The 113,243-nt window shown below is 58.0% G+C and carries 112 protein-coding genes, 4 tRNA genes and 2 pseudogenes (2 of these 118 cut by a window edge); 61 read left to right on the plus strand and 57 right to left on the minus strand.

Annotated features, from left to right (window positions below):
• The 3 genes from EDF73_RS16520 to ytfE all read left to right on the plus strand — a co-directional run.
• Positions 1–100: the final stretch of an AraC family transcriptional regulator gene (locus EDF73_RS16520; RefSeq protein WP_132730178.1), read on the plus strand. It extends 725 nt beyond the left edge of the window; the window shows 100 of its 825 coding nt (coding positions 726–825); its start codon lies off the left edge, out of view; it ends in the stop codon at positions 98–100.
• Between the two features lie 75 nt (positions 101–175).
• On the plus strand, positions 176–1,150 hold the full coding sequence (locus EDF73_RS16525; RefSeq protein ID WP_132730179.1) for a DMT family transporter: 975 nt from the start codon (positions 176–178) through the stop codon (positions 1,148–1,150).
• Positions 1,151–1,232: 82 nt separating this feature from the next.
• A complete protein-coding gene (ytfE, locus tag EDF73_RS16530; protein WP_132730180.1) occupies positions 1,233–1,895 on the plus strand; it encodes an iron-sulfur cluster repair protein YtfE in 663 nt (220 codons plus the stop codon).
• Positions 1,896–2,012: 117 nt separating this feature from the next.
• Here ytfE and cycA read toward each other — a convergent pair whose 3' ends face one another.
• The gene (gene cycA / locus EDF73_RS16535; RefSeq protein WP_132730181.1) at positions 2,013–3,416 is read right to left on the minus strand and encodes a D-serine/D-alanine/glycine transporter; all 1,404 of its coding nucleotides are present in this window, start codon (positions 3,414–3,416) and stop codon (positions 2,013–2,015) included.
• Between the two features lie 306 nt (positions 3,417–3,722).
• Positions 3,723–4,343, minus strand: a complete 621-nt coding sequence (fklB, locus tag EDF73_RS16540; protein WP_015585317.1) for an FKBP-type peptidyl-prolyl cis-trans isomerase — start codon at positions 4,341–4,343, stop codon at positions 3,723–3,725.
• 352 nt (positions 4,344–4,695) lie between these two features.
• On the opposite strand from fklB, the gene EDF73_RS16545 reads away from it, so the two are divergent.
• Positions 4,696–5,364: a LysM-like peptidoglycan-binding domain-containing protein gene (locus EDF73_RS16545; protein WP_132730182.1), complete on the plus strand. Its 669-nt coding sequence runs from the start codon at positions 4,696–4,698 to the stop codon at positions 5,362–5,364.
• 292 nt (positions 5,365–5,656) lie between these two features.
• Here EDF73_RS16545 and rplI read toward each other — a convergent pair whose 3' ends face one another.
• From rplI to rpsF, 4 genes are read right to left on the minus strand one after another with little or no spacing between them, the layout of a single operon-like run.
• Positions 5,657–6,106 (minus strand): 50S ribosomal protein L9, encoded by a 450-nt coding sequence (gene rplI / locus EDF73_RS16550; RefSeq protein ID WP_132730183.1) that lies wholly within the window; start codon positions 6,104–6,106, stop codon positions 5,657–5,659.
• 41 nt (positions 6,107–6,147) lie between these two features.
• A complete protein-coding gene (gene rpsR / locus EDF73_RS16555; protein ID WP_000135199.1) occupies positions 6,148–6,375 on the minus strand; it encodes a 30S ribosomal protein S18 in 228 nt (75 codons plus the stop codon).
• Positions 6,376–6,379: 4 nt separating this feature from the next.
• Entirely contained in the window at positions 6,380–6,694 is a 315-nt protein-coding gene (gene priB, locus EDF73_RS16560) for a primosomal replication protein N (RefSeq protein ID WP_132730184.1), read from the minus strand.
• 5 nt (positions 6,695–6,699) lie between these two features.
• Entirely contained in the window at positions 6,700–7,095 is a 396-nt protein-coding gene (gene rpsF / locus EDF73_RS16565) for a 30S ribosomal protein S6 (RefSeq protein ID WP_004098001.1), read from the minus strand.
• A gap of 347 nt (positions 7,096–7,442) precedes the next feature.
• Here rpsF and EDF73_RS16570 point away from each other — a divergent pair, with 347 nt between their 5' ends.
• A complete protein-coding gene (locus tag EDF73_RS16570) occupies positions 7,443–7,718 on the plus strand; it encodes a DUF1471 domain-containing protein (RefSeq protein WP_132730185.1) in 276 nt (91 codons plus the stop codon).
• A 63-nt stretch (positions 7,719–7,781) separates the two neighbouring features.
• Here the strand turns inward: EDF73_RS16570 and yjfP are convergent, their stop codons facing one another.
• A complete protein-coding gene (gene yjfP, locus EDF73_RS16575) occupies positions 7,782–8,498 on the minus strand; it encodes an esterase (RefSeq protein ID WP_132730186.1) in 717 nt (238 codons plus the stop codon).
• 210 nt (positions 8,499–8,708) lie between these two features.
• Between yjfP and bsmA the strand changes: the two genes are divergently transcribed.
• Together bsmA and yjfN are read left to right on the plus strand one after the other, a co-directional pair.
• Positions 8,709–9,017, plus strand: coding sequence for a biofilm peroxide resistance protein BsmA (gene bsmA, locus EDF73_RS16580; protein ID WP_243655227.1), 309 nt, complete (start codon positions 8,709–8,711; stop codon positions 9,015–9,017).
• A gap of 141 nt (positions 9,018–9,158) precedes the next feature.
• Entirely contained in the window at positions 9,159–9,434 is a 276-nt protein-coding gene (yjfN, locus tag EDF73_RS16585; RefSeq protein WP_165905733.1) for a DUF1471 family protease activator YjfN, read from the plus strand.
• Here the strand turns inward: yjfN and EDF73_RS16590 are convergent.
• Positions 9,425–11,062 carry an isovaleryl-CoA dehydrogenase gene (locus EDF73_RS16590; RefSeq protein ID WP_132730189.1) on the minus strand — a complete coding sequence of 546 codons (1,638 nt, stop codon included), beginning with the start codon at positions 11,060–11,062 and terminating at the stop codon, positions 9,425–9,427. The two genes, yjfN and EDF73_RS16590, sit on opposite strands and share 10 nt — an antisense overlap.
• Positions 11,063–11,257: 195 nt before the next feature.
• Here EDF73_RS16590 and EDF73_RS16595 point away from each other — a divergent pair, with 195 nt between their 5' ends.
• On the plus strand, positions 11,258–12,550 hold the full coding sequence (locus EDF73_RS16595; protein ID WP_132730190.1) for an MFS transporter: 1,293 nt from the start codon (positions 11,258–11,260) through the stop codon (positions 12,548–12,550).
• A 30-nt stretch (positions 12,551–12,580) separates the two neighbouring features.
• On the opposite strand, the gene rlmB is transcribed toward EDF73_RS16595, so the two are convergent.
• The 25 genes from rlmB to nnr all read right to left on the minus strand — a co-directional run bounded on the left by rlmB (position 12,581) and on the right by nnr (position 39,854).
• Complete coding sequence (gene rlmB / locus EDF73_RS16600) at positions 12,581–13,312, minus strand: 23S rRNA (guanosine(2251)-2'-O)-methyltransferase RlmB (RefSeq protein WP_004857074.1); 732 nt, start codon at positions 13,310–13,312, stop codon at positions 12,581–12,583.
• 106 nt (positions 13,313–13,418) lie between these two features.
• The gene (locus EDF73_RS16605) at positions 13,419–14,219 is read right to left on the minus strand and encodes an ATP-binding cassette domain-containing protein (RefSeq protein ID WP_132730191.1); all 801 of its coding nucleotides are present in this window, start codon (positions 14,217–14,219) and stop codon (positions 13,419–13,421) included.
• Positions 14,216–15,205: an ABC transporter ATP-binding protein gene (locus EDF73_RS16610; protein ID WP_132730192.1), complete on the minus strand. Its 990-nt coding sequence runs from the start codon at positions 15,203–15,205 to the stop codon at positions 14,216–14,218. Before EDF73_RS16610 ends, EDF73_RS16605 begins: the two co-directional genes overlap by 4 nt.
• The gene (locus EDF73_RS16615; protein ID WP_132730193.1) at positions 15,198–16,058 is read right to left on the minus strand and encodes an ABC transporter permease; all 861 of its coding nucleotides are present in this window, start codon (positions 16,056–16,058) and stop codon (positions 15,198–15,200) included. Before EDF73_RS16615 ends, EDF73_RS16610 begins: the two co-directional genes overlap by 8 nt.
• Positions 16,055–17,011, minus strand: a complete 957-nt coding sequence (locus tag EDF73_RS16620) for an ABC transporter permease (RefSeq protein ID WP_085396958.1) — start codon at positions 17,009–17,011, stop codon at positions 16,055–16,057. Before EDF73_RS16620 ends, EDF73_RS16615 begins: the two co-directional genes overlap by 4 nt.
• 12 nt (positions 17,012–17,023) lie before the next feature.
• A complete protein-coding gene (locus EDF73_RS16625; RefSeq protein WP_132730194.1) occupies positions 17,024–18,586 on the minus strand; it encodes an ABC transporter substrate-binding protein in 1,563 nt (520 codons plus the stop codon).
• Between the two features lie 21 nt (positions 18,587–18,607).
• Positions 18,608–19,825, minus strand: a complete 1,218-nt coding sequence (locus EDF73_RS16630) for a M20 family metallopeptidase (RefSeq protein ID WP_132730195.1) — start codon at positions 19,823–19,825, stop codon at positions 18,608–18,610.
• A gap of 52 nt (positions 19,826–19,877) precedes the next feature.
• On the minus strand, positions 19,878–20,654 hold the full coding sequence (locus tag EDF73_RS16635; protein WP_132730196.1) for an ABC transporter ATP-binding protein: 777 nt from the start codon (positions 20,652–20,654) through the stop codon (positions 19,878–19,880).
• On the minus strand, positions 20,654–21,424 hold the full coding sequence (locus tag EDF73_RS16640; RefSeq protein ID WP_132730197.1) for an ABC transporter permease: 771 nt from the start codon (positions 21,422–21,424) through the stop codon (positions 20,654–20,656). The genes EDF73_RS16635 and EDF73_RS16640 overlap by 1 nt, the downstream gene beginning before the upstream one ends.
• Positions 21,421–22,428 carry a glycine betaine ABC transporter substrate-binding protein gene (locus EDF73_RS16645; protein WP_132730198.1) on the minus strand — a complete coding sequence of 336 codons (1,008 nt, stop codon included), beginning with the start codon at positions 22,426–22,428 and terminating at the stop codon, positions 21,421–21,423. Before EDF73_RS16645 ends, EDF73_RS16640 begins: the two co-directional genes overlap by 4 nt.
• Before the next feature lie 74 nt (positions 22,429–22,502).
• Positions 22,503–23,210: an amino acid racemase gene (locus EDF73_RS16650; protein WP_132730199.1), complete on the minus strand. Its 708-nt coding sequence runs from the start codon at positions 23,208–23,210 to the stop codon at positions 22,503–22,505.
• The gene (locus EDF73_RS16655; RefSeq protein ID WP_132730200.1) at positions 23,203–24,219 is read right to left on the minus strand and encodes a D-cysteine desulfhydrase; all 1,017 of its coding nucleotides are present in this window, start codon (positions 24,217–24,219) and stop codon (positions 23,203–23,205) included. The genes EDF73_RS16650 and EDF73_RS16655 overlap by 8 nt, the downstream gene beginning before the upstream one ends.
• 289 nt (positions 24,220–24,508) lie before the next feature.
• Positions 24,509–26,953, minus strand: a complete 2,445-nt coding sequence (rnr, locus tag EDF73_RS16660) for a ribonuclease R (protein WP_132730201.1) — start codon at positions 26,951–26,953, stop codon at positions 24,509–24,511.
• A gap of 37 nt (positions 26,954–26,990) precedes the next feature.
• Entirely contained in the window at positions 26,991–27,416 is a 426-nt protein-coding gene (gene nsrR, locus EDF73_RS16665) for a nitric oxide-sensing transcriptional repressor NsrR (protein ID WP_132730347.1), read from the minus strand.
• Between the two features lie 228 nt (positions 27,417–27,644).
• Positions 27,645–28,943: an adenylosuccinate synthase gene (locus EDF73_RS16670; RefSeq protein ID WP_132730202.1), complete on the minus strand. Its 1,299-nt coding sequence runs from the start codon at positions 28,941–28,943 to the stop codon at positions 27,645–27,647.
• Between the two features lie 102 nt (positions 28,944–29,045).
• A complete protein-coding gene (locus EDF73_RS16675; protein WP_132730203.1) occupies positions 29,046–29,243 on the minus strand; it encodes a DUF2065 domain-containing protein in 198 nt (65 codons plus the stop codon).
• A gap of 220 nt (positions 29,244–29,463) precedes the next feature.
• A complete protein-coding gene (hflC, locus tag EDF73_RS16680) occupies positions 29,464–30,468 on the minus strand; it encodes a protease modulator HflC (protein ID WP_132730204.1) in 1,005 nt (334 codons plus the stop codon).
• A 2-nt stretch (positions 30,469–30,470) separates the two neighbouring features.
• Entirely contained in the window at positions 30,471–31,727 is a 1,257-nt protein-coding gene (gene hflK / locus EDF73_RS16685) for an FtsH protease activity modulator HflK (RefSeq protein WP_132730205.1), read from the minus strand.
• A 65-nt stretch (positions 31,728–31,792) separates the two neighbouring features.
• A complete protein-coding gene (gene hflX / locus EDF73_RS16690) occupies positions 31,793–33,073 on the minus strand; it encodes a ribosome rescue GTPase HflX (protein ID WP_132730206.1) in 1,281 nt (426 codons plus the stop codon).
• A 255-nt stretch (positions 33,074–33,328) separates the two neighbouring features.
• A complete protein-coding gene (gene hfq, locus EDF73_RS16695; protein WP_004857035.1) occupies positions 33,329–33,637 on the minus strand; it encodes an RNA chaperone Hfq in 309 nt (102 codons plus the stop codon).
• A 92-nt stretch (positions 33,638–33,729) separates the two neighbouring features.
• Entirely contained in the window at positions 33,730–34,680 is a 951-nt protein-coding gene (gene miaA, locus EDF73_RS16700; protein WP_132730207.1) for a tRNA (adenosine(37)-N6)-dimethylallyltransferase MiaA, read from the minus strand.
• Positions 34,673–36,535: a DNA mismatch repair endonuclease MutL gene (gene mutL / locus EDF73_RS16705; protein ID WP_132730208.1), complete on the minus strand. Its 1,863-nt coding sequence runs from the start codon at positions 36,533–36,535 to the stop codon at positions 34,673–34,675. The genes miaA and mutL overlap by 8 nt, the downstream gene beginning before the upstream one ends.
• 10 nt (positions 36,536–36,545) lie before the next feature.
• Entirely contained in the window at positions 36,546–37,880 is a 1,335-nt protein-coding gene (gene amiB, locus EDF73_RS16710) for an N-acetylmuramoyl-L-alanine amidase AmiB (RefSeq protein ID WP_132730209.1), read from the minus strand.
• An 11-nt stretch (positions 37,881–37,891) separates the two neighbouring features.
• Positions 37,892–38,350, minus strand: a complete 459-nt coding sequence (gene tsaE, locus EDF73_RS16715) for a tRNA (adenosine(37)-N6)-threonylcarbamoyltransferase complex ATPase subunit type 1 TsaE (protein ID WP_132730210.1) — start codon at positions 38,348–38,350, stop codon at positions 37,892–37,894.
• Positions 38,343–39,854, minus strand: coding sequence for a bifunctional ADP-dependent NAD(P)H-hydrate dehydratase/NAD(P)H-hydrate epimerase (gene nnr / locus EDF73_RS16720; protein WP_165905734.1), 1,512 nt, complete (start codon positions 39,852–39,854; stop codon positions 38,343–38,345). Before nnr ends, tsaE begins: the two co-directional genes overlap by 8 nt.
• A 13-nt stretch (positions 39,855–39,867) precedes the next feature.
• Between nnr and queG the strand changes: the two genes are divergently transcribed.
• Positions 39,868–41,007: a tRNA epoxyqueuosine(34) reductase QueG gene (queG, locus tag EDF73_RS16725; protein WP_132730212.1), complete on the plus strand. Its 1,140-nt coding sequence runs from the start codon at positions 39,868–39,870 to the stop codon at positions 41,005–41,007.
• A gap of 270 nt (positions 41,008–41,277) precedes the next feature.
• Here the strand turns inward: queG and EDF73_RS16730 are convergent.
• The 3 genes from EDF73_RS16730 to EDF73_RS16740 all read right to left on the minus strand — a co-directional run bounded on the left by EDF73_RS16730 (position 41,278) and on the right by EDF73_RS16740 (position 41,552).
• Positions 41,278–41,353 (minus strand) — tRNA-Gly (locus EDF73_RS16730).
• Positions 41,354–41,377: 24 nt separating this feature from the next.
• Positions 41,378–41,453: transfer RNA gene (locus EDF73_RS16735), tRNA-Gly, on the minus strand.
• A gap of 23 nt (positions 41,454–41,476) precedes the next feature.
• Positions 41,477–41,552: transfer RNA gene (locus tag EDF73_RS16740), tRNA-Gly, on the minus strand.
• A gap of 289 nt (positions 41,553–41,841) precedes the next feature.
• Between EDF73_RS16740 and EDF73_RS16750 the strand changes: the two genes are divergently transcribed.
• Positions 41,842–42,573: an arginine ABC transporter substrate-binding protein gene (locus EDF73_RS16750; RefSeq protein WP_132730213.1), complete on the plus strand. Its 732-nt coding sequence runs from the start codon at positions 41,842–41,844 to the stop codon at positions 42,571–42,573.
• A 38-nt stretch (positions 42,574–42,611) separates the two neighbouring features.
• Here the strand turns inward: EDF73_RS16750 and orn are convergent, their stop codons facing one another.
• Positions 42,612–43,157: an oligoribonuclease gene (orn, locus tag EDF73_RS16755; RefSeq protein ID WP_132730214.1), complete on the minus strand. Its 546-nt coding sequence runs from the start codon at positions 43,155–43,157 to the stop codon at positions 42,612–42,614.
• 160 nt (positions 43,158–43,317) lie between these two features.
• On the opposite strand from orn, the gene rsgA reads away from it, so the two are divergent.
• From rsgA to mscM, 3 genes are all read left to right on the plus strand, one after another.
• Positions 43,318–44,379 carry a small ribosomal subunit biogenesis GTPase RsgA gene (rsgA, locus tag EDF73_RS16765; RefSeq protein WP_132730215.1) on the plus strand — a complete coding sequence of 354 codons (1,062 nt, stop codon included), beginning with the start codon at positions 43,318–43,320 and terminating at the stop codon, positions 44,377–44,379.
• Positions 44,380–44,475: 96 nt separating this feature from the next.
• Complete coding sequence (asd, locus tag EDF73_RS16770; protein ID WP_132730216.1) at positions 44,476–45,402, plus strand: archaetidylserine decarboxylase; 927 nt, start codon at positions 44,476–44,478, stop codon at positions 45,400–45,402.
• 23 nt (positions 45,403–45,425) lie between these two features.
• Positions 45,426–48,752 carry a miniconductance mechanosensitive channel MscM gene (gene mscM, locus EDF73_RS16775; RefSeq protein ID WP_132730217.1) on the plus strand — a complete coding sequence of 1,109 codons (3,327 nt, stop codon included), beginning with the start codon at positions 45,426–45,428 and terminating at the stop codon, positions 48,750–48,752.
• Between the two features lie 86 nt (positions 48,753–48,838).
• Here mscM and epmA read toward each other — a convergent pair whose 3' ends face one another.
• Positions 48,839–49,816: an elongation factor P--(R)-beta-lysine ligase gene (gene epmA, locus EDF73_RS16780; protein WP_132730218.1), complete on the minus strand. Its 978-nt coding sequence runs from the start codon at positions 49,814–49,816 to the stop codon at positions 48,839–48,841.
• A 276-nt stretch (positions 49,817–50,092) separates the two neighbouring features.
• Between epmA and frdA the strand changes: the two genes are divergently transcribed.
• The 5 genes from frdA (at position 50,093) to EDF73_RS16805 (ending at position 54,033) form a co-directional block, all read left to right on the plus strand.
• A complete protein-coding gene (gene frdA / locus EDF73_RS16785; protein ID WP_132730219.1) occupies positions 50,093–51,883 on the plus strand; it encodes a fumarate reductase (quinol) flavoprotein subunit in 1,791 nt (596 codons plus the stop codon).
• Positions 51,876–52,610 carry a succinate dehydrogenase/fumarate reductase iron-sulfur subunit gene (locus EDF73_RS16790; RefSeq protein WP_132730220.1) on the plus strand — a complete coding sequence of 245 codons (735 nt, stop codon included), beginning with the start codon at positions 51,876–51,878 and terminating at the stop codon, positions 52,608–52,610. Before frdA ends, EDF73_RS16790 begins: the two co-directional genes overlap by 8 nt.
• Before the next feature lie 10 nt (positions 52,611–52,620).
• A complete protein-coding gene (gene frdC / locus EDF73_RS16795) occupies positions 52,621–53,016 on the plus strand; it encodes a fumarate reductase subunit FrdC (RefSeq protein WP_132730349.1) in 396 nt (131 codons plus the stop codon).
• A 10-nt stretch (positions 53,017–53,026) separates the two neighbouring features.
• Complete coding sequence (gene frdD, locus EDF73_RS16800) at positions 53,027–53,386, plus strand: fumarate reductase subunit FrdD (RefSeq protein ID WP_132730221.1); 360 nt, start codon at positions 53,027–53,029, stop codon at positions 53,384–53,386.
• 113 nt (positions 53,387–53,499) lie between these two features.
• Positions 53,500–54,033, plus strand: a complete 534-nt coding sequence (locus EDF73_RS16805) for a lipocalin family protein (RefSeq protein ID WP_132730222.1) — start codon at positions 53,500–53,502, stop codon at positions 54,031–54,033.
• A gap of 11 nt (positions 54,034–54,044) precedes the next feature.
• Here EDF73_RS16805 and sugE read toward each other — a convergent pair whose 3' ends face one another.
• From sugE to efp, 4 genes are all read right to left on the minus strand, one after another.
• Positions 54,045–54,362, minus strand: coding sequence for a quaternary ammonium compound efflux SMR transporter SugE (sugE, locus tag EDF73_RS16810; protein WP_132730223.1), 318 nt, complete (start codon positions 54,360–54,362; stop codon positions 54,045–54,047).
• Positions 54,363–54,499: 137 nt separating this feature from the next.
• On the minus strand, positions 54,500–54,646 hold the full coding sequence (ecnB, locus tag EDF73_RS16815; protein WP_004097935.1) for a lipoprotein toxin entericidin B: 147 nt from the start codon (positions 54,644–54,646) through the stop codon (positions 54,500–54,502).
• Between the two features lie 175 nt (positions 54,647–54,821).
• Entirely contained in the window at positions 54,822–54,953 is a 132-nt protein-coding gene (locus tag EDF73_RS16820) for an entericidin A/B family lipoprotein (RefSeq protein WP_132730224.1), read from the minus strand.
• 61 nt (positions 54,954–55,014) lie between these two features.
• Positions 55,015–55,581, minus strand: coding sequence for an elongation factor P (gene efp / locus EDF73_RS16825; protein WP_004856970.1), 567 nt, complete (start codon positions 55,579–55,581; stop codon positions 55,015–55,017).
• 40 nt (positions 55,582–55,621) lie between these two features.
• On the opposite strand from efp, the gene epmB reads away from it, so the two are divergent.
• Positions 55,622–56,653, plus strand: a complete 1,032-nt coding sequence (epmB, locus tag EDF73_RS16830; RefSeq protein ID WP_132730225.1) for an EF-P beta-lysylation protein EpmB — start codon at positions 55,622–55,624, stop codon at positions 56,651–56,653.
• Between the two features lie 108 nt (positions 56,654–56,761).
• Here epmB and EDF73_RS16835 read toward each other — a convergent pair whose 3' ends face one another.
• The 3 genes from EDF73_RS16835 to EDF73_RS16845 form a co-directional block, all read right to left on the minus strand.
• Positions 56,762–57,115: a DUF4156 domain-containing protein gene (locus EDF73_RS16835; RefSeq protein ID WP_132730226.1), complete on the minus strand. Its 354-nt coding sequence runs from the start codon at positions 57,113–57,115 to the stop codon at positions 56,762–56,764.
• 133 nt (positions 57,116–57,248) lie between these two features.
• Entirely contained in the window at positions 57,249–58,895 is a 1,647-nt protein-coding gene (gene groL / locus EDF73_RS16840) for a chaperonin GroEL (protein ID WP_132730227.1), read from the minus strand.
• A gap of 39 nt (positions 58,896–58,934) precedes the next feature.
• A complete protein-coding gene (locus EDF73_RS16845; protein ID WP_003855929.1) occupies positions 58,935–59,228 on the minus strand; it encodes a co-chaperone GroES in 294 nt (97 codons plus the stop codon).
• A 231-nt stretch (positions 59,229–59,459) separates the two neighbouring features.
• Here EDF73_RS16845 and yjeH point away from each other — a divergent pair, with 231 nt between their 5' ends.
• Entirely contained in the window at positions 59,460–60,713 is a 1,254-nt protein-coding gene (yjeH, locus tag EDF73_RS16850) for an L-methionine/branched-chain amino acid transporter (RefSeq protein WP_132730228.1), read from the plus strand.
• 58 nt (positions 60,714–60,771) lie between these two features.
• Here yjeH and EDF73_RS16855 read toward each other — a convergent pair whose 3' ends face one another.
• Positions 60,772–61,242, minus strand: a complete 471-nt coding sequence (locus tag EDF73_RS16855; RefSeq protein ID WP_132730229.1) for an FxsA family protein — start codon at positions 61,240–61,242, stop codon at positions 60,772–60,774.
• Between the two features lie 338 nt (positions 61,243–61,580).
• Here EDF73_RS16855 and aspA point away from each other — a divergent pair, with 338 nt between their 5' ends.
• The 7 genes from aspA (at position 61,581) to EDF73_RS16895 (ending at position 69,623) form a co-directional block, all read left to right on the plus strand.
• Positions 61,581–63,017, plus strand: coding sequence for an aspartate ammonia-lyase (aspA, locus tag EDF73_RS16865; protein WP_132730231.1), 1,437 nt, complete (start codon positions 61,581–61,583; stop codon positions 63,015–63,017).
• Positions 63,018–63,134: 117 nt separating this feature from the next.
• Positions 63,135–64,436, plus strand: a complete 1,302-nt coding sequence (locus EDF73_RS16870) for an anaerobic C4-dicarboxylate transporter (RefSeq protein ID WP_132730232.1) — start codon at positions 63,135–63,137, stop codon at positions 64,434–64,436.
• Between the two features lie 93 nt (positions 64,437–64,529).
• On the plus strand, positions 64,530–64,853 hold the full coding sequence (gene cutA / locus EDF73_RS16875; protein ID WP_132730233.1) for a divalent cation tolerance protein CutA: 324 nt from the start codon (positions 64,530–64,532) through the stop codon (positions 64,851–64,853).
• Positions 64,829–66,553, plus strand: a complete 1,725-nt coding sequence (locus EDF73_RS16880; RefSeq protein WP_132730234.1) for a protein-disulfide reductase DsbD — start codon at positions 64,829–64,831, stop codon at positions 66,551–66,553. Before cutA ends, EDF73_RS16880 begins: the two co-directional genes overlap by 25 nt.
• A 20-nt stretch (positions 66,554–66,573) precedes the next feature.
• Positions 66,574–67,164: a transcriptional regulator gene (locus tag EDF73_RS16885; protein ID WP_165905735.1), complete on the plus strand. Its 591-nt coding sequence runs from the start codon at positions 66,574–66,576 to the stop codon at positions 67,162–67,164.
• Between the two features lie 180 nt (positions 67,165–67,344).
• Entirely contained in the window at positions 67,345–69,432 is a 2,088-nt protein-coding gene (locus tag EDF73_RS16890) for a DUF1176 domain-containing protein (RefSeq protein WP_132730235.1), read from the plus strand.
• A 115-nt stretch (positions 69,433–69,547) separates the two neighbouring features.
• A tRNA-Phe gene (locus EDF73_RS16895) sits at positions 69,548–69,623 on the plus strand.
• A 384-nt stretch (positions 69,624–70,007) separates the two neighbouring features.
• Here EDF73_RS16895 and EDF73_RS27450 read toward each other — a convergent pair.
• Complete coding sequence (locus EDF73_RS27450) at positions 70,008–70,145, minus strand: hypothetical protein (protein WP_165905736.1); 138 nt, start codon at positions 70,143–70,145, stop codon at positions 70,008–70,010.
• A gap of 63 nt (positions 70,146–70,208) precedes the next feature.
• Here EDF73_RS27450 and EDF73_RS16900 point away from each other — a divergent pair, with 63 nt between their 5' ends.
• The 8 genes from EDF73_RS16900 to EDF73_RS16935 all read left to right on the plus strand — a co-directional run bounded on the left by EDF73_RS16900 (position 70,209) and on the right by EDF73_RS16935 (position 76,843).
• A complete protein-coding gene (locus EDF73_RS16900; protein ID WP_132730236.1) occupies positions 70,209–71,081 on the plus strand; it encodes a MurR/RpiR family transcriptional regulator in 873 nt (290 codons plus the stop codon).
• 26 nt (positions 71,082–71,107) lie between these two features.
• Entirely contained in the window at positions 71,108–72,079 is a 972-nt protein-coding gene (locus EDF73_RS16905; RefSeq protein ID WP_132730237.1) for an agmatinase, read from the plus strand.
• Positions 72,080–72,142: 63 nt separating this feature from the next.
• On the plus strand, positions 72,143–72,931 hold the full coding sequence (locus EDF73_RS16910; protein WP_132730238.1) for a transporter substrate-binding domain-containing protein: 789 nt from the start codon (positions 72,143–72,145) through the stop codon (positions 72,929–72,931).
• Between the two features lie 50 nt (positions 72,932–72,981).
• Positions 72,982–74,352 carry an MmgE/PrpD family protein gene (locus EDF73_RS16915; RefSeq protein ID WP_132730239.1) on the plus strand — a complete coding sequence of 457 codons (1,371 nt, stop codon included), beginning with the start codon at positions 72,982–72,984 and terminating at the stop codon, positions 74,350–74,352.
• Positions 74,342–75,001: an amino acid ABC transporter permease gene (locus tag EDF73_RS16920; RefSeq protein WP_132730240.1), complete on the plus strand. Its 660-nt coding sequence runs from the start codon at positions 74,342–74,344 to the stop codon at positions 74,999–75,001. The genes EDF73_RS16915 and EDF73_RS16920 overlap by 11 nt, the downstream gene beginning before the upstream one ends.
• Before the next feature lie 9 nt (positions 75,002–75,010).
• Positions 75,011–75,664, plus strand: coding sequence for an amino acid ABC transporter permease (locus tag EDF73_RS16925; protein WP_132730351.1), 654 nt, complete (start codon positions 75,011–75,013; stop codon positions 75,662–75,664).
• A complete protein-coding gene (locus EDF73_RS16930) occupies positions 75,664–76,404 on the plus strand; it encodes an amino acid ABC transporter ATP-binding protein (protein ID WP_132730241.1) in 741 nt (246 codons plus the stop codon). The genes EDF73_RS16925 and EDF73_RS16930 overlap by 1 nt, the downstream gene beginning before the upstream one ends.
• Positions 76,405–76,432: 28 nt before the next feature.
• Positions 76,433–76,843 (plus strand): RidA family protein, encoded by a 411-nt coding sequence (locus tag EDF73_RS16935; protein ID WP_132730242.1) that lies wholly within the window; start codon positions 76,433–76,435, stop codon positions 76,841–76,843.
• Between the two features lie 100 nt (positions 76,844–76,943).
• On the opposite strand, the pseudogene EDF73_RS16940 reads toward EDF73_RS16935, so the two are convergent.
• A pseudogene (locus EDF73_RS16940) lies at positions 76,944–77,155 on the minus strand (ABC transporter permease); the annotation flags it as partial.
• Between the two features lie 292 nt (positions 77,156–77,447).
• On the opposite strand from EDF73_RS16940, the pseudogene EDF73_RS16945 reads away from it, so the two are divergent.
• A pseudogene (locus EDF73_RS16945) lies at positions 77,448–77,846 on the plus strand (ATP-binding cassette domain-containing protein); the annotation flags it as partial.
• 350 nt (positions 77,847–78,196) lie between these two features.
• Here the strand turns inward: EDF73_RS16945 and EDF73_RS16950 are convergent.
• Positions 78,197–78,988: a DsbA family protein gene (locus EDF73_RS16950; RefSeq protein ID WP_132730243.1), complete on the minus strand. Its 792-nt coding sequence runs from the start codon at positions 78,986–78,988 to the stop codon at positions 78,197–78,199.
• 233 nt (positions 78,989–79,221) lie between these two features.
• Between EDF73_RS16950 and EDF73_RS16955 the strand changes: the two genes are divergently transcribed.
• The 3 genes from EDF73_RS16955 to cbpM all read left to right on the plus strand — a co-directional run bounded on the left by EDF73_RS16955 (position 79,222) and on the right by cbpM (position 81,271).
• Entirely contained in the window at positions 79,222–79,905 is a 684-nt protein-coding gene (locus EDF73_RS16955) for a TerC family protein (RefSeq protein ID WP_132730244.1), read from the plus strand.
• A 137-nt stretch (positions 79,906–80,042) separates the two neighbouring features.
• Positions 80,043–80,966, plus strand: a complete 924-nt coding sequence (gene cbpA, locus EDF73_RS16960) for a curved DNA-binding protein (protein ID WP_132730245.1) — start codon at positions 80,043–80,045, stop codon at positions 80,964–80,966.
• Positions 80,966–81,271: a chaperone modulator CbpM gene (gene cbpM, locus EDF73_RS16965; protein WP_132730246.1), complete on the plus strand. Its 306-nt coding sequence runs from the start codon at positions 80,966–80,968 to the stop codon at positions 81,269–81,271. Before cbpA ends, cbpM begins: the two co-directional genes overlap by 1 nt.
• A 122-nt stretch (positions 81,272–81,393) precedes the next feature.
• Here the strand turns inward: cbpM and EDF73_RS16970 are convergent, their stop codons facing one another.
• From EDF73_RS16970 to EDF73_RS16980, 3 genes are all read right to left on the minus strand, one after another.
• A complete protein-coding gene (locus EDF73_RS16970) occupies positions 81,394–81,765 on the minus strand; it encodes a plasmid partitioning/stability family protein (RefSeq protein WP_132730247.1) in 372 nt (123 codons plus the stop codon).
• Between the two features lie 9 nt (positions 81,766–81,774).
• The gene (gene parM, locus EDF73_RS16975; protein WP_132730248.1) at positions 81,775–82,731 is read right to left on the minus strand and encodes a plasmid segregation protein ParM domain-containing protein; all 957 of its coding nucleotides are present in this window, start codon (positions 82,729–82,731) and stop codon (positions 81,775–81,777) included.
• Between the two features lie 400 nt (positions 82,732–83,131).
• Entirely contained in the window at positions 83,132–84,478 is a 1,347-nt protein-coding gene (locus EDF73_RS16980; RefSeq protein WP_132730249.1) for an alpha-glucosidase/alpha-galactosidase, read from the minus strand.
• 240 nt (positions 84,479–84,718) lie between these two features.
• Here EDF73_RS16980 and melR point away from each other — a divergent pair, with 240 nt between their 5' ends.
• Entirely contained in the window at positions 84,719–85,657 is a 939-nt protein-coding gene (gene melR / locus EDF73_RS16985; RefSeq protein WP_132730250.1) for a transcriptional regulator MelR, read from the plus strand.
• 60 nt (positions 85,658–85,717) lie between these two features.
• Here melR and proP read toward each other — a convergent pair whose 3' ends face one another.
• Positions 85,718–87,220 carry a glycine betaine/L-proline transporter ProP gene (proP, locus tag EDF73_RS16990; protein WP_132730251.1) on the minus strand — a complete coding sequence of 501 codons (1,503 nt, stop codon included), beginning with the start codon at positions 87,218–87,220 and terminating at the stop codon, positions 85,718–85,720.
• 541 nt (positions 87,221–87,761) lie between these two features.
• Between proP and EDF73_RS16995 the strand changes: the two genes are divergently transcribed.
• From EDF73_RS16995 to phnP, 13 genes are all read left to right on the plus strand, one after another.
• The gene (locus tag EDF73_RS16995) at positions 87,762–88,097 is read left to right on the plus strand and encodes a zinc ribbon domain-containing protein YjdM (RefSeq protein WP_132730252.1); all 336 of its coding nucleotides are present in this window, start codon (positions 87,762–87,764) and stop codon (positions 88,095–88,097) included.
• A gap of 195 nt (positions 88,098–88,292) precedes the next feature.
• Positions 88,293–88,727 carry a VOC family metalloprotein YjdN gene (gene yjdN / locus EDF73_RS17000; protein ID WP_132730253.1) on the plus strand — a complete coding sequence of 145 codons (435 nt, stop codon included), beginning with the start codon at positions 88,293–88,295 and terminating at the stop codon, positions 88,725–88,727.
• A gap of 161 nt (positions 88,728–88,888) precedes the next feature.
• Positions 88,889–89,614, plus strand: coding sequence for a phosphonate metabolism transcriptional regulator PhnF (gene phnF / locus EDF73_RS17005; RefSeq protein WP_132730254.1), 726 nt, complete (start codon positions 88,889–88,891; stop codon positions 89,612–89,614).
• Positions 89,615–90,067, plus strand: a complete 453-nt coding sequence (gene phnG, locus EDF73_RS17010; protein ID WP_132730255.1) for a phosphonate C-P lyase system protein PhnG — start codon at positions 89,615–89,617, stop codon at positions 90,065–90,067. It abuts the gene before it with no gap.
• Positions 90,064–90,648: a phosphonate C-P lyase system protein PhnH gene (gene phnH / locus EDF73_RS17015; RefSeq protein WP_132730256.1), complete on the plus strand. Its 585-nt coding sequence runs from the start codon at positions 90,064–90,066 to the stop codon at positions 90,646–90,648. Before phnG ends, phnH begins: the two co-directional genes overlap by 4 nt.
• A complete protein-coding gene (locus EDF73_RS17020; RefSeq protein WP_132730257.1) occupies positions 90,648–91,712 on the plus strand; it encodes a carbon-phosphorus lyase complex subunit PhnI in 1,065 nt (354 codons plus the stop codon). Before phnH ends, EDF73_RS17020 begins: the two co-directional genes overlap by 1 nt.
• Positions 91,705–92,553: an alpha-D-ribose 1-methylphosphonate 5-phosphate C-P-lyase PhnJ gene (locus tag EDF73_RS17025; RefSeq protein WP_132730258.1), complete on the plus strand. Its 849-nt coding sequence runs from the start codon at positions 91,705–91,707 to the stop codon at positions 92,551–92,553. The genes EDF73_RS17020 and EDF73_RS17025 overlap by 8 nt, the downstream gene beginning before the upstream one ends.
• Complete coding sequence (gene phnK, locus EDF73_RS17030) at positions 92,550–93,308, plus strand: phosphonate C-P lyase system protein PhnK (RefSeq protein ID WP_132730259.1); 759 nt, start codon at positions 92,550–92,552, stop codon at positions 93,306–93,308. The genes EDF73_RS17025 and phnK overlap by 4 nt, the downstream gene beginning before the upstream one ends.
• Before the next feature lie 121 nt (positions 93,309–93,429).
• On the plus strand, positions 93,430–94,116 hold the full coding sequence (phnL, locus tag EDF73_RS17035) for a phosphonate C-P lyase system protein PhnL (protein WP_132730352.1): 687 nt from the start codon (positions 93,430–93,432) through the stop codon (positions 94,114–94,116).
• Positions 94,113–95,249, plus strand: a complete 1,137-nt coding sequence (gene phnM / locus EDF73_RS17040; protein WP_132730260.1) for an alpha-D-ribose 1-methylphosphonate 5-triphosphate diphosphatase — start codon at positions 94,113–94,115, stop codon at positions 95,247–95,249. The genes phnL and phnM overlap by 4 nt, the downstream gene beginning before the upstream one ends.
• The gene (phnN, locus tag EDF73_RS17045; RefSeq protein ID WP_132730261.1) at positions 95,249–95,818 is read left to right on the plus strand and encodes a ribose 1,5-bisphosphokinase; all 570 of its coding nucleotides are present in this window, start codon (positions 95,249–95,251) and stop codon (positions 95,816–95,818) included. The genes phnM and phnN overlap by 1 nt, the downstream gene beginning before the upstream one ends.
• Complete coding sequence (gene phnO, locus EDF73_RS17050; RefSeq protein WP_132730262.1) at positions 95,805–96,239, plus strand: aminoalkylphosphonate N-acetyltransferase; 435 nt, start codon at positions 95,805–95,807, stop codon at positions 96,237–96,239. The genes phnN and phnO overlap by 14 nt, the downstream gene beginning before the upstream one ends.
• 9 nt (positions 96,240–96,248) lie before the next feature.
• Positions 96,249–97,007, plus strand: a complete 759-nt coding sequence (gene phnP, locus EDF73_RS17055) for a phosphonate metabolism protein PhnP (protein ID WP_132730263.1) — start codon at positions 96,249–96,251, stop codon at positions 97,005–97,007.
• A 62-nt stretch (positions 97,008–97,069) separates the two neighbouring features.
• On the opposite strand, the gene yjdP is transcribed toward phnP, so the two are convergent.
• On the minus strand, positions 97,070–97,405 hold the full coding sequence (yjdP, locus tag EDF73_RS17060) for a DDRRRQL repeat protein YjdP (RefSeq protein ID WP_132730264.1): 336 nt from the start codon (positions 97,403–97,405) through the stop codon (positions 97,070–97,072).
• A 91-nt stretch (positions 97,406–97,496) separates the two neighbouring features.
• On the minus strand, positions 97,497–100,076 hold the full coding sequence (locus tag EDF73_RS17065) for an ATP-binding protein (RefSeq protein WP_132730265.1): 2,580 nt from the start codon (positions 100,074–100,076) through the stop codon (positions 97,497–97,499).
• 186 nt (positions 100,077–100,262) lie between these two features.
• On the opposite strand from EDF73_RS17065, the gene EDF73_RS17070 reads away from it, so the two are divergent.
• The 3 genes from EDF73_RS17070 to EDF73_RS17080 are packed head-to-tail and all read left to right on the plus strand — an operon-like array spanning position 100,263 to position 103,754.
• A complete protein-coding gene (locus tag EDF73_RS17070) occupies positions 100,263–101,783 on the plus strand; it encodes a sugar ABC transporter ATP-binding protein (protein WP_132730266.1) in 1,521 nt (506 codons plus the stop codon).
• Positions 101,780–102,781 (plus strand): ribose ABC transporter permease, encoded by a 1,002-nt coding sequence (locus tag EDF73_RS17075; protein WP_132730267.1) that lies wholly within the window; start codon positions 101,780–101,782, stop codon positions 102,779–102,781. Before EDF73_RS17070 ends, EDF73_RS17075 begins: the two co-directional genes overlap by 4 nt.
• A 31-nt stretch (positions 102,782–102,812) precedes the next feature.
• A complete protein-coding gene (locus tag EDF73_RS17080) occupies positions 102,813–103,754 on the plus strand; it encodes an ABC transporter substrate-binding protein (protein ID WP_132730268.1) in 942 nt (313 codons plus the stop codon).
• Positions 103,755–103,803: 49 nt separating this feature from the next.
• Here the strand turns inward: EDF73_RS17080 and EDF73_RS17085 are convergent, their stop codons facing one another.
• Complete coding sequence (locus tag EDF73_RS17085) at positions 103,804–104,532, minus strand: response regulator transcription factor (RefSeq protein ID WP_132730269.1); 729 nt, start codon at positions 104,530–104,532, stop codon at positions 103,804–103,806.
• A 273-nt stretch (positions 104,533–104,805) separates the two neighbouring features.
• Between EDF73_RS17085 and fdhF the strand changes: the two genes are divergently transcribed.
• Positions 104,806–106,953, plus strand: coding sequence for a formate dehydrogenase subunit alpha (fdhF, locus tag EDF73_RS17090; RefSeq protein WP_132730270.1), 2,148 nt, complete (start codon positions 104,806–104,808; stop codon positions 106,951–106,953).
• 169 nt (positions 106,954–107,122) lie between these two features.
• Entirely contained in the window at positions 107,123–107,806 is a 684-nt protein-coding gene (locus EDF73_RS17095; RefSeq protein ID WP_132730271.1) for a tetratricopeptide repeat protein, read from the plus strand.
• 224 nt (positions 107,807–108,030) lie between these two features.
• On the opposite strand, the gene gltP is transcribed toward EDF73_RS17095, so the two are convergent.
• Entirely contained in the window at positions 108,031–109,341 is a 1,311-nt protein-coding gene (gltP, locus tag EDF73_RS17100; protein WP_132730272.1) for a glutamate/aspartate:proton symporter GltP, read from the minus strand.
• A 414-nt stretch (positions 109,342–109,755) separates the two neighbouring features.
• Between gltP and acs the strand changes: the two genes are divergently transcribed.
• From acs to actP, 3 genes are all read left to right on the plus strand, one after another.
• Positions 109,756–111,714, plus strand: a complete 1,959-nt coding sequence (gene acs, locus EDF73_RS17110; RefSeq protein WP_132730273.1) for an acetate--CoA ligase — start codon at positions 109,756–109,758, stop codon at positions 111,712–111,714.
• Between the two features lie 185 nt (positions 111,715–111,899).
• Positions 111,900–112,214 (plus strand): DUF485 domain-containing protein, encoded by a 315-nt coding sequence (locus EDF73_RS17120; protein WP_132730274.1) that lies wholly within the window; start codon positions 111,900–111,902, stop codon positions 112,212–112,214.
• Positions 112,211–113,243, plus strand: partial view of a cation/acetate symporter ActP gene (gene actP, locus EDF73_RS17125; RefSeq protein WP_132730275.1) — the 5' portion only. 617 nt of this gene lie beyond the right edge of the window; the window shows 1,033 of its 1,650 coding nt (coding positions 1–1,033); the start codon lies at positions 112,211–112,213; its stop codon lies off the right edge, out of view. The genes EDF73_RS17120 and actP overlap by 4 nt, the downstream gene beginning before the upstream one ends.

Genomic DNA, 113,243 nt, shown 5'->3' on the forward strand with positions numbered 1-113,243 from the left:
GGCGACCGGCCTCACCGACCAGTCGCATCTGACCCGCGCCTTTACCCGCCGCTACGGCATCACCCCGGTGCGCTATCAAAAGCAGGTCGCCCGGCGCTAATGCGCAACCTCATACAATATTCCCGGCGTCGCCTCTTCTACACTTTCGCCAACGGAAACGAGTGTGGATGGCGTGATGATTAGTGGCGTGTTGTATGCCCTGCTGGCAGGGCTGATGTGGGGACTGATTTTCGTCGGCCCCTTGCTGGTGCCGGAATACCCGGCGCTACTGCAATCGATGGGACGCTATCTGGCGCTGGGACTGATCGCCCTGCCCCTGGCGTGGCTTGGCCGCGCGCGACTGCGGCAGCTTTCCGGGCGAGACTGGCGGACGGCGCTCGGGCTGACCATGATGGGCAACCTGATCTATTACGTGTGCCTCGCCAGCGCCATCCAGCGCACCGGCGCGCCGGTCTCCACCATGATTATCGGTACCCTGCCGGTGGTGCTGCCGGTGATGGCGAACCTGCTCTACAGTCAGCGCGACGGTAAACTGCCGTGGCGACGGCTGTTTCCGGCGCTGACCTGCATCGCCATCGGCCTGCTGTGCGTTAATATTGCCGAGCTTCGCCAGGGCCTGCCCAATTTTACGCTCTGGCGTTACTTTTCCGGCATTAGCCTGGCGCTGATCTCGGTAGCCTGCTGGGCGTGGTACGCCCTGCGTAATGCCCGCTGGCTGCGGGAGAACCCGGACAAACACCCGATGATGTGGGCGACGGCGCAGGCGCTGGTCACCCTCCCGGTGTCGCTGGCGGGCTACCTGGTGGCCTGCGGGTGGCTACATAGCCAGCAGGTCGACTTCCCCTTACCGTTTGGCCCACGCCCGGCGGTCTTCGTGACGCTGATGCTGGCGATTGCGGTCCTTTGCTCCTGGGTGGGCGCGCTGTGCTGGAACATCGCCAGTCAGAAACTCCCCACAGTGATCCTCGGGCCGCTTATCGTTTTCGAAACGCTGGCAGGCCTGCTGTATACCTTCCTGCTGCGCCACAGCATGCCGCCGCTGCTGACGCTCAGCGGTATCCTGCTGCTGGTCCTCGGCGTGGTCTCCGCGGTGCGCTCACGACCAGAAAAACCGCTGCTGCTGGAGCGGGTCTGCGACCACAAAAAATAGCCTGGTATCCGAAAGGGGTATTTCCTTGCCAATAAGATGCATTTAAAATACATCTTATATTCTTCAAGACGAGGTATTCGCTATGGCTTTTCGTGACCAACCTTTAGGCGAGCTGGCGCTGACGATCCCCCGCGCCTCCGCGTTGTTCCGTAAATATGATATGGACTACTGCTGCGGCGGTAAACAGACGCTGGATCGTGCCGCATCGCGTAAGGAGCTGGACGTCGCGGTGATTGAAGCCGAGCTAGCCAGACTGGCGGAAGAGCCGGTCGAAAAGGACTGGCGCGTCGTGCCGTATGCGGAAATCATCGATCACATCATCGCTCGTTATCACGACCGCCACCGCGAGCAGTTGCCGGAGCTGATCCTGCAGGCGACCAAAGTTGAGCGCGTGCATGCCGGCAAAGCAGGCGTGCCGGCCGGCTTAACCAAATACCTGACCATGCTGCACCAGGAGCTCTCCAGCCATATGATGAAAGAGGAGCAGATCTTGTTCCCGATGATCAAACAGGGCATGGGCACCCACGCCGCCGGGCCCATCAGCGTCATGGAAGGCGAACACGACGAAGCGGGTGAACTGCTGGAAGTGATTAAGCATGTCACCAACAATGTGACGCCGCCGGCGGAAGCCTGCACCACGTGGAAAGCGATGTACAACGGCATTAACGAACTGATCGACGACCTGATGGAACACATCAGTCTGGAAAACAACGTTCTGTTCCCGCGTGCCCTCGCGGGAAAATAAATAAAAAAAAGGCGCCCGCAGGGCGCCCTCGATATTGTCAGTCTTATTGGCCACTTCGGTGGCCCTTTTTATGACGGGCCGTTGCAAACAACGTTAAACATCTCTCCCGAAGATTTTTTATTGCGCCAGACGTTTCTTACCGGCGAGGAACCAGCCCGCCGCCAGCAAAATGAACCACAGCGGCGTGACGATCAGCGCTTCGCGCGTATCGCTTTCCAGGGTCAGCAGCACCAGAACGAAGACGAAGAACGCCATACAGACCCAGCACATCAGTTTACCCAGCGGCATCTTATATTTGGACTGCTCATGCAGATGCGGACGCTTTTTGCGGTAGACCAGGTACGAGCAGAGAATAATGGTCCAGACGAACATAAACAGAATGGCCGAGACCGTGGTAATCATGGTGAACGCCGCAATCACGCTCGGATTAACCATCAACATCACCACGCCGCCCAGCAGGCACATGCAGGAGAAGGTCAGTCCTTTCGCCGGTACCGCTCGTTTCGACAGTTTGGCGAACATCGACGGCGCCTGACCATCCTGCGCCAGACCGAACAGCATACGGCTGGTCGAGAACACGCCGCTGTTGGCGGAAGAGGCGGCCGAAGTCAGCACCACAAAGTTAATCAGGCTGGCGGCAGCCGGCAGGCCAACCAGTACGAACAGCTCGACGAACGGGCTTTTGCTCGGCACCACGGAGCTCCACGGCGTCACGGACATAATCACGATCAGCGCGAAGACGTAGAACATAATAATGCGCAGCGGGATAGAGTTAATCGCGCGCGGCAGGGATTTCTCCGGATCTTTGGTCTCCGCGGCGGTGGTCCCCACCAGCTCAATCCCGACGAATGCAAAGACCGCGATCTGGAAACCGGCAAAGAACCCGCTGATGCCTTTCGGGAACCAGCCGCCGTCATTCCACAGATGAGCGAAGGAAGCCTCGACGCCGGTCGGCGATTTGAAGTGCATCAACACCATCACCAGGCCGACGACAATCAGCGCCACGATAGCGACAATTTTGATCATCGCGAACCAGAATTCCATTTCACCAAACATTTTTACGGTGGCGAGGTTAAGGCTCAGCAGCAGCAGGATCACCGCCAGCGAGGCCACCCAGTCGGAAAGCCCGGGAAACCAGAACTGGGCGTAGGCGGTAATCGCCACCACGTCAGCCATCCCGGTCACCACCCAGCAGAACCAGTAGGTCCAGCCGGTAAAATATCCCGCCCACGGCCCCAGCAGATCGGCGGCGAAGTCGCTGAATGATTTATATTCCAGGTTCGACAGCAGCAATTCGCCCATCGCACGCATGACGAAAAACAGCATAAAGCCGATGATCATATAAACAAAAATAATGGATGGCCCGGCGAGGCTGATGGTTTTGCCGGAGCCCATAAATAGCCCGGTACCGATGGCGCCACCGATAGCAATAAGCTGAATATGCCGGTTCGTGAGATTTCGCCGTAGCGATTGTTCAGTCGGAGCCTGCTCTTCGGCAGCGACTTTGACCTGATCTACCATGTGATTTTCTTCCTGTTGTACCTGTCTGTGTTGTTCAGGCTCTGATGGCCCGTCATCTGTCATAACCCCGGAAAAGGGTTTATCGATATTAGGTAAGAATCGGAGGGATGAATACTATGATTTAGATATAATGTTAATTTTATGTTTAAAGTGAGTGTTATATCACTCCGGTTGCGCGAAACAGTTCACAAAAATACACCCAAAAAGCAGATATGCAATATAAAATTCCATCAAATTCTTGAGTTAAGGATTTTGCGCTACTTTTAGTCGCTTCCTCCCCCTTCAGGGAGAGGAAGCATCTGCTGATTAGATAATATCCAGCAGTTCAACTTCAAAAATCAGGGTGCTGAACGGAGGAATAGACGCCCCCGCGCCACGCTCGCCATAAGCCAGATTGTGCGGAATCGTCAGTTCCCATTTGGAACCTACCGGCATCAGGGTCAGCGCTTCAATCCAGCCGCCGATCACCCCGGTAACCGGGAATTCAGCCGGCTCGCCGCGGGCGACGGAGCTGTCAAATACGGTACCGTCAATCAGCTTACCGGTATAGTGCACACGTACGCGGTCGGTACGCGCCGGGATAGCGCCCTCACCCTGAGTCAGGACGCGGAACTGCAGGCCGGATTCGGTGCTGTTTACGCCTTCACGTTCGCGGTTTTCATCGAGGTATTTCTGCCCATCGGCCGCCATTTCCTGGAAACGCTCGCGGCGTACCGCATCGGCACGTTCGTGGATCTCACGCAGCGCGCGATGAACGGCTTCCACCGGCACCTGCGGCTGGTTACCTTCCAGCGCATCGGCAATGCCGGCAACCAGTGCTTCAGGCAGCAGCCCCTGCAGGCCGGATTCGCTCAGCTGTTGTCCAACCTGCAAGCCGATACCGTAACTTGCCTGCGCTTCAATAGTGTCAAAAGTCGGGGTTGCCATCTTCTTTCCTTATTTATCGGGGGAAAATTTCATACTCGCAGGATTTTGAATGGCCGAAGCGGGCAGGTTCATGGATTCCCGACAACCTGAGTCACGATGTGACCGCAGGCTGCGGGCGCAGCCTGCGCTCCAGCGACTCGAAAGACGACGAGTATAAAGTGGTGGGCAGCATATCAGCCATCGTCCGACGGGTAAAACTTTGTCGCAGAGATGATGACAAATCTGAGGGAAACAGAAACAATAGGAGATATCAGGTTAACCTCACGAAACATATCTTTGTCTCGGCCATCAGGAAGTTAGCCATCTATACTCTACGGAGCAGGATAAAAATATGCGGAGCAGGAGGAAAGCCATGCCCGGGCGCTTTGACATCACATCTACCCTGGCGAAGATCTGGCACGCCCCGGATCAGATTCGCATTATGGATCCGCTGCCGCCGATGCATCGCCGGGGCATTATTGCCGGCGCCTTGCTGGTGATTATCGGCATACTGCTCCCGTCTGAGGATAGCGGCAGCCCGGCGCAGAGCGCGCGTGAGGCTAACCTTGACCTGCAATCGCAGTCCCAGCCGTCATCCTCATCCCAGCAGGCCATGCCGCTGCCGCCCATTACCACCACGCCGACGGTCAATGATGCCGATCAGATGGCGCCGGTGGCGCCGGAGCCCGTCCAGGACGAGCCGGTGGAACAGAGCCAGAGCCAGGCCTACTCGCAACCGCAGCAGCAACAGCAGCAACAATCGACTCCGGGTATTGAACAACAGTGGCGCACTTACCGCATCGAAGCCGGCAAAACGCTGGCTCAGCTGTTCCGCGATCATAACCTGCCGCCGACCGACGTGTATGCCATGGCGCAGGTGGAAGGCCCCGGTAAGCCTTTAAGCTCGCTGCAAACCGGGCAAACGGTGCAGATTCGCCAGAATGCGAACGGCGTAGTCACCGGCCTGACGATCGATACCGGCGGCGGGCAGCAGGTGCTGTTCACCCGTCAGTCAAACGGCAGCTTTATCCGCGCGCGATAGCCCGCCACATAACCCACGGCCAATGCCGGGTATCTCGCCCGGCCTGGCGGGACAGATTCATCCCCTCGCCTCCCTGCCCTCTGCGCATCCGTACGCCGCCCGTCGACCAGCGGATGTGTGACATCGCGACGCCAACGCGCGCTTTGAGCATGATGTTTTTACCGCCAGAGGCTTATCCGCCGTCGGCAACAGGGCGTGGCAACAGCGATTTTTCGGCAAGGTGCAAAGCGGGGAATGCAGAAAAGCAAAACGCCGGCACAAGGCCGGCGTCTCGACGCGAACGGAGTAAAAATTACTCAGCTACAACGTTAACAACCAGTTTCGCGAAGACTTCGCTGTGAACCTGGAAGTCCACTTCGTGCTCACCGGTGGTGCGCAGAACGCCGTTCGGCAGACGAACTTCGCTCTTAGCGACGGCAACGCCAGCTGCAGTTACAGCGTCAGCGATGTCGCGGGTACCGATGGAACCGAACAGTTTACCTTCGTCGCCAGCTTTAGACGCGATGGTAACGGTGCCCAGTGCGTTGATTGCTTCAGCACGTGCGTTAGCAGCGGCCAGAACGTCAGCCAGTTTGGCTTCCAGTTCAGCACGGCGTGCTTCGAAGAATTCAACGTTTTTCTTGGTAGCAGGAACAGCTTTGCCCTGTGGTACCAGGAAGTTACGAGCATAGCCCGCTTTAACGTTAACCTGATCACCCAGGCTACCGAGGTTTGCTACTTTATCAAGCAGAATAACTTGCATTACCTTATCCTCTCAAAGTCGTATTAATGGACCGTGACCGATTACTGATGACGATCAGTGTACGGCAGCAGGGACAGGTAGCGAGCGCGTTTGATAGCGCGTGCCAGCTGACGCTGATATTTTGCACGGGTACCGGTGATACGGCTCGGGACAATCTTACCGCTTTCGGTGATGTAGTTTTTCAGCGTAGCGATATCTTTATAGTCGATCTCTTGAACGCCTTCCGCGGTGAAACGGCAGAACTTGCGACGACGGAAATAACGTGCCATATGGCTAGTCTCCAGAATCTATCAATTCAATCTGCTCGGCATGCAGAACCATTTTGCTCAAGCCGTTCTTTGCCTTGTGGCAAGAAATGAACCCTCGAACGGTTACTGCGCTACCGACCGTTATACTGTGAGTAATGGCCTGGTTCTGCTGTCCGCTAATAATAACGGGCATCTGACACCACGCCTGCCGGTGAAAACCGGCTTCCTCCTGCACTGAACGATGCTCAAGCACGAACTGGCAGTGTGGAATTCCTGACGGGCTGACCTTACGAAGTGGAGTCCTGCATACAATGCCGGACAGCTCCAGACGGTTGGTCATCAGGATTACTCTTCAGAATCCCCAGCTTCAGAATCATCTGCGGTTTCGTTAGCGAAATCTTCGCGACGCTCACGGCGCTCGTCTTTCGCTTTAACCATCGGAGATGCTTCGGTAACAGCGTGCTTAGTACGCATTACCATGCTGCGGATAACGGCGTCGTTGAAGCGGAAGTTAGTTTCCAGCTCATCGATCGCTTCCTGCGGAGCTTCAACGTTCAGCAGAACGTAGTGAGCTTTGTGCAGTTTGTTGATCGGGTAAGCCAGCTGACGGCGGCCCCAGTCTTCCAGACGGTGGATCGTACCTTCTGCTGCAGTGATTGCACCAGTGTAACGTTCGATCATACCCGGAACCTGTTCGCTCTGGTCAGGATGGACCATAAAAACGATTTCGTAATGACGCATCGAATTGCTCCTTACGGATTATTCAGCCTCCTGTCTGGGTCAGCCGCGGCCCATGGAGGCAAGGAACGTGTTAAAGGGCGGCCGAAAAATTGACGCGTCATTCTACTTTCGCCGCCCTGGGAAGACAAGCGAATTGCGCAAATAATTCGCACTAACCGCTAAGTCGCGCTAAGTCAGTGATTTAAAATTAATCAACGACAGCAGCGACACTTTTTTGAACAACTTCATCAGAAATGGTCGCGATGCACCCGCCAGGCAGCGATTACACTTAGATCAACACTATCGATAACCGAAGAGGAGCCTGAGTTAACGCCAGAATGGCCGGCTGAACGTAAGGAGCGTAGAGTATGAAATACATCATCATTGCCGTTATGGCTGCGCTTTTATTGAGCGCCAACGCGCTCGCAGCCATCAAGATCGATGGGCGCCAGGCACGAAACATGGACGATGTGCAGAGCCTGGGCGTGATCTATATCAACCATAACATGGCGACTGAACAAGAAGCCGATCAGGCGCTGAGTCAGCAAAGCGACGCTGAAGGCGCGAAATATTTCCAACCGATCCTGATTCACGAGCCGCAAAGCAACGGCGCGATCCACGCCAGCGCCGTGATTTATCGCTAACGGTCGCGTTTCCCGGCGCCTCCTGAGCGGGGCGCCCGCCTCGCGCGGCGTAAAACGTCGCGTTTACAGATGCTGCTGGAAGAAAGTCACCGTCGTCGCCAGTGCTTCCGGCGTGATCCGGTGGCGAACGCCTTTCTGCCAGACGCAGGTCAGGTTGTTCGCCAGCGCGTTTTGCCGCAGCGCCTGCTGCAGCCGGAACGTCTCTGCCGCTGGCACCACATCGTCCTCATCCCCATGCCACAGCAATAATGGCCGCTCGGCAAGCGTGCTGAGCTGCTCACTGACATCCCATTCCGCCAGCTGTTCGGCGCCGACCGCAGGCGAAGGAAACAGGCTCTGCGAGAGGTGCGTAAAGTAGCCGGAGCCCATCAGACAGGCCACGCTTTTCAGCTGCGGATGATGGGTCATGATCCCCAGCGCCGTCATTCCGCCCATCGATGCCCCCGCCACCGCCAGACGATCGCCGTCCACCCAGCCCTGCTGGATAGTGGCTGCACGCAGCGCAGGAAACTCGGCAAAATTTTGCAGCAAAATCGGCCAGAAGCGCTGCATCCGCCCGCGCTCATCGCCGTCGTAACGGGCGCCATGCTCCGCCGCATCGGGCATAATCACGCGAAATCCCGCTTCCGCCAACGCGACGGCAAAATAGCTGTAAACCATCTTCGACGAGGTAAATCCGTGATAAAAGATGATGCAGGGCAACGGTTTATCCAGCGCATTCTGCGGACAGGCGTGCAGGACTTCGCCCCCCGCGAGGCGACGTATCTCGAGTGCAATCATTGATCATCTCCTTTCACTTTAGTGCTGGTATGCCATGGGCTAACATATTCCGCAAGCAAATAGGTCCCCCCATGATTCATAATGTTGAGAACTCGGTTACGCTTTCACGATATTTTCATTCGAAAATCGCGTCAGAGATAACACTTCGGGAACATTCCCCGGAAATGAGATTCAGGCTACCACTACACTATGACTATCAGGAAACGAGATATGGTTATGCGCAGGTTAACACCGTGGTTTCTGGCTATCGCGTTAAGCGGTTGTAGTGTCCTGCAGGGGACGCCAGAAGCACCGCCATCCGCGACCGATCATCCGCAAGAGATTCACCGTAACCAGACGAACGGGCTACAGAAAATGGGGACGGTGAGCGTGTTGATGTACGGTTCGCCAATGGATGTCGAAGCGGCGTTGAAAACCAAAGCAGAAGCGGCGAAAGCGGATTACTACGTCATCGTCATGATTGATGACACCCTGGTTCCCGGCCAGTGGTATTCGCAGGCGATTCTGTACCGTAAATAACGGTACACGGTCTTTAAGTCAGCTTTACACTGCTTTGCGTCCATTCACGTTCTCCTGTGCATAATAACGTTCGGCCAGCCAACCTGGCAGGACGTTAGCAACGGACTGCCCTCGGGACTACGTGAAATGGAGCTGACGACGATGAAACGATCTTTTAACTTACCAGGCCTGCTGCTAACCGCAGCGACGGCAAACACTTCTGCACAGTCAGCGGAATTCGCCAGTGCGGATTGCGTCACCGGTCTCAATGAAATCGGCCTGATTTCCGTCAATAATATTGCCGGCAGTCCGCAGGACGTTGAGCACGCCATCGCCGTCAAGGCCGATGAGCAGGGCGCGTCGTGGTATCGCATCGTCCAGATGTACGAGGAACAGCAGCCGGATAACTGGCGGGTACAGGCCATTCTCTACGCCTGAGGCGCCTGGCGCCCACGGCCCATGGCACGCAGCAGCAGATCGTCCAGCGTCGGCGCATCCAGGCGCATACCGCCGCGGGTGTCGAGCATCATGCGACACCAGGCTTCGGCCAGCGGCGGCGACGCGTAGCGCAGCACCTGCGCGCCGACGCCAAGCATATACACCCGTCGCGTAATTTCTCTGCCCAGCTCTTCCGCGGGCCGCCGCAGCAGCTGCTGGAGCTGTCGCCACGTACGGTCGAAATGCCGGTTGCGCCCTTTCACCTCCGCACACTCCGCCGCCAGCAGCTCCAGCGCCGCCGGATGTTTACTCAGCACCCGCATCACGTCCAGACACATAATATTGCCGGACCCTTCCCAGATGCTGTTGACCGGCATCTCGCGATACAGACGCGGCAGTTCGCTCTCCTCGCAATAGCCGATACCGCCCAGCACCTCCATCGCCTCAGCGACAAACGGAATGGCGGATTTGCAGATCGCAAACTTCGCCGCGGGGGTAAACAGGCGGGCCCACAGCGCCTCTTTGACATCATCGCGGCGATCCCACGCCCGCGCCAGGCGAAACAAAAAGGCGGTCTGCCCTTCAAGACGTAGCGCCATCTGCCCCAGCACCTGGCGCATCATCGGTTGATCGACCAGATTCTTACCGAAGACCTGCCGCTGTAGCGCATGATAGAGCGCCACGGAATAGCCGCGGCGCATCAGGGCGTGACTGCCCAATGCGCAGTCGAAGCGGGTCAGGCCGCCCATCTTCAGGATCTGCCGAACCCCGTCCCCCTCTTCGCCCACCAGCCAGCCGCAGGCCTCAAAGAACTCTACTTCACTGCTGGCATTGGAGCGGTTACCGAGCTTATCTTTCAACCGTTCAAGGTGCAGCGCATTGCGCTGGCCGTCAGGGAGAAGGCGCGGGACAAAAAAGCAGGAGAGACCGGCCGGCGCCTGCGCCAGCACGAGGTGCGCATCGCTTTGCGGCACCGAGAAAAACCACTTATGACCGACCAGATGATAACAGCCTTCGGCGGTTTTTTCCGCCCGGGTGGTGTTAATCAGCACGTCGGAGCCCCCCTGTTTTTCCGTCATCCCCATGCCGATCAGTAGCCCGCGCTTCTGATTCCCTGGCGCAAGGTGCGGATCGTAGCGATCGCTTAGCAACGGCGGCAGCCAGTCGCTGAACGGTTTGGGCAGCGAGCGCTGCAAGAGCGGCGTAGCGGCAAAAGTCATGGTTATTGGACACAGGGTGCCGGCCTCCACCTGCGCATGCAGCATAAAGCGGGCCGCGCGGGCGACAAAAGCTCCCGCCCGCGCCTCATCCTGCCAGGCGAGATTATGCACCCGATTTGCGCACAGACCCTGCATCAGCAGATGCCAGGCGGGATGAAAGCGCACATCATCCAGCCGGGTCCCGGTCGCATCGTAGCGCAGCAGTTCCGGCGGGTTGCTGTTCGCCAGCCTCCCCAGCTCCAGCGATTCCGCCGTCCCCAGCTGCTGGCCGATACTGGCCAGCAAATCGCTATCCCAGCCCGCCCCTTCCCGCGTCACCGCCTCTCGCAGCGCGCTATCAGAGAGGAACAAATTGCTGTTCATCAGCGGCGCAGGCTGATTGAACACGGTATGCGTTTGCCAGTCCATGTTGTCTCCTTCCGTCATTGGCATTGCTATTCAGTATGGCTACCCTTCTCCGACCTCGCCCGCGAATCCGGTCACAAAAAAACCGCTCTCCCTCCGTGAAGCCCATCACAGGCATAAGAATTTTAAATTTTATGATCTGAAATGTATGGAATAATTTATTCACCTGTGACTGTTTTGCGCACTTCGGGATGATTTATGCAGACCGCAACAATGACAATGGGCGCCCACAGGCGCGCGCTGATCGCCGGTTCTATCGGCAACTTTATTGAATGGTATGAGTTTGCCGTCTATGGTTTCCTGGCGACGGTCATCGCCCAAAACTTCTTCCAGCTGGCAGGGGAAGCCCCGCTAACCGGCCTGATCCTGACCTACGCCTCCTTCGCGATCGCTTTTTTCTTTCGTCCCCTGGGCGCCATCGTCTTTGGCCGGATCGGCGATCGTATCGGCCGTAAGCCGACGCTGATTATCGTGCTGGTGATGATGACGCTGGCGACGACGGCCATCGGCGTGGTGCCGACGTATGCCAGCATCGGTATCGCCGCCCCGCTGATATTAACGGGGCTGCGGATTTTGCAGGGGCTGTTTGCCGGCGGAGAATACGGCGGCGCGGTCTCGCTGATGACCGAGTTCGCCCCACGCGGCAAACGCGGATTGTATGGCGCATGGCAGTCCTTCACCGTGGCATTGGGCCTGCTGGCCGGAGCGGGCGTCGTCGCCCTGATTTCAGCCGTCCTGAGTCCGGAAGCGCTGCATGCCTGGGGCTGGCGTATTCCGTTCTTCCTTGCCATACCGATGGGGGTGGTAGCGCTCTGGCTGCGGATGAAAATGGAGGAGACGCCGGGGTTCCTGCGCCAGCAGAAGCAGCAACAACCGCAGGCCAGCGCAAACTTCAGCCATACGCTAAAAGCCATTATAACCGGCATTGGCCGCCTGATGGTCTGGTCCGCCGCCGGGTATACCTACCTGGTGATTATGCCCGCCTATCTGCAATCCTCGCTGCATACCGGGTTTAATCAGGCGCTGTTGATTGCGGTAATCTCCAATATCGGCTTCGCCATCACCATTCTGCCCGCCGGCATGCTCAGCGATAAATGGGGCCGTCGTAAGGTCATGGTACTGGCTGCCGTACTGCTGCTGGTGCTGGCGCTACCGCTGCTGAAAATTTTGCAGGCGGAATCCAGCACGCTGCTGGTGAAGGGAATCGTGGTGCTGATCGCCGGGGGACTGGTGGGGGTGCTGGCAGGACCGGGGCCGGCGATGCTGGCGGAAATGTTCCCGACGAGGGTGCGCTATACCGGGCTCGGGCTGGCCTACTCGCTCTCTAACGCCGTGTTCTCCGGCTGCGCCGGGCTGATTATTACCGGTTTGATCAAACAGACCGGTAATCTTGATATTCCGGCGTACTACGTCATGGCGACGGCGGTGGTGAGCATTGTCGCGCTGATGACGCTCAATAAAAACGATCATCTCCGCGCGCTGGACGAGTAGCCGCCATCCGCGGCGTGCGCCCGGCGTGAATTAGCTACGCTGGCGCACCGCTTCAAACAGGCAAATGCCGGTGGCCACGGAGACGTTCAGCGAAGAGACGCTGCCGGCCATCGGGATGCTGATCAGCTCATCGCAGTGTTCGCGGGTCAGGCGGCGCATGCCTTCGCCTTCAGCCCCCATCACCAGCGCCATCGGGCCGGTCATTTTGCTCTGGAACAGGGTGTGGTCCGCTTCGCCGGCGGTGCCGACGATCCAGACGTTCTCTTCCTGCAGCAGGCGCATGGTACGCGCGAGGTTGGTGACGCGGATAAGCGGGACGTTCTCTGCCGCGCCGCAGGCCACTTTTTTCGCCGTCGCGTTCAGCTGAGCGGAGCGGTCGCGCGGCACAATCACCGCGTGTACGCCGGCCGCGTCGGCGCTACGCAGGCAGGCGCCGAGGTTGTGCGGATCGGTGACGCCATCGAGGATCAGCAGGAACGGCTGTTCGAGTGAGGCAAGCAGGTCCGGGAGATCGTTCTCCTGATACTGGCGTCCCGGCTTCACGCGGGCAATAATCCCCTGATGCACGGCGCCTTCGCTTTTCTCATCGAGAAACTGGCGGTTAGCCACCTGAATCACCACGCCCTGCGCTTCAAGGGCGTGGATCAGCGGCAGCAGGCGTTTATCCTCGCGGCCTTTCAGAATATACACTTCCTGAAAACGCTCTGGAGCGCGCTCGAGCAGGGCCTGCACCGCGTGGATGCCGTAAATCATTTCACTCATTAAAGATACTCATCTGGGGCGGTATGCGCCGGGTTAATTGGGCCGTGAACCACTTCACTTGCGCCTATTATAACCGACATGGCGTTCAAATCGACTCCTGTCCGCGTTAACCGTTGGCCAATGCGCGCCTCTCGCCCGCCGCCGCCGGATGGGCAGGTAAAATGGCGTTCAGTAAATAGCGCGTATAGTCATGCCCGGCATGGGTGAAAATACGTTCCGTCTCACCCTGCTCAACGATCTTGCCCCGGTACATCACCCCCACGCGGTCAGCAACGTGTCTGACCACGTTTAAGTCATGAGAGATAAACAGGTAAGCCAGCCCATATTCGCGCTGCAGCGCCATCAGTAAATTGAGTATCTGCGACTGGATCGACACATCTAAGGCCGAGACCGGTTCATCGCAGACAATCAGTTTCGGTTTGAGGATCAACGCTCTGGCAATGCCAATGCGCTGGCGCTGTCCCCCGGAAAACTCGTGCGGGTAGCGGGCGGCATCCTGCGGGCGCAGGCCAACCTGCTCCAGCATTTCGGCGACCCGCATTTTACGCTTGTCGATGCCGTGAATAATGAGCGGCTCTTCCAGGCTGTAGCCAATACGGCGCCGGGGATCGAGCGATGAGAGCGGATCCTGAAAAATCATCTGCATATCCCGGCGCACGCTGCGCCAGCCTGCGGCATTGAGCCCCATCAGCGAGCGCCCCTCAAACACCACGTCACCGGCGGTCGCCGGCGTTAACCCCAGAACCAGCCGCCCGGTGGTGCTTTTACCGCTGCCGGATTCCCCCACCAGCGCCCAGGTCTCGCCCGCATGGAGATTGAAGCTCACATTATCTACCGCACTCACCGCATCCCCACGGCGCAGGAACGTCTTTGATAGCTGATTGACTGTCAGCAACGGTGTCGTCATCGCCAAATACCTCCTTCTTCCGCTCGCCAGCAGCGAACCTGGTGTCCCTCGCAGTCAACGGGGCGCAGCGCTGCTGCCTGCGTCCGGCATCGGGGCTGCGCCAGCGGACAGCGATCGGCATAGGCGCACCCGGCGGGCAACGCGTGCAAAGAAGGCACCTGCCCGCGAATTTCCGCCAGCGGCGTTTTCGGCGGATGATTTGCCGAAGGCCGCGCCGCCAGCAGCGCGCGGGTATACGGATGGCGCGGTCGCTCGAAGAGCGTGTACACATCCGCTTCCTCCACCACCTGCCCGGCATAGAGCACCACCACGCGCTGGCACAGTCGCGCCACCACGCTGAGATCGTGGGTGATAAAGATAATGCCCATCCCGGTCTGTTGTTTTATCTCATCGAGCAGATCGAGAATCTGCGCCTGAATCGTGGCGTCCAGCGCCGTGGTCGGTTCATCGGCAATCAGCAGCGAGGGAGAGGTTGCGATAGCCATCGCGATCATCACGCGCTGGCGCATCCCGCCGGAAAGCTCATGCGGCCAGGCGCTGGCGCAGCGCGCCGGCTCAGATATGCCGACCTGCGCCAGCAGACTGAGGATTTTCTCCCGCCGCTGCGCACGAGAAAGCGGAGTATGCAGCCGCAGGCTTTCATCAATCTGCAGCCCAATGGTCATCACCGGATTCAGGCTGGCCAGCGGGTCCTGAAAGATCATCGCCATCTCCCGACCGCTTATCTGTCGACGCGCCTTTGCCGGGAGCGAATGCAGCGCTTTACCCGCCAGCACAACCTCACCCTCGACGCGGCTGGTACGGGGGGATAACAGCCCCATCAACGCCCGGGCGGTGACGCTTTTGCCACAGCCGGACTCGCCAATAATACCGAGCGTTTCATGAGCATTGACCTGAAACGACACCTCCCGCACGGGGGAAACTACCCCCTGATGGGTCGCGAAGCTGACGTCCAGCCTGTTAACACGCAGCAAAGTCTCAGCCATAACGCCCCCCTTGTTTCAACAACCGCAGTACCCGACTCGGCAAGGGCTTAAGCCCCGGATCGGCGCTGTCACGCAGATCGTCGCCAATGATATTCAGCCCCAGAATCAGCAGTACGATGGCTAATCCAGGGAAAAAGGTCATCCACCAGGCGCTAAAAATCACCGTCTTTCCCTCCAGCAGCAGGTTGCCGAGACTGGGCATCGGTGCTGGTACGCCGGAGCCGAGAAAGCTCAGCGCCGCCTCGGTGAGGATGGCGACCGAAAACACCCAACTGACCTGAACGATAAACGGTGAAATAACGTTGGGCAGCAGGTGCAGCCAGATAATGCGCGACGAGGTGGCTCCCTGCGCCCGCAGCGCTTCGATAAAATTTTTCTCTTTAATCACCATCGCCGCTCCGCGAATCACACGGGCAATCGACGGGACATACACCAGCGAAAGCGCCAGCACGACGTTGGCAATATTCGGTCCCAGTACGCCGACGATCGCAATCGCCAGCAGCAGAGAAGGAAAGGCGAACAGGCCGTCGCAAACGCGCATCAATACCCGGTCCAGCGGGCGATACCAGGCGCACAGCAGCCCGATGACCATCCCCGTCACCCCGGCAATAGCCGCCACGGCGGCCCCCACCGAAAGTGATACCTGAACCGCCAGCGCCACCCGGACGAACAGATCCCGACCGAAGTTATCGGTACCGAACCAGTGGGTGGCGGAAGGGGGTTTCAGGCGGCTTAGCGGATCGATGCTGTAGGGATCCCAGGGGCTGAGGGCGCTGGCGAAAAAGGAGAGCAGCACGATAGCCAGCAGCAGGCCGGGCCAGATTAGTCGCGCGGGATGCTTTATCACCATCATTTTTCCCCTTCATCGACGGAAAGACGCGGATCGGCCAAATAGCTCAACAGATCCACCGCCAGATTGATCAACACATAGCAGACGGTGATCAGCAGCACGACGCCCTGGATCACCGTCACGTCCCGGCGTTCGATGGAATCCACGATCAGCGAGCCCACGCCAGGAATGCCAAATACGCTTTCAATCACAATCGTACCGGTGACCAACGAGGCGAACGATTCGCCGCAAATCGTCAGGATCGGGATCAGGCTGTTTTTCAGCGTGTGGCGCAGCAGTACCAGTCGCTCCGGCACCCCCTTCGCCCGTGCGGTGCTGATAAATGCTTCCTGCATTACATCCAGCATGACCGCACGGGTCATCCGCGCGATCAGCGCCGCAATGCGCAGGCCAAGCGCCACAGCGGGCAGCGTCAGATACCAGATGTTTAACCAGAAGGATGTATTGGTGGAACGATAGCCCACCACCGGGAACCAGCGCAGCTGCACGGCGAAAAAGAAAATCAGAAACAGGCCAAGCAAAAAACCCGGTACCGACATGCCAAAGGTCGCCAGCATACGAATAACGCGGTCCGTCGCGCTTCCGTGCTGCCAGGCGCTGATGACGCCGCCCGCCAGCCCCAGTGCCAGCGCCAGCGCCTGGGCATACAGTGCCAGCGCCAGCGTTGGCGTCAGGTGCTGTAAAAACAGGCTCATCACGCTGGTATTTAAAAACAGCGACTGCCCCAAATCGCCGGTAAGCACCTCGCCAGCCCAGCTGGCGAACTGGACCAGCAGTGGCCTGTCCAGCCCCATCTGCTGGCGCAGCGCGGCAATATCCTGCGGACTGGCGTCATTTCCCAGAATAACCAGCGCCGGATCGCCCGGCGCCAGGTGAATCAGACAAAACACCACCACCGCCACCACCGCCAGTACCGGCAGGAGCGCCAGCAGACGGTGAAACAGGTATCTTTTCATCGCCCTCTCCCGTCAGGGTGCGGTGACGCTAACGTTCCACAGGATCGGTCCAATCAAATCCTGGTAGCCTTTAACATTGTTTTTGATTGCCACGGCATCCGGCGTGGTGCGTCCCAGCACAATCACCGGCAGATATTGCCAACTCAGCTCGTTGAGTTTATCCACCAGCGGTTTCGCCGCCTGCAATGACGCGGCCTGTTTGATCTCATCGAGAACGGCGTCAATCTCCGGGCTGTTGCTCAACCCCGGGAACTTCGCACGGGAATCGAGGAAAGGATACTGGTGCAACACCTGGCGCATGGAGAACTCCAGCGCACAGAGATCGAAGTTTTTCGGATCCTGACGACGCTGCAGCACCGTTGGCCAGTCGTATACATCCAGGCGGGACTTCACGCCAATCTGCTTAAGAACCTGCTGGGCAACAATCGCCAGGTTATACAGCTCGGCATACTCTTTGGTGGCAATAATCACCACTTCCTCACCCTTATAGCCGGATGTTTTCACCAGCTCGCGCGCCTCATCCAGCTTGCGCTGGTTCCAGTAAGGTTTTCCGGCCTCGCTGTACCAGTCCACCTGTTCCGGAAAGCCCAGCGAGGGATCCTCTTTAAAGAAACGCGGGTCACTGTAGCCCGCCAGCAGCGTTTGATGTACGTCGAGCGCAAGGTTGAAGGCCTGACGCAGCTTCAGGTTGGCAAACGGCCCCTGATGTTTATTAAACAGATAGGTGATCAGCGATCCGCCGCTTTGCGGCTGGAACAGCGACAGATCCGGCGCGCGGCTCAGAGTTTCGATATTGTCTTTTGGCAGCTGGAAGACAAGGTCGTATTCTCCGGTCATCGCCCCCGCCAGACGGGTAGATTCATCGGTAATATAGCGGAACCAGATATCCTTCACGTCGGCCTTTTTCTGCCCGGACAACCCGCTTGCTGGTTCTGACCGCGACTGATACTGGTCATAGCGCGTTAAATGCAGATAGTCGCCAGGCTTAAACTCCGCCAGCTTGTAGGGGCCGGTGCCGATCAGTTCAGTCACCGGCTTCTTGCTGCCGTTCGCTTCATTGATAATGCGTGCGGGCATGATCGCGGCGATATTTTTCACATCCGCCAGCACATTGAGGGTAATCAGCGATGGGGCGGGTAGCGTGAACCGCACGGTTTTATCATCAACCCTGGTGAACTGAACGCCGGGCAGATTGGCTTTGCCCTGGGTGGATACCGCCAGCCAGCGGTTCATGGAGGCCACCACGTCGTCCGCCGTCAGCAGCTGCCCGTCATGGAAATGAATCCCCTCGCGCAGCACAAGCGTGTAGGTTTTACGGTCGTCGCTGAGGGTGTAGCTCTGCACCAGCTCGGGCACCGGCTCGAACTTTGCGTTAATCGTGAACAGCGTTTCGAAGATATGGCGGTCGACATCCGACGTGGCGTTATTAGTCGTCAGGTAGGGATCCAGCGTTCCCGGACGATTGCCATAGGCGATATTCAGGGTGGCATTGCGATCGACGCTTGCCGCCTGCGCGCTTCCCAGGGGTAAAACCGCCGCCAGCATCAGCGCGGCGGCAGAAAACAGCATTTTCATTATGATAGTACTCCGATGAGATCAGGCGGCCCGCGTGGCGGCTGTGCGCCCGGCAAACTCATTTTTGGCATCCGCCAGCAGCGCGGCGTCCGTCAGTAAACGCAGTCCGGTCCGCGCCAGCACCAGCGCCCCGGTGACCAGGGCATCGTATCCCTGAGACGAGTTAGCGGCTTCGCGAAAGGCCACGGTATGACCGATCAGATCGTCCGGGCCGATCTTGATATACGGATGCGCGGTGGGGACGGCGTGGCTGATATCGCCGGCGTCGGTGGAACCCAACCCCTCTTTCTCTTTCAGCTCGACGCTTTCGCCCGCGACGGTGAACTCTTCCAGCAGCACGCCGTTGAGGGTGTGATTGATATTGAAATCGCGCGGTCCCACCTGATGTTCAATTTTCACCGTGGTACCCGTCGCCAGCGCAACGCCTTCGGCGATGGCCCGAATACGCGGCTCCAGCGCAACCACCTCTTCACGCGTGTGGGCGCGGATGTAGTAGTGGGCGGAGGCGTACTCCGGAATGACGTTCGGTGCCTGCCCGCCGTTGGTGATAATACCGTGCACGCGGATGCCGTCCGGCAGCTGCTGGCGCAGTACGCTGATACCGTTGTACAACAGCACCAGCGCATCAAGGGCATTCACCCCCTTATGCGGCGAGCTGCCCGCATGGGACGGCTTGCCGTAGAAGTGAAAGTAGAGGTGGTTATTGGCCAGCGATGGGCCGGAGAGCCGGGTTTTACCCGCCGGATGAACCATCAGCGCGACATCCACATCCTCGAGGAAACCGTGCTCCACAAAGCGGGCTTTCACGTTGCCGTTCGGCCCGCCTTTACCGCGTAGCCCGCCCTCTTCCGCCGGGGTGCCCAGCACCACCACCTTGCCGCCGGTACGCTCCAGCGTTTCGCCGAGCGCCACGGCCGCGGCCACGCTGGTAACGCCGATAATATTGTGTCCGCAGGCGTGACCGATATCGATCAGCGCATCGTATTCCGCCAGATAGGCAATAGTCGGGCCCGGTTTACCACTCTCTTTAACCGCGAAAAACGCCGTTTCGTGCCCGGCGACGTTAGTGGTAACGGTAAAACCGTGTTTTTCCAGCAGCTGCGTCAGCAGACCGCTGGCGTAATACTCGTTATTGCCGGTTTCAGGATGGGCGTGAATATCTTTGGCTATCGCCACATACTCATCCCGGTGCTGGTGAATACTTGTTGCCAGACGGTCTCGTAATTCGCTTGTGCTCATTGCTTCCACCTCAGTCATCACAGTTGATCCATTCCCGCCGCCGGGAATGCGTTTAACCTAAATGCCGTTTTGCCTCCAGGCGCACCCGGTGCAAAACGTGATGCTTAATCTCGCTATAGCGCGGGTGTTCCGCCAGGGTTTCGATGTCCCGCTCGCGGCCAAAGGGCAGGACGATCTCTTCGACGATTTTGCCCGGCTTCGCCGACATGATCAGAATGCGGTCGGCGAGGAACAGCGCCTCTTCGACATCGTGCGTCACAAACAGCAGCGTGGTGCCGGTCGAAAGCCAGGCCTCGCGCAGCAGCTCCTGCATCATCAGCCGGGTTTGCGCATCCAGCGCGCCGAACGGCTCATCCAGCAGCAGCACCTCCGGGCCGGGCAGCCAGGCGCGCGCCAGCGCCACCCGCTGTTTCATGCCGCCGGAGAGCTGCCAGGGAGCGTGATGCTCAAACCCTTTCAGGCCCACGCGCCCCAGCCAGTCCAGCGCCCGCGCGTTGGTCTCTTGTTTGCGGTATTTGCCCAGCCGCGGGCCAAAGGTGACGTTCTCCAGCACCGACAGCCACGGGAACAGATTCGGCTGCTGGAAAATCATGCCGCGATCCGGCCCCGGCGCGCGTACCGGTTTGCCCCCCGCCGCCACGCGTCCCCGGTCCGGTTGGGTAAACCCGGCCACCAGGTTGAGAATGGTGGATTTCCCGCAGCCCGACGGGCCTAACAGGACGACAAATTCCCCTTTATTCAGCGACAGGCTGATATCCTCAAGCACCGTGAACGGCCGTGGCTTAGCCGCAAAGGAGAGCGAGACGTTTTCCAGCGTGATGGCACTCATTATTCTTTCCCCGCCCAGGGCACAAACAGGCGTTGCAGCCCCAGCAGCAATAAATCCAGCAGATAGCCAATGCCGCCCAGCAGCAGAATGCCGAGCATGACGATATCGGTACGCAGATAGGAGCTGGCGTTAATCACCATCCAGCCCAGGCCCGAACTGGCCGCCACCATCTCCGCCGCAATCAGCGAGGTCCAGCCGATACCGATCGACAGCCTGACGGTGGTGAAGAGATCGGGTAGCGCATCCGGCAACACCACCCGCAGGAAGATCTGCCGACGCGAAGCCCCGAGGGTTTGCGCCACGCGAATGCGCGATCGGCCGATGCGCTCGACGGCGGCAGAGGCCCCGACCACCACGCTTAAAAAGGTGGCGATAAATATCAGGAAGAATTTGGACGCTTCGCCGATCCCCAGCCAGACCACGGCCAGCGGGATCAGGGCGATTTTGGGCAGTGGGCGCAGGAACTGCACGAACGGGTTTAACACGGCGGCGAGGCCATCCGACAGCCCCATCAGCAGCCCCAGCGGAATGCCGATGATAATCGCGACCGCAAAGGCGCTGAGCGCGCGCGCGAGGCTCACCGCGATATGTTCCCACAGCGGCACCTGACGATAGCCATCCGCCAGCAGCTCTTCGGTGGTGAGGCCGATATCCGTTAGCGAAGGCAGCAGCAGCGGGTCGACCCACTGCCGCGTCGCCGCCACCTGCCAGACGATAAAGAAAACCGCCACCGAGACGATGCTGATGGCGATATGCTGGCTCAATCTCATTGCGCGGCTACCGCCGCATCGCGGATATAGCGTGAATTAATCGCGGCATCCCAGTTCGCCGGAATGTCGCGTTTACGGATTTCGCCAATCCCCGCGAGGAAGCCGGAGGTTTTGCTCAGCGCTTTGCCGATACCGCTGTCGGACGTTTGCGTCCCGTTCCCCAGCCATGCTGCCGTCCCCTGCTGGCTCAGCGTGGGATATTCCAGGCCGCCAAGCGTATTCGCCGCGGTGGTCACCGGGGCGCCAACCTCTTTCGCCACGATAGCCGCCGCGCGCTCCGGGTCTTGCTTAAATTCGTCAACCTTTTGCTGGTGAACGCGCAGGAAAGCGGTCACCACCTGCGGATATTGTTCGGCGAAGGCTTTACGCACCACGTAGTTGTTGTAAATCAGGTAGCCATCTTTTTGCAGATCTTTGGTGGCGAAGACCTGATGTCCGCCGGAGGACTCCAGCTCCTGGGCAAATGGTGCCCACACGTAGCCGGCATCAATATCACCGCGCTTCCAGGCGGCGACCATATCTGCCGGGCGCAGCGGCAGCAGGGTGATCTTGCTGCGATCCAGTTTGTTGACGTCGATGGCGGCTTCAAGGGCGTATTGCGCCGTCGAATTCGGTGGATAGGCCACGCGCTTGCCTTCGATATCTTTAATGCTGCTGATGCCCTCTTTGCCAATCAGCCGTTCATAACTGGCAATAACGCCGGAGACGCCAATAATCTCCACCGGCAGTTTTCTGACGATCCCCGCCGCCGCCGGGCTGGATCCGAAGTTAGCAATATCAATCGCATTGCTGGCGAAATAATTTAACGCATCGGCGCCGGAGGCAAACTGCACCCACTTCACTTTACTGTTTAACGCTTTATCCAGAGAGCCGTCGGCCTTCGCCAGCATTAATACCTGGGAACCGCCGCTATAAGCCACCCGGACTTCAGCCGGCGTCTCCGCAAAGCTGGCGTTGGCCCATAAACTACCCGCTGCAAGGAATAAGCAGAGAATTTTTTTCATTATATTTACCCTTCGAAAGTTCGGAAATTTCACGCCCGGATAAATAACCGGACTCAATCGTATTCAGTGATCTTTTAACGGGCTTGCCATAATTGCGAACATCGCTCGGCCAGCGCCTGGGCCGGGTCGAACGTCAGGTCAGCAAACGGCGCCTTCACCGCCGCAAACGCAACGGGAACCTCGGTGCAGGCCAGAATCAGCTTTTGCGCGCCGCGTGCAAACAGCGCGTTGGCCTGGCGCATCAGCAGCTCGCCCCCTTCTTCCAGCGCACCGCGTTTGACCGCATAACACCCGGGGACAAACCACCGGGCCAGCTCCTCCTCCGTCGGCTCAATAACCGCCCTCCCCTGCGCCGCCAGCTTGCGCTGATACCAGCCCGCCTCCAGCGTGCCTTGTGTGGCGATAATTCCCACCCGCTGAGGTTGATCCGCCTGCTGCGCCAGCGCGGCTAGCGTCGCGTCAACGATGTGCAGAATCGGGGCTTCGCTCACCTGGCTGAGAGCGTCATACCAGTGATGCGCCGTATTACAGGGGATGGCGATATGGCTGGCCCCCGCCTGATTGAGCTGTGCAATACCATGGATAAGCTGCGGCAGCGGCGACGGCCCGCTTCCCGCCAGCGCCTTTTGCCGGTCCGCGATCTGCGGGACATTCCACACCACCGAGGGAAGCTGCTGCTGATCGTTCTGCGCCGGCGTGGCATCAAGCAGGCGCCGCTGAAAGTCCAGGGTGGCAAGCGGCCCCATCCCTCCCAGCACGCCGAGCAGAAACGGCTTACTCATGGCGGGTCTGCGCCTCCAGCAGCTGGCGGTAGCCGAACAGTCCCGCAGAGCCGCCGGTATGGATAAAGACCACGTTCTCATCCTGACGGAAGTGGCCCTGACGAATCAGATCGATAAGCCCGGCCATTCCTTTCGCGGAGTAGACAGGATCAAGCAGAATACCCTCGTGGCGCGCCAGCAGCGTCAGCGCCTCCAGCGTTCCCGCGGTTGGCAGACCGTAGCCCTCGCCGACGTAATCGCTATTGGCCACCACGGCGCTGCGCGGCAACTCGCCCGCCACGCCCAGCAGATTGAGGGTTCTCGACGCCAGGTTCCAGACGTTCTCTTCCTGCTTCGCCTTCGGCGCGCGCACGCTGATGCCCAGTACCGGAACGTGGCTGTTGGTCGCCGTAAAGCCCGCCACCAGCCCCGCCTGGGTACCGGTGCTGCCCGTGGCGTGAACCACATGGTCTATGCGCAGGCGTAACTGAGATGACTGATACAACAGCTCTTCGGCGCAGGCGACGTAGCCCAGCGCGCCGATGGGGTTAGAGCCGCCGCCGGGAATGATGTACGGATTGTGCCCTTGTTCACGCAGCGTGGCGGCATACTCCTCCATCGCCTGCTGCATATCGGTGCCGCCCGGCAGATGGGCAACGATCTCCCCGCCCAGCAGCTCATCCAGCAGCACGTTGCCGGAGCGTTGATAATCCTCGCCAAAATCCGTCACCCGCTGCTCCAGCAGCGCTTTGGCCTGCAGGCCAAGACGCGCGGCGCCGGCAATGGTCTGACGGACATGGTTAGACTGCGTGGCCCCCTGGGTAATCACCACGTCCGCGTTTTTCGCCAGCGCATCCGCCAGTAAAAACTCCAGCTTGCGGGTTTTATTCCCCCCGCTCGCCAGGCCGGTCGCATCATCGCGTTTTATCCATATTTTTGGCCCGCCTAATAATTTCGACAAATTATCCAGCGGCTCAAGCGGAGTCGGGAAATGACCAAGTGACACACGGGGAAAACGGGCCAGATGCATATATGCTCCTTGCACACATAAAGGGGGGATCAAAAGTAAAATCCACTATACACAGCGGAAAAATATGGCTAATCAAAAAGAATAAATAACGATTGCTGAAAATAGACTAAGCAGGAAATAGGCGGGGAAAGGAGCAATATCTATTCTGTTATGGAATGACTTACGGCAAAAAAGAATAACCCCCTCCGGCTGGAAGGGGTTATATACCCATCATACTGCGGGTTGCCGGTACGCTGGCGATGCGCATTTCCCCTACAACCCAAATGATTGAGGGGCCGGAGGCGCTGACTTACTCCGCGACTTTTTTCTTCGCCGCGCGCTTCGCTTTGGTGGCGGCGGCGATTTTCTGCGTCTGCGCAGAGGGTTTTTTGGCGCTCTTCTCTTTCTTCGCCTTCGCCGGTTTCGCTTTACCGTTATCACCGCGGAAAGCGCTGTCCGGCTCGAAATTCACCTTCTTGCCCGCCTGGCGACGACGGCCGGAAGGTTTACCTGCATTGCCGGTCTTCTTGCTCTTCTCGCGTGCGGTCTTACCCACGTTGCGCGGGCCGCGCTCGCTGGAGATCAGCGAGAAGTCGATTTTACGCTCGTCCATGTTGACCGCTTCGACGCGGACTTCCACACGATCGCCCAGACGATACGTCTGGCCGCCGGATTCGCCGATCAGACGTTGCCCGACCTGATCGAAACGATAGTAGTCGTTATCCAGCGAGGAAACATGCACCAGCCCGTCGATAAACAGCTCGTCGAGGCGGACGAAGAAACCAAAACCGGTAACGCTGGCAATCACGCCTTTAAAGACGTTACCCACCTGATCGAGCATAAAGTCACACTTCAGCCAGTCAGAAACTTCGCGAGTGGCTTCATCGGCACGCCGTTCGGTCATCGAACAGTGCGCGCCCAGCTGCAGCATCTCATCCATGCTGTAGTGCCAGCCGCCGGTCTCGGTGCTGTTGCCTTTGTGCCCCTGCTCTTTCGCCAGCAGGTACTTGATAGCACGGTGCAGCGACAGATCCGGGTAACGACGAATCGGTGAAGTGAAGTGCGCGTAGGACTGCAGCGCCAGGCCAAAGTGGCCGCGGTTCTCCGGGTCGTATATCGCCTGCTTCATCGAACGCAGCAGCATGGTTTGCAGCATTTCATGATCCGGACGGTCGGCAATCGAGATCAGCAGCTCAGCGTAATCACGCGGCTCCGGCTTATTGCCGCCCGGCAGCTCCAGCCCCAGCTCCGCCAGTACCGAACGGAAGGCGGTGATGGCTTCGGTGGTCGGCTTATCGTGAATACGGAACAATGCCGGCTCCAGCGCCTTCTCAACGAAGCGTGCGGCGGAGATGTTCGCCAGAATCATGCACTCTTCAATCAGCTTGTGCGCGTCGTTACGCTGCGTCTGCTCAATGCGCTCGATGCGGCGTTCGGCGTTAAAGATGAACTTCGCCTCTTCGCTTTCAAACGAGATCCCACCGCGCTCTTCGCGGGCGCTGTCCAGCACCTTATAGAGCGTATGCAGCTCCTCAATATGCTTCACCAGCGGCGCATAGTGCTCACGCAGCTCCTGGTCACCCTGCAGCAGGTGCCACACTTTGGTGTAGGTCAGGCGCGCATGTGAACTCATCACCGCTTCATAGAACTTATAACCGGTCAGACGGCCCCTGGACGAGATGGTCATCTCGCAGACCATGCACAGGCGATCGACCTGCGGGTTCAGCGAGCACAGGCCGTTGGAGAGCACTTCCGGCAGCATCGGTACGACCTGGGAGGGGAAGTAGACCGAGGTTCCGCGGCTGCGCGCTTCAGCGTCCAGCGGCGTACCGGGACGGACATAGTAGCTGACGTCGGCAATGGCAACCCACAGGCGCCAGCCGCCACCGCGTTTCTTCTCGCAGTAAACCGCATCATCAAAGTCGCGGGCATCTTCGCCATCGATGGTCACCAGCGGCAGGTTGCGCAGGTCAACGCGGCCAACCTTCGCCTCTTCCGGCACCTGCTCTTTCAGTACAGAAACCTGCTTTTCGACCGCCGGCGGCCAGGTGTAAGGGATTTCATGGGTGCGCAGCGCCATATCGACCGCCATGCCGGTCCCCATATTATCGCCCAGCACTTCGACGATTTTACCGATCGCTTTAGTGCGACGGGTCGGGCGCTGGGTCAGTTCGACCACCACCACAAAGCCCATCCGCGCGCCCATCACCTCTTCAGGCGGGATTAAAATATCGAAGCTCAGGCGGCTGTCGTCCGGAACGACGAAGCCCACGCCGGCATCGGTGAAATAGCGGCCGACGATTTGGCTGGTTTTCGGCACCAGCACGCGGACGATACGCGCTTCGCGGCGGCCTTTACGATCGGCGCCCAGCGGTTGCGCCAGCACCTGGTCGCCGTGAATACAGGTTTTCATCTGCTCAGACGACAGATACAGGTCGTCTTTACGCCCTTCCACGCGCAGGAAGCCATAGCCGTCGCGGTGGCCGATGACGATACCTTTGAGCAGGTCGAGACGTTCCGGCAGCGCGTAGCACTGGCGGCGGGTAAAGACCAGCTGCCCATCGCGCTCCATGGCGCGCAGGCGACGGCGCAGACCTTCAAGTTGTTCTTCGCCTTCGATATTCAGTTCTATCGCCAGCTCATCGCGACTGGCCGGTTTTTCACGTTTTGCTAAATGATCGAGGATAAATTCCCGGCTCGGGATGGGGTTCGCGTACTTTTCTGCTTCGCGGTCCAGGAAAGGATCTTGTGACATGTCGGTTCCTCCGTTGTCATCTCTGGTGGAGTTTATGTCACTCCACCAGCAATAATTTATAAAGCGGTTGATTCTCTTCAACCAAATCAGCCAGCGTGTAGTTATCTAGTTCCTTGAGAAAACTTTGCGCAGCTTCAGCCAGCGCCTTTTTCAGGCGACAGGCGGGAGTAATGTGGCAAAATTCGCTACTGCAATTGACCAGCGATAGCGGCTCCAGATCGCGCACGACATCACCCACGCGAATGCTTTTCGCCGGCTTACCTAGCCGAATGCCCCCGTTCTTTCCCCGCACGGCCATCACGTAACCAGCACGACTTAACTGATTGATTATTTTTACCATATGATTACGGGAAACGCCGTAGACCTCCGTCACTTCGGAGATACTGGTCATTCTGCCATCCGGCAGCGACGCCATATAAATCAGCGCGCGTAATCCGTAATCCGTGAAACTCGTTAACTGCACATCAACCTCAGGGTAAGGGGAAAGCGGCGTACACCTCATGCTTCAGGCTGCTTCTGCGTTGACTGACCGGGCGCATCCTGAATGCTTTTGTGTCGTGATCCTCGGGTAATAACGATATTAATACTGTATTGATGATAAACCAGCCAGCGCTCAGGCCGCTAATTTATTTGAAATGGGGCGGGTGAACAGCAAAAACAAGGGGCGCCCTATCGGCGCCCCTGGAGATGATTATGCGTCAAACGGGTCGCGCAGAATCATGGTCTCGGAACGGTCAGGACCGGTAGAGATGATATCAACCGGTACGCCGGTCAGCTCTTCAATGCGAGCGATGTAGTTCAGAGCCGCCTGCGGCAGACCGCTACGCTCTTTCACACCGAAGGTGGTCTCAGACCAGCCCGGCATGGTTTCATAAATCGGCTCAATGCCTTGCCAGTTGTCGGCAGCCAGCGGGGTGGTTGTCACTTCACGGCCGTCCGGCAGACGGTAAGCGACGCAGAGTTTCACCTCTTTCAGGCCGTCCAGAACGTCCAGCTTGGTCAGGCAGAAGCCCGACAGGGAGTTGATCTGCACCGCGCGACGAATCGCGACGATGTCCAGCCAGCCGGTACGACGACGGCGGCCGGTCGTGGCGCCGAACTCGTTACCCTGCTTGCACAGGAATTCGCCGGTTTCATCAAACAGTTCGGTCGGGAACGGGCCTGCGCCGACGCGAGTCGAGTAGGCTTTGATGATCCCCAGAACATAGTCAACATAACGCGGACCCAGGCCGGAACCGGTCGCCACGCCACCGGCGGTGGTGTTGGACGAGGTCACGTACGGATAGGTGCCGTGGTCGATATCCAGCAGGGTACCCTGCGCGCCTTCGAACATCACGAAGTCGCCGCGCTGACGCGCCTGGTCCAGCAGATCGGACACGTCAACCACCATCGCCGTCAGGATGTCGGCAATCGCCATCACATCATCCAGCACTTTCTGATAGTCAACCGCTTCTGCTTTGTAGAAGTTCACCAGCTGGAAGTTGTGATATTCCATCACTTCTTTCAGTTTGTCAGCGAAGGTTGCTTTATCAAACAGGTCACCAACGCGCAGACCGCGACGTGCCACTTTATCTTCGTAAGCCGGGCCGATGCCGCGACCGGTAGTACCGATAGCTTTCGCACCGCGTGCTTTTTCACGCGCCACATCTAGGGCGACATGATAATCGAGGATAAGCGGGCAGGCTTCGGACAGCAGCAGACGCTCACGAACAGGGATACCACGGTCTTCCAGACCTTTCATCTCTTTCATCAGCGCGGCAGGAGACAGCACAACACCGTTACCGATGATGCTGATGACGTTCTCACGCAGAATACCTGATGGAATAAGATGGAGGACGGTTTTTTCACCGTTGATTACGAGAGTATGGCCTGCGTTGTGACCACCCTGGTAGCGCACAACATATTTAGCCCGTTCTGTCAGGAGATCGACGATCTTCCCTTTACCTTCGTCACCCCATTGGGTGCCCAGTACGACGACGTTGTTACCCATTTTTCAAAATCACCGTTTGCTTAAAAATGGATTCTACCATCGCTTTTTCAGAGTTACAGCACTTTTTGCACTCAATTCCAGTCAAGTCTGACCACTTTTTGATCAGCTCAGTGATTTCGTCAACATGTAGTAGATGACAAACCCGGCAACCACAAGCCCCCCGCCGAAGCGGCGCAATAAATTATCCGGCAGCTGACTCATGGTCGCCACCATGCGACGCCAGGCGCGAGGATAGAGCAGCGGCCCAAGCCCTTCGAGTACTAAAACCAGCGCCAGCGCCAGCCAGATTGTTGCGTTCATTATTGACCCTTAGAGAGAAACGTCCTCACCGCCCCCGCAAGGCGTCAGTGGCAGACATGCGGATATTTAACCGTTGCGCGCATTGTCAGGCATTTCAGCGCTATTATGAACTTCTTTTGTGAGAAATAGTTCATAACCCGTTGTGTTTCGGGTTATTTATAAGCGGTGAGCGATAAAAAAAGGCGCCTTTCTCAAGGCGCCTGATGACTCACGACAGGACTTACTTGCGAACGGTGTCCGGTGACTTCATATAGCGGAAGAAATCGCTATCCGGGCTGAGCACCATCACATCCTGATTGCTCTGGAAGCTATTCTCGTAGGCGCGCAGGCTGCGGATAAAGGCGTAGAAGCCCGGATCCTGGCTAAACGCATCGGCAAACAGCTTCGCCGATTCGGCATCGCCTTCACCACGCATGATACGGCCCTGACGTTCCGCTTCAGCCAGCGTTTTGGTGACTTCATAGTCCGCCGTTGCCCGCAGCTTCTCAGCCTCTTCCTGACCCTGTGAACGGTGGCGACGAGCAACCGCTTCACGCTCGGCGCGCATACGGTTGTAAATCGCTTCCGACACTTCGGCCGGCAGGTTGATCTGCTTAATCCGGACGTCGACAACTTCAATACCCAGCGCCGCCATACTGTTCGGGTTAACGACCGGTACCTTACCATTCGTTTCAGCGGAGACGCGCTCCGCCGCTTTGGCGATAGCATCGTCGGCAGCCGGGGTGCTGACTTCATCTTCCGTGCCCGCAGAGCCGGAGTTCAACGCATCGCGAACTTCCAGCGTCAGGCGCCCGCGGGAATCGGTGACGATATCTTTCACGTCCAGGCGACCAATTTCAGAACGCAGACGGTCAGAGAATTTACGCTTCAGCAGCACCTCGGCCTGGGAGACGTCGCCGCCGCCGGTAGCCAGGTAGTAGCGGCTGAAGTCGCTGATACGCCATTTGATGTAGGAGTCAACGATCAGGTCTTTCTTCTCTTTGGTGACAAAGCGATCGGCCTGGTTGTCCATGGTCTGGATACGCGCATCCAGCATTTTCACTGACTCAATGAACGGGATCTTGAAGTGCAGACCCGGCGCATACACCAGCGGTTTGTTTTCACTATCGCGCAGAACTTTACCAAAACGCAGCGTAATGCCGCGCTCGCCCTCTTTGACGACAAAGATAGACATGTAAAGCACTACCAGCACGATGACAATTATCGCAATAACAGATTTACGCATCGTTATTCCCCCTGACGCTGGTAGTCGTTACGCTGCGCGTTGGCGCGGCGTTGGTCCATAATGTTGCCGTCCGTAGCGGTCGGCGTGGTGCTGGCACTGCTTGAGCTGGATGCAGGCGGCAGGCGCAGCAAATCGTTCGCGCCACTGCTACCGCTCTTTGCCGCCGGGGCGCCAGCGCCTTTCAGCATCTGGTCCAGAGGCAGAACCATCAGGTTGCCGCCCTTATCGTTAACCAGCACTTTGCGGGTATGGCTCAGCACTTTTTCCATGCTTTCGATATACAGACGTTCACGGGTAATTTCCGGCGCCGCTTTATACTCCGGCAGGATCTTCGCAAAGCGCGCGACTTCACCCTGAGCTTCGAGGACGGTCTGAGTCTTATACGCACGCGCCTCTTCGAGGATACGCTGCGCCTGACCATTGGCGCGCGGCTGAACTTCGTTGGTATACGCTTCGGCTTCACGGATGTACTGCTGTTCGTTCTCACGAGCCGCAATCGCATCATCAAACGCCGCCTTCACTTCCTCCGGCGGACGCGCGGTCTGGAAGTTGACGTCCAGCAGGGTAATACCCATGTTGTACGGACGGATGGTCTCTTCCAGCTCACGCTGGGTATCGCTACGAATAACGGTACGACCTTCGGTCAGGATGCGGTCCATCGTGTACTTGCCGATCACGCCGCGCAGGGCGCTGTCGGTCGCCTGACGCAGGCTGTCGTCTGCGCTGGCTACGCTAAACAGGTAGCGCTCCGGATCGGTCACGCGATACTGCACGTTCATCTCCACGCGCACGACGTTTTCATCAGACGTCAGCATGACGCCAGAAGCCGCCAGTTCACGTACCGATTCAACGTTTACCGCCTGCACGTTATCGATAAAGGTTGGCTTCCAGTTAAGACCAGGCTCAACCAGATGGCTGAATTTACCAAAGCGCGTGACCACACCGCGTTCCGCTTCCTTGATGGTATAGAACCCGCTGGCCGCCCAGATAATTACCGCGGCGACAGCGACGATGCCGACAATGCGTCCGCCCATCGGGCCACGCGGTCCCAGAGAGCCGCTACCGCTCCCCTGGCCCCCTTTGCCGCCACCGAGCCCGCCAAGTTTTTTACTTAACTTGCGGAAGATATCATCCAGATCGGGTGGCCCCTGCTCACGACCACCTTTATTGCCATTTCCCCCAGAGTTGCCGCCTTGGTTATTGCTGCTTCCCCACGGGTCGCGGTCCTGTCCGTTATTACCGGGCTGATTCCACGCCATGTATATGCTCCATATTTGTTTTTGATATCCCCACAGGGGTTAATATCTTCAGGCAAGCTGCAAGGTCAAATCACGTAATCAACCAGCGCTGGCTCTTGTTTACAGAGGCGACGCCAGTCAACGATCGGCATGCGCACCTGCAGACCCACGCTGCCGTCATCCTCCAGCCACTCTTTTTCTATCGCCTGAAGCTGATAAAAACGACTTCTCAGCCGCCCTTCCCGTGGCGGTAGACGCAGCGTGTGCTGCGCTACTTCACCGGAAAGCCGCTCCGTCAAAGCCTGAAAAAGCAGCGGTACGCCAACTCCGGTCTGGGCGGAGAGCCAGACCCGAATCGGTTTATTCTCTTCATCTCGGTCGATACGCGGTTCAAAATCATCCAGCATGTCGATTTTGTTCATCACCAGCAGCATCGGGATCTCATCGGCCTCGATTTCAGCAAGAACCGTATTTACCGCGTCAATGTTTTCCTGCACACGGACATCGGCGGCATCAATCACGTGCAGCAGCAGCGTCGCCTCACGCGTCTCCTGCAAGGTGGCTTTAAACGCTGCCACCAGATCGTGCGGCAGATGGCGAATAAAGCCGACGGTATCCGCCAGCACTGTCTCGCCAACATCCGTCACATCAATGCGGCGCAGCGTCGGGTCCAGCGTCGCGAACAGCTGATTCGCCGCGTAGACCTCAGCTTCAGTTATCTGGTTGAACAGCGTAGATTTTCCGGCGTTGGTGTAACCCACCAGCGAGACGGTAGGAATATCGGCTTTGGCTCGTGACCGCCGTCCCTGTTCACGCTGCTTTGACACTTTCTCCAGCCGCGACAGGATCTGCATAATCCGATTGCGCAGTAGTCGACGGTCAGTTTCGAGCTGGGTTTCACCCGGGCCGCGCAAACCAATCCCGCCTTTCTGTCTTTCAAGGTGGGTCCAGCCGCGTACCAGGCGCGTGGCCATGTGACGCAGCTGTGCCAGCTCAACCTGCAGTTTCCCTTCATGGGTACGCGCGCGCTGGGCGAAAATATCTAAAATAAGACCGGTGCGATCGATAACCCGGCATTCGCATAAGCGTTCCAGATTACGTTCCTGAGCCGGGCTCAGAGCATGATCGAACAGCACGACTGACGCGCCGGTCGCTTTTACGGCTTCCGCAATTTCGACAGCCTTACCTTCACCAACAAAATATTTTGGGTGCGGTGCTTTACGGCTACCGGTAATCACCTGCATTGCTTCGACACCGGCAGAGGAGACCAGGGATTCAAACTCCTGAAGGTCTTCCATATCTTTGTCTTGCGAAAAATAGATGTGTACCAGCACCGCCTGCTCACCGGCATCATAACGGTCAAACAAGCGTAAACCCCTTCTAAAATACCAGCGGGGAACACAGTTACCCGTCGTCTTTCAGGTCGCATGGGCGTTGGCTTTCTTAGCCGGCCCTTAGCGAGCCGCCGCACGCGTCGTTCAAATCTGCACCTGGCAAATTTGTCTTTAGCCCCAGTCACTTACTTACGCAAATGACTGGGGTGTCACTCCGCGCCGCCATCCTGCAACCTGAAACTCAGAGAGTAAAAACGGGTTCCCCGGCATGGAAAAACAGCATCAACCTTATTCGGTGTCTTCGCTGTCTTGCTGCGGCGCAGAAGAACCCTGCGCGCTACCACCGTGGTGATAGTTGCTTGTACCGCCGCCAGCATTATTGCTGTGGTGAGACACCGGGCGAGACGGGACAACAGTAGAAATTGCGTGCTTGTAGACCATCTGGCTGACCGTGTTTTTCAACAGGATCACGAACTGATCGAAAGACTCAATTTGCCCTTGCAGCTTAATACCATTCACCAAATAAATAGAAACCGGAACGCGTTCCCGACGCAAAGCGTTCAGGAACGGATCTTGTAAAGATTGCCCCTTAGCCATTCTCTCTTTTCCTTATATGTATGCTTGTTTTGTACTCAGAACCTTGCGATTCTTAAAAAAAATTACGCACGATACGGTTTAATTGTACACGTTCAGTCTTGGCTCGCACCAACTACCTGTAATACTTTGTTGAGCGCCTGTTCAGGTTGTTCACTATCCAGCCAGTGAATACCTTCCCAACCGCGCAACCAGGTGACCTGACGTTTCGCTAACTGTCTCGTCGCGCAAACACCTCGATAAACCATTTCATCATACGGGATCTCGCCATCAAGATATGACCACATCTGGCGGTATCCGACACAACGAATGGAAGGCATATCCGTATGCAAATCTCCGCGGGCAAATAGCGCCCGTACTTCTGCTTCAAAACCCGAAGCCAACATCTGATGAAAACGCTGTTCTATGCGTTGATGGAGCAGTTCACGGCTCGCCGGGGCGATGGCGAACTGATGCACCTGGTACGGCAGAGCGTCTCCTGACGTTTGCGTCAGTTCCGTTAAAGTTTTACCCGAAATGAAAAAAACTTCCAGTGCTCGGGAAAGTCTTTGCGGATCATTTGGATGAATACGCGCGGCGGCTACGGGATCGATCTCCTGTAGCTGCCGATGCAGTGCGTGCCACCCCTGCTCAGCCGCCTGTTGCTCAATTTTGGCCCTGACCTGAGGATCCGCCGAAGGTAACGGCGACAACCCTTCCAGCAACGCTTTGAAATACAACATTGTTCCGCCAACCAGCAGCGGAATTCGCCCGGCAGCGACAATATCCGCCATCTCTGCCAGCGCATCGCGACGAAAGTCCGCCGCGGAATAGGCCTCTGCCGGGTCGCGAATATCCAGCAACCGATGCGGCGCAGCGCTCAGCTCCGCGGCATCCGGCTTGGCTGTGCCGATATCCATTCCTCGATAGATAAGGGCGGAATCCACACTAATCAACTCTACCGGTAAAATTTTACGCAAAGCGATCGCTAATGCGGTTTTGCCGGAGGCCGTTGGGCCCATTAAAAATATTGCCTTAGGCAGGCTCGCCTTCGTGACATCACTCATCTTTCAGGGCATTCATCGCCGAATGTAAATCAACAGGTTGTAACAGCCCACCCGGCGGCGCTTTGACCAGTTGCGGGCACAAACGTTCAACGTCTGCCAGCACGGCAATAGCCTGCGCCATATTCCACTGCGCATGTTCGCTCGCCAGATTACGCGCTATCCACTGCGCGATGTTGCCAACGTCGAATGCCTTTTGCTGCGCCAGGTAGCCTATCAGTTCAGGAATCAAGATTTGTAAATTTTGTTGTCTTAAGGGTAAAGGCACTGCGCGCACCGTCAAATGTTGGGCATCTGATTGCAGATCGATACCCAGCATGGCCAGCGCCGACTGCGCTTTACCCAGCGCTTCTTTCTCCGCGGCAGACGCTTTGAGCCGCAGCGGGATCAGCAGCGGCTGAGCACAAACCGGCTCGACCTCCGGCGTCAGCTGCGCCTGGCGCAACCAGCGCTCGGCCACCGGCAATGCCAGCAGCGCCAGCTTACCGTCACGTTCCAGCAGCGCGCAATCGCCCCCCACGAGGGTCAACACGCGACCAAAGCTTTGGCTATGGCCGGATAACCCTTCTGCGGCCGGCGTCGACGGCGGGCTTTTACGCTCAGCGGCCGGCGTTTCCAGCAGCTGGCGATACAACGCCCCCTGCTGTTTTTGATAACCCGGCTGCGCGTGCGGCCAGCTGGCGGAGCCCGCAGAAGCGGAGCCGGCCGATGGCCGCGGCGTGTCGCCGTGATAGCCCGGCGCGGCGGGTTCACGCACGGCGGCGGGCTGGGCAAACTGGTTGCCGCCCGCCGCAATACGGTTTTCCGGCACCTGCGGGCGCGCCGGTTGGTCCTCATCGGCCGCCAGCGGCGCGTTAAGCTGCTGCTGAAGCACGCTCAGGACGCCCTGATAGATAAAGTCATGCACCAGACGCGACTGATGGAAACGGACTTCGTGCTTAGCCGGATGGACGTTGACATCCACCTGGTGCGGATCGATCTGCAGATAAAGCACAAATGCGGGCTGCTGATCGGCCCCCAGCTTATCTTCGCAGGCCTGACGAATGGCGTGGTTGATTAAGCGATCACGCATCATGCGGCCGTTGACGTAGCAATACTGAATTTCCGCCAGCGTCGGGTTGGTATGCAGCGGATCGGCCACCCAGCCGCTGAGGGTTAGATCGCCATGCAGCCATTCAATGGCCAGCGCATGGTCGAGAAACGACGTGCCGCAGATCGCCCCTAACCGCCGCTCGCGCTGCCCGCCCTGGGGCACGGCCCGGTACTGACGCACCGCTTTACCGTTGTGGCTGAGGTTAATGGTGACATCGAAACGCGCCAGCGCGATACGCCTGACGATCTCGTCGATATGGCCAAACTCGGTCTTTTCGGTGCGCATAAACTTGCGCCGCGCCGGAGTGTTGTAGAACAGATCCAGCACTTCCAGCGTGGTGCCAACCGGGTGCGCCGCTGGCTTGACGGTCACCTCCTGATCGCGCCCTTCGGCATACGCCTGCCAGGCTTCCTGTTGCTCCGCCGTACGGGAGGTCAGGGTCAGCCTGGCAACCGAGCTAATACTGGCCAGCGCTTCGCCGCGAAAGCCGAGGCTGATGATCGCTTCCAGATCGTCAAGTGAGGCAATCTTACTGGTGGCGTGACGAGCCAACGCCAGCGCCAGCTCGTCTTTTTTGATTCCGCAGCCGTTGTCACGAATACGAATAAGCTTCGCCCCGCCGCGTTCGATATCAATATCAATTCGCGTGGCTCCCGCGTCGAGACTGTTTTCGACCAGCTCCTTGACCACCGACGCCGGACGTTCCACCACCTCACCTGCGGCAATCTGGTTGGCGAGCTGCGGCGGTAGAACCTGAATCGGCATGACTGACTCCTTAATTTATCAACATCTTGCCAGGCGAAGTCGCGCTGGCGGTTTGCGCGGGCTCACCGCGCGGTGCCGACTGCAGCGGATGCTGCATAAAATAGTTACGCAGGCCGTTATAAATGGCTTCGGCCACCTGCTGCTGGTAATTGTCGCTACCCAACAGGCGCTCTTCCCCGGTATTGCTGATAAACCCGGTTTCCACCAGAATCGATGGAATATCCGGTGAGCGCAATACGCCAAGGCTGGCGTGCTCCGGGCGGCGTTTGTGCAGATCGCCCACCCGCTGCAGCTGGCTCAATACGTTTGTCGCCACATCATAGCCAACGCGCTGTGAATGGCCGAACTGTAAATCCAGCACCGCCTGGCTCAGGTAAGGGTCTGACTGGCTGTTCGCCAGCACGTCGCCCGCGCCGCCGAGCAGCTCAGATTGTTTCTCATGCTGCTCAAGCCAGCCCGCCATCTCGCTGTTTGCACGGCGGTTGGACAGCACCCACACCGACGCCCCGGTCGCCTCGCGGTTCGGCGCCGCATCGGCGTGAATCGATACCAGGAAGTTGGCGTTCTGTTTACGCGCGACGTCCGAACGCCCCATCACCGAAATGAAATAGTCGCCATCGCGGGTCATCACCGGCCTGAACATCGGATCAGCGCTGAGCAAAGCGCGCAGCTTGCGGGCGATGGCGATAGTTACGTTCTTCTCTTTAGTGCCGTTCTGACCGATCGCGCCGGGATCCTGACCGCCGTGACCGGCGTCGATGGCGATAATCACCTTATCGTCCGTCGCCACCGCGCGGCTCACCGGGCGCGTCACGCTCTGGCTTTGGCTGCTGCTCATCGCCGTTTGCCGCTCGCTCCCCGATGATTTAAACGGATTACGGGCCGGTTCTGCCGGACGGGAAGGCAAACGCGGTTGCTCCACCCGTTTTGCGACAACCGGTGGCGGAGGAGGCGGCGGGGCATCGGCATTAATGGTGAACACCACGGTATAGTTCGCGCCGTTTTGCTGCTTCACCGCCCGGGTTTTACCATCCTCGGTCAGATCGACCAGCAGGCGCAGAGACTGCGTATCCTGCGGCGTCCCCGCGCGAATGCTTTTCACCAGATTGCTGCCGCTAAACAACAGCGGCAGCCCCTGCAGCACGCCGGTCTGCTTAATATCCAGCGCCACGGTGCGCTTGCCCTGTGGGCTAAACGAGTATTCGGGATCGCCGATAAAACTAATGGTAATACGGGCTTGCTGATCTCCGTTTGAGACCTGGATATCGGATAAACTGGCCGCGGTGGCCTGAATGCTCCACAGCATCAGCGCGGCGGCCAGCCAACTGGTTATGCGATATATCATCCCGTTATCCTTCAGGCTAAACGCGTCAATAAAGACTCACCCAATGAGGAGACCGCCGTTACGCGCGCCTCACGCCCTTGTGCCTGATACGCAAGATGGATTTCGACATCTGGCTCAGGCAGCACACCCGCTCCTTGTTGTGGCCATTCCACCAGGCAGATGGCATCGTCAGCAAAATAATCGCGGATCCCCATAAATTCGAGCTCTTCGGGGTCCGCCAGGCGATAGAGATCGAAGTGATACACCATCAGGTTTTCGAGGGTGTAGGGCTCAACCAGGGTATAGGTCGGGCTTTTGACATTGCCGCGATGGCCCAGCGCCTGCAAAAAGCCACGGCTGAAGGTCGTTTTACCGGCGCCTAAATCGCCGTACAGATAGATGACCGTGGCGCCGGAACAGGCCTGCGCAATACGGTCGCCAAGGTCTAAAGTGGCCTGCTCGTCAGGTAAAGGAATCACTCGGTTAATCATGGTCCAGGTCTATCACATCCGGGTTAACAACACGCCTGAGCGTGGAAAAGAGATCGGTCGCCAGCATCCCGCGACTGCCATCGCGGGCAGCCAGCCGGTCAGCGGCTTCGCCGTGCGCCACGCAGCCGGCGCAGGCAGCATCATACGGCGTCAGGCGTTGCCCTAACAGCGCGGCGATAATGCCGGTCAGCACATCGCCCATTCCGCCGCTGGCCATACCCGCATTGCCGGCATCGATAATACCCATCTCACCTGCTTCGCTGGCCACCACCGTGCCCGCGCCCTTCAGCACGACCACGCCACCGTAACGTTTTACCAGACGCTGTGCAGAAAGTAAGCGATCGCTTTCAATTTCTGCCACGTTGCAGTTCAGCAGACGGGCGGCTTCACCGGGGTGCGGCGTCAGCACCCGATTGTGACGTTTATCGGGATTGATTGCCAGCAGGTTCAACGCATCCGCATCCCACACCATCGGTTTGCGAAAGTTCTCCACCTGACGCAGCGCCTGAGCCCCCCATTCGCTTTGCCCAAGACCCGGACCAATCGCCACCACATCCGCCCATTGCAGACTGTCCGCCAGGCTCTGCGCCGTCAGCTCATGAACCATCAGTTCGGGCCTGGCCGTGACGACAGGCGCAATATTTTCCTTGTGAGTAAGTACTCGCACTAAGCCTGCTCCGGCCCGCAGCGCCGCCTCGCCGGTCATGCGAATGGCGCCTGCAGTACCGCGATCGCCGCCGACGATCGCCAGTTTGCCGTGATCGCCTTTATGCGATGTCGGACGCCGCGGCGGGAGCCAGCCCGCCAGCTGCGAAGCCTCGAAACGTCTCAGCGGGATAGCCTGCCCCGCCAGCCAGCGCTCGAGGCCGAGTGCGTGATAATACAGATGGCCCACGACATCACGGGCTTTACCGGTCAGCAGCCCCGGTTTGAGGCCAATAAATATCACCGTGCAGTCCGCATCCACCACCGCTCCCGGCGCGGCGCCGGTTTGGGCGTTGAGACCGGAGGGAATATCCAGCGCCACCACCGGCGCCGGATGAGCATTCACCCGCTCGATCAGGGCCGCAACGTGCTCCCGCGGGGCGCTGTGTAGCCCGGTACCGAGCAGCCCGTCAATAATTAACGCAATATCAGGCGGCCAGGGAATATCCGCCGCGTGGATGGTGCCGCCCGCGTTCAGCCACTCCTCACGCGCGGCGCTGGCCTCTTCCGGTAGCGGTTTCTCGCCCTCCAGCGCCAGCAGCGTGACGGCGATACCTTCCGCCTGCGCCAGACGCGCCACGACATAACCGTCGCCGCCGTTATTGCCATGACCGCAGAGAATCAGCCAGTGCCGACGCTCGGGATAGTCGGCCCTCGCTTGTTGAAAAGCGGCTTCGCCCGCCCGCCGCATCAGCTCAAACAGCGTCAGTCCGAGCGCGTCCGCCGCCTCTTTTTCCGCACGGCGCAGCGCATCCGCAGGCCAGATGAAGTGTGGTATACTGATAAGGTTTTTCGTCATTGTATGGTCCATCATGTCTCAGCCCCTCGATCTCAATAAGTTAGCGCAGCAAATCAAGCAATGGGGCACTGAACTGGGGTTCCAGCAGGTCGGCATCACCGATACCGATCTCAGCGCCAGCGAGCCTAAACTGCAGGCATGGCTGGACAAACAGTACCATGGCGAAATGGAATGGATGGCGCGCCACGGGATGATGCGCGCGCGGCCGCATGAACTTCTGCCCGGTACGTTACGCGTGATTAGCGTGCGGATGAACTATCTCCCCGCCAACGCCGCTTTCGCCCGCACTCTGAAAGATCCCGCGCTGGGTTACGTCAGCCGTTATGCCCTTGGGCGTGATTATCATAAACTGTTACGTAACCGCCTGAAAAAACTCGGTGAGATGATTCAGGAACAGTGTGCTTCGCTCAATTTTAGACCGTTTGTCGATTCTGCGCCCATTCTGGAACGCCCTTTGGCGGAAAAAGCCGGTCTGGGCTGGACCGGGAAGCACTCCCTGATTCTCAACCGCGATGCCGGATCGTTCTTTTTCCTCGGCGAACTGCTCATCGATATTCCGCTCCCCATCGACCAGCCGGTAACGGAAGAGTGCGGGCGCTGCGTCGCCTGCATGACGATCTGCCCCACCGGAGCGATCGTCGAGCCCTATACCGTCGATGCCCGCCGTTGCATCTCCTATCTGACCATTGAGCTGGAAGGCGCCATTCCGGAGGAGTTCCGCCCGCTGATCGGCAACCGTATCTATGGTTGCGATGACTGCCAGCTGATTTGCCCGTGGAACCGCTTCTCGCAGTTAACGGACGAAGAGGATTTCAGCCCGCGTAAAGCGCTGCACGCGCCGCCGCTGGTGGAACTGTTTGCGTGGAGTGAAGCCCATTTTCTCAAGGTCACGGAGGGGTCGGCGATTCGCCGCATCGGTCACCTGCGCTGGCTACGGAATATTGCCGTGGCGTTGGGCAATGCCGCCTGGGATGAAGCGAATCTTATCGCCCTGGAAAGTCGCCGAGGTGAGCACCCACTACTCGATGAACACATTGAGTGGGCGGTGGCGCAGCAAATCGACAAGCGCAATGCCAACGTGGTTGACGTGCAGTTGCCGAAAAAACAGCGTCTGGTCAGGGTGATTGAGAAAGGGCTACCGCGGGATGCCTGATTCATTCACAGGCTGTGAATAAAAACAAAAACACATTGCGTTTCAACGCGCAGACGTACGTCAAGTGATCGCATTAACACTTTGAAATGAAATTTTATTGTTAAATTTCAATCAGATAAGTTGATATTATTCACATGATGAAGTTTTTCATCGTGAACTGTTCAGACTTTAACCTGTGGATAACTCTGTTCACAGTATTTTCCGTATGACAACGGAAAGCATCCCCGGCGCTGTTTGCACTGTGGATAAACTGAACTGAAGAAGAAATTTTGGAGCGGGAAACGAGACTCGAACTCGCGACCCCGACCTTGGCAAGGTCGTGCTCTACCAACTGAGCTATTCCCGCTTGGGTGTGGTGACTTTCAAATTTTGGAGCGGGAAACGAGACTCGAACTCGCGACCCCGACCTTGGCAAGGTCGTGCTCTACCAACTGAGCTATTCCCGCTTGGGTATGGTGCTTTCAAATTTTGGAGCGGGAAACGAGACTCGAACTCGCGACCCCGACCTTGGCAAGGTCGTGCTCTACCAACTGAGCTATTCCCGCGTACTTCTTTTGCCATATTTCCATGGCGCCGTGATGCGCATTTCTGCTTCGTCACGGGAGGCGCATTATACGAGAATTCGATTTACCTGCAACCCCCCTGCGAACACTTTTTTGCGTTTTTTGTCTGAATGGACACTTTCTCGCCAGATACTCCAGCGAATTGTACAAATAAGCATCCGGCAAGGCAAAATAACTTTTTCCAGCTGCGCTAAAGGCGCAAAATCGCTCAGATTTGTGGGTGCGCGATACCCGCTGACGGTCAACCACACTGACAAACAGGGAATTTTACATGAGAAGAGCGCTTTCCGTCCTGCTGCTGACCACTCTGGTCGCAGGAACAGCTTCGGCGACGACGCTGCACTTTGGCACCACGACGGCCAATCCGCCCTTTGAAACCGTTAATGCGAAAAACCAGCCCCTGGGTTTCGACATCGATCTGGCCCAGGCGCTGTGCAAACAGATGCAGGCCGAATGCAAATTTACGCCGCAGAACTTCAATACCCTGATACCGGCGCTGCGCTTTAAGAAATTTGACGCCATCATCGCCGGCATTGAGGTCATTCCGATGCGCGAAAAACAGGTGGCCTTCACCCAGCCCTATCGCCAGACGCTCTCCGGGGTGGTGGTGACCGCAAAAGACGCCGCCCACCGCTTTGCCGATCTGAAGGGCAAGAAGCTCGGCGTCGTCAAAGGCACCGTCCACCAGCACTATCTGCACGATAAACAAAAAGGCGTCAACGTCATCGTATACGACAATGACGCCAGCGCATTGGGCGCGCTGAAGGACGGGAGCGTGAATGGCGTGATGGGCGACCTGGCGACCCTCGACCCGTGGCTGCAGGACAATCCTGACTACGCCATGATGGATGAGCGGGCAACCGACCCCCGGTACTACGGCAAGCAATACGCAATTGCGGTGCGTAAAGACGACCCGGAGTTGCTCAATGCAATCAATGCCGCGCTGGCGGTGGTGAAAGTATCGCCGGAGTTCCAGGCGATGGAACAGAAGTGGTTTAAATAGCGCGTGACTGCCGGGGCCGACTCACCCCGGCGGGGCGATTACAGCTTGATAAAGTTCTCACGATAGTAAGCCAGTTCCGCAACCGACTCACGGATATCATCCATCGCCTGATGGGTGCCCTGCTTTTTAAAGCCCGCGAGGATTTCCGGCTTCCAGCGGCGCGCCAGCTCTTTCAGCGTGCTGACGTCGAGGTAGCGGTAGTGGAAATAGGCTTCCAGCTCCGGCATATATTTGAACAGGAAGCGGCGATCCTGACCAATGCTGTTACCGCAGATCGGCGATTTGCCCGCCGGTACCCACTGCTTAAGAAACTCTAGGGTCGCCAGCTCCGCTTCGCGATCGCCCAGGGTACTGGCCTTGACGCGTTCCACCAGCCCGCTCCCGGTATGGGTACGCACGTTCCACTCGTCCATCAGCGCCAGCTGCGCGTCCGACTGGTGTACCGCGATCGTCGGCCCTTCCGCCAGAATATTCAGGTGGGCATCGGTCACCAGGGTGGCGATTTCAATAATGCGATCGCGCTCCGGATCCAGCCCTGTCATTTCAAGATCGATCCAAATGAGGTTGTTTTCATCTGCACTCATGCTATTTTCCACCCATAATTTTACCATCCGGGCCCGTAAGATTTCACGATGCAGGCTGACCAACGCACCAGCATCTTGAAGGATGACGGGTCGATATTCATCTAAGATAGCGTGTATCATAGAGGTTTTGCCCACTTAGGGCGACCAGGAGCCAGTTCGATTGAGTAAAAATAAACTCTCCAAAGGCCAACAGCGCCGCGTGAAGGCCAACCATCAGCGCCGCCTGAAAACGACTTCGGAGAAGGCCGATTACGATGACAATCTGTTTGGTGAAACATCTGAAGGGATCGTCATCAGCCGCTTTGGCATGCATGCCGATGTCGAATCCGCCGATGGCAGCGTTCACCGCTGCAATATTCGCCGTACGATCCGTTCCCTGGTGACCGGCGATCGCGTCGTCTGGCGACCGGGCAAAGACGCCGCCGACGGCGTCAATGTAAAAGGGATTGTTGAAGCGGTACACGATCGGACCTCCGTTCTGACCCGCCCGGACTTTTACGATGGCGTCAAACCCATCGCCGCCAATATCAATCAAATCGTCATTGTTTCCGCGATTCTGCCGGAGCTGTCATTAAACATTATTGACCGCTACCTGGTGGCCTGCGAAACGCTGGACGTTGAGCCGCTGATTGTGCTCAACAAGACCGACCTGCTCGACGACGACGGCATGGCCTTTGTTAACGAGCAGATGGATATCTATCGTGAAATTGGCTATCACGTGCTGATGGTTTCCAGCCGCACTCAGGATGGCCTCAAACCGCTTGAAGAGGCGCTCACCGACCGTATCAGTATCTTTGCCGGGCAGTCCGGGGTGGGTAAATCCAGCCTGCTCAACGCGCTGCTGGGTCTGCATGAAGATCAGATCCTGACCAATGACGTCTCTGACAACTCCGGTCTCGGCCAGCACACCACCACCGCCGCTCGCCTCTATCACTTCCCGCACGGCGGCGATGTGATTGATTCCCCTGGGGTACGGGAATTCGGCCTCTGGCATCTGGATGCGGAACAAATCACCCACGGCTTTGTCGAATTCCATGATTATTTAGGCCGTTGCAAATATCGCGACTGCAAGCACGATACCGATCCGGGCTGTGCGATTCGTGAGGCGGTAGAAAACGGCAACATCGCCGAAAGCCGTTTTGAAAACTACCACCGCATTCTGGAAAGCATGACGCAGGTACAGGTAAAGACGCGTAAAAGCTTTTCATCATCCGATGACTGACATTTAAGCTGAGCATCGTTAGAATCGTCCCCCTTTTTTTCAGGTCCCCGCTGATTTGCGGGGTCAGGAACGACAAATAATGGCCTGGAGGCTACCTTGTTAAACGATCTTAAACTTTCACTGCAATACATTCTGCCTAAACTGTGGCTCACCCGCCTCGCAGGCTGGGGTGCGAGCAAACGAGCGGGTTGGCTGACGAAGCTGGTCATCGATCTGTTCGTGAAATACTACAAGGTCGACATGAAAGAGGCGCAAAAGCCCGATACCGCCAGCTACCGCACCTTTAACGATTTCTTCGTCCGTCCGCTGCGCGACGAGGTGCGTCCGCTGAATACCGATCCCAACGTGCTGGTGATGCCTGCCGACGGGGTCATCAGTCAGCTTGGCGCCATCGAAGACGACAAAATTTTGCAGGCGAAAGGCCACAACTACACCCTGGAAGCGCTGCTGGCCGGTAACTACCAGATGGCCGACCTGTTCCGCAATGGCAGCTTCGCCACCACCTATCTGTCGCCGCGTGACTATCACCGCGTCCATATGCCGTGCAACGGCATCCTGCGCGAAATGATCTACGTTCCGGGGGATCTGTTCTCCGTTAACCATCTGACCGCGCAGAACGTGCCAAATCTGTTTGCCCGTAACGAGCGCGTGATCTGCCTGTTTGATACTGAATTTGGCCCGATGGTACAAATCCTGGTGGGCGCGACCATTGTCGGCAGCATCGAGACCGTGTGGTCCGGTACCATTACCCCGCCGCGCGAAGGGGTGATCAAGCGCTGGACCTGGCCGGCGGGCGACAGTGAAGGCTCTGTGGCGCTGCTGAAAGGCCAGGAGATGGGTCGCTTTAAGCTTGGCTCAACGGTGATCAACCTGTTTGCCCCGGGCAAGGTGAAACTGGTTGAACAGCTGCAAAGTCTCTCGCAAACCAAACTCGGCCAGCCGCTGGCGACCGCCGTTGAGACCCTGTCCACGGCAGCAGACGACGTCAGCCCGCTGAGCGGCGCGACACAAGATGAAGGTTAATTCCTGACAAAAAGGGTTATGCCGTGCGTCTGATATATATTTTCCTGCTGGCCTGGAGCCTCAGTCTGGGGGCGTACGCCGCGACAGCCCCCGATGCGAAACAGATAGCTCAGGAACTGGAACAGGCGAAGGCGGCAAAACCCGCCCAGCCTGGCACCGTTGAAGCTTTACAGTCGGCGCTGAACGCGCTTGAGGAGCGTAGCGCCTCCCTTGAGCGCGCCCGCCAGTATCAGCAGGTTATCGATAACTTCCCTAAACTGTTCCAGACCCTGCGCTCACAGATTAACAACCTGTCCGACGAACCACGCCAGGTCGCCACTAACCTCTCCTCAGATGCGCTGAACCAGGAGATCCTTCAGGTCAGCAGCCAGCTGCTTGAAGCCAGCCGCCAGGCGCAGCAGGAACAGGAGCGCGCGCGCGATATTGCCGATTCGCTTAATCAGCTTCCGCAGCAGCAGACCGACGCGCGTCGTCAGCTGAACGACGTTGAGCGCCGCGTCGGTACGCAGACAAGCAATACCCCGCTGGCGCAGGCCCAGAATCTCGCCCTGCAGGCGGAATCAGCGCGTCTGAAAGCGCTGGTCAACGAGCTGGATTTGGCACAGCTTTCCGCCAACAACCGTCAGGAGCTGTCGCGGATGCGCGGCGATCTGGCGCAAAAGCAGGGCAAGCTGCTCGACGGTTACCTGCAGGCGTTACGCAATCAGCTCAACAGCCAGCGCCAGCGCGAAGCGGAAAAAGCGCTGGAGAGTACCGAGCTGCTGGCGGAGAACAGCGAAAACCTGCCGCCGGAAATCGTGGCGCAGTTCAAAGTCAACCGCGAGCTCTCGCAGGCGCTGAATCAGCAGGCCCAGCGGATGGATCTGGTCGCCTCCCAGCAGCGTCAGGCGACCAGTCAGACGCTGCAGGTCCGCCAGGCGCTCAATACCCTGCGCGAGCAGTCCCAGTGGCTCGGGTCGTCCAACCTGCTGGGTGAGGCCCTACGCGCTCAGGTCGCCCGTCTGCCGGAAACACCGAAACCGCAGCAGCTGGATACCGAAATGGCCCAGCTGCGGGTACAGCGCCTGCATTATGAGGATCTGCTCGGCAGCCAGCCGAAGCTGCGCTTGCTGCGCCAGGCGAACGGAGAGCCGCTGACCAGCGAACAGAACCGCATTCTTGAAGCTCAGCTGCGCACGCAAACCGAACTGCTCAACTCGCTACTGCAGGGCGGCGATACGCTAATTCTGGAGCTGACCAAGCTGAAAGTCTCCAATGGTCAGCTTGAAGATGCCCTGAAAGAGATCAACGAAGCGACGCACCGCTATCTGTTCTGGACCTCGGATGTCAGCCCGATCGGCTTTTCATGGCCGCTGGAAATCGTCCGCGATCTGCGCCGCCTGGTTTCTCTGGATACCGTCAGCCAGCTTGGCAAAGCCAGCGCCATGATGTTAACCAGCAAGGAGACGCTGCTGCCGCTGTTCGGCGCGCTGATTCTGGTTGGCTTCAGCATCAGCTCGCGCCGCCACTTCACCCGCTTCCTTGAGCGCTCCAGCGCCCGCGTCGGCAAAGTCACCCAGGATCACTTCTGGCTCACGCTCCGCACGGTGTTCTGGTCGATTCTGGTGGCCTCCCCGCTCCCGGTGCTGTGGATGACCCTGGGCTATGGCCTGCAATCTGCCTGGCCCTTCCCGTTGGCGGTGGCGATTGGCGAGAGCGTCACCGCCACGGTGCCGCTGCTATGGGTGGTGATGGTTTGCGCCACCTTCGCGCGCCCGAACGGTCTGTTTATCGCTCACTTCGGCTGGCCGCGAAACCGGGTCAGCAAAGCCATGCGCTACTATCTGATGAGCATCGGGCTGATCGTACCGCTGATTATCGCGCTGATTATGTTTGATAATCTTAACGATCGTGAGTTCTCCGCTTCGCTCGGCCGCCTGTGCTTCCTGCTGATTTGCGGGGCGCTGGCGCTGGTCACCTTAAGTCTGAAGCACGCCGGAATCCCGCTGTATCTCGATAAAGAAGGGAGCGGCGATAACATGGTGAACCGCATGCTGTGGAACCTGCTGCTGGGCGCGCCGTTAATCGCGATGCTGGCGGCGGCGATCGGCTATCTGGCCACCGCGCAGGCGCTGCTGGCAAGGCTGGAAACCTCGGTCGCCATCTGGTTCCTGCTGCTGGTGGTGTACCACATCATCCGCCGCTGGATGCTGATTCAGCGCCGTCGTCTGGCCTTCGATCGCGCGAAGCATCGCCGGGCGGAGATCCTTGCCCAGCGCGCCCGCGGCGAGGATGACGTCGCCCACGCCAGCAGCCCGGAAGGATCGGCGGAAACCGAAGTGAGCGAGATCGACCTCGATGCCATCAGCACCCAGTCCCTGCGCCTGGTGCGTTCGCTGCTGATGCTGATCGCGCTGGTGTCGGTGATCGTCCTGTGGTCAGAAATTCACTCGGCGTTCGGCTTCCTTGAGAATATCTCGCTGTGGGACGTCACCTCGACGGTTCAGGGCGTGGAAAGCCTTGAGCCTATTACCCTCGGCGCCGTGCTGATTGCTATCCTGGTGCTGATTATCACCACCCAGCTGGTGCGCAACCTTCCGGCGCTGCTGGAGCTGGCGATTCTGCAGCACCTCGATCTCACCCCGGGTACCGGGTACGCCATCACCACCATCACCAAATATTTGCTGATGCTGATTGGCGGCCTGATGGGCTTCTCGATGATCGGCATCGAATGGGCGAAACTGCAGTGGCTGGTCGCCGCGCTCGGCGTCGGTCTTGGTTTTGGTTTACAGGAGATCTTCGCCAACTTTATCTCCGGCCTGATTATCCTGTTTGAAAAACCGATTCGTATTGGCGACACGGTGACGATCCGCGATCTGACCGGTAGCGTCACCCGTATCAATACCCGCGCGACAACCATCAGCGACTGGGACCGCAAAGAGATTATCGTGCCTAACAAGGCCTTTATCACCGAGCAGTTCATCAACTGGTCGCTCTCTGACTCGGTGACCCGCGTGGTGTTAACCATCCCGGCCCCGGCGGATGCGAATACGGAAGAAGTGACGCAGATCCTGATTGCCGCCGCGCACCGCTGTTCACTGGTGATCGATACGCCGGCGCCAGAGGCTTTCCTCGTCGACCTGCAGCAGGGGATTCAGATTTTCGAGCTGCGTATCTACGCCGCCGAGATGGGACACCGTATGCCGCTGCGTCACGAGCTACATCAGCTGATTCTGGCAGGCTACCGCGAGCACGGTATTGATATGCCGTTCCCGCCGTTCCAGATGCGCCTGGAAAGCATTGATGGCAGAAAAAGCAGCAGAGCGCTGACGTCGGCAGGGAAATCCAGCCGCACGGCGGGAGGTCTGTAAGGCGGGTCACGCCAGCGAGGCGCGAACGCCATTCGCCAGCAATAACGCTTCCCCTGGCCAGCTGGCTAAGGGAAGCCGCTGAACGGTCAGGCGCGATCGACGGTAAAGGCGATCACGTCGCTGATACTTTCAGCGCCCAGCGCCAGCATCACCACCCGATCCACTCCCAGCGCCACGCCGGAGCAGTCCGGCAGGCCGGCCTGCAGCGCGCCCAGCAGGTTAGTGTCAATCGGCTGCTGCGGCAGGCCACGGGCCGCACGTTTGCGGTTATCCTGCTCGAAACGCTGCTGCTGTTCACGGGCGTCGGTCAGTTCGTGGAAACCATTCGCCAGCTCAATGCCCTTGTAATAGACCTCAAAGCGCTCCGCCACCCGGTGATCTTCGGTACTGATCTGCGCCAGCGAGGCCTGGCTTGCCGGGAAATGATAAACAAAGGTCGGACGATCTTTACCAATATGCGGCTCGACGCCCATGGTAAACAGCAGCTGCAGCAAAGTATCCCGGTCTTCTTCGCTATCGGCGATATTGCTCAGATCGAGCTTCGCCGCCGCTTCGCGCAGCTGCGTTTTATCTGCCGACAGGGGATCAAGCTCAAGGTGACGCTGGAAGGCCTGCTGATAGGAGAGGCTCTCCGCCGGCTGACACTCCAGAACCTGCTGGAGCAAATCATCCACTTCGTTGATCAGACGATACATGTCATAGCACGGACGATACCACTCCAGCATGGTGAATTCCGGGTTGTGGTGACGCCCCATCTCTTCATTGCGGAAGCTACGACATAGCTGGAACACCGGACCACAGCCGGCAGCCAGCAGCCGCTTCATATGGTATTCCGGGCTGGTCATCAGATAGAGATCCATCCCTTGCGAATAGCCCGGGCCGACGAAACGGGTTTGAAACGGGACCAGGTGAATATCTGTCACCGTTGCCTGACTCATGCAAGGCGTCTCCACCTCCAGTACGCCGCGGTCGCTAAAGAAACGGCGAATTTCCGCCATTATCGCCGCACGTTTTAACAGATTTGGAATGGACGCGCTCGGCTGCCAGGTTGCCGTCTCGCTCATGTTACTTTCTCCGATTTCATACAAGGGCACGAAGTCTACTCGTAACCGTCGGGTGAAACAAATTTTGTGCGAACCGTCCCCTCTCTGCCATTCATAAAATTTATTGGCGCCGTAGGTTCATCACCATTACTGATAAACAGGCGCACAGATTGATAAAAAAATCGAACACGTCAATTTTCCCCACTAACCCTGAGGCTATACTCCTTTACCTATAAAGGAGCAGTGCCACATTTTCGCCAGTCCGGCGGCGAAATAAACAAAAACTGGAGGAATGTCGTGCAAACTTTTCAAGCCGATCTTGCCGTAATTGGCGCTGGCGGAGCAGGTCTTCGTGCCGCAATCGCCGCGGCGCAGGCCAATCCAAATGCCAAAATAGCACTAATTTCAAAAGTCTATCCCATGCGTAGCCATACCGTGGCGGCAGAAGGCGGCTCGGCCGCCGTGGCGCAGGATCATGATAGCTTTGAGTACCATTTTCACGATACCGTCGCTGGCGGCGACTGGCTCTGCGAGCAGGATGTCGTCGACTATTTCGTCCATCATTGCCCCACGGAAATGACCCAGCTCGAACAGTGGGGCTGCCCGTGGAGCCGGCGCCCGGACGGCAGCGTCAACGTGCGCCGCTTCGGGGGGATGAAAATCGAACGCACGTGGTTCGCCGCCGATAAGACCGGTTTCCATATGCTGCACACCCTGTTCCAGACCTCCCTTCAGTTCCCGCAAATCCAACGCTTCGATGAACATTTCGTCCTCGATATTCTGGTCGACGACGGTCAGGCCCGCGGCCTGGTGGCGATGAATATGATGGAGGGTTCGCTGGTACAGATCCGCGCAAATGCGGTGGTACTGGCGACCGGCGGCGCAGGACGCGTCTATCGCTATAACACCAACGGCGGCATCGTCACCGGCGATGGTATGGGGATGGCGCTGCGCCACGGCGTGCCGCTGCGCGATATGGAGTTCGTCCAATATCACCCTACCGGGCTGCCGGGCTCCGGTATTCTGATGACCGAAGGCTGCCGCGGCGAAGGCGGTATCCTGGTCAATAAAAACGGCTACCGCTATCTGCAGGATTACGGCATGGGGCCGGAAACGCCGCTGGGCGAGCCGAAAAACAAATATATGGAGCTCGGTCCGCGCGACAAAGTCTCCCAGGCTTTCTGGCATGAATGGCGTAAAGGCAACACCATCCCGACGCCGCGCGGCGACGTGGTATACCTTGATTTACGCCATCTGGGCGAGAAAAAGCTGCTTGAGCGTCTGCCGTTTATCTGTGAGCTGGCGAAAGCCTACGTCGGCGTTGACCCGGTAAAAGAGCCGATTCCGGTACGCCCGACCGCGCACTACACCATGGGCGGCATTGAAACCGACCAGCAGTGCGAAACCCGTATTCAAGGTCTGTTCGCCGTGGGCGAATGCTCCTCCGTCGGCCTGCATGGCGCCAACCGTCTTGGTTCCAACTCGCTGGCAGAACTGGTGGTGTTTGGCCGTCTTGCCGGTGAACAGGCGATGACGCGCGCGGCGCAAGCCGGAGAGGCCAACGGCACGGCGCTGGATGCACAGGCGGCGGATGTCGAAAAACGCCTGAAAGACCTCATCAATCAGGACGGTAACGAGAACTGGGCGAAAATTCGCGATGAGATGGGTCTGGCGATGGAAGAAGGCTGCGGTATCTACCGCACGCCGGAACTGATGCAGAAAACCATCGATAAGCTGGCGGAGCTGCAGGAGCGCTTTAAGCGCGTGCGCATCACCGACAGCTCCAGCGTCTTCAACACCGACCTGCTCTACACCATCGAACTGGGCCACGGCCTGAACGTCGCCGAATGTATGGCGCACTCCGCTATTGCCCGCAAAGAGTCCCGCGGCGCGCATCAGCGCCTGGATGAAGGCTGCACCGAGCGTGATGATGTCAATTTCCTCAAACATACGCTCGCTTTCCGCGATGCAGATGGCACCACGCGCCTGGATTACGGCGAGGTGAAAATCACCACTCTGCCGCCGGCGAAACGCGTATATGGCGCAGAAGCGGAAGCGGCCGAGAAGAAGGAGACGGCAAATGGCTGAGATGAAAAACCTCAAAATCGAAGTGGTGCGCTACAACCCGGAAGTGGACACCGCCCCGCACAGCGCATTCTATGAAGTCCCTTATGATGAGCAAACCTCGCTGCTCGACGCGCTGGGCTATATCAAAGATAACCTCGCGGCGGATCTCAGCTATCGCTGGTCCTGCCGCATGGCGATTTGCGGTTCCTGCGGGATGATGGTCAACAAAGTGCCGAAGCTGGCGTGTAAAACCTTCCTGCGGGAATACACCAAAGGCATTAAGGTCGAGGCGCTGGCCAACTTCCCGATTGAGCGCGATCTGGTGGTCGATATGACCCACTTTATCGAAAGTCTGGAGGCCATTAAGCCCTATATTATTGGCAATCCGCGCACCCCGGAGCAGGGGCCGAACAAGCAAACGCCGGCGCAGATGGCGAAATACCATCAGTTCTCCGGCTGCATCAACTGCGGACTGTGCTACGCCGCCTGCCCGCAGTTTGGCCTCAATCCGGAGTTTATCGGCCCGGCGGCCATCACCCTCGCCCATCGCTACAACGAAGACAGCCGCGATCGCGGTAAGAAGGAACGTATGGCGCAGCTTAACGGCAAGAACGGCGTCTGGACCTGCACCTTCGTGGGCTACTGTTCGGAAGTGTGTCCGAAGCACGTCGACCCGGCGGCCGCCATTCAGCAGGGCAAGGTAGAGAGTTCGAAAGACTTTCTTATCGCCACCCTGAAACCACGCTAAGGAGTGCATGATGACGACTAAACGCAAACCCTATGTGCGGCCGATGACGTCCACCTGGTGGAGAAAACTGCCGTTTTATCGCTTCTATATGGTGCGTGAAGGAACCGCAGTGCCCACGGTATGGTTCAGCATCGTGCTGATTTACGGGCTGTTTGCCCTCAAGCACGGGGCCGAAAGCTGGGCGGGTTACGTGGGTTTCCTGCAAAACCCGATTGTGGTGATTCTGAACCTGATCACCCTTGCGGCAGCGCTGCTGCACAGTAAAACCTGGTTTGAGCTGGCGCCGAAAGCCGCCAATATCATTATCAAAGGCGAGAAAATGGGGCCAGGGCCGGTTATTAAAGGGCTTTGGGTGGTGACCGCGGTGGTGACCGTGGCGGTTCTGCTTGTCGCCCTGTTCTGGTAAGGAGGCTGAAATGATCGATCCCAATCCAAAACGTTCCGATGAACCGGTATTCTGGGGGCTGTTTGGCGCAGGCGGTATGTGGGGCGCGATTGTCGCGCCGGTAATAGTGCTGCTGGTCGGCATCCTGCTGCCGTTAGGTCTGGCGCCAGGCGACGCGTTCAGCTACGAACGCGTGCTGGGCTTTGCCCAAAGCTTTGTCGGCCGCGCCTTCCTCTTCCTGATGATCGTCCTGCCGCTGTGGTGCGGGCTCCACCGTATCCATCACGCGATGCATGACCTGAAAATTCATGTGCCGAACGGGAAATGGGTCTTCTACGGGCTGGCCGCGATCCTGACCGTGGTGACCCTGGTCGGCGTGTTATTTATTTAATCCCCCTGATGCCCGGTAACATTCTGCTACCGGGCTCTCCTTTGCAGAAAATATCCCCCCGCTTTTTCCCGGCAGAATCTACACTTAGCTAAAAAGCCCGCAAGGAAAATGCTATGCGTACGCTGCCAATTATTGCGGTTATTGCCGCCTCGTTTCTGGTCGTAGCCTGTAGCACTCCGACACCGCCACAAGGCGTCACGGTGGTCAGCCCTTTTGACACCCAGCGCTATCTCGGCACCTGGTATGAAATCGCTCGCTTCGATCATCGCTTTGAAAGTGGTCTGGAAAAAGTGACCACCACCTACGGTCTGCGCGGCGACGGCGGGCTGGATGTGGTGAACAAAGGCTATAACCCCGATCGGGGCATATGGCAGAAAACCGATGGCGTGGCGTACTTCACCGGTCAGCCCACCCGGGCGGCGATGAAGGTCTCTTTTTTTGGCCCTTTCTACGGCGGCTACAACGTGATCGCCCTGGATAAGGAGTATCGCTACGCGCTGGTTTGCGGACCGGATCGCGATTATCTCTGGCTGCTGGCGCGCACGCCGAAGATCTCACCAGAGGTCAAACAGCAGATGCTGGACATTGCCACCCGGCAGGGCTTCGACGTGAGCAAGTTCATCTGGGTCAATCAGCGCTATGAGTGAGCGCGCGGTGGTTAGTGCGCGCTGATCTTCAGGCCGATAATACCGACCACGATACACGCCAGGCTGGCAATGCGCATCGCGCTGGCTGATTCACCCAGCAGGACGATGCCGGTGATGGCTGCGCCAACCGCGCCAATCCCCGTCCAGACGGCATAGGCGGTCCCCACCGGCAGGGTTTTCATCGCCCACGACAGCAGCGCCATACTGAGCACCATCGCGACGATGGTGATCGCGCTGGGTAGCAGGCGGCTAAAACCGTGGGTGTATTTCAGGCCAACCGCCCAGACCACTTCCAGCAGGCCGGCGATAAACAAAACGAACCAGGACATACGACTCCTTGATGGGGCCGTCCCCGGATGCGATGCGCTTACGGGTCGTCCCGCAAGGTGGATGAAAAACGCAGGGATTATAAACAACGTGCCTGACGATGGGAAGAACGGTACGGCCGGTGACCGTACCGTCAGGTCTATTGCTGGGCTTTCGTCGCCGCACCGGAAATGGCACTGCCGCCTTCTGAAATATCCTGACCAACACCACGCGTCGTGTTGCATGCGGTCAACACTGAAGAAAGGGCCAAAACCGTAAAGAACGCTGCAATCGCTTTTTTCACCATAATATCATCCTTATTACCAGTTTTAGTTATCGTGCCCTATAAGCATAGACAACCTGGCCCGGGATGAAGGGATCTCAGCGTTTTTTAAGAGAAAAAGAGGTATCAAACGGCTGATTTAAGCGAAACGGCGCCGCGAGAGGAGATGATGAAGCAAAAGGAGCGGATAACAGGGCATTTAACTGACGGCGCGCGAAATCGCATGCCCCAGTCCCTGAACGTCTTCGCCAAAGCCGCGGGCGGTATTACAGCCAGTCAGCAAAACAGCGCTCAGCAACAGCAATGCCAGAAGCCAGGTCGTGTTGTTCATTCTTCCTTGCCTGCAGTAGCAGGCGCAGCACGCTGCTGCGCCAACCATCTTATGACATGAATTACTTCACGCGGGATACGTATTCGCCAGAGCGGGTATCCACTTTGATGACTTCGCCAATCTGGACAAACAGCGGAACTTTCACCACTGCGCCAGTTGACAGCGTTGCCGGTTTACCGCCGGTACCTGCGGTGTCACCTTTCAGACCCGGATCGGTTTCAACGATTTCCAGTTCAACAAAGTTCGGCGGGGTGACGGAGATCGGCTGGCCGTTCCACAGAGTCACGATGCACTCCGCCTGATCCAGCAGCCATTTCGCGTTATCGCCTACGGCTTTCGCATCGGCAGCCAGCTGCTCAAACGTGGAGTTGTTCATGAAGTGATAGAACTCACCGTCGTTGTACAGGTAAGTCAGGTTCATATCAACAACGTCCGCGCCTTCCGCAGAGTCGGTAGATTTGAAGGTTTTTTCAACACGGGTACCGGTCAGCAGGCGGCGCAGCTTAACGCGCGCGAAAGCCTGGCCTTTACCTGGTTTCACGAATTCACTCGCTTCAACGGCGTAAGGTTCGCCGTCCATCATGATTTTAAGACCGGCACGAAAATCGTTGCTATAGTAAGTCGCCATAAGGCCCTCTAAATTTGTTAATTGGTAGCTAAGCCACAAAATGGCGCATATTGTAACCCTAAATACCCCATCCAGAGAAGATTGGTTAACGCAACTTGCAGATGTTGTGACCAGTCCTGACGAACTGCTGCATCTTTTAAATGTAGACAATGATGCGAACCTGCTGGCGGGACGCGACGCAAAACGTCTCTTCGCCCTGCGCGTACCGCGGGCGTTTATCGCCCGCATGGAGCCGGGAAACCCCAACGATCCTCTTCTTCGTCAGGTACTTACCTCACAAGAAGAGTTTATTGCGGCCCCGGGTTTTTCTACCGATCCGCTGGAAGAACAGCACAGCGTGGTACCGGGTCTGCTGCATAAATACCGCAACCGGGCGCTGCTGCTGGTCAAGGGCGGCTGCGCGGTAAATTGCCGCTATTGTTTCCGCCGACACTTCCCGTACGCCGAAAATCAGGGCAATAAGCGCAACTGGCAGGCGGCGCTGGAGTATATTGCCGCACATCCGCAGCTCGATGAGATTATTTTTTCCGGCGGCGACCCGCTGATGGCGAAAGATCATGAACTGGACTGGCTGCTCACGCAGCTGGAAGCCATCCCGCACGTCAAACGCCTGCGCATCCACAGCCGCCTGCCGGTGGTCATCCCGGCGCGGATTACCGACGCACTGGTCTCGCGCCTTGCCGGCTCGTCGTTGCAGGTGCTGCTGGTCAATCACAGCAACCATGCCAATGAAATCGATGCCGATTTCCGCGCGGCGATGATGCGCTTACGCACGGCAGGCGTGACGCTGCTCAATCAAAGCGTGCTTCTGCGCGGCGTTAACGATAATGCGCAAACGCTGGCCGATTTGAGCAATGCCCTGTTCGACGCCGGGGTGATGCCCTACTACCTGCACGTTCTGGATAAAGTCCAGGGCGCGGCCCATTTTATGGTCGAAGATGAAGAGGCCCGGGCCATCATGCGTGAGCTGCTGACGCTGGTTTCAGGGTATATGGTGCCGAGGCTGGCGCGAGAAATCGGCGGTGAGCCCAGCAAGACGCCGCTGGATTTAGGCTTGAAACAACATTCGTGAAAAGGCCCGCCGGGGAAATACTGGCAGACCCTCGATTGACAGACTGACCTGAACGCGCGGAGATCGCCGGGCCTCTCTTACCGTCGACGGGAGAGGCCCGGAATCACATCAGTTCGGGCACTTATAGACCTGACCGTTCATTTCACTGTCGGTCGGCACAAAGCTCGACAGCAGATTCTGCGTCGGGCTGCTGACGCCATAAATCACGTTGCCGCCCATCGCGGCGGCCTGGTTGCGCAGTGCGTTAGCGGCGCCACGCATGGATCCGCCTTCATCACCGTTCTGACCGGACAGCCAGTTGCTCTGCTTACCCGTCGCGGTCCCCAGCAGCTGGCAATCCGCACCCGGCTTCTCTTCAACAAAGCGTACGCCCTGTCCGCCTGAGCTCAGTTCGTTGCTGGAACTGCACCCCGCCAACAATAATGCTGCGCCGACAATCCCTGCTAAATATCTTACCTGCATGTTATTCCCCATGATCAATGAGCTGGACGCGCCGGCCCGGATGTACACCTTATACTAAAAAGATGAGAAAAAGAAAAACCCCCGAGCATTTCTGCCCGGGGGTTTCTTTATTTCTATGGGGTATCGCGCACGATTACATCATGCCGCCCATACCGCCCATGCCGCCCATACCGCCAGCAGCACCTAAATCAGGCGCATCGCTTTTCGGCAGGTCGGTCACCATGCACTCGGTGGTGATCATCAGACCAGCAACGGATGCCGCGTACTGCAGAGCAGAACGGGTCACTTTAGTTGGGTCCAGGATACCGAAGTCGATCATGTTGCCGTATTCTTCAGTTGCCGCGTTGTAACCGTAGTTGCCTTCGCCCGCTTTCACGTTGTTAGCCACTACAGACGGCTCTTCGCCGGCGTTGGAAACGATCTGACGCAGCGGCGCTTCCATTGCGCGCAGCGCAACTTTGATACCGACGTTCTGATCTTCGTTCTGTGCGGTCAGGCCAGCCAGTTTAGCCGCGACGCGAACCAGCGCAACGCCACCACCAGCAACAACGCCTTCTTCTACCGCAGCGCGGGTGGCGTGCAGCGCATCGTCAACGCGCGCTTTCTTCTCTTTCATTTCAACTTCGGTCGCTGCGCCGACTTTGATTACCGCAACACCGCCAGCCAGTTTCGCTACGCGCTCCTGCAGTTTTTCACGGTCGTAGTCAGAAGTCGCTTCTTCGATCTGCTTACGGATCTGAGTCACGCGGCCCTGAATGGCGCTTTCTTCACCCACGCCATCAATGATGGTGGTGGTGTCTTTGTTAATAACAACGCGTTTCGCCTGACCCAGGTCTTCCAGCGTCGCTTTTTCCAGTTCCATACCGATCTCTTCAGAGATAACGGTACCGCCAGTCAGCGTCGCGATATCCTGCAGCATCGCTTTACGACGATCGCCGAAGCCTGGAGCTTTCACCGCGGCCACTTTCACGATGCCGCGCATGGTGTTAACCACCAGCGTGGCCAGCGCTTCGCCTTCAACGTCTTCAGCGATGATAACCAGCGGTTTGCCTGCTTTCGCCACGGCTTCCAGAACCGGCAGCATTTCGCGGATGTTGGAAACTTTCTTGTCTGCCAGCAGGATGAACGGGCTTTCCAGTTCAACAGCGCCGGTTTCCGGCTTGTTGATGAAGTACGGGGACAGGTAGCCGCGGTCGAACTGCATACCTTCAACCACGTCCAGTTCGTCTTCCAGACCAGTACCGTCTTCAACGGTGATCACGCCTTCTTTACCGACTTTATCCATCGCTTCAGCGATCAGTTTACCGACGGTTTCGTCGGAGTTAGCGGAGATGGTACCTACCTGAGCGATGGCTTTAGAGTCGGAGCACGGTACAGACAGCGTTTTCAGTTCTTCAACCGCAGCAACGACAGCTTTGTCGATACCACGTTTCAGATCCATCGGGTTCATGCCAGCAGCAACGGCTTTCAGACCTTCTGCGATGATAGCCTGAGCCAGTACGGTTGCGGTGGTGGTACCGTCGCCTGCAGCGTCGTTCGCTTTAGAGGCAACTTCTTTCACCATCTGTGCGCCCATGTTTTCGAACTTGTCTTCCAGCTCGATTTCACGTGCTACGGAAACACCGTCTTTAGTGATGGTCGGGGCACCGAAGGATTTGTCCAGTACCACGTTACGGCCTTTCGGGCCCAGGGTCACTTTCACTGCATCTGCCAGTACGTTCACGCCGCGCAGCATTTTTACACGAGCGTCGTTACCGAATTTTACGTCTTTAGCTGCCATTTTTTCTATTCCTCAAATTCGTTCAGTTTCGCGCGCGAATTACGCTTCAACAATTGCCAGAATGTCGCTTTCAGACATGATCAGCACTTCTTCATTGTCGATTTTTTCAGATTTCACACCGTAGCCATCGTTGAAAATAACGATATCGCCAACTTTAACGTCCAGCGGCTGCACAGTTCCGTTTTCCAGGATGCGGCCCTTACCGACAGCGATGATTTCGCCACGAGTTGATTTGGCTGCCGCAGAACCGGTCAGAACGATGCCGCCTGCAGATTTGGTTTCAACTTCTTTACGTTTGACGATCACACGATCATGTAACGGACGAATACTCATTGATAGCTCTCCTTTGAGAAGGTCATTATCAGTTATGGGTGACACCGGCCCGTATACGGTTTTCCGGCTAGTGCCCTGAGAGATGGGGGTAGGTTTTCCCGCTTCAAGGGGAAACTTAAAAAAAAATTTTTTCGCGTGCGCTGACGCACACAAAATAGCGGCGGGCGGTCATCGTCATAAGTAAAAACGATTGTGCTACCCTCCATTCTTTGTCGGTGACAGGATTGCAACATGAGTGGGTTGAAACAGGAGTTAGGTCTGGCTCAGGGAGTGGGGCTGCTTTCCACGTCGCTACTCGGCACCGGCGTCTTTGCCGTGCCGGCGTTGGCCGCGCTGGTCGCGGGAGATAACAGTCTGTGGGCCTGGCCGGCGCTGATCCTGCTGGTCTTTCCGATCGCCATCGTCTTTGCCGTACTCGGTCGCCATTTCCCCAGCGCGGGCGGCGTGGCGCACTTCGTCAACATGGCCTTTGGCTCCCGTATGGAACGCGTCACCGGCTGGCTGTTCCTGTCGGTCATTCCGGTCGGATTGCCCGCCGCGCTGCACATCGCCACCGGATTCGGCCAGGCGCTGTTTGGCTGGCACGATACCCAGCTGCTGCTGGCTGAGCTGGGCACGCTGGCTATCGTCTGGTGGGTCGGGTCGCGGGGCGCCAGCTCCAGCGCTAACCTGCAAACGCTGGTCGCGATGCTGATCGTGGCGCTGATCGTCGTCGTCTGGTGGCGCGGTGGAATTAGCCCGACGCAGATCCCCTTTCCGGCACCGACCGATATCGACCAGTCACAGCTTTTTGCCGCTTTGTCGGTGATGTTCTGGTGCTTTGTCGGTCTTGAAGCCTTCGCTCATCTGGCAGCGGAATTTAAACGCCCGGAGCGTGATTTCCCCCGTGCGTTAATGATCGGCTTATTGCTGGCGGGGTCGGTGTACTGGGCCTGTACCGTGCTGGTGCTGCATTTTCATGCCTTTGGCGCGGGGATGGCCGCCGCCGCATCGTTACCCAATATCGTGGTGCGCTTATTCGGCGTGCAGGCGCTGTGGGTCGCCTGCGTGATTGGCTATCTCGCCTGTTTCGCCAGCCTCAATATCTATATCCAAAGCTTCGCCCGCCTGGTGTGGTCACAGGCGCAGTACAGGCCGGGTAGCTATCTCGCCCGCCTGTCGCCGCAGCAAATCCCCCGCAACGCGCTCAATGCGGTGCTCGGCTGCTGCGTCATCAGCACGCTGTGTATCTACTGGCTTGATATCAACCTCGACGCGCTGATCGTCTACGCCAACGGCATTTTTATTATGATTTACCTGCTGTGCATGCTGGCGGGATGTCGGTTATTGCCGGGGCGCTATCGGGCGCTGGCGGTCATCGGCAGCGTGCTGTGCCTGCTGCTGCTGGCGATGGTCGGCTGGAAAAGCCTGTACGCGCTGGCGGTGATGGCGGCGCTGTGGCTGTGGCTGCCCAAACGCCACTCGCCGGTCCGCCCGACCGCATAAAAAAGCCGGATAGCGCAACGCGTATCCGGCCAGTTTATCATCCGCCCGACGGGCTGAATTAACGGTCGTCTTTATGATCCAGACGGTCGCGCTCTTCATCTTTACGCTGGTATTCGCCGTCAAAGGTCTCACCGCCTCCGCTGCCCGCGCTAAACCCGCCGCCGGGCATCCGGCTAAAGCGTAAGTGCGGCATCAGCTTCAGGGTCAGGTGTTTCTGTACCGGCGGCAGCAGGAGCAGCAGGCCGAGGAAATCGGTAAAGAACCCCGGCAGCAACAGCAGCAGACCGGCGATGATCAGCGACACGCTTTTAATCATTTCTGCGGCCGGGCTCTCACCTGCCGCCATTTTCTGCTGCATCAGCATCAGGTTTTTAAAGCCCTGATTGCGCACCAGCGACATACCGACCACCGAGCTGAAGATCACCAGAATCAGCGTCAGCAGGACGCCGAGCACGTGGGCCACCTGGATGAAGATCGATATCTCAATGTAAACGTATAAAAAAATGGCAATTAACGGAATCCAACGCACTGGCGTCTCCTTCATTCGCAGCCGCCACTATCGGCCACCGCGGTCATCGATGTGCTTTTCGCATCAGATCGATATTGGGCTAAAACGCCACATTTCAATCGGCAGAATCGCTTATTTTTTGCAGAAATGGCAAAGCGGTGACTCATTTCACAGATTAATAATTCTTATACCTTCCGCGACATAATAAGTGATCAAGGTTACGGACATTCGCTATCATCAGCATATGATCGTGGGCACCGGGCCGATTAAGGAAATAATCTTCGGCAAGAAAATACGCTAAACCCCATAAATCCTGCGTATTTGGTGAATTCATTGGCAGATTGAAAAAGAAGGTTCACATGTTAAACAACATTCGTATCGAAGAAGATCTGTTGGGTACCAGGGAAGTTCCAGCTGACGCCTACTACGGCGTTCATACTCTGAGAGCGATTGAAAACTTCTATATCAGCAACAGCAAAATCAGCGATATCCCTGAGTTCGTGCGCGGCATGGTGATGGTCAAAAAGGCCGCCGCGATGGCCAACAAGGAACTGCAAACCATACCTAAAGGTATCGCGAACACCATTATTGCCGCCTGTGATGAAGTGCTGAATAACGGTAAATGTATGGACCAGTTCCCGATCGATGTGTTCCAGGGCGGTGCCGGTACCTCCGTCAACATGAACACCAACGAGGTGCTGGCGAATATTGGCCTTGAGCTGATGGGCCACCAGAAAGGCGAATATCAGTATCTGAACCCGAACGACCACGTTAACAAATGCCAGTCCACCAACGATGCCTACCCGACCGGTTTCCGCATTGCGGTTTATGCCTCGCTGCTGAAATTAACGGATGCCATCAACCAGCTAGGCGAAGGCTTCCAGCATAAAGCCGTCGAGTTCCAGGATATCCTTAAAATGGGTCGTACCCAGCTGCAGGACGCGGTACCGATGACCCTTGGCCAGGAGTTCCACGCTTTTAACGTGCTGCTGAATGAAGAGACCAAATGCATTCTGCGTACCGCGGAGCTGCTGCTGGAAGTCAACCTCGGCGCGACCGCGATCGGTACCCGCCTGAATACTCCGGATGGCTATCAACAGCTGGCGGTACAAAAACTGGCGGAAGTCAGCAGCCTGCCGGTCGTTCCGGCGGAAGACCTGATCGAAGCCACCTCCGACTGCGGCGCCTACGTCATGGTCCACAGCTCGCTGAAGCGCCTGGCGGTAAAACTGTCCAAAATCTGTAACGATCTGCGCCTGCTCTCTTCCGGGCCGCGCGCGGGCCTGAATGAAATCAACCTGCCGGAGCTGCAGGCGGGCTCCTCGATCATGCCGGCTAAAGTTAACCCGGTGGTGCCAGAAGTGGTCAACCAGGTCTGCTTCAAGGTCATCGGCAACGACACCACGGTGACCATGGCGTCAGAAGCCGGTCAGCTGCAGCTGAACGTGATGGAGCCGGTTATCGGCCAGGCAATGTTTGAATCCATCCATATCCTGACCAACGCCTGCTACAACCTGCTGGAAAAATGCGTTAACGGCATCACCGCCAACAAAGCGGTGTGCGAAGGGTATGTGTATAACTCCATCGGGATTGTCACCTACCTCAACCCGTTCATCGGCCACCACAATGGCGATATCGTCGGCAAGATTTGCGCCGAAACCGGCAAGAGCGTGCGCGACGTTGTTCTCGAGCGCGGATTACTCACCGAAGCGGAGCTCGACGACATTTTCTCCGCGCAAAACCTGATGCATCCGGCCTATAAAGCAAAGCGTTACACTGATGAAAGCGAACAGTAAGCTTTCAGGTTAAACTAGCCAAAGGCATGTCAGCAATGACATGCCTTTTTTGCTTTTTTAGGTTTACTAAATCACAACAATTCAATATCAACTTGTTAAAAAACAAGGAAGGCGTATATGTTTGGTGCAGAACTCGTGATTGTCCTGCTGGCTATTTATCTGGGAGCCAGGCTCGGCGGTATCGGCATCGGCTTTGCCGGTGGCCTGGGCGTTCTCGTCCTGACGCTTTTATTTCAAATTAAACCTGGGGCGATTCCCTTTGACGTGATTGAAATCATCATGGCGGTTATCGCCGCGATTGCCGCCATGCAGGTTGCCGGAGGCATGGATTATCTGGTCAGCCTGGCCGAACGCATGCTGAGACGCCATCCGAAATACATCACCTTTCTTGCCCCGCTGGTGACCTGGTTTATGACCGTGCTGGCGGGAACCGGCCATACCGCGTTCTCCACCCTGCCGGTGATTACCGAAGTCGCGAAAGAGCAGGGCATTCGCCCGTCCCGCCCGCTGTCTATCGCCGTCGTCGCTTCGCAGATCGCGATTACCGCCTCGCCGATCTCCGCCGCCGTGGTCTTTTTTGCCGGCATTCTGGAGCCGCTGGGCGTCAGCTACCTGACGCTGCTGGCGATCTGCATTCCGGTCACGTTGATTGCCGTGATGATCACCGCCGTGGTATGTAACTTCCTCGGCTGCGAGCTGAAAGACGATCCTATTTATCAGGAGCGTCTGGCTAAAGGTGAAGTGAAGCTCCGTGGGAGCCAGGTCTTCGATCTCAAGCCACACGCGAAGCGCTCTGTCCTGCTGTTTCTGGTCGGTATCGTCGCGGTGATGTTTTATGCCACCGCCATCAGCGACACCGTAGGACTGATTCAGAACCCGGTGTTGCCGCGTAACGAAGCGATCGTGGTGTTCATGCTAACCATCGCGACGCTAATCAGCATCACCTGTAAAATCGATACCAGCGAAGTACTCAACGCCAGCACCTTTAAATCCGGGATGAGCGCCTGCGTCTGCGTACTGGGCGTCGCCTGGCTGGGTGATACCTTCGTCAAAGCGCATATCACCGACATTCAGACCATCGCCGGCGATCTGCTGCATAACTACCCGTGGCTGCTGGCGGTGGTCCTGTTCTTCGCCGCCACCCTGCTCTACTCCCAGGCCGCGACCACCAAAGCCCTGATGCCGGCGGCGCTGATGCTCGGCGTGAGCCCGCTGACCGCCATCGCCTCGTTTGCCGCAGTCTCGGCGCTGTTCGTGCTGCCTACCTACCCTACGCTGCTGGCGGCGGTGGAGATGGACGACACCGGATCGACGCGCATTGGCAAATATGTCTTTAACCACGCGTTCCTGATCCCCGGAGTGATCGCCATTACCCTGTGCGTCATTCTGGGTTTCATCATTGGCGGCATCATGCTGTAAATCTGCTTAAATTCGGGCCAGTTGCTGGCCCGTTTCATTAATCCCCTCACCTTGCGTGCTATAGTGCCTCTTTTCGCTGATACGAGGTTCACGATGACTACGCCTGATGCTGTTGTTGTTCTCTGTACCGCGCCGGATGAAGCTACCGCCCAGGATCTGGCGGCCAAAGCGCTGGCAGACAAGCTCGCCGCCTGCGCCACCATCCTGCCTGGGGCGACCTCCCTCTACTACTGGGAAGGCAAGCTGGAGCAGGAATACGAAGTGCAGATGCTGCTGAAAACCGACCTGGCCCATCAGCAGGCGTTACTGGACTGTCTGAAGGCCCATCACCCGTATCAAACCCCCGAATTACTGGTTCTACCCGTCACTCATGGAGACACTGATTACCTCTCATGGCTCAACGCATCATTACGCTGATTCTGCTGCTGTGCAGTACCTCCGCATTCGCCGGGCTCTTTGATGCCCCCGGGCGCACCCATTTTGTGCCCGCCGATCGGGCGTTTGCCTTTGATTTTCAGCAGAACCAACACGACGTCAATCTGACCTGGCAAATCAAGGAGGGTTACTACCTCTATCGCCAGCAGATCAAACTGACGCCTGCCGATGCCACCCTTGTCGAGCCTTCGCTGCCGCCGGGGACATGGCACGAAGATGAGTTCTACGGTAAAAGCGAGATTTATCGCCAGCGCCTGAGCGTGCCGGTAACGCTTAGCCAGGCGGCAAAAGGCGCAACGCTCACCGTCACCTACCAGGGCTGTGCCGACGCCGGCTTTTGTTATCCGCCGGAGAGCAAAGTCGTGCCGCTCAGCGCGGTGCTGGCGGCGGAAGCCCCCGCGGCAGGGGCCAGCGCGGTCCCGCCGGTCTCTTCACCTCCTGCGCTGGCGAGCAGCGGTCAGGCGCGCGGCGAGCTGCCCTTTTCCGCGCTTTGGGCGCTGCTGATCGGTATCGGCATCGCCTTTACGCCCTGCGTGTTGCCGATGTATCCGCTGATCTCTGGCATCGTGCTTGGCGGCCGGCAGCAGCTGTCCACCGCCCGGGCCCTACTGCTGGCGTTTATCTATGTTCAGGGGATGGCGCTGACCTACACCGCGCTGGGGCTGGTGGTTGCCGCCGCCGGTATGCAGTTTCAGGCGGCGTTGCAACATCCTTACGTCCTGACAGGCTTGTCGGCGGTCTTTATCCTGCTGGCGCTGTCGATGTTCGGCCTGTTTACGCTGCAGCTCCCCTCATCTTTGCAGACCCGTTTGGCGCTGATGAGTAATCAGCGCCAGGGCGGTTCCCCCGGCGGCGTGTTGGCGATGGGCGCCATCGCCGGACTGATCTGTTCGCCCTGCACCACCGCACCGTTGAGCGCCATCCTGCTGTATATTGCCCAGAGCGGTAATCTGTGGCTCGGCGGCGGTACGCTCTATCTCTACGCGCTGGGTATGGGGCTGCCGCTGATAGTGGTCACCGTATTTGGCAACCGCCTGCTGCCGAAGAGCGGCCCGTGGATGAGCCACGTGAAGACCGCCTTCGGTTTTGTGATCCTCGCGCTGCCGGTCTTTTTACTGGAGCGGATCGTCGGCGACCCCTGGGGTCTGCGGCTGTGGTCGCTGCTTGGCGTGTCCTTCTTTAGCTGGGCCTTTATCACCTTGCTCGGAGCAACCCGCCCGTGGCTGCGGCTCGTGCAAATCGTCATGCTGGGCGCCGCGCTGATCAGCGCACGTCCGCTGCAGGACTGGGCTTTCGCCGCGCCGGCCGCCCGGCAGCAGGCGCATCTCGAATTTACCCGGGTCAGCGGCGTTACGCAGCTCAACCGCGCGCTGGCGCTGGCGCAGGGTAAACCGGTGATGCTCGATTTGTACGCCGACTGGTGCGTGGCCTGTAAAGAGTTCGAAAAATACACCTTTAGCTCGGCGCAGGTGCGCCAGGCCCTGAAAGGTACCATTCTGTTGCAGGCCGATGTGACCAGCAACAGCGCTGAGGATGTCGCGCTGCTGAAGCACCTGAAGGTGCTCGGCCTGCCGACGATTCTGTTCTTTAATGCGCAGGGAGAAGAACAGCCCGCGCAGCGCGTCACCGGGTTTATGGATGCCGCGACATTCAGCGCCCATTTGCACGATTGGCAACCGTGAACGACACTTTAGGAGGAAAAATGGAGGAGAAGACCGTGCAACGTGAAGATGTCCTGGGTGAAGCCATACAAATTCTCGAAGTCGAAGGTATAGCCAACACCACGCTGGAAATGGTCGCCGAACGCGTCTCTTACCCGCTCGATGACCTCAAACGTTTCTGGCCCGATCGCGAAGCGCTGCTTTACGATGCGCTGCGCTACCTCAGCCATCAGGTTGATGCCTGGCGTCGTCAGCTGCTGCTCGACGAGACGCTCACGCCGGAGCAGAAGCTGCTGGCGCGCTATGGCGCATTGACCCGCTGCGTGAGCAACCACCGCTATCCCGGCTGTCTGTTTATCGCCGCCTGCACCTTTTACCCGGATGCGCAGCATCCTATTCATCAACTGGCGGAGCAACAAAAGCAGGCCTCGCTGGCGAATACCCACGAGCTGCTGACCCAACTGGAAGTGGACGACCCGGCGATGGTGGCCAAACAGATGGAGCTGATTGTCGAAGGTTGCCTGAGCCGCCTGCTGGTCAAACGCAGCCAGGCCGATGTCGACACCGCCCAGCGTCTGGCGGAAGATATTCTGCGCTTTGCCCAATGCCGCACGGGCGGCGCGTTAACCTGATCTCGCTACCCTCACCGGCAGGACGCGCATTCCGACCCGACATCGCGCCGCATCAAGGTCGCCACTCAGCACAGCCCCGGGAGCGTATCCGCCATACCTCACCGGGGTCAGCCAACAAAGATGCAACCTGGAGTATGAAGAGTATAATTCCCCCACTCCGATACGTCTACAGGGATTTCTATGCGTTCTCTCCTTTGGGCTGCCATCATAGGGCTATGCCCGGCATCGCTGCTGGCCGCGCCGGTTCAGGGTTTTTCTTTCGCGCATAAAGACTGGGAAGTGGCCTGCGATAATACCGGCACCTGCCGGGCTGCGGGTTATGGCGTCAAGATGGGGGAAATCAGCGTCCTGCTGACCCGCAACGCCGGCGCCGGGCAGCGCGTCAGCGGCCAGGTGACCTTCGCCCAGATCGATCATGATATTCCTGCCGATGCCACGGTTGACCTGCTGATCGATGACCAGGATCGCGGCACGCTGGACGCTAAAGACGATAGCCATTTCCGCTTTGATAGCACCCAGACCGCCGCGCTGATCCAGGCGCTGGAACATGACGCCAAAATCGAGATCTCGCTCAACGGCCTGCGCAAGCGGCTCTCCAGCGCGGGCAGCAGCGCGGTATTTCTTAAAATTGATGAGTTTCAGCAGCGTCAGGGCACCGCGGATGCGCTGGTACGTCAAGGCGACGCCGACGATGACAGCACGCTCGCAGCCGCACCGGCGCCGGAAATTATCGCCGCTCCGGTGATCCACAATGCCCCGGGCGAACCGCTGACGGCAAAACAGCGCCAGAAGCTGCTTCCGGCGCTGATCCCGCAGTTGAACAGCCACTGTGATGACTGGCAAAACAGCGCGATTCCCGCCCAGGAACGGCAGATCACCGCCACGCCGCTCGATAAAACCCATTCGCTGATCCAGGCCCTGTGCTGGCGCGCCGCCTATAACGACGGCTACGCGATATGGGTGGTGGACAACACCTCGCTGGCCAGACCGCAGCCGATCGCCACCGATGCCTCCAGCTATGCCGATGGCGTCATCACCTTCTTCAACAAAGGCCGCGGCATCGCCGATTGCGTCAACGGCGAGGAGCGGGTCTGGGACGGGAAGACGTTTGTTCAGAGTCTGAAATACACCACCGGTATGTGCCGTGAAATCACCTCCGGCGGCACCTGGATGCTGCCTACCTTCGTCAGCCAGGTGCGGCCAAAGCAGGAGAAGGATGCCGATAACGCCGCGCTCAAAGCGCTGTATAACGCGGTACTGAAAGAGCAAAAAAGCGACCCGGAACTGACGTTGAAGAAAGTTGCCGCGCAGTTCCCGCTTACCGGGCACGTGACCAGCTTTACGCTGACCTACGCAGACGATTCGCTGGTGTCGACCGCTAAACCCGCGGTCGATATCAGCGACGATGAATGGCAGGCATTTCTCCACTCGGATATCAGCGCCGACTCGGAAAATGGCAAGGTCAGCTTTACGCTGGTCGATCTGGATAACGACGGCAGGCGCGATTTAATCATCGACAGCTATATCGGCGGGACCGGGCTCTTCAGCTACACCGGCGTGTTAAAACGTGGCGATAACACCTTTGATACCGTCAATCATAACGAGAGCGATGACGACGATGATTTTGACGCCGGCGTGCCCGGGGCGCTGTTTTCGCTCAACGGGCGCGGGGCCAATCAGTGGAACCAGTGGGTGAGAATTAACGGCCAGGTGTATGCCCTGTGGTACAACGGTCAGTTTGGCGAAGACAATCTTTATCTGCTGCGTCCTTTCAGCCCGACGGACAGAACGCCTGCCGTGACGATTCGCTATCGCTATGCGCTGGAGACGCTCAGCTCCCCGGAAAAAGACCAGCCTCTGACGCCGGCGCTCAATGCGCAGGACCAGGCGGATCTCCTCAAATCACTGGCGCTGATGCAAAGCCATCTGTTGAAAGACCAAAACGATCAGGCCGGGGATGCGCCAATTTGCCCCATTCCCCCGGGGACCTCCGCTGATGAAGCGGATAACTACTATAGCGGCGTCGCCTCTTACTACGTCTATGAAACGGTGGCGTATATTCCGGTGTGGATCGGTGGAAAGTGCTTTATCGGCACCGTGATCAGCCACCACGGCGCCTACCGTCACGGCGTGGATGCGGAAATCATGATCAGCTCGCCGCGCGAGGACGAGGACGTTATCGGCGGCTATGCTATTTCGGGATTGCGCCACGTCATCTCGGCGGTCAGCGGCTGGAAAATCCGCGCAGGCGACAACGGGATGATGTGATAAGTCAGCAAAACGGCCCTTTTGCGGCAGAACTGCCGCAAAGTTAAGCAATCAGCAGGTAAATCAAGAAATTTGGTTGACGCGCCGGGTGGATTACGGTTTAATGCGCCCCGTTGCCCGGATAGCTCAGTCGGTAGAGCAGGGGATTGAAAATCCCCGTGTCCTTGGTTCGATTCCGAGTCCGGGCACCACTTATTCCAGAAAAACCAGCCTACAGGCTGGTTTTTTGCTTTCTGCTGTACGGGACTCTCCATCGAACTTCGTTCGATTATTCGCGGCAGGCCGCTCACCCCTGCACTCTCCCCGGGCCGATGATCAGGCATAAGCACTACCCCATGACGGTATTCCACCGCTAATCTCTGCCCTTTTCCCCTCCCCAAAGACGCCATCACCAATCATATCGCCATGTTGCTTCACTAAAATGTGCCGCAAATAGCGCCTTTTCAGCGCGTGTTTAGACCAGGATTGGCTACGCCCTCAGAGCACCAGCTTTGCTTCATGAACGCCTCTTTTGCCCTATCATCAGGCAGTCGATGTCCCATCCTGGTGCGCAAAAAATGCTCCACTTTCCCCCGTTAGCGGCCTGAAAAAATAGCGCTCATCACTTTTTTCACGCCGTTTTGAATCAGACTAATCATTTCTGGGATCGGCGTTGCCCCCATATGCCGCCGGGATGTCCTGGCGCTGTTTTCATGTTGATTCATTCCAATCAATGCCAATCCTCTTTGGCACATCCGTTGCAATTGTGATTGAGTCAAATCGAAATGGAATCACATATGGAACAGGCTGAAGTTATCTCCCAACTGAAAGCAATGTACGAACAGCTCCCCCGTCAGGAACGGCAGGCCGCCAGCTTTGTGTTAGACCACGCGCAAGAAGTGGCGGTGATGTCAATGCGTGAGCAGTCACGTCTTGCCGGCGTTCCACCTTCCACGATGACCCGTTTGGCAAAACGCCTTGGACTCAGCGGCTACGATGCGCTGCGTGAAGTGTTTATCGCCACCGTGCGTACTAAAAGCAGCATCTATGAATCACGGGTGCCGGGGCTGGTGGCGATGAATAAGCAGGGCGAAGACTCTCTGCTGCGTGATCTGGTCGCCACCACGCAGGCCCATATTGAAACTCTCTGTCGGCAGGAGAACCTCGAGGCGATGACCCGTGCCAGCAGGCTGCTGGCAGAAGCGCGGACCATTTACTGCCTGGGGCTTCGCTCATCGTTTCCGGTCGCCTTTCATTTTCACCATGTCAGCGCCTGGTTCGCCAACAATGTGCGCCTGATTGATGGCCCGGGAGAAAGCAGCATGATGACGCTGATGGGGGATATCAACGCCAAAGATGTGCTGCTGGTGGTCAGTCTGGCCCCCTATTCCCGGCGGGCCGTCACGCTGGCCCGCTACTTAGCGCAACGGAAAATCCGTGTTGTTGCGATTACCGATAATGCCAGTTCTCCGGTAGCAAGATTGGCCAGTGAATCAATATTGGTACACAAGAAAACGACATCGTTTTTCGACACCATTACGCCCGCGTTATTAGTTAGTGAATTACTGGTGGCATTATTTGCCGCTAACGCCCGCGTCGATGTTCATTCAGCGGTAAAAAGAACCGAAGAGCAATTATGGGCCACCGGAGAGTGGTGGAATCTTAATTAATTATTGACGACAGACCAGAGGATAAAATGACATATAAACCAGAAATGACCACCGCCCCGAAACATGGTCATAAGAGCCTGCTTTATTCTGAAGTAGTCAGTGATTTAAATAGCCTGGATCGTGTCGATATCGCTGTCTTAGGTATTCCTTATGGTTCACCTTATTCCATCGATGAAGTCACTAATGACCAGACAAATGGACCAACGGCGGTGCGGCAGGCAACCGATCGCGCGGTGCGCAGCATCGAACGTTACGATTTCGATATTGGCGGTCCGCTGATGGATAACCAGGATATTCGCATGGTCGATTGCGGCGATATCGCAGGCGATGCGCGTGCCCCTGGTCAACATTACGTAGCGGCGGAAGCGGTGGTGCGTAAAATTCTGCAGCTGGGCGGCATGCCCCTGGTGATTGGCGGCGACCACGGCGTTCCAATTCCGGTGCTGCGCGCACTGGATGAGCTGAATGAAACCATCACCCTGATTCATGTCGATGCTCACCTGGACTGGCGTCAGGATGTCAATGGCGTGACGGATGGTTACTCCAGCCCTATCCGTCGAGCCTCGGAAATGAAACACATCGGCGAGATTTGGCAAATTGGCCTGCGCGCTAACGGTTCGGCCCGCCAGGAAGAGGTGGATGCGGCGCTGGAGTATGGTGCAAAATTGATTCCCGCCCACCAGCTGCATGATGAAGGGATCGACAGCCTGTTAGCGCGTATTCCTGATGGCGGCCATTATTATATTACCTGCGATGCTGATGGTATTGACCCGACGATTATGCCCGCGGTCAACGGCCCGGCATTAGGTGGGGTAACCTATCACCAGATGCGCAAATTAATTCAAGGTCTGGTCAAAAAAGGCAAAGTCGTGGGTATGGACCTCGTCGAAATTACGCCGAAAAAAGATATTAACCAAATTACCGCTATTACGGCCTGTCGTTTCTTTGTCAATTTAATTGGCAGCGCTGTACGTGCCGGTTATTTCCATAAAAAATAAAAACACTCAATCTGCCTCATGACCGTGCATTTACGCAACATAACCTGAACGGGAAATAATGAGATGAAAAAACAATTTACATTTGCAGCCATACTGGGGCTCGCCTCCGCTTTCTCCAGCCTCTCCGCCAGCGCAGCGGATCTGCTGGGGACCATTATGCAGCAAAAAGTGGTGCGTATTGCGGTTCCTCAGGATTACGCCCCGTATGGCTTTGTGGGGAGTGATATGCAACCTCAGGGCATTGATATCGACACCGCTAAACTGATCGCCGACAAACTGGGCGTGAGGCTACAGCTGGTGCCGGTCACCGGCCCAAACCGCGTGCCCTATCTGCAAAGCGGTAAAGCGGACATGACCATCTCCTCGCTGGGTAAAACCGAAGAGCGCGCTAAAGTGATCGATTACAGCATTGCCTATGCGCCGTTCTTTGATGCGGTGTTTGGTAAGTCAGGAGTAAAAGCCAGTAACGCCGATGAACTGGCGGGCAAAACGGTCTCGGTCACCCGCGGCTCCATGCAGGATGAAGAGCTAACCACCCTGGCGCCGAAAGCTAACGTGAAACGCTTCGAAGATAATAACAGCACGATCGCCTCGTTCATGTCCGGTCAGACGGAGTTAGTGGCAATCGGTACCTCTGTCGCGGGCGCACTGAAGCAGAAAAACCCCAGTCTGGATATCCAGTTAAAGGTGATTCTGGCTAACGCACCGTGCTATGTCGGCCTGCCGAAAGGCAACCCGGCGCTGGTTGCCAAAGTGAATGACATCCTACGTGCCGCGAAAGCCGACGGTACCCTCGATCGGATTTCGCAGACGTGGTTGGGCGCGCCAGCAGGCGATTTGCCTGAGTCCTAAGCATTGCGGCTCCCTGTGCGCGGGGAGTCTTTACTCAGGCGGGAAATAACATGAACCACTACGCAACCCATATTTTGGCCCAGCAGGCCGCGGCCATAGCGCTATCGCCGGTTCCTGACGAAGTGCTGCAAATAGCCTGTCGGGCGCTGATCGACACCCTGGGCGTGGCGCTGGCTGGCAGCAATATGCCGGTAGTGCAGCGTCTGAAACAGACGGTCATGAGCGAAGGTAAAGCCAGCACATTGGGCGGCATGCAGCGTATCAATGCGTTGGATGCCGCGCGGCTCAACGGCTGCGCAGCACACGCGCTGGATTTTGATGACAACTGCTACGCCGGATTCGTTCACGGCTCTGCAGTCATCATCCCGGCCGCACTGGCGGTCGCGCAGCAGTATGACAGCGACGGCGCCAGCCTGCTGACGGCCATTGTCGCGGGCAGCGAATGTCAATACCGCCTCGGGGAAGCGCTGGGCCAGCCGCTGTATCAACGCGGATGGTGGACCACCGGCGTACTGGGGGTGGTCGGGGCCGCTGTTGCCGCCGCCCACTTATTACGTCTGGACACGACTCAGGTCGCCCATGCCATTGCGTTAGCTCTCGCCGCCACCGGTGGCAGTAAAAGTGCCTTTGGCAGCGATGCGAAAGCCGTGATGGCCGGACTGGCCGCCGAACGAGGCATTCAGGCCGCGCTGATGGCACAAGCAGGAATCACCGGTCCGTTAAATACGCTGGAGCATCCTTACGGACTGCCAGGGCTGATGAACGAAGCCCGGTGGCAGCCGAAGCAGTTAACCGCCGCTGGCTGGCGATTGCTGCAACCGGGGCTGGATGTGAAACGCATCCCGGTGTGCCTGTCTGCTCATGCGGCTGTCGATGCGGTGGTCACGTTGATCCACCAGCATGCAATCGCCCTGGATGAAATAACGCAGATCCACTGCGATGTGCCGCAGATCGTCATCGCCAACCTGGTTTACGCCGATCCGATGACGCCGCAACAGGCGCAATTCAGCCTGCCCTATGCTATTGCCGCCACGCTGTTTTATGGCGAGCTGACGCTGAATCAATTGACGCTGGCGTCGCTGGCACCGGCGGCGCTGCATGCTCTGATGGCGAAGGTCAGCATGACGACCAGCCCACAGTGGCAACACCCGCAGCGCCTGCAAGCCGCTCCGGAAGGCGCCAGCGTCACCCTGCATCTGCAATCGGGGCGACAGCTCACCTGTCGTGTCGATCGCCCGCTGGGCAATGCCACCAATCCGCTGAGTAATGAAGCGCTGGATGACAAATTCCTGTCATGCGCCCAGCGCGTGCTACCCGCGGCGCAGAGTCATCGTCTTCTGACGCAGTTACGCCAGGTGACCGCGCTGCCATCCATGGCGCAGCTGTCACCACTCCTGGAGAACCCAGACCATGAACTTTGATTTTTCGGCGGTATTGATCCAGTGGCCGATGCTGCTTAACGGTATCGCCATCACCCTTGCCATGACCCTGGTGGCCACACTGCTGGGGGTCACTCTGGGGATTGCCTGCGGCTGGGGCCGCGCCAATGGCCCGCGGCCGCTGCGTTGGCTCATTGCCAGCTATGTCGAACTGGTCCGCAATACCCCTTATATCATCCAGCTGTTTTTTATCTTTTTCGGCCTGCCGGCGTTGGGCGTGCAGATGTCGGCGCTGACCGCCAGCGTGCTATCGCTGATCCTCAACCTTGGCGCGTACGCGAGTGAGATCACCCGCGCCGGTATTGAGAACACGCCGCGCAGCCAAATCGAAGCGGCGCAAAGCCTTGCGTTAAACCGCTGGCAAATTTTTACCCGCGTGGTGCTGCCTCCGGCTCTTGGCCGAGTCTGGCCCGCGTTGGTCAGTCAGGTCATTATCATCATGCTGGGTTCGGCGGTGTGCAGCCAGATCTCAACCGAAGAGCTGTCGTTCAACGCCAACCTGATTGCCAGCCGTACCTTCCGTAATTTCGAAGCCTACATTATCGCCGCCGCTGCCTATCTGGTATTGGCAATCGCCGTGCGCCAGGTTCTGAACTGGGTAGGTCCGCGCTTTATTTTCCGTCGACCTTAAGGATCCATGATGAGCGACTTTTCCTTGTGGGATATCTATCGCAATTTGCTGCTGGCGCTGCGCTGGACGATGGTTTTATCCGCTATTGCATTCGTTGGCGGAGGCGTCGTCGGTGGGTTACTGCTGGTGCTGCGCCTGTCAGGCTTGCGTGCCGCCGGCTATTTAGTACGGGGTTATGTGCAACTCTTCCAGGGGACGCCGCTGCTGCTGCAACTGTTTCTGGTCTATTTCGGCCTGCCGATCCTCGGCATTAATACTTCGCCGCTGTTTGCCGCCAGTCTCTGTCTGACGCTGTACGCCAGCGCCTATTTAACCGAAATCTGGCGCGGCAGCGTGGAAGCCATTCCGCGTCAGCAGTGGGAGGCAGCACAGAGCCTGGCGCTCAACTTTCGCGAGCAGCTGCGCTACATCATCCTGCCGCAGGCGCTGCATGTGGCGATCGCTCCGACCGTCGGCTTTTTGGTGCAGGCCATTAAGAACACAGCGCTGGCGTCGGTGATTGGTTTCGTCGAACTGACGCGCTCCGGCCAGATCATCTCTAACGCCACCTTTTCGCCGTTCCTGGTCTACGGCAGCGTGGCGCTGTTTTACTTCTTTCTGTGCTTTCCGCTCTCCATGTGGAGTCGGCACCTTGAACAACGTTTGTCACGGAGAACCAACTGATGACGCAGACTGCCGATTTTTCATTGGTGGATATACGCGCGCTGCATAAGCGCTTTGGCGACAATGAAGTGTTGAAAGGCATTGATTTACAGATAAAACGCCAGGAAGTGGTGTGCATTATCGGCAAAAGCGGCTCGGGGAAAAGCACCTTATTACGCTGCATTAATGGCTTAGATGCCTATCAGGCGGGAGAGCTTTTGGTGGATGGACAGCCCGTACAACAGGACGACAGCGCTGCTCTGCGCGAACTGCGGCAGAACGTCGGCATGATTTTTCAGAGCTTTAATCTTTTTCCTCACCTTACCGTGGGTAAGAACGTGATGCTGGCCCCGACGCTGGTGAAAAAGATGGCCAAAGGTGAAGCCGAGCGCACGGCCAAACGGTTATTAGAACGCGTCGGCCTGGCCGATAAATTTGATGCCTGGCCGGATAGCCTGTCCGGCGGTCAACAGCAGCGCGTCGCTATTGCCCGCTCGCTGGCGATGAACCCGGAAATCTTGCTGTGCGATGAAATTACCTCTGCGCTGGATCCGGAGCTGGTCGGAGAAGTGCTGCAAGTGATTGAGTCGCTGGCACAGGAAGGCATGACCATCATCATGGTCACGCACGAAATGAATTTCGCGCGCAAAGTCAGTGACCGGGTGGTGTTTATGCATCAAGGACGCGTCCACGAAGTGGGCACGCCGGACATCCTGTTTACTCAGCCGCAAACGGCAGAACTTCGTCAATTTTTGGCCTGAGGGCCGCTTAAACGCCAGGAGCAGAAAAATGGTACATACACGTATTCGTCCGTTTAACACCAAAGAGACCTATCCGGAGCAAAATCTGGATAACGACCTGTGTCAGGCGGTCGTCGCCGGGAATCTGGTCTTTCTACGCGGGCAAATTGGCCAAAACTTAGACACGCGTGAATCGGTGGGCATTGGTGATATCGCGGCACAAACCGAGCAGGCGATGTACAACATCAACATGCTGCTGGAAGAGAGCGGCAGCAACCTGCAGGAAATCTGCAAAATCACCGTTTATCTGACCGACGTTCGCCACCGTGAAACGGTGTACAACATCATGGGCCGCTGGTTGAAAGGCGTATTCCCCGTCTCTACCGGACTGATGATTGCACATTTGGCGCGTCCGGAATGGCAAGTTGAGATCGACGTGATCGCAGTGAAGGCGGGCTGATAAAACAGCAGCGACGCGCCCGCGGAAGCATGAACGTGTGCATTAAGGGGGACATCGGATATCTTTGCCGCCTCCCCCTTATCGCCAGTCGCCCGGAGTTTTACCATCTTACGCGCTTGTCCTGCCATGCAAGGACCCTGGCGCGAAACATCAATAATAATTTAATCAGCGAAGAAAAAAGCAGCCCATCACAATTAACGCGGCATACATATTGGCGTAGGCCGCCCAGCCCTGAGCCCACTGTAAATACCCTCCCAGCCCCGACCTGACCCCCATCATTTCCGCGGCAACCAGCACAGAAAAAGAGGCGCCCGACGCAAAGGATTGATGACTCCCCGGCGGCCTGTACGTCCACGTCGTCAACACCACAACAAGCAGCGCCACGGCAAAAAACAATACGCCATCGTTGGTCTCTCTGACGTGGGCTGGTCGGATAAAACCGACGCTTTTGTCCGGCCATATTGTCATTACCGCCCCTTCTCCATCCCGAATCGTCGTTTTTCAGGAGCCCACGCTCTATCCCTGGCTGACGGTCCGGGACAATGTGGCCTTGGGGATGAAAATAGGGTGAAAAACCCGACAAACGGATCTCGCTCGCGTAAACGAAATGCTTGAAAAAGTCGGTCTTGCTGATTTTTCACAGGCCTGGCCCCATCAGCTATCCGGCGGAATGGCCCAGCGGACGGCACTGGCCCGGGCCCTGGTCAACGACCCCGGGACGCTGCTACTTGATGAACCATTAGGGAAACTGGATTCACTGACCCGGATCCGTATGCAAAGAGAGATTATTGATTTATGGCATAAAAGTGGCGTCAGCATCATCATGGTAACCCATGACGTCGAGGAGGCGTTATTAATGGCGAACCGGATTGTCGTCTTCAGCCCTCGTCCGGCGCAGAGAATTGAAATAATAGAGCCCGGCTTATCCTGGCCACGCCACAGAGATGATCCCGAATTCATCAGTCTGCGCACCTATATTCTTCGCCTTCTGGAATATCAGTAAACTCATCTCATGCAATAGCGTCCGGAGCGCTTAGCCAAAATGCGTATCAGGCGCGATGGTGGGGACTTATTTTTAAATGCGTCACGCTGGCGTGAGCTGCAGGGATGGTAACAATCTCAGCGATTATCATCGCCCGCGAACGGCTTAAGGGAGACTCACAACACGCTATTTGTCGCCAATCGCCCTACTATTTCCTCAGCACCATAATGCCGCTATCCGCGATGTTATGGCAGCTCATCGTCAGCCTGCAATAATAAAAATATGTCTGTAAGCTGCCGCTAAAGCATGCAACCGGCACGCTAGCCTTATTACGGCTAAAAAGACCCGCCGGATCGCGGGCCTCCTGCCAATCAGTTGCCGCCGGCTTTCTTGATCGCCGCATCCAGCGAGTCTTTATCGGCAAGACCCGGGAAGACGGTGATAGTGGCTTCGGTGGCGCCAGTGGTTGGCATCACGATCACGCCCGGCGTCCCGCTTAAACCAATCTCCTGCGCCAGCTGGTTGGTACTCTCCAGCACCGCCTCAACGTCCGGCGCTTTCTTGCCGTCGAAATTCACTTTCTTCGCCTGCGGCTGAACATCCGCCGCCGTCAGCTTCCCTTCGTTATGTCCGGTGGCATAAATGCCGTTGTGGTAGGTGAGGTAGGCTTCCGCCCCCTTCTGCTGATAAATTTGCAGACCGGTCTTCGCCGCCGTCAGGGATGTTTCCCAACGGCTGCCAAAAATTGGCCACTCTTTAAAAGCAAAACGTGTCTGCGGATTTTCCTTAATCACCTGCTCCATCACCGGCGCCAGACGGCTACAGTAAATGCACTGGTAATCAAAGAACTCGATGACGGTGACCTTGCCATTCTCCGGTCCGTAGGTCGGGGTGTTTTTATCCTGGGTCAGCGCGGCCTGATTTTTAATCACCGCCTGGGTCGCGGCGCTGGCCTGCTGCTCTTGCTGAATTTGCTGGAGCTTCTGGCTTGCCTGCAGCAGCACCTCGGGGTGTGCGACTAAATAATCCGCGGCAATTTTGCCAATACGGGCTTCCTGTTCCGGGGTAAAGGTCGCTGCGGGCGCATCGGCGGCCATAGCCAAAGCCGGAAGTAGCGTGGCGCCAATCAAGGCGCTGGTCAGTATTTTTTTCATGCCAGCCATGAGGATAATCCTTGCGATGAGTAAACGGCAGGTGGGTCTAACGGGACAAAGTACCATCCTTTTCCGGCGAATCATCGTGGCACGATACATTGATTCGTAACTTTATTTTTCAATACTGCGCCCGGGCAGCGCCGCGCGCCGTTTTGTGAAGGGTAGTCATCGCCGCAGATCGGCGCTACGCTTGCTCTCTTTTTCCCGTTGAGGGTTCTTTTTTAAAGATATGAGTCTGGGGCATGAACGAGTTATTTATTCAGTGGGATTTTGCCGTCATTTTGCTGCAAATCATCGCTATCGACCTGCTGTTAGGCGGCGATAACGCGGTGGTGATTGCCATGGCCTGCCGTAAGCTGCCGCCACGTCTGCGCACCAGGGCCATTATTATCGGGACCTTTGGCGCGATTGTGGCCCGCGTGCTGCTGCTGGCGGTAGCCATCTATCTGCTCTCCTTACCGTGGCTGAAAATCGTCGGCGCGCTACTGCTGCTGTGGATTGGCATCAGGCTGGTCGCCAATCAGGATGAAGACGAAGAGGTCAGCAGTTCCAGCAGCCTGTGGCGGACCGCCGTCACCATCACGGTGGCCGATGTCATCATGTCTTTGGATAACGTGCTGGCCGTGGCCGCCGCCGGCAAAGGCCATCTGCTGGTGGTGGCGTTGGGGGTACTGATCAGTATTCCGATTATCGTCGCGGGGAGCAAACTGGTCCTCGCCCTCCTCAACCGCTTTCCGTTTGTGGTCCTGCTGGGAGGAGCGCTCATCGGCTGGATAGCCGGTTCGATGTCGGTCACCGACCCAACCATCATGCGTCTGTTCCCTGCGGCTCCCGGAACGCTTGCGCTTATTGCCGGTGCCCTTGGCGCCGCGCTGGTGCTGCTGGAAGGGTTACGCCGGAACTACCGGGCGCGCCCGGTCAAATAGCCGCTTAGCCGCTGACACACGCCGTCGATCCCGACGGCGTCAAGTTTCCACCATATTCCTCCCCCACCGGTCCTCATTTGCCCTAAGATTAATACTGAAAGTTGTGACCACCGCATCAAGTAAAATGAGATAACGCCATGGAATTAAAGGATTATTATACCATTCTGGGGGTTAAGCCAACGGACGATCTAAAAACCATTAAGACCGCCTATCGTCGGCTGGCACGTAAATATCACCCCGATGTCAGCAAAGAAGCCGATGCCGAAGCGCAATTCAAAGATCTCGCCGAAGCCTGGGAGGTGCTGAAAGATGAACAACGCCGCGCGGAATATGACCAGCTCTGGCAGCATCGCAACGATCCGCAGTTTGGTCGTCAGCAGCAGTCCCGGTCCCACGAACAGAACTATAGCCAGCAGGATTTCGACGATATCTTCTCGTCGATGTTCGGCGAGCAGGCGCATCACGCCCGACGTCAGCACGCCGCACGCGGCCATGATTTAGAAATTGAAGTCGCGGTATTCCTTGAAGAGACGCTGTCCGAACAGACCCGAACCATCAGCTATAACCTGCCGGTGTATAACGTCTTCGGCATGATCGAGAGCGAAACGCCTAAAACGCTGAATGTGAAAATCCCCGCCGGCGTCAGCGACGGCCAGCGTATTCGCCTGAAAGGGCAGGGAACGCCGGGGGAAAACGGCGGTCCGAACGGCGACCTGTGGCTGGTGATTCATATCGCGCCGCATCCGCTGTTTGATGTGGTGGGCCATAATCTGGAAATTGTCCTGCCGCTGGCGCCGTGGGAAGCGGCGCTGGGCGCGAAGGTGACCGTGCCGACGCTCAAAGAGAGCATTCTGCTGACTATCCCGCCGGGTAGCCAGGCGGGGCAACGTTTACGCATTAAAGGTAAGGGGCTGGCCAGCAAAACCGCCACCGGCGATTTATATGCGGTGATTAAAATCGTTATGCCGCCCAAACCGAACGACAAAGCCAGCGCGCTCTGGCAGCAGCTCGCCGATGCAGAGGCCAGCTTCGAGCCGCGCAAAGCATGGGGGAAAGCATAATGGCTAAGATGACAGTGACGTTTACGACGACGGAGTTTTGTCTGCACACCGGCGTATCCGAAGAGGACCTTAGAGAGATCGTCGGCCTGGGCGTGATTGAACCGCGCCAGCCTCAGGCGGAGGTCTGGCTGTTCGATGATAGTGCGGTAATGGTAGTGCACCGGGCGGTGCGCCTGCGCCGGGAGCTGGAGCTGGACTGGCCGGGTATCGCAGTGGCCCTGACGCTGCTGGACGAAAACGCGCGCCTGACCCGGGAGAACCGGCTGCTGCAGCAACAGCTGGCGCGGTTTCTGACCCACAGCTAACCTGTAATGCCCAGCTCGCCTCCCCCCGGCTTGCGCTACGCTTAGCCGGCGACAACATCCACAAACTCGATAGCCCGGATAAGGCGTTGACGCCGCATCCGGGGAAACCCGCCTGCGGGCGCTTAATCCGGCAGCGAGCCGGCAAGATTACGTGCGGAAATGCTCTCTGCCGCACTCGCTTCTGCTGCAACCGGAACAGGCGCCGCAGGCGCAGCTGTCGGAGCGGGCGCCGGTACTGCGGGCTGAATTTCCAGAAACGAAGCCAGCATCGTACGCAACATCTCCGGCCGGGTATCTTCCGCCAGTAAAGCCGCCAGCATTGACGGCAAACGGCCGTCAATTTCCCCCAGCGCGAGGCCTGCCAGCAAAGCGGTACGCGACATTTCGCCGCGATCGCCACGATGATGGGCCTCAATTTTGGCATCGGCAAAGCGCTCGCTGGCGCTGATATCCGGGCGCAGGTAAATCAGAACTTTTCTGCGTTCCAGAGTCATACCCGCTCCTTAACCTATAATTTTCAGACCGCGAACCAGCGCAAACTGCGGTTCATCAGCCACCACAAAGCGATCGTCACGCAGCCCAACGCGCGTACGGATGGCGTCCGCCACCAGCGGCGCGCCGCCGCCAATCACAATCACATGGGAATAGCCCTTAAAGCTATCAATGGTCGTCAGCACGCGCGTGCAGAGCCGTTCAATACTGCCGGCAATCACTTTTTTGACGTCAGAGACCGCATCCGGATCGTTAATATTGTCGGCTAAATAGGCATCATCATGGCGATTGATGATGATCTGATCGACGTTGTAGCTGGAAGTATCGGTATTCGCTCTGGCCAACGCCAGCTTCACCGCATCGGTCACCAGCGACACGCCCAGTTTCGGGTCGCCAAAAATACGCGAAACCGACGTCATCTGACCGGCTACCATCGAGATATCCAGCGTGGTCCCGCCGAGGTCGACAATCAGCACGGAGTGTGACGGTTTGAGCTCATCGCACAGACTGATACCGGCCGGGATAGATTCCGGGCGCACGGTGACTTTGGTGATATTGAACACTTCACCTTTGTTGAGTTTTACCGGGCGGCGAAGGCTCTTTTTCTTACGTTCGATATTGTCGAGGCGGTACTGGGCATCTTCGTCGTAAAACTCCGTCAGCGGCAGGGTCACCACGATCTCAACATCCTGCGGTTCAATGCCGCTGGTCAGCAGGGCATGATGCACGGCGATGGAGTTCAGCGGGCTGTACTGCCATTCGATATTGTTGGTCGGCAACGCATCTGGCGTAATCAGATCAAAGGAGTACTTCTCCTCATCCACGGTGTAGTTATAAGGCTTCCCGGTACCGAAGGTGGCCGACCATCCACGCTTGAAGCTGTTAGGGCTGATATGGGTCAATGTTTCACCATCTTGCTCCCACAGCATTTTGATATTGGTTGAACCATCATCGATAAAAATGCGCATCGTATCGCTCCGTCTCTGAGACAAATAAGAGAAAAAAGTAAGACCCAAAAAGAGTAGCAAGAGTTAAAAGGCAGCGCAATAGCGTAAAAAAGAGACAATTCCGAGAAATTAAAGAGATAAATTAGATAAAAACAAAGTTAAAGAAACAATAAAGAGACTAAAACGAGAAAAATCAGAGAAATATCAGCATTCATTCTTTCGCGTTTTCTGGCGAAAAATCAGGGGAAAACCGGCGCGGTGTCCGCTAATTTTTGCCTACGCTTACCTGCAATCCGATGGTTTTATCAGCAACCGCAGGATGGTTGGTCGCAGCGTCCTCCTGGTGAGGCGGCGGCCGACGTCGGGAAATGAGATCACCAGAGATACCGTCAGGCCGGGCAGCCCGACGGCGGGGGACGTATTAACGCTGCAGCCAGGCCGGCAGCCAGTCGCCGTGGCTGGCGATCAGATCGTCCACCAGGGCATAGATTTCGTCGATCCCCAACACCGCCGAGGTATGCGGATCCATCATCGTGGCGTAGTACACATAATCGCGGTTCTCGGTAAGGATCGCTTCTGTCAGCAGGGCCTGGACGTTGATATTGCTCTGCATCAGCGCTGCCAGATGCGCAGGCAGCGTCCCGACTTTCGTGGGCTGAATGCCGTTTGCATCCACCAGGCAGGCCACCTCCACGCAGCATCCTTGCGGCAGGTTATCGATCAGCCCGTCGTTGCGTACGTTGCCGTATACCACGCTCGGCTCGCCGGTCCAGAGGGCGTTCATGATGGTGCTGGCATACTCACGGGAGGGTTTCACCTCGATACGATCGCCGGTCTGGTAGAGCGCCAGCTCTTTATGCCAGTTCGCCACCTGCTCCACGCAGCGTTTCGGATACTCGTCCAGCGGTATCTGGTAGCGCGCAATCAGATCTTCGCGCCCCGGTTTGATAAACCACGGAGTATATTCGGCGAAATGTTCTGAGGATTCCGTCACGAAATAGCCCAGCTTTTTGCACATCTCATAGCGGACAATATTCTGGCAGCGCGAGTTTTCCCGATGCTTCGGCGCGCGTCCGTCGGCAAAGGCCTGCAGTATATCCGGATAAATACTGACATAGCGGCCGTCGCCGATCTTTCTCTCCAGCGACAGATAGAAGGCCATATGGTTGATCCCGGCGCAGCGGTAACGTAAGTCCGCCGGGTCGAGGTCAAGATCGTGCGCCAGCTCTTCCGCCGTTCCCTGCACCGAGTGGCATAAGCCCACCTGCTTGATATGCGGATAGCGCGCGTACATCGCCCAGGTATTCATCGCCATCGGATTAACATAGTTGAGCAGGGTGGCATGGGGACAGACCTCGGTCATATCGTCGCAGATGCGCCACAGATGCGGGATGGTGCGCAGCGCGCGCATCACCCCGCCTGGGCCCAGCGTATCCGCGATGGTTTGCTCCAGGCCGTGGCGTTTGCAGACTGCAAAATCGGTCACCGTACAGGGTTCATAGCCGCCAATCTGAAAGGCCACCACCACAAAATCCGCATCCTTCAGCGCGGTTTTCTGCTCACGGTGGCAGCTGATTTCACCGTCAGCCCCCACGGAGTCCATCAGTTTGCGAACCACAATATGCGACTCTTCTAACCGGGTCGCATCAATATCCATCAGCGCGACGTGGGCTGATTTCAGCGCCGGGCGCTGAAAGACATCGCCGAGGATATTTTTGACGAAAACCGTTGAACCCGCGCCGATAAACGTAATTTTTGGGGCTGACATAATGCACTCTCCATAAGATCATTGAACCCCTACAGAGTGTCACGCCCGCGCCTCGTCCCGCGCCCCTCTTCCCGACAGAGCATTCCCGAAAGCTCAGATCGACACAGGGCGCACATAAAATCTGAGTTTATGGGAACAAATCGGCGGAAAAGTAGAGAAAACGGGCGGTTTATTGCGCTAAGATAGAAGTCTATTGGTGCAAAAATCAGCCAGTGTGATGAATCAGGAACCCAGGTCTTGATGGAAATAACCCGCCCGCCCCAGCGCCCGGACCCGCATATGAGCAGCGGCGACGAGAAGCACCCCCGCAGCCCGCTGGCGCTCTATTCTGAATACCAGCGCATGGATATTGAGCTACGCCCGCCGCACGCGATGGCCGCCAGCCACTGGCACGGCCAGGTTGAGGTCAACGTTCCCTTTGACGGCGACGTAGAGTATCTGATTAACAACGAAGTGGTGCGTATCAAACAGGGCTATATCACCCTGTTCTGGGCCTGCACGCCACATCAGCTCACCCGCCCCGGCGAGTGCCGGCAAATGGCGATCTTCAACCTGCCGATGCATCTGTTTTTATCCTGGCCGCTGGACCGCGAGCTGATCAATAACGTCACCCACGGCATGGTGATTAAATCGCTCTCCGCCCAGCAGCTCAGCGCCTTTGAAGTTCAGCGCTGGCAGCAGGAGCTCAACAGCGACAATGAACAAATTCGCCAGCTGGCGATCGATGAAATCGCCCTGATGCTTAAGCGCTTTAGCCTTTCCGGCTGGCAACCTATTCTGGTTAACAAAACCTCGCGGACCCACAAAAACAGCGTTTCGCGGCATGCGCAGTTTTACGTCAGCCAGATGCTCGAGTTTATCGCCGCGCACTACGATCGGGTGCTGACCGTCGACGCCGTTGCTGAACATGTGAAGCTGAATCCCAACTACGCGATGGGCATTTTCCAGCGGGTGATGCAGCAAACCATGAAGCAGTACATCACCGCGATGCGGATAAACCACGTCCGCGCCCTGCTCAGCGACACCGACAAGACCATCCTCGACATTGCCCTGATCGCCGGCTTTCGCTCCAGCAGCCGCTTCTACAGCACCTTTAACAAGTACGTCGGCATGCCGCCGCAGCAGTACCGCAAACTCAGCCAGCAGCGGCGACAGAGCCTGCCGCCGGCCCAGCCATAAGCGGGCATAAAAAATGCCGCCGGGGAAGCCCGCGGCGGCATGATTTAACGCCAGAACGGATTATTCGTTAATACGCGGATGCTGGTCCACCAGGCGGGAACGTTTCGCCTGCAAATCGGCGATTTCCTGATCGATATCTTCGATTTTGTTTTCGATGTTATCGTAGTGCTCGCCGAGGATCTCTTTCGCTTCCTGAATATCCGAAGCCGCAGGCGTCGCCCCTTTCAGCGGACGATTCGCCGTCTCTTTCATCGACAGGCCGGTGACCAGACCGATAACCGCAATCACCATCAGATAGTAAGCCGGCATCATCAGGTTCTGCGTGCTTTCCACCAGCCATGCCGCCAGGGTTGGCGTCAGACCGGCAATCAGCACCGAGATATTGAAGGCGCTGGCCAGGGCGCTAAAGCGAATATGGGTCGGGAACATCGCGGGCAAGGACGAAGCCATAACCCCGATAAAGCAGTTAAGCACCACCGCCAGCAGCAGCAGGCCGGCGAAGATCAGGCCGAGAACGTTACTGTTAATCATGATAAAGGCCGGAATCGCCAGCGCGAACAGCGCCACGCTACCGATAAGGATAAACGGACGACGGCCAAAGCGGTCGCTGAGCATGCCGATCACCGGTTGTACAAACAGCATCCCGACCATAATCGCGATGATAATCAGCACCCCGTGGTCTTCTGAATAGTGCAGGTTATGCGACAGGTAGCTCGGCATATAGGTCAGCAGCATGTAATAGGTCACGTTGGTGGAAATCACCAGACCGATACAGGTCAACAGGCTACGCCAGTGTTTGGTCGCAATCTCTTTAAAGGAGACTTTCGGCCCTTCCTGCAGGCCTTCACGATCGCCCTGCTCCAGGGTATCGACGTGCTGCTGGAACGCCGGGGTCTCTTCCAGCGCATGACGCAGATAGAGACCGATAATCCCTAGCGGCAGCGCCAGGAAGAACGGGATACGCCAGCCCCAGCTGAGGAAGTTCTCTTCACCCACCACGCTGGAGATCAGCACCACCACGCCTGCGCCCATGACAAAACCGGCGATTGAACCGAAGTCCAGCCAGCTGCCCATAAAGCCGCGCTTACGGTCAGGCGAGTATTCGGCAACGAAGATCGAAGCGCCGGTATACTCCCCGCCCACCGAGAAACCCTGCGCCATTTTACACAGCAGCAGCAGTACCGGCGCCCAGATACCAATCGAGGCATATGACGGTATTAACCCGATACAGAAGGTACTTATCGACATGATGACGATGGTAATCGCCAGAATTTTTTGTCGGCCATACTTATCGCCCAGCATGCCGAAGAACAGGCCGCCAAGGGGACGGATTAAGAATGGAACGGAGAATGTCCCGAGCGCGGCAATCATCTGTACGCTGGGATCGGCATCAGGGAAGAAGACTTTACCTAAGGCATACGCCACGAAGCCGTACACACCAAAATCAAACCACTCCATCGCATTACCCAGCGACGCTGCGGTAATCGCTTTCCTCAGTTTGCTATCATCAATGATAGTCACATCCCGAAGCGTGATTGGTTTTACTTTTTTCCTTTTAAGCATATTTTTCCTCTTTGCTCTCGCCGTGAGCGCACGAATCACCGACGAATGGCTATGCCATCCGCGTCGTACGTTGGGAGCGGCGAATTGCTGTGCTCCTCATTTCAAGCGTAGCAGGTTTGCCTGCACTGTCTGCTGACAGTCTGTACAACCGAACCTGTTGACGCCTGCTCTTGCCATAAACGAATAAATGGCGTCGCGAATAAAAGTCGTGAATTTGCGATCGCCCTTTTTTACCCTAACAGTGTTTAATTTTGGGATCAACTTCACGAAAAATCGCCAACCCTATAACAGAGCCAGAGAACACGAATAAGTTCCCAGGTCCTCAGCGGATAATGATTTATTTGTGGATCAACGTCCGGAAGGCAATGCGCAATATTGCGGCTTATTTATCGGTTAAATTAAAATATTGCCACCACAATATAATGATAAAAAAAGACCCGACAAAAATGCGGGAATGCGCTATAATAGCGCCCACTTTCGGCTATCAGCCGCTGTTTAACGGACCAACGTCCTGTTTTTACCTGTAATCGCGAGGAACGTCATGCAACTCCCACACTGTCCAAAATGCCATTCTGAGTACACCTATGAAGACAACGGCATGTTTATTTGCCCGGAATGTGCCCATGAATGGAACAATGCCGAGCCCGCTGAAGATAATGACGTCCTGGTGGTAAAAGATGCCAACGGCAATTTACTCGCCGATGGCGACAGCATCACCGTTATTAAAGATCTGAAGGTTAAGGGTAGCTCTTCTATGCTGAAAATCGGCACTAAAGTGAAGAATATCCGCCTGGTGGAAGGCGATCATAACATCGACTGCAAAATTGACGGTTTTGGTCCAATGAAGCTGAAATCCGAGTTCGTTAAAAAGAACTGATCGTATTCCCGCGACGCAGACTCTCTATTTTCCCGGCGGGATCATCACCGCCGGGATAAATGACCCGCTATATTTGCGCACGTCATCCCGTTTATTCTCTGCCACTCGCGCGCCGCCGCCGACCGTTACCGCCTGGCCTGGATTGCCCAACACCATCTACGCTTAATGGGTCTTTCTTTACCTGAGGTAATGGTTATGCCCCTAAGTCCCTATCTCTCCTTTAGCGGCAACTGCGCGGCGGCGATTGCGTTTTATCAGCAAACGCTGGGTGCCGAACTGCTCCATCAAATCACCTACGGCGAAATGCCGCAGGATATGAAGGATGCCGAAGATGGCTGCCCTTCCGGCCAGCACCTGGCCGCCGACTGTATCGCTCACGCCAGCCTGCGCGTCGCCGGAAGCGAGCTCATGCTGGGCGACAGCCCGACCGGCGACAATCAGCGCTATGCCGGTTTTACGCTGGTACTTGATACCCAGGATCTGGATGAAGGTAAACGCTGGTTCGACGGCCTCGCCGACGGCGGACGTATTGAAATGGACTGGCAGGAGACGTTCTGGGCCCACGGCTTCGGCAAAGTGATCGATCGCTTTGACGTTCCCTGGATGGTTAACGTCGTCAAACAACCTTGATGCTCCCCCCTCCGGGCGGGCTCTCCCGCCCTGTCATTCAGCTGGCGCTAACTCTTCATCCGTCGGTCATTATGCTTTAACCGCAATGTAACAAAAACGCGTCAGGATCGGGCCACTCTCAGAGGGAAATCCCTTCTTCTGCTTAGTGAGGCTCGATTGACATGTACCTATCCAGACATCCGACCAGTTACCCCACCCGGTATCAGGAAATTGCCGCCAAACTCGAGCAGGAGCTGCGCCACCATTACCGCTGCGGCGACTATCTTCCCGCCGAACAGCAGCTGGCCACGCGCTTTGAAGTCAACCGTCATACCCTGCGCCGGGCGATCGACCAGCTGGTTGAACGCGGCTGGGTGCAGCGCCGTCAGGGGGTCGGCGTACTGGTGCTGATGCGCCCCATCGATTATCCGCTCAATGCCCAGGCGCGCTTCAGCCAGAACCTGCTCGATCAGGGCAGCCACCCGACCAGCGAAAAGCTGCTCTCGGTGCTGCGTCCGGCCAGCAGCCACATCGCCGAAGCCTTTGGCATTCACGAAGGCGAGAACGTCATTCATCTGCGCACTCTGCGCCGCGTCAACGGCGTCGCGCTGTGTCTGATTGACCACTACTTTGCCGATCTGCGCTTCTGGCCCGCGCTGCAAACCTTTACTCACGGCTCGCTGCACGATTTTCTGCGCCAGCAGCTGGATATCGAGCTGACCCGCGCGCGTACCAAAATCAGCGCCCGCCGCGCCCAGGCCAAAGAGAGCAACATCCTCGGGATCCCCAACATGGCGCCGCTGCTGTGCGTGAGAACCCTAAACCACCGTACGGGTGAGTCGCAGGCCACGGAGTATTCCGTCAGCCTGACCCGGGCGGACATGATTGAATTCACCATGGAGCACTGAATGCACTTTGATACCGCAACCCGCCAGCGCTGGATGTCCGTGCTGGCCCACAGTGAACCACAAGAGCTGCAGGCACGCATGCAGGCGCTGCAGCTGGCGCCGGAGTATGAACTGATTCGCCCCCCGGAAACCGGTCTGGTGCAGCTGCAGGCGCGTATGGGTGGGATTGGCGATCGTTTCTTCGCCGGTGACGCCACCCTGACCCGCGCCGCGATTCGCCTCGCCGACGGCACGCTGGGCTACAGCTGGATCCTGGGTCGCGACCGGCCGCATGCCGAACGCTGCGCGACCATCGATGCGCTGATGCAGTCTCCCCACCATTTTCACACCTTAATGGAAACCCTAATTACCCCGCTGGAAGCACAACGCAGCGCGCACATTGCAGCCCGACGCGCAGAAGTCAACGCCAGCCGGGTGGACTTCTTTACTCTGGTTCGCGGAGATAACGCATGACCTTACAAACCGCCTTTACCCTACCGGTGCAGGATGCCCAACACAGTTTTCGCCGCCTGCTGAAAGCCATGAGCGAGCCGGGCGTGATTGTCTCCCTGCAGCAGCTTCAGCACGGCTGGCAGCCGTTGAATATCGCCTCCACCAGCCTGCTGCTGACCCTGGCGGATCACGACACGCCGGTCTGGCTCTCGTCGGCGCTGCATAACGACCTGGTCGGACAGAATCTGCGTTTTCATACCGGCGCGCCGCTGGTTGACCTGCCGCAGCAGGCGGTCTTCGCCGTCACCGATGAACGTATCAGCAGCGAGCAGCTTAACGTTCTCTCCGCCGGTACCGTCGCCGCGCCGGAAACCGGCGTCACGCTGATGGTCCAGCTCGCCAGCCTCAGCGGCGGGCGCATGCTGCGCCTGACCGGGGCCGGTATCGCCGAAGAGCGCATGATCGCCCCGCAGCTGCCGGACTGCATTATTGATGAACTAACCGAACGCCCGCATCCGTTCCCGCTGGGGATTGACCTGATCCTGACCTGCGGCGAACGCCTGCTGGCCATCCCGCGCACCACCCATGTGGAGGTTTGCTGATGTACGTTGCCGTCAAAGGCGGAGAGAAGGCGATCGTCGCCGCTCATGCCTTACAGGAACATAAACGACGAGGCGATGGACAGCTTCCCGAACTGAGCATTGAACAGATTAACCAGCAGTTGCACCTTGCGGTCGATCGGGTGATGACCGAAGGCGGCATTGCCGACCGCGAACTGGCGGCGCTGGCGCTCAAGCAGGCCAGCGGCGACAACGTCGAAGCTATTTTTTTACTGCGCGCTTATCGCACCACCCTGCAGCGGCTGGCGGTGAGCGAACCTGTCGATACCGCCAGCATGCGCCTGGAACGCCGTATTTCGGCGGTCTATAAAGATATTCCCGGCGGCCAGATGCTCGGCCCGACCTACGATTACACCCATCGCCTGCTGGATTTCACCCTGCTGGCCAACGGTGAAACGCCGCCGCTGAATACCGCCACGCAGCCGCAGGAAGCTACGCCGCACGTCTTCAGCCTGCTGGCGCAGCAGGGACTGGCGAAAGCTGAGCAGGATACCGGCGCCCGCCCCGACGACATCACCCGCGCGCCGCCGGTCTACCCCTGTTCACGTTCATCGCGCCTGCAACAGCTGGTGCGCGGCGATGAGGGCTATCTGCTGGCGCTGGCCTACTCCACTCAGCGCGGCTATGGCCGCAACCACCCGTTTGCCGGCGAAATTCGCAGCGGCTACGTCGCGGTCGAGATCGTGGCGGAAGAGCTGGGATTTACGCTCAACATCGGCGAACTGCTGATGACCGAATGTGAAATGGTCAACGGCTTCGTGGCGCCGGAGAACGAACCGCCGCACTTCACCCGCGGCTATGGACTGGTATTCGGCATGAGCGAACGGAAGGCGATGGCGATGGCGCTGGTGGATCGCGCGCTCCAGGCCCCGGAGTACGACGAAGAGATCGCCGGGCCGGCACAGGATGAAGAGTTTGTCCTCGCCCATGCCGATAACGTCGAGGCGGCCGGTTTCGTCTCGCATCTTAAGCTCCCCCATTATGTCGATTTCCAGGCCGAACTGGCGCTACTAAAACGCCTGCAACGGGAGAACGAACGTGGCTAACCCACTCACTGGCTACAACTTTGCTTATCTTGATGAGCAGACCAAGCGCATGATCCGCCGGGCGATTCTCAAGGCGGTGGCGATCCCCGGCTACCAGGTGCCGTTCGGCGGCCGCGAAATGCCGATGCCCTACGGCTGGGGAACGGGAGGCATCCAGCTTACCGCCAGCGTCATCGGCGAGAACGACGTCCTGAAGGTGATTGACCAGGGCGCCGATGACACCACCAATGCGGTGTCGATTCGCCAGTTCTTTAAGCGCGTGACCGGCGTAGCCACCACCGAGACGACCTGCGATGCGACGCTGATCCAGACCCGCCACCGGATCCCGGAAACGCCGCTCGCCGAAGATCAGATCCTGATCTATCAGGTGCCGATCCCGGAGCCGCTGCGCTTTATTGAGCCGCGTGAAACCGAAACCCGCACCATGCATGCGCTGGAGGAGTACGGCGTGATGCAGGTGAAGCTGTACGAAGATATCGCCCGCTTCGGTCATATCGCCACCACTTACGCCTATCCGGTGAAGGTAAACGGCCGCTACGTGATGGACCCGTCGCCAATCCCCAAATTCGATAACCCGAAGATGCATATGATGCCTGCGCTACAGCTGTTCGGCGCCGGGCGTGAAAAACGTATCTATGCGGTACCGCCGTATACCTCAGTGGAAAGTCTCGATTTCGACGACCACCCCTTCAGCGTACAGGAGTGGGATGAACCCTGCGCCATCTGCGGTTCCCGCCATAGCTATCTGGATGAAGTGGTGCTGGATGACAGCGGCAAACGGATGTTTGTCTGCTCCGATACCGACTATTGCCGCCAACAGAGCGAGGCGCTGAATAAATGAACCATCCGTTACTCGCGGTCAACCAGCTGACCCACCTCTATGCGCCGGGCAAAGGCTTCAGCGACGTCTCTTTCGAACTGTGGCCCGGTGAAGTGCTGGGCATCGTTGGCGAATCCGGCTCCGGTAAAACCACCCTGCTGAAAGCGATCTCCGCCCGCCTCGCGCCGCAGCAAGGTGAAGTGATGTATGAGAACCGCTCGCTGTATGCGATGAGCGAAGCGGATCGCCGCCGCCTGCTGCGCACCGAATGGGGCGTGGTGCATCAGCATCCGATGGACGGCCTGCGGCGCCAGGTCTCGGCGGGGGGCAATATCGGCGAGCGCCTGATGGCCACCGGCGCACGCCACTACGGCCATATCCGCGCCACCGCCGAGCGCTGGCTGAGCGACGTCGAAATTCCGCCGTCGCGCATTGATGACCTGCCGACCACCTTCTCCGGCGGGATGCAGCAGCGTCTGCAAATCGCCCGCAACCTCGTCACCCAGCCGAAGCTGGTGTTTATGGACGAGCCGACCGGCGGTCTCGATGTATCGGTACAGGCCCGCCTGCTCGACCTGCTGCGCGGCCTGGTGGTGGAACTGAACCTGGCGGTGGTGATTGTCACCCACGATCTTGGCGTGGCGCGTCTGCTGGCTGATCGTCTGCTGGTCATGAAGCAGGGTCAGGTGGTGGAAAGTGGGTTAACCGACCGCGTGCTGGACGATCCCCATCATCCGTATACCCAGTTGCTGGTGTCATCGGTACTGCAGAACTAATCCCTGGAAAGTCCCCGCTCGCGCTACGCCTACCGGGGCGACGGCACACACGCTCAGGTCGCCCGGATAAGACGCCAGCCGCCAGCCGGGAGAGTCCCGAACGGGCATGAAGAGGCTAAAAATGAACGCCATCCGCGTTGAAAATGTACATAAAACCTTTGTCCTGCATCAGCAACATGGCGTCCGCCTGCCGGTCCTTGCCGATGCCTCCTTAACGGTCGATACCGGGGAGTGCGTGGTTCTGCACGGGCATTCCGGCAGCGGTAAATCCACCCTTCTGCGCTCGCTCTACGCCAACTATCTGCCGGATAGCGGCCATATCCACATCCGCCACGGCGACGAGTGGGTCGACCTGGTCCGCGCCTCGCCGCGCAAGGTGCTGGAAGTACGTAAAAGCACCATTGGCTGGGTCAGCCAGTTTCTGCGCGTGATCCCGCGAATTTCCGCCCTCGAAGTGGTGATGCAGCCGCTGCTCGACCTCGGCATGCCGCGCGAAGCCTGCGCCTCCAGGGCCGCCAGCCTGCTGACGCGCCTGAACGTCCCGCAGCGTCTGTGGCATCTTGCCCCTTCCACCTTTTCCGGCGGCGAGCAGCAGCGCGTCAATATTGCCCGCGGTTTCGCGGTCGATTACCCGATTTTACTGCTCGATGAACCCACCGCCTCGCTGGATGCCAGAAACAGCGCCGCGGTGGTGGAACTGATTGATGAAGCCAAAGCGCGCGGCGCGGCTATCGTCGGCATTTTCCATGATCAAACGGTTCGCACTCAGGTCGCCGACCGACTGCACCCGATGGGAATAACAGCATGATTATCAACAACGTCAAACTGGTTCTTGAAGATGAAGTGGTACATGGCTCGCTGGAAATGCAGGACGGCATAATTTCCGCCTTTGCCGAAAGCCAGAGCCAGCTGCCGCAGGCGCTCGACGGCGAAGGCGGCTGGCTGCTGCCCGGACTTATCGAACTGCATACCGATAATCTGGATAAGTTTTTTACCCCACGCCCGAAGGTCGACTGGCCCGCCCACTCGGCGATGAGCAGCCATGATGCGCTGATGGTCGCCAGCGGCATCACCACCGTCCTGGACGCGGTCGCCATCGGCGACGTACGCGACGGCGGCGACCGGCTGGAGAATCTGGAAAAGATGATCAACGCCATCGAAGAGACGCAGAAGCGCGGCGTCAACCGCGCCGAGCACCGTCTGCATCTGCGCTGTGAACTGCCGCACCACACCACGCTGCCGCTGTTTGAGAAGCTGGTGGACCGTGAGCCGGTGACCCTGGTGTCGCTGATGGACCACTCGCCGGGCCAGCGCCAGTTCGCCAACCGCGAGAAATATCGCGAGTACTATCAGGGCAAATATCAGCTCAACAATGAGCAGATGCAGCGCTACGAAGAAGAACAGATCGCGCTGGCGGCCACCTGGTCGCACGCCAACCGCCGGTCCATTGCCGCCCTGTGCCGCGATCGCCGCATCGCCCTCGCCAGTCACGATGACGCCACCCCGGAACATGTGCTTGAATCCCATCAGCTTGGCAGCGTGATCGCCGAATTTCCCACGACGTTAGCCGCCGCCGAGGCGTCGCGTCGCCACGGGATGAACGTGCTGATGGGCGCGCCCAATATCGTGCGCGGCGGCTCCCACTCCGGCAACGTCGCCGCCCACCAGCTGGCGGCCAGCAATCTGCTCGACATTCTGTCGTCGGACTATTACCCCGCCAGCCTGCTGGATGCGGTCTTCCGCATCGCCGACGACGAAAACAACGCGTTCACCCTGCCGCAGGCCGCTCGCCTGGTCACTCAGAACCCGGCGCAGGCCCTGGGATTGCAGGACCGCGGAGTGATTGCCGAAGGGAAACGTGGCGATATGGTGCTGGCGCACCGTCGCGGCGAGCATATCCACATCGACCACGTCTGGCGTCAGGGAAAGAGGGTCTTCTGATGAGCGGAAAATTGATTTGGCTGGTGGGGCCGTCCGGCTCCGGCAAAGATAGCCTGCTGGCGGCCTTACGCCAGCACGAACATTCGCAGCTGCTGGTGGCGCACCGCTACATCACGCGCCCGTTTAACGCCGGCAGCGAGAATCATATCGCCCTCAGCAAGCAGGAGTTTTTCAACCGCGCCGAGCGGCAGCTTTTTGCTCTCAGTTGGCACGCCAACAACAATTATTACGGGATTGGTATCGAGATTGACCTGTGGCTGCACGCCGGTTTCGATGTCGTGGCTAACGGCTCCCGCGCCCATCTGGCGCAGGCCCGGGCGCGCTACGCCGACGCCCTGCTGCCGATCTGTCTGCAGGTGACGCCGGAGGTACTGCGCCAGCGCCTGCAGCAGCGCGGACGGGAAAGCGAAACGGAAATCGCCCAGCGCCTGGCGCGCGCGGCGCGCTATACGCCAACGGATTGCCTGACCCTCAATAACGACGGCAGCCTCGGGCAATCGGTCGAGCAATTCTTCACGCTTCTGCGCCGCCACTACGCCCGACAAGAGAATCAACATGCTTACCTGTGAGCTTCGTGAAGTGACCCGCGACGACGTCGATGCTGTCTATGCGTTAATTGGCGAATTGAAGCAGAAAACCTACGATCGCCGCCATTTCGCCGCCGGATTTGCCATGAACCTGCAAAATCCGACCCTGCGCTATCAGCTGGCGGAGGTGAATGGCGCAGCCGTCGGGCTGATTGGGCTACAGCTGCAGTTCCCGCTCAATTTCAATGCCTGGATCGGCGAAGTACAGGAGCTGGTGGTACTGCCGCAGATGCGGGGTCTGCGCATCGGTCAGGCGCTGCTAACCTGGGCGGAGCAGGAAGCCCGCGGACGCGGCGCGGTGATGATGGAACTTTCCAGCGGAAAAGCGCGTCCCGATGCCCACCGTTTCTATCTCCGCGCAGGGTATCTGCACAGTCATCTGCGTTTTAAAAAAGCGTTGTGAGGAGGGAGAATGAGCCTGACTATTCGCTTAACCGGCACCGGCGGCGCCCAGCTGGTTCCGGTCTTTGGCTGCGAGTGCGCAGCCTGCCGTCGCGCGCGCGTCAATGAGGCGTATCGCCGTCGCCCCTGTAGCGCGGTGGTGAAGTTTAATCAGGCGGTCACTCTGCTGGATGCCGGGCTGCCCGACCTGATGGAACAGTGGCCCGCCGGCCATTTTCAGCAGTTTTTACTCACCCACTACCATATGGACCATGTGCAGGGATTATTCCCGCTGCGCTGGGGCGTGGGCGCGCCGATTCCGGTGTTTGGCCCCCCGGATCCAGAGGGGTGCGATGATCTGTTTAAACATCCCGGCCTGCTGGACTTCAGCCATACCGTCGAACCCTTTGTGATGTTTGAACTACAGGGGCTGCGGGTCACGCCGCTACCGCTGAACCACTCGAAGCTCACCTTTGGCTATCTGCTGGAATCGGCGCATAGCCGGGTGGCCTGGCTATCAGACACCGCCGGGCTACCGGAAAAGACGCTGAAATTCCTGCTCAATAACGCGCCGCAGGCGATGGTAATCGATTGTAGCCACGAACCGCGTCCGCAGCTCCCGCGCAACCACTGCGATTTGAATACGGTACGCGCCATCAACCAGCTGCTGGGTTGCCCGCGGGTCATTCTCACCCATATCAGCCACCAGTTTGATCTCTGGATGATGGACCATACGCTGCCGCCGGGATTCGAGGCAGGCTACGACGGTATGGAGATGATGCTGGATTAACGCCTGGCGCGGATCGCGGCATACACACGTCCGCGGGCCGGGGCCCCTCACTCAGGGAAGCATCAGTAGTCATCATCCAGCCGACGCTGGTCTCTCTCCAGCTGCCGACGATCCTGATCCAGCTGCCGCTGGCGCTCGTCAAGCTGACGGCGACGATCCTCGAGCTGCCGCTGCCGATCGTCATACTGGCGTTGGCGATCGGCGCTTTGTTGGCGGCTACCCTGGTAACGCCCGTCATCATCGCTGTCGTCGTCATCGGAGCGGCTGCTGCCGGGGTTGTAGGCATCATTAATCGCCTGCTGAATATTACCGATCGCGTCGTCGATAATATCGGCGCGCGCCAGCTGGCTGCTCAGCGACAGGGTGCAGAGGATCAAAGCGGTAAAGTAACGTTTCATAAAGCCAGTCTCTTCGGGGGGCTGGCCCTACGTTAATCAACGGCGATAGCAGCGAGTAGCGGAGGAATCTCAAATCCGTCCGCTGCGCTGCCTACGAATAACGCGGTGCGGCCACGGCGTTTTGCAGCGCCTGCATCAGCTGTGTCCGGTTGAAGGGTTTACGCAGCAGATCGACGTCCGGCAGCGCGGGATTGTGCGCCGGGCGCAGGTCCTGGCCGCTGATCAACAGCACGGCAACCGCCGGGAAACGTCGCTGCGCTTCGTTAATCACCTCAACGCCGCTCAATCTGCCCGGCAGCATCAGGTCGCTAATCAGCAATGCGATATCGGTCGAGGCCTCAAGCATCTGCAGCGCCTGCTCTCCGCTTGCGGCCTCCAGCGTCAGCCAGCCAAGCTGATGCAGCTGTTCGCACAAGGTCTGGCGCACATCCGCCTCATCTTCCAGCACCAGCGCCAGTCGCTCGCCGCTCGCCTCCTGTTCGGCTTCCGGCTGCGGCCCGCTGGTCGCGGCCTGTACCGCCGCCCGCGGCAGCTGTAAGCGCACCGTGGTACCCTGCCCCGGCGCGCTCTCAATCGCCACCCGGCCGCCGGACTGCCGAACGAAACCATAGACCATCGACAGCCCCAGGCCGCTCCCGCCGCCGGTTTGTTTAGTGGTAAAGAACGGCTCGAACACCTGCGCTTTAATCTCCTGCGACATCCCGCAGCCGTGGTCAATCACCTCCAGCGCCACCATATCCTGCCGCCGCCCGTCGCTGCGGGCGACGCGCTGGTTCCAGGTGCGCAGCTTAATCACCCCACTCCGTCCCTCCATCGCATCGCGGGCATTCATCACCAGGTTGATGATGGCGTTTTCCAGCTGGCCGACGTCAATCCAGGCGGGCCACGCCGGCGACTGCGCCTCGATCTCCAGGCTCAGCGTCGCCGGAAGCGAATGACGCATCAGCTCCCCGAGGTTTTCCAGCAGCGGTTTCATCGCCACGGCATTGGGGTGCAGCGACTGCTTACGTGAGAACGCCAGCAGCCGCTGGGTTAACAGCGCCCCGCGCTCCGCCGCTTTCAACGCGCGGGAGATCCGCGGCGCGTCGGCGTCCTGAGGCTGCACCAGTTCCAGACTGCCGATAATCACCGCCAGCAGGTTATTAAAATCATGCGCCAGCCCGCCGGTCAGCTGGCCCACGGCTTTCATTTTCTGGCTGTGCACCAGCGCCTGTTCCAGCCCCTTGCGCTCGGTGCGGTCAAGCACCACGTTGACCAGCCCGCGCCCGGGAACCGGGCTGAAGCGCAGTTCGATCGTGCGCTCCCCCGCCAGCTGCAGCTCCTGCGGCTTTGGCAACGGGCGGGACAGGTTCTCCCGGACATGTTCCGCCAGCGTCGCCGCCTGGCTCAGCAGATGCTGGTAGTGCACGCCCCGTTGCAGATCGTCGGCCCCCAGCCCCAGCAGCAGCGGGTACTGCGGATTCCACACCACCAGCAGCCCCTGATTATCGAACAGCGCAAAGCCATCGCGCATGGCGTGAAAGGTGGTCTCCAGCAGGGTGCTTTTCTCCTTCAGCAGGTGGGAGGTATGGGCCAGCGAGGCGGTATTGCGGGCAAAGACGTTGAAGGCGCGGGCCAGTTCGCCCAGCTCATCGCGCCGCTGCAGCCCCGGGACGGAGACCTCCTGCTCGCCCTGCGCCAGCCGCGACATAGCGCGGGAGATGGCGGTCAGATTGGAGCCCAGATTACGGTAAATATACCAGCCGGCGCAGCCGGTGATGGCCAGCGCCAGCAGCGCCGACAGCAGAATGAACATGCTGATGGAGCGCAGCTCCTGATGACTTTGCGCCGCCCGCAGTTCAGAGGCCTGGGCCACCCGGGCAACGTACTGATTGATATCGCTGTTGAGAAGCGCCACCAGCGCTTTAATGTGGAACATATACCAGCCGATCGCCAGATCGCTCTCCTCCAGCTGCGCCGACAGCGGCTCCAGCCTCGCCAGCTCGCCGTTGAAGTCCGCCAGAATCGCGGCCAGCGTCGGATCGCGGCTGGTTTTGGGCAGGAAACCCATCACCTCATCCAGCTGCTGGACGATCGATCTCGGCGTAGAGGTATGGATAGCGGCCGCAATCAGTCGATCCATCTCCTCCAGACGGCGGGGATCGATCGGCTCGATGCCCGGCCGATCGTTAAGATCCTGCACATGGCGGAGATAGCTCTGGTTCTGATACAGCGAACTCAGGAGCTCATTACGCTGCAGATGCCGACGCTGGCCGCGCTCCAGCATCCCGCCAACGCTCTGCTGCAGCTCATTACTGCGACGAATAATACTGGCTACCAGCGTCAGCTCCTGCTGCGCCAGCGGCGCGGCGGCAAGCCGGGACAACGAGTGCTTCAGGGCCTGCTGAGTCTCCAGCAGGCGTTCGGCCTCGCTTTTATACTCCAGCGCGCCGACCACCTGAGAGAGGCGTACCGCCGCGGTGGCGACGTTGGCGGTATCGCGCGCCAGGTTCATACTGCCGGTCATATCGTCCAGCGTCTGTCGCTGCACCTGCTCCTGCAGCAGGCTGGCGTGGCGAAAGCCGAACACCGCCACCCCGGCAACCATCAGCGTCACCGCGACCATCAGCAGATTAAACGAAAGCAGGCGCCCGCGAGCGCTGGCGAAAAACGGGTAGCGAGGGGATGACATGGCCGGCTCCACGATCTTTTTGTTTATCCTGGCGGCTGCGGCCCCTCACCGGGAGAGTAACGTCACGTAATTGTGATCCAGGTTAACTATTCAACAATATGACAAATATGAACGGCTGCTGACATTTTGCATTTATCGTCCTGTGGTGGACTGCGGCTATCGACCAATGCCCGCAGGAGACCCGCCATGCAAGGGACACCGGTACTATCCATGCGCAATATCGCCAAAGCCTTTGGCAAGTTTTATGCGCTGAAAGGCGTTGACCTGACGGTCTGGCCCGGCGAGATCCACGCGTTAATGGGTGAGAACGGCGCCGGGAAAAGTACGCTGATGAAGATCCTCGCCGGCGCCTATACCGCCACCAGCGGCGAGATCCTGATCGACGGCAAACCGCATACCATCAAAGGGCCGAAAGATGCGCTGGCCGCCGGGATCACCCTGATTTATCAGGAGATGCAGCTGGCGCCTAATTTGACCGTCGCCGAAAATATTTTCCTCGGCAGCGAGCTGACGCGCGGCGGGCTGGTGCAGCGCAAAGAGATGCTGCTGCAGGCCCAGGCGGTGATTGACCGCCTCGGCGCCCAGTTTAAGGCCAGCGATCGGGTGATGAAGCTGACCATTGCCGAACAGCAGCAGGTGGAGATCGCCCGCGCGCTGCACCGCAACAGCCGAATCCTGGTGATGGACGAACCCACCGCCGCCCTCTCCTCCCGTGAAACCCAGCGCCTGTTTGAGCTGATTCTGCGCCTGCGTGACGAAGGGATGGCGATTATCTATATCAGCCACCGGATGGCGGAGGTTTATGAACTGTCCGACCGCGTCAGCGTGTTGCGCGACGGCCAGTACGTCGGCAGCCTGACCCGGGATAAGCTCAACGCCTCCGAACTGGTGCGGATGATGGTGGGCCGTCCGTTAAGCGATCTGTTCAACAAAGAGCGCGATATCCCGTTGGGCCAGCCGCGCCTGCGGGTGCAGGATTTGACCGATGGCAGCAAAGTCAAGGCCAGCAGCCTGCTGGTGCGGGCCGGGGAAATTGTCGGCCTGGCCGGGCTGGTCGGCGCGGGCCGCTCCGAGCTGGCGCAGCTGATTTTCGGCGTGCGCAAAGCCACCGCCGGGGTGATTGAAATCGACGGCGAGCCGGTGGTGATTCACTCTCCGCGCGACGCTATCAACCTCGGCATCGGCTTTCTGACCGAAAACCGCAAGGAGCAGGGGCTGTTTCTCGAACTGGCGGCGCAGGAAAACATCACCATGGCGACCCTGGAGCGCGATGCCAGTTGGGGCATGCTCAATCGCAAAAAGGCGCAGACCATTTCCGATGACGCCATCTCCCTGCTCAACATTCGCGTGCCGCATGCGCAGGTGCGGGCCGGCGGCCTTTCCGGCGGCAACCAGCAAAAGCTGCTGATCTCCCGCTGGGTCGCTATCGGCCCGCGCATTCTGATCCTCGATGAACCGACGCGCGGCGTCGACGTCGGTGCCAAAAGCGAAATTTACCGCATCATGAACCAGATGGCGCGCCAGGGAGTGGCCATCCTGATGATCTCCAGCGAACTACCGGAAGTGGTCGGCATGAGCGACCGGGTGTACGTCATGCGCGAAGGCAGCATCGCCGGCGAACTCCAGGTCGGCGACATCAGCCAGGAAAGCATTATGACGCTGGCTACCGGCGTTAACGACACTCACCTTAAGGCGGTGCAACCATGACAACGCAGAAAGAGACCGCCGCGCAGCCGGTGGCGAAATCCGCTTCGGCGAAAAAAATGCTGATGGGCGATCTGGTACAGACGATCGGCATTTTGCCGATATTAATCCTGATCGTCGCGGTATTTGGCTTTATCGCGCCCAACTTCTTTACCGAAAGCAATCTGCTGAATATCACCCGTCAGGCGTCAATCAACATTGTGCTTGCCGCAGGGATGACCTTCATCATTCTGACCGGCGGGATTGACCTCTCCGTCGGTTCGATTCTCGGCACCACCGCGGTGGCCGCGATGGTGGTGTCGCTTATCCCCGAGCTGTCGATGCTTTCGATTCCCGCGGCGCTGCTGCTCGGCCTGGTGCTCGGTCTGTTTAACGGCGCGCTGGTTGCCTTCGCCGGGCTGCCGCCGTTTATCGTCACGCTCGGGACCTATACGGCCCTGCGCGGGGCGGCCTATCTGCTGGCCGACGGTACCACGGTGATTAACTCCGATATCAGTTTCGAATGGATCGGCAATGATTATCTCGGCCCGGTTCCGTGGTTGGTGGTGATTGCGCTGGCGGTGATTGTGTTGTGCTGGTTCATCCTGCGCCGCACCACCCTCGGGGTACATATCTACGCCGTAGGCGGCAATATGCAGGCGGCGCGGCTGACCGGTATCAAAGTGTGGCTGGTGCTGCTGTTCGTCTACGGTATGAGCGGGCTGCTCTCCGGGCTCGGCGGGGTGATGAGCGCCTCGCGGCTGTACAGCGCCAACGGCAACCTCGGCATGGGGTATGAGCTGGACGCCATCGCCGCGGTGATTCTCGGCGGCACCAGCTTCGTCGGCGGCATTGGCACCATCACCGGCACGCTGGTGGGGGCGTTGATTATCGCCACGCTCAACAACGGCATGACGCTGATGGGAGTCTCCTATTTCTGGCAACTGGTGATCAAAGGGGCGGTGATCATCATTGCAGTGCTGATCGACAAATACCGTACCCGACACCATCAAAGTGCATAACAACAATACCCTACAGACAGAGGAAAACAGTATGCGTTTGAAACCCGTTGTAACCGCGCTCTGTGCCGGCGCGCTGCTGGCCGCGGCGCCGTTTACCCAGGCCAAAGAACTCAAATCTATCGGCGTCACGGTCGGCGATCTGGCCAACCCGTTCTTCGTGCAAATCACCAAGGGCGCCGAGCTGGAAGCCCGCAAGCTGGCCGGCGACAATGTAAAAGTGACGCTGGTCTCCAGCGGCTACGATCTGGGTCAGCAGGTATCGCAGATCGATAACTTTATTGCCGCCAAAGTCGACATGATTATCCTCAACGCCGCCGACTCAAAAGGGATTGGCCCGGCGGTAAAACGCGCAAAAGATGCCGGGATCGTGGTGGTGGCGGTGGACGTGGCCGCCGAAGGCGCCGATGCCACCATCACCTCCGATAACACCCAGGCGGGCGAAATGGCCTGTAAGTACATCTCCGACCGTCTGAAAGGAAAAGGTAACGTGGTGATTATCAACGGGCCGCCGGTGTCCGCCGTGCAGAACCGCGTCGAAGGTTGTCAGACCGAGTTTAAGCGCCACCCGGATATCAAGGTGCTCTCTTATAACCAGAACGCCAAAGGCAGCCGCGAAGGCGGCCTGGAAATTATGACCTCGCTGCTGGCGGCGAATCCGAAGATTGATGGCGTCTTTGCGATTAACGATCCTACCGCCATCGGTGCCGATCTGGCGGCAAAACAGGCGCAGCGTAATGAGTTCTTTATTGTCGGCGTCGATGGCAGCCCGGACGGTGAAGAGGCGCTGAAGCGGAAGAACTCGCTGTTTGTCGCGACGCCGGCGCAGGACCCGCAGGTGATGGCGGCGAAAGCGGTCGAGATCGGCTATGACATTCTGCAGGGTAAACCGGCGCCGACGGCCCCGGTGCTGATCCCGGTGACGATGATCGATAAAAACAACATCGGCAGCTATAAAGGCTGGACCGTCAAATAGGCACGATCGGGCCATCCCCGGCGCCGCGTTAGCCGGGGATTACCTGTTCTTACGCCGCTTTATCGCCGTGGATAACATCTGCGGCGAACACATAGCCCAGGCCGCGCAGGGTTTTGATCAGCGTCGGCTGGTGCGGGTTTAGCTCAATTTTGCGCCGCAGGCGCATGATCAGCACGTCAATCGTCCGATCAAAGACTTCGGTGCTTTCGCTATGCGTCAAGGCCAGCAGCTGCTCGCGGTTGAGCACCCGACGGGCGTTTTGCGCCAGCGCCAGCAGCAGAGCGTATTCCCCCTGGGTCAGCGGGACCGTTTGCTGCTGCGGGTTAAACAATTCGCAGCGAAACGTATCCAGCCGCCAGCCGTTAAATAGCAGCCCGGCTCCGCCGCCGCTCCCCTCCGGACTCAATGCGCCGCTGCGTCTGAGCACCGCCTTCACCCGCGCCACCACCACCCGGGAATTAAACGGCTTGGCGATATAATCATCGGCGCCCATTTCCAGCCCCACCACCACATCGGCCTCGCTACCGAGCCCGGTCAGCATCACCACCGGCAGTTCGGGTCTGCTGCGCTGCAGCTGCTGCAGCACCAGCAGCCCGTTGGTATCGGGTAAAATCATATCCAGCAGCACCAGCGAGATATCCGCCCGTTGCGCCGCCACCGCCAGCGCATCGCTGCCGGTCTGACACACCAGCACGTCAAAAACATGCGCGCTGAGCACGTCGCTAAGCAGTTCGCAAATTGCGCTGTCGTCATCAACGACCAAAATGACCGGTTTCATTATTTGCCTCTGCCCGTACGGAACGATCTCTGTCTGATTAATTCAGCAAAGCCCCCTCGACAAATCCATTTTCGCATCGCGTTTCTTCAATCAATGTCACATCTCTCCCCTCTTCGACACGTCAAAACTGACGACGCCCTGCTTTTCGTCAGCATTTAGCCCAAAAAATCGACGTATCATCAGTCAATACCCACAATGAAAGAATGGTATAGAAGATGCATATTGATGGCGTGATAGCGCATATGCGCCCATTGATAAACGGGAGCAAGACCGATGAAAAAAGTCGTCACGGTTTGCCCGTATTGCGCATCAGGTTGCAAAATCAACCTGGTGGTCGATAACGGCAAAATCGTCCGGGCTGAGGCGGCACAGGGGAAAACCAACCAGGGCACCCTGTGTCTGAAAGGCTACTATGGCTGGGATTTTATTAACGATACCCAGATCCTCACCCCGCGCCTGAAAACCCCGATGATCCGCCGTCAGCGCGGCGGCAAGCTGGAATCCGTCTCCTGGGACGAAGCGCTCGATTACGTCGCCGCTCGCCTCAGCGCCATTAAAGCCAAGTACGGCCCGGATGCTATCCAGACCACCGGCTCATCCCGCGGGACCGGCAATGAAACCAACTATGTGATGCAAAAATTCGCCCGCGCCGTTATTGGTACCAATAACGTCGACTGCTGCGCGCGCGTCTGACACGGCCCTTCGGTTGCAGGTCTGCACCAGTCGGTCGGTAATGGCGCTATGAGTAATGCCATCACAGAGATTGATAACACCGATCTGGTGTTTATCTTCGGCTATAACCCGGCGGATTCGCACCCTATTGTGGCGAACCACGTGATTAACGCCAAACGCAACGGGGCGAAAATCATCGTCTGCGATCCGCGTAAAATCGAAACCGCGCGCATTGCGGATATGCATATCGCGCTGAAAAACGGCTCGAACATTGCGCTGCTAAACGCCATCGGTCATGTGATTATTGCAGAGGAGCTCTACGATAAATCCTTCGTCGCCAGCCGTACCGAGGGCTTCGAGGAGTATCGCAAAATCGTCGAAGGCTATACGCCGGAGTCGGTGGAAGCGATCACCGGCGTCAGCGCACAGCAAATCCGCGAATGCGCCCGGATGTACGCGACGGCGAAATCCGCCGCCATCCTGTGGGGCATGGGGGTCACCCAGTTCTACCAGGGGGTGGAAACCGTACGCTCGCTGACCAGTCTGGCGATCATGACCGGCAACCTCGGCAAGCCGAGCGTCGGCGTCAACCCGGTGCGCGGGCAGAACAATGTCCAGGGCGCCTGCGATATGGGCGCGCTGCCGGATACCTATCCAGGCTATCAGTACGTGAAATTCCCGGAAAACCGGGAGAAGTTCGCCAAAGCCTGGGGCGTGGAGAGCCTGCCGGCGCACACCGGCTATCGCATCAGCGAACTGCCGCACCGCGCGGCCCACGGCGAAGTCCGGGCGGCGTACATTATGGGCGAAGATCCGCTGCAGACCGACGCCGAGCTGTCCGCCGTGCGTCAGGCGTTTGACGAGCTGGAGCTGGTTATCGTCCAGGACATCTTTATGACCAAAACCGCGTCGGCGGCGGATGTGATTTTGCCGTCCACCTCGTGGGGCGAACATGAAGGCGTCTACACCGCGGCGGACCGCGGCTTCCAGCGCTTCTTCAAAGCGGTGGAGCCGAAGTGGGATCTGAAAACCGACTGGCAGATTATCAGCGAAATCGCCACCCGAATGGGGTATCCGATGCACTACAACAACACCCAGGAGATCTGGGATGAGTTACGTCATCTGTGCCCGGATTTCACCGGCGCCACCTACGAGAAAATGGGCGAGCTGGGCTACATCATGTGGCCGTGTCGCGACGAGTCCGAGGCCGACCAGGGGACCTCTTATCTGTTTAAAGAGAAGTTCGACACCCCCAACGGCCTGGCGCAGTTCTTCACCTGCGACTGGGTTGCGCCGGTCGATAAGCTTACCGCCGAGTATCCGATGGTGCTCTCCACCGTGCGGGAAGTGGGCCACTATTCGTGCCGCTCGATGACCGGCAACTGTGCGGCGCTGGCCGCGCTGGCGGATGAGCCTGGCTACGCGCAAATCAATACCGCCGATGCCGCGCGTCTGGGGATCGAGGATGAAGCGCTGGTGTGGGTCAATTCGCGCAAAGGGCGCATCATCACCCGCGCACAGGTCAGCGATCGTCCGAATATCGGGGCGGTATATATGACCTATCAGTGGTGGATCGGCGCCTGTAACGAACTGGTCTCGGAGCACCTAAGTCCGATAACCAAGACGCCGGAGTACAAGTACTGCGCGGTGAACGTGGAACGCATTGCCGACCAGCGCGCCGCCGAGCAGTACGTGATTGATGAGTACAATAAGCTGAAATCCCGCCTGCGCGAAAGCGCGATGGGTTAAGGCGGGCGGTTTCCCCGCTGGCCTGACGCTGGCCGGGGAAACGCTTGAGTCATCAGGGTTGCGGGATCGCTGGCGCAGCCCACTTTTATCGCTCCTGGCAGCGGCCGCCATTTTCTTCCTTTTCACCTCCCTTTATACTGCCCGCTGTGTTCCTGACCGATAATAAAAAATGAAATACCTCTATTTACTTCTGACGCTGTACTCTCTCGCCGCAGGCGCAATGGAACCCGGCAGCCAGTACCAACAGCAGGCGCAAGCAGGCGATCCGCGAGCGCAATACTATCTTGCCGATACCTATGTCAGCTCCGGCGATTACCAGCAGGCCGAATACTGGGCGCAGAAGTCGGCAGATAGCGGCGACGGCGACGCCCTGGCGCTGCTGGCTCAGTTGAAGATCCGCAACCCGCAGCAGGCCGATTACAAGCAGGCCAGACAGCTGGCCGAAAAGTCGGTCCAGGCGGGCAGTAAGGCCGGGGAAATTATCCTTGCCCGCGTACTGGTGAATCATCAGGCCGGAGAGACGAACTATACGCACGCCATCGCCCTGCTGCAGGATGCCGCGCAGGATCCTGAAAACGATTCCGCCGTCGACGCCCAGATGCTGTTGGGTTTGATTTACGCCAGCGGCGTTCAAATCGCGGAAGATGACGCGCTGGCCACGCACTATTTTAAACGCAGCTCCTCGTTATCCCGTACCGGCTATGCCGAATACTGGGCCGGCATGATGTTCCTGCTGGGAGAAAAAGGCTTTATTGAACCCAACCAGCAGAAAGCGTTGCACTGGCTAAACGTCAGCTGTCAGGAGGGGTTTGATACCGGCTGTGAAGAGTTTGAGCGAATCACCAGAGGGTAATCTCTTCAGCCGTGGGCGGTTTTTAGGGCGTGGTTCAGGCGAAAGCGGGATCGCTGATGTGTGGTATGTCAGGCCACGGTGGAATGTTCCGTTCACGGTGCATGCGGAGCGTTTCTCACATCCGCGGCGTGGGAACGGCATGCGCCCGGACCGCCGCTAACAGAAATTCCCCTGGCCCGCGAAAACCGAAAAAAAACCCGGCGCGCTGCACCGGGCCTTTTATTTTAGTGGGCGGTTTTATCAAATTTGCCCAGCACTTCGCGCTCATACGCCAGCGCTTTTTTGCGGTCAAACTTGTGTTCCCACTTGGCGATAACCAGCACCGCCAGAGCATTCCCCACCACGTTCAGCGCGGTACGCGCCATATCAAGAATACGGTCAACGCCGGCGATAAACGCCAGACCTTCCAGCGGGATCCCCACGCTCCCCAGCGTCGCCAACAGCACCACGAAGGAGACGCCCGGCACGCCGGCAATCCCTTTCGAGGTCACCATCAGGGTCAGCACCAGGGTGATCTCCTGCCACAACGACAGGTCAATACCGTACAGCTGGGCGATAAAGATTGCCGCGATGCTCTGATACAGCGTGGAACCATCGAGGTTGAAGGAGTATCCGGTCGGCACCACGAAACTGGTGATCGAGGCCGGCGCGCCATAGGCTTCCATCTTCTCAATAATACGCGGCAGCACGCTCTCGGAGCTGGCGGTGGAGTAAGCCAGAATCAGCTCGTCTTTCAGGATGCGGATCAGGATCCAGATACTCAGCCCGCATACCCGCGCTACGATCCCCAGTACCACCAGCGCGAAGAACAGAATCGCGAAGTACACCAGAATCACCAGCTTGGCTAACGGCCACAGCGAGGCAAAACCGAAGGTCGCCACGGTGACCGAGATCAGCGCAAACACCCCGACCGGCGCATAGCGCATCACCATATGGGTGACTTTGAACATGGTTTCGGAAATGGAACGGAAAACGGTGACCAGCGGTTCGCGATGCGTCGCCGGCAGCGAGGAGAGACCCAGGCCGAACAGTACCGAGAAGAAGATAATCGGCAGCATATCGCCTTTCGCCATGGAGGCGATGATGTTGGTCGGCACCAGCGACAGAATCGTCCCCATCAGACCGTGGGCATGGCTCTGGACTTCCGCCGTCGTGCTTTGATATTTCGAAATATCCACCGCCGCCAGCTGCGACATATCAATGCCGCTGCCCGGCTGAAAGACGTTGGCCAGAGTAATCCCCAGCACGATCGCCACGGTGGTGATCACTTCAAAATAGATAATAGTTTTCGCGCCGATGCGGCCCAGCTGTTTCGCATCGCCAACGCCGGCAATCCCGACAATCAGCGTCGAAATCACTATCGGCACCACGATCATCTTGATCAGATGGATAAAGATATCGCCCGCCGGCGTCAGGAAATTCGAGATTAATAAATCCCGACTTTCGGCATGATAATGCAGGTAGCTACCCAGAAGGATGCCTAGCACCAGAGCCAGCAAAATTTGCCAGGCGAGGCTGACTTTTGTTTTTTTCATCACTACAGACTTCCTCAATGAAAGGCACCATTCCCGTGAGTAATGATGCCCACTGAAAGGGGTATGAATTGTGTTGCGTTGCTTTATGGGGTTTTTTAACGCGCGGTATCAGTATCATTTGCACGGCATGCTACGCAAGTCTTTAAGAACAGGGCTTTCCTCCAGGTTTCTGCATAAATTCACTAATTTCCCCCGGTTCTATTGCATAAGTATTTGTTATAAAAAAAATTTCATAAATTCCATTTCTATAAATTCATTTCGGTAATTATTTCACTTCAAAGTTTCATTTGGTTGATTTTCATTCAGTTGAATCAATGCGTGATCTGCCCCCCAAATAGCAAACAAAGCCGTCAAAGACCCTACTATTAACGTTTACTTGACATATATTTAACAATCTACAGGAGAAAAAAAGCCATGAGCCAAATACATAAGCACTCTATTCCCGCTAACATTGCGGACAGCTGCCTGATTAACCCGGAACAGTACAAGGCGCAATATCAACAATCTGTCAGTGACCCCGACGCGTTCTGGGGCGAACAAGGCAAAATCCTTGACTGGATGCGGCCCTATACGCGCGTGAAGAACACCTCGTTCGCGCCGGGCAACGTTTCCATTAAATGGTATGAAGACGGCACCCTAAACCTGGCCGCGAACTGCCTCGATCGCCACCTGGCCGAGCGCGGCGACCAGACCGCTATCATCTGGGAAGGCGACGACGCCAGCCAGAGTAAGAACATCACTTACCGCGAACTACATCGCGACGTGTGCCGTTTCGCCAACGTTCTGCTCAACCTCGGTATTAAAAAAGGCGACGTGGTCGCTATCTATATGCCGATGGTGCCGGAAGCGGCCGTGGCGATGCTGGCCTGCGCCCGTATTGGCGCTATTCACTCGGTTATTTTCGGCGGCTTTTCACCGGAAGCGGTTGCCGGACGTATCATCGACTCCAGCTCCCGGCTGGTGATCACCGCGGACGAAGGCCTGCGCGCCGGTCGCGCCATTCCACTGAAGAAAAACGTCGATGACGCGCTGAAAAACCCCAACGTCACCACCATTGAACACGTGGTGGTCCTCAAGCGTACCGGCGGTAACATCGACTGGCAGGAAAACCGCGACCTGTGGTGGAGCGATCTGCTGGCGAATGCCAGCGACCAGCATCAGCCGCAGGAGATGAATGCGGAAGACCCGCTGTTCATCCTCTATACCTCCGGTTCAACCGGTAAGCCCAAAGGGGTGCTGCACACCACCGGCGGCTACCTGGTCTATGCCGCCACCACCTTCAAATATGTTTTCGACTACCATCCTGGCGACATCTACTGGTGTACCGCCGACGTGGGCTGGGTAACCGGCCACAGCTACCTGCTGTATGGCCCGCTGGCCTGCGGCGCGACCACGCTGATGTTCGAAGGCGTGCCGAACTGGCCGACCCCGGCGCGGATGTGCCAGGTGGTGGACAAACACCAGGTCAATATTCTCTACACCGCGCCGACGGCGATCCGTGCGCTGATGGCGGAGGGCGATAAAGCCATCGAAGGCACCGACCGCTCTTCCCTGCGCATTCTGGGTTCTGTCGGCGAGCCGATTAACCCGGAAGCCTGGGAGTGGTACTGGAAGAAAATCGGCAACGAAAAATGCCCGGTGATGGACACCTGGTGGCAAACCGAAACCGGCGGCTTCATGATCACCCCGCTGCCGGGCGCCATCGAGCTGAAAGCCGGCTCCGCCACGCGTCCATTCTTCGGCGTTCAGCCGGTGCTGGTGGATAATGAAGGGACGCCGCTGGAAGGAGCGACCGAGGGCAATCTGGCGATCGCCGACTCCTGGCCGGGGCAGGCGCGAACCCTGTTCGGCGACCACGATCGCTTTGAACAGACCTACTTCTCGACCTTTAAAAATATGTATTTCAGCGGCGACGGCGCGCGTCGTGACGAAGATGGCTACTACTGGATCACCGGCCGCGTGGACGACGTGCTGAACGTTTCCGGCCACCGCCTGGGCACCGCTGAAATCGAATCGGCGCTGGTATCGCATCCGAAAATCGCCGAAGCGGCGGTGGTCGGTATTCCGCATAACATTAAAGGCCAGGCGATCTACGCCTACGTGACGCTGAACCATGGCGAAGAGCCGACGCCGGAGCTGTATGCGGAAGTACGCAACTGGGTACGGAAAGAGATTGGTCCGCTGGCGACGCCGGACGTGCTGCACTGGACCGACTCCTTACCGAAAACGCGATCGGGTAAAATCATGCGCCGTATTCTGCGCAAGATTGCCGCCGGCGACACCAGCAACCTCGGCGATACGTCAACTCTGGCGGATCCCGGCGTCGTGGAAAAACTGCTCGAAGAGAAGCAGGCCATTGCGATGCCATCCTGAAACGGACCTTATTCCCTACACCCTCTCCCCACAAGGGGAGAGGTCATAAATAATACGCCCTAAGGATTCCACGTAGCAGGAAAGCGCTAAGCCAGCCCTCTTCCCGACGGTACGCTGCCGGGCGGATAAGTGCTGCCGACAGACTGCACGTGGATGACGAAAGGGATACCTCTGGAGACGCTACGATGAATGAGCAAATTTGTCAGCGGGTAGAAAATAGTGCGCATTTCAGGGAGTTAGTTGCAACCCGGCAAAGGTTTGCCGCCATACTGTCAGTGATTATGCTGGTGATTTATGTGGGCTTTATTTTGCTCATCGCTTTCGCCCCCGGCTGGCTGGGTACGCCGCTGCATGCCGGCACCAGCGTTACCCGAGGTATCCCGATTGGTATCGGCGTTATCGTTATCTCATTCGTGCTGACCGGAATTTATGTCTGGCGGGCAAACGGGGAATTCGATCGGCTGACGAAAAGCATTATCAGCGAGGTGCACGCATCATGAAGAAATTCCTGACGGCGTTAGCCGCGGCGCTACCGTTTACCGCCAATGCCGCGGACACCATTGCCGGCGCGGTACAGCGCCAGCCGACAAACTGGCAGGCGATCATCATGTTCCTGATCTTTGTCGCCCTCACGCTGTATATCACTTACTGGGCGTCAAAACGCATGCGTTCGCGCAGCGACTATTACACCGCGGGCGGGAATATCACCGGCTTCCAGAACGGTCTGGCGATTGCCGGCGACTTTATGTCGGCGGCCTCCTTCCTCGGCATCTCCGCCCTGGTTTACACCTCCGGCTACGACGGGCTGATTTACTCTCTCGGTTTCCTGGTCGGCTGGCCGATTATTCTGTTCCTGATTGCGGAACGCCTGCGTAACCTCGGGCGCTATACGTTTGCCGACGTCGCCTCCTATCGCCTGAAACAAGGGCCGATTCGTACCCTTTCCGCCTGCGGTTCGCTGGTGGTGGTGGCGCTGTACCTGATTGCGCAAATGGTCGGCGCGGGCAAACTTATCCAGCTGCTGTTCGGCCTGAACTACCACATCGCGGTGGTGCTGGTCGGCGTGCTGATGGTGCTCTACGTGCTGTTCGGCGGCATGCTCGCCACCACCTGGGTACAGATCATCAAAGCGGTCCTGCTGCTGTGCGGCGCCAGCTTTATGGCCTTTATGGTGATGAAGCACGTCGGCTTCAGCTTCAATAATCTGTTCAGCGAAGCAATGGCGGTGCACCCGAAAGGGGCGGCGATTATGAGCCCTGGCGGGTTGGTGAAAGACCCGATATCGGCGCTGTCGCTCGGCCTTGGGCTGATGTTCGGTACCGCAGGGCTGCCGCATATTCTGATGCGCTTCTTCACCGTCAGCGACGCGCGCGAAGCGCGTAAAAGCGTGTTGTACGCCACCGGTTTTATGGGCTACTTCTATATCCTGACCTTTATTATCGGCTTCGGCGCGATCATGCTGGTCGGGGCGAACCCGGCGTTTAAAGATGCGGCGGGCCAGCTCATCGGCGGCAATAACATGGCGGCGG

It is taken from the genome of Klebsiella sp. BIGb0138 (assembly GCF_004342285.1).
Lineage (GTDB): Bacteria > Pseudomonadota > Gammaproteobacteria > Enterobacterales > Enterobacteriaceae > Klebsiella.

Excerpts from the sequence above, each read along its gene's own strand:
- EDF73_RS16525 (WP_132730179.1), top strand. The coding sequence starts at position 176 with ATGATTAGTGGCGTGTTGTATGCCCTGCTGGCAGGGCTGATGTGGGGA.
- ytfE (WP_132730180.1), top strand. The coding sequence starts at position 1,233 with ATGGCTTTTCGTGACCAACCTTTAGGCGAGCTGGCGCTGACGATCCCC.
- cycA (WP_132730181.1), bottom strand. The coding sequence starts at position 3,416 with ATGGTAGATCAGGTCAAAGTCGCTGCCGAAGAGCAGGCTCCGACTGAA.
- fklB (WP_015585317.1), bottom strand. The coding sequence starts at position 4,343 with ATGGCAACCCCGACTTTTGACACTATTGAAGCGCAGGCAAGTTACGGT.
- EDF73_RS16545 (WP_132730182.1), top strand. The coding sequence starts at position 4,696 with ATGCCCGGGCGCTTTGACATCACATCTACCCTGGCGAAGATCTGGCAC.
- rplI (WP_132730183.1), bottom strand. The coding sequence starts at position 6,106 with ATGCAAGTTATTCTGCTTGATAAAGTAGCAAACCTCGGTAGCCTGGGT.
- rpsR (WP_000135199.1), bottom strand. The coding sequence starts at position 6,375 with ATGGCACGTTATTTCCGTCGTCGCAAGTTCTGCCGTTTCACCGCGGAA.
- priB (WP_132730184.1), bottom strand. The coding sequence starts at position 6,694 with ATGACCAACCGTCTGGAGCTGTCCGGCATTGTATGCAGGACTCCACTT.
- rpsF (WP_004098001.1), bottom strand. The coding sequence starts at position 7,095 with ATGCGTCATTACGAAATCGTTTTTATGGTCCATCCTGACCAGAGCGAA.
- EDF73_RS16570 (WP_132730185.1), top strand. The coding sequence starts at position 7,443 with ATGAAATACATCATCATTGCCGTTATGGCTGCGCTTTTATTGAGCGCC.
- yjfP (WP_132730186.1), bottom strand. The coding sequence starts at position 8,498 with ATGATTGCACTCGAGATACGTCGCCTCGCGGGGGGCGAAGTCCTGCAC.
- bsmA (WP_243655227.1), top strand. The coding sequence starts at position 8,709 with ATGGTTATGCGCAGGTTAACACCGTGGTTTCTGGCTATCGCGTTAAGC.
- yjfN (WP_165905733.1), top strand. The coding sequence starts at position 9,159 with ATGAAACGATCTTTTAACTTACCAGGCCTGCTGCTAACCGCAGCGACG.
- EDF73_RS16590 (WP_132730189.1), bottom strand. The coding sequence starts at position 11,062 with ATGGACTGGCAAACGCATACCGTGTTCAATCAGCCTGCGCCGCTGATG.
- EDF73_RS16595 (WP_132730190.1), top strand. The coding sequence starts at position 11,258 with ATGCAGACCGCAACAATGACAATGGGCGCCCACAGGCGCGCGCTGATC.
- rlmB (WP_004857074.1), bottom strand. The coding sequence starts at position 13,312 with ATGAGTGAAATGATTTACGGCATCCACGCGGTGCAGGCCCTGCTCGAG.
- EDF73_RS16605 (WP_132730191.1), bottom strand. The coding sequence starts at position 14,219 with ATGACGACACCGTTGCTGACAGTCAATCAGCTATCAAAGACGTTCCTG.
- EDF73_RS16610 (WP_132730192.1), bottom strand. The coding sequence starts at position 15,205 with ATGGCTGAGACTTTGCTGCGTGTTAACAGGCTGGACGTCAGCTTCGCG.
- EDF73_RS16615 (WP_132730193.1), bottom strand. The coding sequence starts at position 16,058 with ATGATGGTGATAAAGCATCCCGCGCGACTAATCTGGCCCGGCCTGCTG.
- EDF73_RS16620 (WP_085396958.1), bottom strand. The coding sequence starts at position 17,011 with ATGAAAAGATACCTGTTTCACCGTCTGCTGGCGCTCCTGCCGGTACTG.
- EDF73_RS16625 (WP_132730194.1), bottom strand. The coding sequence starts at position 18,586 with ATGAAAATGCTGTTTTCTGCCGCCGCGCTGATGCTGGCGGCGGTTTTA.
- EDF73_RS16630 (WP_132730195.1), bottom strand. The coding sequence starts at position 19,825 with ATGAGCACAAGCGAATTACGAGACCGTCTGGCAACAAGTATTCACCAG.
- EDF73_RS16635 (WP_132730196.1), bottom strand. The coding sequence starts at position 20,654 with ATGAGTGCCATCACGCTGGAAAACGTCTCGCTCTCCTTTGCGGCTAAG.
- EDF73_RS16640 (WP_132730197.1), bottom strand. The coding sequence starts at position 21,424 with ATGAGATTGAGCCAGCATATCGCCATCAGCATCGTCTCGGTGGCGGTT.
- EDF73_RS16645 (WP_132730198.1), bottom strand. The coding sequence starts at position 22,428 with ATGAAAAAAATTCTCTGCTTATTCCTTGCAGCGGGTAGTTTATGGGCC.
- EDF73_RS16650 (WP_132730199.1), bottom strand. The coding sequence starts at position 23,210 with ATGAGTAAGCCGTTTCTGCTCGGCGTGCTGGGAGGGATGGGGCCGCTT.
- EDF73_RS16655 (WP_132730200.1), bottom strand. The coding sequence starts at position 24,219 with ATGCATCTGGCCCGTTTTCCCCGTGTGTCACTTGGTCATTTCCCGACT.
- rnr (WP_132730201.1), bottom strand. The coding sequence starts at position 26,953 with ATGTCACAAGATCCTTTCCTGGACCGCGAAGCAGAAAAGTACGCGAAC.
- EDF73_RS16670 (WP_132730202.1), bottom strand. The coding sequence starts at position 28,943 with ATGGGTAACAACGTCGTCGTACTGGGCACCCAATGGGGTGACGAAGGT.
- EDF73_RS16675 (WP_132730203.1), bottom strand. The coding sequence starts at position 29,243 with ATGAACGCAACAATCTGGCTGGCGCTGGCGCTGGTTTTAGTACTCGAA.
- hflC (WP_132730204.1), bottom strand. The coding sequence starts at position 30,468 with ATGCGTAAATCTGTTATTGCGATAATTGTCATCGTGCTGGTAGTGCTT.
- hflK (WP_132730205.1), bottom strand. The coding sequence starts at position 31,727 with ATGGCGTGGAATCAGCCCGGTAATAACGGACAGGACCGCGACCCGTGG.
- hfq (WP_004857035.1), bottom strand. The coding sequence starts at position 33,637 with ATGGCTAAGGGGCAATCTTTACAAGATCCGTTCCTGAACGCTTTGCGT.
- miaA (WP_132730207.1), bottom strand. The coding sequence starts at position 34,680 with ATGAGTGATGTCACGAAGGCGAGCCTGCCTAAGGCAATATTTTTAATG.
- mutL (WP_132730208.1), bottom strand. The coding sequence starts at position 36,535 with ATGCCGATTCAGGTTCTACCGCCGCAGCTCGCCAACCAGATTGCCGCA.
- amiB (WP_132730209.1), bottom strand. The coding sequence starts at position 37,880 with ATGATATATCGCATAACCAGTTGGCTGGCCGCCGCGCTGATGCTGTGG.
- tsaE (WP_132730210.1), bottom strand. The coding sequence starts at position 38,350 with ATGATTAACCGAGTGATTCCTTTACCTGACGAGCAGGCCACTTTAGAC.
- nnr (WP_165905734.1), bottom strand. The coding sequence starts at position 39,854 with ATGACGAAAAACCTTATCAGTATACCACACTTCATCTGGCCTGCGGAT.
- queG (WP_132730212.1), top strand. The coding sequence starts at position 39,868 with ATGTCTCAGCCCCTCGATCTCAATAAGTTAGCGCAGCAAATCAAGCAA.
- EDF73_RS16750 (WP_132730213.1), top strand. The coding sequence starts at position 41,842 with ATGAGAAGAGCGCTTTCCGTCCTGCTGCTGACCACTCTGGTCGCAGGA.
- orn (WP_132730214.1), bottom strand. The coding sequence starts at position 43,157 with ATGAGTGCAGATGAAAACAACCTCATTTGGATCGATCTTGAAATGACA.
- epmA (WP_132730218.1), bottom strand. The coding sequence starts at position 49,816 with ATGAGCGAGACGGCAACCTGGCAGCCGAGCGCGTCCATTCCAAATCTG.
- EDF73_RS16790 (WP_132730220.1), top strand. The coding sequence starts at position 51,876 with ATGGCTGAGATGAAAAACCTCAAAATCGAAGTGGTGCGCTACAACCCG.
- frdC (WP_132730349.1), top strand. The coding sequence starts at position 52,621 with ATGACGACTAAACGCAAACCCTATGTGCGGCCGATGACGTCCACCTGG.
- frdD (WP_132730221.1), top strand. The coding sequence starts at position 53,027 with ATGATCGATCCCAATCCAAAACGTTCCGATGAACCGGTATTCTGGGGG.
- EDF73_RS16805 (WP_132730222.1), top strand. The coding sequence starts at position 53,500 with ATGCGTACGCTGCCAATTATTGCGGTTATTGCCGCCTCGTTTCTGGTC.
- sugE (WP_132730223.1), bottom strand. The coding sequence starts at position 54,362 with ATGTCCTGGTTCGTTTTGTTTATCGCCGGCCTGCTGGAAGTGGTCTGG.
- ecnB (WP_004097935.1), bottom strand. The coding sequence starts at position 54,646 with ATGGTGAAAAAAGCGATTGCAGCGTTCTTTACGGTTTTGGCCCTTTCT.
- EDF73_RS16820 (WP_132730224.1), bottom strand. The coding sequence starts at position 54,953 with ATGAACAACACGACCTGGCTTCTGGCATTGCTGTTGCTGAGCGCTGTT.
- efp (WP_004856970.1), bottom strand. The coding sequence starts at position 55,581 with ATGGCGACTTACTATAGCAACGATTTTCGTGCCGGTCTTAAAATCATG.
- epmB (WP_132730225.1), top strand. The coding sequence starts at position 55,622 with ATGGCGCATATTGTAACCCTAAATACCCCATCCAGAGAAGATTGGTTA.
- EDF73_RS16835 (WP_132730226.1), bottom strand. The coding sequence starts at position 57,115 with ATGCAGGTAAGATATTTAGCAGGGATTGTCGGCGCAGCATTATTGTTG.
- groL (WP_132730227.1), bottom strand. The coding sequence starts at position 58,895 with ATGGCAGCTAAAGACGTAAAATTCGGTAACGACGCTCGTGTAAAAATG.
- EDF73_RS16845 (WP_003855929.1), bottom strand. The coding sequence starts at position 59,228 with ATGAGTATTCGTCCGTTACATGATCGTGTGATCGTCAAACGTAAAGAA.
- yjeH (WP_132730228.1), top strand. The coding sequence starts at position 59,460 with ATGAGTGGGTTGAAACAGGAGTTAGGTCTGGCTCAGGGAGTGGGGCTG.
- aspA (WP_132730231.1), top strand. The coding sequence starts at position 61,581 with ATGTTAAACAACATTCGTATCGAAGAAGATCTGTTGGGTACCAGGGAA.
- EDF73_RS16870 (WP_132730232.1), top strand. The coding sequence starts at position 63,135 with ATGTTTGGTGCAGAACTCGTGATTGTCCTGCTGGCTATTTATCTGGGA.
- cutA (WP_132730233.1), top strand. The coding sequence starts at position 64,530 with ATGACTACGCCTGATGCTGTTGTTGTTCTCTGTACCGCGCCGGATGAA.
- EDF73_RS16880 (WP_132730234.1), top strand. The coding sequence starts at position 64,829 with ATGGCTCAACGCATCATTACGCTGATTCTGCTGCTGTGCAGTACCTCC.
- EDF73_RS16885 (WP_165905735.1), top strand. The coding sequence starts at position 66,574 with ATGGAGGAGAAGACCGTGCAACGTGAAGATGTCCTGGGTGAAGCCATA.
- EDF73_RS16890 (WP_132730235.1), top strand. The coding sequence starts at position 67,345 with ATGCGTTCTCTCCTTTGGGCTGCCATCATAGGGCTATGCCCGGCATCG.
- EDF73_RS16900 (WP_132730236.1), top strand. The coding sequence starts at position 70,209 with ATGGAACAGGCTGAAGTTATCTCCCAACTGAAAGCAATGTACGAACAG.
- EDF73_RS16905 (WP_132730237.1), top strand. The coding sequence starts at position 71,108 with ATGACATATAAACCAGAAATGACCACCGCCCCGAAACATGGTCATAAG.
- EDF73_RS16910 (WP_132730238.1), top strand. The coding sequence starts at position 72,143 with ATGAAAAAACAATTTACATTTGCAGCCATACTGGGGCTCGCCTCCGCT.
- EDF73_RS16915 (WP_132730239.1), top strand. The coding sequence starts at position 72,982 with ATGAACCACTACGCAACCCATATTTTGGCCCAGCAGGCCGCGGCCATA.
- EDF73_RS16920 (WP_132730240.1), top strand. The coding sequence starts at position 74,342 with ATGAACTTTGATTTTTCGGCGGTATTGATCCAGTGGCCGATGCTGCTT.
- EDF73_RS16925 (WP_132730351.1), top strand. The coding sequence starts at position 75,011 with ATGAGCGACTTTTCCTTGTGGGATATCTATCGCAATTTGCTGCTGGCG.
- EDF73_RS16930 (WP_132730241.1), top strand. The coding sequence starts at position 75,664 with ATGACGCAGACTGCCGATTTTTCATTGGTGGATATACGCGCGCTGCAT.
- EDF73_RS16935 (WP_132730242.1), top strand. The coding sequence starts at position 76,433 with ATGGTACATACACGTATTCGTCCGTTTAACACCAAAGAGACCTATCCG.
- EDF73_RS16950 (WP_132730243.1), bottom strand. The coding sequence starts at position 78,988 with ATGGCTGGCATGAAAAAAATACTGACCAGCGCCTTGATTGGCGCCACG.
- EDF73_RS16955 (WP_132730244.1), top strand. The coding sequence starts at position 79,222 with ATGAACGAGTTATTTATTCAGTGGGATTTTGCCGTCATTTTGCTGCAA.
- cbpA (WP_132730245.1), top strand. The coding sequence starts at position 80,043 with ATGGAATTAAAGGATTATTATACCATTCTGGGGGTTAAGCCAACGGAC.
- cbpM (WP_132730246.1), top strand. The coding sequence starts at position 80,966 with ATGGCTAAGATGACAGTGACGTTTACGACGACGGAGTTTTGTCTGCAC.
- EDF73_RS16970 (WP_132730247.1), bottom strand. The coding sequence starts at position 81,765 with ATGACTCTGGAACGCAGAAAAGTTCTGATTTACCTGCGCCCGGATATC.
- parM (WP_132730248.1), bottom strand. The coding sequence starts at position 82,731 with ATGCGCATTTTTATCGATGATGGTTCAACCAATATCAAAATGCTGTGG.
- EDF73_RS16980 (WP_132730249.1), bottom strand. The coding sequence starts at position 84,478 with ATGTCAGCCCCAAAAATTACGTTTATCGGCGCGGGTTCAACGGTTTTC.
- melR (WP_132730250.1), top strand. The coding sequence starts at position 84,719 with ATGGAAATAACCCGCCCGCCCCAGCGCCCGGACCCGCATATGAGCAGC.
- proP (WP_132730251.1), bottom strand. The coding sequence starts at position 87,220 with ATGCTTAAAAGGAAAAAAGTAAAACCAATCACGCTTCGGGATGTGACT.
- EDF73_RS16995 (WP_132730252.1), top strand. The coding sequence starts at position 87,762 with ATGCAACTCCCACACTGTCCAAAATGCCATTCTGAGTACACCTATGAA.
- yjdN (WP_132730253.1), top strand. The coding sequence starts at position 88,293 with ATGCCCCTAAGTCCCTATCTCTCCTTTAGCGGCAACTGCGCGGCGGCG.
- phnF (WP_132730254.1), top strand. The coding sequence starts at position 88,889 with ATGTACCTATCCAGACATCCGACCAGTTACCCCACCCGGTATCAGGAA.
- phnG (WP_132730255.1), top strand. The coding sequence starts at position 89,615 with ATGCACTTTGATACCGCAACCCGCCAGCGCTGGATGTCCGTGCTGGCC.
- phnH (WP_132730256.1), top strand. The coding sequence starts at position 90,064 with ATGACCTTACAAACCGCCTTTACCCTACCGGTGCAGGATGCCCAACAC.
- EDF73_RS17020 (WP_132730257.1), top strand. The coding sequence starts at position 90,648 with ATGTACGTTGCCGTCAAAGGCGGAGAGAAGGCGATCGTCGCCGCTCAT.
- phnK (WP_132730259.1), top strand. The coding sequence starts at position 92,550 with ATGAACCATCCGTTACTCGCGGTCAACCAGCTGACCCACCTCTATGCG.
- phnL (WP_132730352.1), top strand. The coding sequence starts at position 93,430 with ATGAACGCCATCCGCGTTGAAAATGTACATAAAACCTTTGTCCTGCAT.
- phnM (WP_132730260.1), top strand. The coding sequence starts at position 94,113 with ATGATTATCAACAACGTCAAACTGGTTCTTGAAGATGAAGTGGTACAT.
- phnN (WP_132730261.1), top strand. The coding sequence starts at position 95,249 with ATGAGCGGAAAATTGATTTGGCTGGTGGGGCCGTCCGGCTCCGGCAAA.
- phnO (WP_132730262.1), top strand. The coding sequence starts at position 95,805 with ATGCTTACCTGTGAGCTTCGTGAAGTGACCCGCGACGACGTCGATGCT.
- phnP (WP_132730263.1), top strand. The coding sequence starts at position 96,249 with ATGAGCCTGACTATTCGCTTAACCGGCACCGGCGGCGCCCAGCTGGTT.
- yjdP (WP_132730264.1), bottom strand. The coding sequence starts at position 97,405 with ATGAAACGTTACTTTACCGCTTTGATCCTCTGCACCCTGTCGCTGAGC.
- EDF73_RS17065 (WP_132730265.1), bottom strand. The coding sequence starts at position 100,076 with ATGTCATCCCCTCGCTACCCGTTTTTCGCCAGCGCTCGCGGGCGCCTG.
- EDF73_RS17070 (WP_132730266.1), top strand. The coding sequence starts at position 100,263 with ATGCAAGGGACACCGGTACTATCCATGCGCAATATCGCCAAAGCCTTT.
- EDF73_RS17075 (WP_132730267.1), top strand. The coding sequence starts at position 101,780 with ATGACAACGCAGAAAGAGACCGCCGCGCAGCCGGTGGCGAAATCCGCT.
- EDF73_RS17080 (WP_132730268.1), top strand. The coding sequence starts at position 102,813 with ATGCGTTTGAAACCCGTTGTAACCGCGCTCTGTGCCGGCGCGCTGCTG.
- EDF73_RS17085 (WP_132730269.1), bottom strand. The coding sequence starts at position 104,532 with ATGAAACCGGTCATTTTGGTCGTTGATGACGACAGCGCAATTTGCGAA.
- EDF73_RS17095 (WP_132730271.1), top strand. The coding sequence starts at position 107,123 with ATGAAATACCTCTATTTACTTCTGACGCTGTACTCTCTCGCCGCAGGC.
- gltP (WP_132730272.1), bottom strand. The coding sequence starts at position 109,341 with ATGAAAAAAACAAAAGTCAGCCTCGCCTGGCAAATTTTGCTGGCTCTG.
- acs (WP_132730273.1), top strand. The coding sequence starts at position 109,756 with ATGAGCCAAATACATAAGCACTCTATTCCCGCTAACATTGCGGACAGC.
- EDF73_RS17120 (WP_132730274.1), top strand. The coding sequence starts at position 111,900 with ATGAATGAGCAAATTTGTCAGCGGGTAGAAAATAGTGCGCATTTCAGG.